General features: G+C 49.4%; 89 protein-coding genes and 1 other annotated feature (1 of these 90 only partly in view). Of the genes, 16 read left to right on the top strand and 73 right to left on the bottom strand.

Annotation, left to right across the window (positions count from 1 at the left end):
- The first annotated feature begins 57 nt into the window (after positions 1-57).
- Positions 58-855 carry a GNAT family N-acetyltransferase gene (locus QMA09_RS02675; RefSeq protein WP_135504554.1) on the top strand — a complete coding sequence of 266 codons (798 nt, stop codon included), beginning with the start codon at positions 58-60 and terminating at the stop codon, positions 853-855.
- A gap of 100 nt (positions 856-955) precedes the next feature.
- Here QMA09_RS02675 and QMA09_RS02670 read toward each other — a convergent pair whose 3' ends face one another.
- The 21 genes from QMA09_RS02670 to QMA09_RS02570 all read right to left on the bottom strand — a co-directional run bounded on the left by QMA09_RS02670 (position 956) and on the right by QMA09_RS02570 (position 23,424).
- Positions 956-2,251: an arsenic transporter gene (locus QMA09_RS02670; protein WP_135504555.1), complete on the bottom strand. Its 1,296-nt coding sequence runs from the start codon at positions 2,249-2,251 to the stop codon at positions 956-958.
- Between the two features lie 15 nt (positions 2,252-2,266).
- A complete protein-coding gene (locus QMA09_RS02665; protein ID WP_135504556.1) occupies positions 2,267-2,596 on the bottom strand; it encodes an ArsR/SmtB family transcription factor in 330 nt (109 codons plus the stop codon).
- A gap of 244 nt (positions 2,597-2,840) precedes the next feature.
- Positions 2,841-3,362, bottom strand: coding sequence for a type 1 glutamine amidotransferase domain-containing protein (locus tag QMA09_RS02660; RefSeq protein WP_135504290.1), 522 nt, complete (start codon positions 3,360-3,362; stop codon positions 2,841-2,843).
- A 68-nt stretch (positions 3,363-3,430) separates the two neighbouring features.
- Positions 3,431-4,021, bottom strand: coding sequence for a DNA-3-methyladenine glycosylase (locus QMA09_RS02655; protein WP_135504101.1), 591 nt, complete (start codon positions 4,019-4,021; stop codon positions 3,431-3,433).
- A gap of 23 nt (positions 4,022-4,044) precedes the next feature.
- On the bottom strand, positions 4,045-4,815 hold the full coding sequence (trpA, locus tag QMA09_RS02650; protein ID WP_135504103.1) for a tryptophan synthase subunit alpha: 771 nt from the start codon (positions 4,813-4,815) through the stop codon (positions 4,045-4,047).
- Positions 4,812-6,608, bottom strand: coding sequence for a tryptophan synthase subunit beta (gene trpB / locus QMA09_RS02645; protein WP_135504105.1), 1,797 nt, complete (start codon positions 6,606-6,608; stop codon positions 4,812-4,814). The genes trpA and trpB overlap by 4 nt, the downstream gene beginning before the upstream one ends.
- Positions 6,605-7,378 (bottom strand): indole-3-glycerol phosphate synthase TrpC, encoded by a 774-nt coding sequence (trpC, locus tag QMA09_RS02640; protein WP_135504108.1) that lies wholly within the window; start codon positions 7,376-7,378, stop codon positions 6,605-6,607. The genes trpB and trpC overlap by 4 nt, the downstream gene beginning before the upstream one ends.
- Entirely contained in the window at positions 7,375-8,367 is a 993-nt protein-coding gene (gene trpD, locus QMA09_RS02635; protein ID WP_290211917.1) for an anthranilate phosphoribosyltransferase, read from the bottom strand. Before trpD ends, trpC begins: the two co-directional genes overlap by 4 nt.
- A gap of 63 nt (positions 8,368-8,430) precedes the next feature.
- Positions 8,431-8,663, bottom strand: a binding site (T-box leader).
- 418 nt (positions 8,664-9,081) lie between these two features.
- Complete coding sequence (locus QMA09_RS02630; protein WP_290211916.1) at positions 9,082-10,698, bottom strand: long-chain fatty acid--CoA ligase; 1,617 nt, start codon at positions 10,696-10,698, stop codon at positions 9,082-9,084.
- 21 nt (positions 10,699-10,719) lie between these two features.
- The gene (locus tag QMA09_RS02625) at positions 10,720-11,706 is read right to left on the bottom strand and encodes a CaiB/BaiF CoA transferase family protein (protein WP_290211915.1); all 987 of its coding nucleotides are present in this window, start codon (positions 11,704-11,706) and stop codon (positions 10,720-10,722) included.
- Positions 11,707-12,855, bottom strand: coding sequence for an acyl-CoA dehydrogenase family protein (locus tag QMA09_RS02620; protein WP_290211914.1), 1,149 nt, complete (start codon positions 12,853-12,855; stop codon positions 11,707-11,709).
- 19 nt (positions 12,856-12,874) lie between these two features.
- The gene (locus tag QMA09_RS02615; protein ID WP_290211913.1) at positions 12,875-13,645 is read right to left on the bottom strand and encodes an SDR family NAD(P)-dependent oxidoreductase; all 771 of its coding nucleotides are present in this window, start codon (positions 13,643-13,645) and stop codon (positions 12,875-12,877) included.
- An 18-nt stretch (positions 13,646-13,663) separates the two neighbouring features.
- Complete coding sequence (locus QMA09_RS02610; protein ID WP_290211912.1) at positions 13,664-14,812, bottom strand: thiolase family protein; 1,149 nt, start codon at positions 14,810-14,812, stop codon at positions 13,664-13,666.
- 147 nt (positions 14,813-14,959) lie between these two features.
- Positions 14,960-15,868 (bottom strand): ABC transporter substrate-binding protein, encoded by a 909-nt coding sequence (locus QMA09_RS02605; RefSeq protein WP_135504120.1) that lies wholly within the window; start codon positions 15,866-15,868, stop codon positions 14,960-14,962.
- Between the two features lie 14 nt (positions 15,869-15,882).
- Positions 15,883-16,521 carry an ABC transporter permease gene (locus QMA09_RS02600; RefSeq protein WP_135504122.1) on the bottom strand — a complete coding sequence of 213 codons (639 nt, stop codon included), beginning with the start codon at positions 16,519-16,521 and terminating at the stop codon, positions 15,883-15,885.
- On the bottom strand, positions 16,518-17,486 hold the full coding sequence (locus QMA09_RS02595) for an ABC transporter ATP-binding protein (protein ID WP_135504124.1): 969 nt from the start codon (positions 17,484-17,486) through the stop codon (positions 16,518-16,520). The genes QMA09_RS02600 and QMA09_RS02595 overlap by 4 nt, the downstream gene beginning before the upstream one ends.
- A 79-nt stretch (positions 17,487-17,565) precedes the next feature.
- Complete coding sequence (abc-f, locus tag QMA09_RS02590; RefSeq protein WP_290211911.1) at positions 17,566-19,206, bottom strand: ribosomal protection-like ABC-F family protein; 1,641 nt, start codon at positions 19,204-19,206, stop codon at positions 17,566-17,568.
- Positions 19,207-19,432: 226 nt separating this feature from the next.
- Complete coding sequence (locus QMA09_RS02585; protein ID WP_290211910.1) at positions 19,433-20,287, bottom strand: GNAT family N-acetyltransferase; 855 nt, start codon at positions 20,285-20,287, stop codon at positions 19,433-19,435.
- 170 nt (positions 20,288-20,457) lie between these two features.
- Complete coding sequence (locus tag QMA09_RS02580; RefSeq protein ID WP_290211909.1) at positions 20,458-21,678, bottom strand: MFS transporter; 1,221 nt, start codon at positions 21,676-21,678, stop codon at positions 20,458-20,460.
- A gap of 191 nt (positions 21,679-21,869) precedes the next feature.
- Entirely contained in the window at positions 21,870-22,679 is an 810-nt protein-coding gene (zupT, locus tag QMA09_RS02575; RefSeq protein ID WP_290211908.1) for a zinc transporter ZupT, read from the bottom strand.
- 100 nt (positions 22,680-22,779) lie between these two features.
- On the bottom strand, positions 22,780-23,424 hold the full coding sequence (locus QMA09_RS02570) for a uracil-DNA glycosylase (RefSeq protein ID WP_290211907.1): 645 nt from the start codon (positions 23,422-23,424) through the stop codon (positions 22,780-22,782).
- Positions 23,425-23,554: 130 nt separating this feature from the next.
- Here QMA09_RS02570 and QMA09_RS02565 point away from each other — a divergent pair, with 130 nt between their 5' ends.
- Both QMA09_RS02565 and QMA09_RS02560 read left to right on the top strand, forming a co-directional pair.
- On the top strand, positions 23,555-23,896 hold the full coding sequence (locus QMA09_RS02565) for a P-II family nitrogen regulator (protein ID WP_290211906.1): 342 nt from the start codon (positions 23,555-23,557) through the stop codon (positions 23,894-23,896).
- Between the two features lie 12 nt (positions 23,897-23,908).
- Positions 23,909-25,189, top strand: a complete 1,281-nt coding sequence (locus QMA09_RS02560) for an ammonium transporter (RefSeq protein ID WP_290211905.1) — start codon at positions 23,909-23,911, stop codon at positions 25,187-25,189.
- Between the two features lie 45 nt (positions 25,190-25,234).
- On the opposite strand, the gene QMA09_RS02555 is transcribed toward QMA09_RS02560, so the two are convergent.
- From QMA09_RS02555 to QMA09_RS02535, 5 genes are all read right to left on the bottom strand, one after another.
- Entirely contained in the window at positions 25,235-25,849 is a 615-nt protein-coding gene (locus QMA09_RS02555; RefSeq protein ID WP_290211904.1) for a phosphatase PAP2 family protein, read from the bottom strand.
- 161 nt (positions 25,850-26,010) lie between these two features.
- Positions 26,011-26,961: a siderophore ABC transporter substrate-binding protein gene (locus QMA09_RS02550; RefSeq protein ID WP_290211903.1), complete on the bottom strand. Its 951-nt coding sequence runs from the start codon at positions 26,959-26,961 to the stop codon at positions 26,011-26,013.
- 40 nt (positions 26,962-27,001) lie between these two features.
- Positions 27,002-27,763 (bottom strand): iron ABC transporter ATP-binding protein, encoded by a 762-nt coding sequence (locus QMA09_RS02545; protein ID WP_290211902.1) that lies wholly within the window; start codon positions 27,761-27,763, stop codon positions 27,002-27,004.
- On the bottom strand, positions 27,760-28,710 hold the full coding sequence (locus QMA09_RS02540; RefSeq protein ID WP_290211901.1) for an iron chelate uptake ABC transporter family permease subunit: 951 nt from the start codon (positions 28,708-28,710) through the stop codon (positions 27,760-27,762). The genes QMA09_RS02545 and QMA09_RS02540 overlap by 4 nt, the downstream gene beginning before the upstream one ends.
- Positions 28,703-29,653 (bottom strand): ABC transporter permease, encoded by a 951-nt coding sequence (locus QMA09_RS02535; RefSeq protein ID WP_290211900.1) that lies wholly within the window; start codon positions 29,651-29,653, stop codon positions 28,703-28,705. The genes QMA09_RS02540 and QMA09_RS02535 overlap by 8 nt, the downstream gene beginning before the upstream one ends.
- Before the next feature lie 545 nt (positions 29,654-30,198).
- On the opposite strand from QMA09_RS02535, the gene QMA09_RS02530 reads away from it, so the two are divergent.
- Positions 30,199-31,917 carry an ABC transporter ATP-binding protein gene (locus QMA09_RS02530; RefSeq protein WP_135504150.1) on the top strand — a complete coding sequence of 573 codons (1,719 nt, stop codon included), beginning with the start codon at positions 30,199-30,201 and terminating at the stop codon, positions 31,915-31,917.
- Between the two features lie 59 nt (positions 31,918-31,976).
- On the opposite strand, the gene hflX is transcribed toward QMA09_RS02530, so the two are convergent.
- The 3 genes from hflX to putP all read right to left on the bottom strand — a co-directional run bounded on the left by hflX (position 31,977) and on the right by putP (position 35,680).
- Positions 31,977-33,248 carry a GTPase HflX gene (hflX, locus tag QMA09_RS02525; RefSeq protein ID WP_135504152.1) on the bottom strand — a complete coding sequence of 424 codons (1,272 nt, stop codon included), beginning with the start codon at positions 33,246-33,248 and terminating at the stop codon, positions 31,977-31,979.
- A gap of 110 nt (positions 33,249-33,358) precedes the next feature.
- Positions 33,359-34,081, bottom strand: coding sequence for a VOC family protein (locus QMA09_RS02520; RefSeq protein ID WP_290211899.1), 723 nt, complete (start codon positions 34,079-34,081; stop codon positions 33,359-33,361).
- A 108-nt stretch (positions 34,082-34,189) separates the two neighbouring features.
- Positions 34,190-35,680 carry a sodium/proline symporter PutP gene (gene putP, locus QMA09_RS02515; RefSeq protein ID WP_290211898.1) on the bottom strand — a complete coding sequence of 497 codons (1,491 nt, stop codon included), beginning with the start codon at positions 35,678-35,680 and terminating at the stop codon, positions 34,190-34,192.
- 111 nt (positions 35,681-35,791) lie between these two features.
- Between putP and QMA09_RS02510 the strand changes: the two genes are divergently transcribed.
- Entirely contained in the window at positions 35,792-36,157 is a 366-nt protein-coding gene (locus QMA09_RS02510; protein WP_135504158.1) for a DUF2188 domain-containing protein, read from the top strand.
- A 35-nt stretch (positions 36,158-36,192) separates the two neighbouring features.
- Here the strand turns inward: QMA09_RS02510 and QMA09_RS02505 are convergent, their stop codons facing one another.
- The 3 genes from QMA09_RS02505 to desA form a co-directional block, all read right to left on the bottom strand.
- The gene (locus tag QMA09_RS02505) at positions 36,193-36,792 is read right to left on the bottom strand and encodes a response regulator transcription factor (protein WP_135504162.1); all 600 of its coding nucleotides are present in this window, start codon (positions 36,790-36,792) and stop codon (positions 36,193-36,195) included.
- Positions 36,789-37,925 (bottom strand): sensor histidine kinase, encoded by a 1,137-nt coding sequence (locus QMA09_RS02500; protein WP_290211897.1) that lies wholly within the window; start codon positions 37,923-37,925, stop codon positions 36,789-36,791. Before QMA09_RS02500 ends, QMA09_RS02505 begins: the two co-directional genes overlap by 4 nt.
- Positions 37,926-38,018: 93 nt before the next feature.
- Positions 38,019-39,035, bottom strand: a complete 1,017-nt coding sequence (gene desA, locus QMA09_RS02495; protein WP_135504166.1) for a Delta(5) desaturase DesA — start codon at positions 39,033-39,035, stop codon at positions 38,019-38,021.
- A gap of 199 nt (positions 39,036-39,234) precedes the next feature.
- Between desA and QMA09_RS02490 the strand changes: the two genes are divergently transcribed.
- Positions 39,235-39,465: a hypothetical protein gene (locus QMA09_RS02490; protein ID WP_290211896.1), complete on the top strand. Its 231-nt coding sequence runs from the start codon at positions 39,235-39,237 to the stop codon at positions 39,463-39,465.
- A 38-nt stretch (positions 39,466-39,503) separates the two neighbouring features.
- Here QMA09_RS02490 and cydC read toward each other — a convergent pair whose 3' ends face one another.
- The 5 genes from cydC to QMA09_RS02465 form a co-directional block, all read right to left on the bottom strand.
- Positions 39,504-41,210, bottom strand: coding sequence for a thiol reductant ABC exporter subunit CydC (cydC, locus tag QMA09_RS02485; RefSeq protein ID WP_290211895.1), 1,707 nt, complete (start codon positions 41,208-41,210; stop codon positions 39,504-39,506).
- Positions 41,207-42,931, bottom strand: a complete 1,725-nt coding sequence (cydD, locus tag QMA09_RS02480; RefSeq protein ID WP_290211894.1) for a thiol reductant ABC exporter subunit CydD — start codon at positions 42,929-42,931, stop codon at positions 41,207-41,209. Before cydD ends, cydC begins: the two co-directional genes overlap by 4 nt.
- Positions 42,932-43,394: 463 nt before the next feature.
- Entirely contained in the window at positions 43,395-44,003 is a 609-nt protein-coding gene (locus QMA09_RS02475; RefSeq protein ID WP_356778820.1) for a hypothetical protein, read from the bottom strand.
- Between the two features lie 208 nt (positions 44,004-44,211).
- Positions 44,212-44,826 (bottom strand): NAD(P)H:quinone oxidoreductase, encoded by a 615-nt coding sequence (wrbA, locus tag QMA09_RS02470; protein WP_135504173.1) that lies wholly within the window; start codon positions 44,824-44,826, stop codon positions 44,212-44,214.
- Between the two features lie 195 nt (positions 44,827-45,021).
- A complete protein-coding gene (locus QMA09_RS02465; RefSeq protein ID WP_290211892.1) occupies positions 45,022-46,665 on the bottom strand; it encodes an AMP-binding protein in 1,644 nt (547 codons plus the stop codon).
- 163 nt (positions 46,666-46,828) lie between these two features.
- On the opposite strand from QMA09_RS02465, the gene QMA09_RS02460 reads away from it, so the two are divergent.
- Together QMA09_RS02460 and QMA09_RS02455 are read left to right on the top strand one after the other, a co-directional pair.
- Positions 46,829-47,986, top strand: coding sequence for a class I SAM-dependent methyltransferase (locus QMA09_RS02460; RefSeq protein WP_290211891.1), 1,158 nt, complete (start codon positions 46,829-46,831; stop codon positions 47,984-47,986).
- Entirely contained in the window at positions 47,983-48,237 is a 255-nt protein-coding gene (locus tag QMA09_RS02455; protein ID WP_290211890.1) for a hypothetical protein, read from the top strand. The genes QMA09_RS02460 and QMA09_RS02455 overlap by 4 nt, the downstream gene beginning before the upstream one ends.
- A 53-nt stretch (positions 48,238-48,290) precedes the next feature.
- Here QMA09_RS02455 and QMA09_RS02450 read toward each other — a convergent pair whose 3' ends face one another.
- The 4 genes from QMA09_RS02450 to nfsA all read right to left on the bottom strand — a co-directional run bounded on the left by QMA09_RS02450 (position 48,291) and on the right by nfsA (position 50,907).
- Complete coding sequence (locus QMA09_RS02450) at positions 48,291-48,710, bottom strand: hypothetical protein (protein ID WP_290211889.1); 420 nt, start codon at positions 48,708-48,710, stop codon at positions 48,291-48,293.
- Positions 48,711-48,802: 92 nt separating this feature from the next.
- Positions 48,803-49,525, bottom strand: a complete 723-nt coding sequence (locus tag QMA09_RS02445; protein ID WP_135504180.1) for an alpha/beta hydrolase — start codon at positions 49,523-49,525, stop codon at positions 48,803-48,805.
- Positions 49,526-49,549: 24 nt separating this feature from the next.
- Positions 49,550-50,164, bottom strand: coding sequence for an NAD(P)-dependent oxidoreductase (locus tag QMA09_RS02440; protein ID WP_290211888.1), 615 nt, complete (start codon positions 50,162-50,164; stop codon positions 49,550-49,552).
- 11 nt (positions 50,165-50,175) lie between these two features.
- Entirely contained in the window at positions 50,176-50,907 is a 732-nt protein-coding gene (gene nfsA / locus QMA09_RS02435; protein ID WP_290211887.1) for an oxygen-insensitive NADPH nitroreductase, read from the bottom strand.
- Positions 50,908-51,010: 103 nt separating this feature from the next.
- Between nfsA and QMA09_RS02430 the strand changes: the two genes are divergently transcribed.
- A complete protein-coding gene (locus tag QMA09_RS02430) occupies positions 51,011-51,565 on the top strand; it encodes a M15 family metallopeptidase (RefSeq protein ID WP_135504185.1) in 555 nt (184 codons plus the stop codon).
- A 153-nt stretch (positions 51,566-51,718) separates the two neighbouring features.
- On the opposite strand, the gene QMA09_RS02425 is transcribed toward QMA09_RS02430, so the two are convergent.
- Both QMA09_RS02425 and QMA09_RS02420 read right to left on the bottom strand, forming a co-directional pair.
- The gene (locus tag QMA09_RS02425) at positions 51,719-52,990 is read right to left on the bottom strand and encodes an ABC transporter permease (protein WP_290211886.1); all 1,272 of its coding nucleotides are present in this window, start codon (positions 52,988-52,990) and stop codon (positions 51,719-51,721) included.
- Positions 52,980-53,678, bottom strand: coding sequence for an ABC transporter ATP-binding protein (locus QMA09_RS02420; RefSeq protein WP_290211885.1), 699 nt, complete (start codon positions 53,676-53,678; stop codon positions 52,980-52,982). The genes QMA09_RS02425 and QMA09_RS02420 overlap by 11 nt, the downstream gene beginning before the upstream one ends.
- 206 nt (positions 53,679-53,884) lie before the next feature.
- Here QMA09_RS02420 and QMA09_RS02415 point away from each other — a divergent pair, with 206 nt between their 5' ends.
- The gene (locus tag QMA09_RS02415; protein WP_290211884.1) at positions 53,885-54,931 is read left to right on the top strand and encodes a bifunctional glycosyltransferase family 2/GtrA family protein; all 1,047 of its coding nucleotides are present in this window, start codon (positions 53,885-53,887) and stop codon (positions 54,929-54,931) included.
- A gap of 39 nt (positions 54,932-54,970) precedes the next feature.
- Here the strand turns inward: QMA09_RS02415 and QMA09_RS02410 are convergent, their stop codons facing one another.
- The 9 genes from QMA09_RS02410 to QMA09_RS02370 form a co-directional block, all read right to left on the bottom strand.
- Positions 54,971-55,252 carry a glutaredoxin family protein gene (locus QMA09_RS02410; RefSeq protein WP_290211883.1) on the bottom strand — a complete coding sequence of 94 codons (282 nt, stop codon included), beginning with the start codon at positions 55,250-55,252 and terminating at the stop codon, positions 54,971-54,973.
- A gap of 24 nt (positions 55,253-55,276) precedes the next feature.
- Positions 55,277-57,733 carry a heavy metal translocating P-type ATPase gene (locus QMA09_RS02405; protein ID WP_290211882.1) on the bottom strand — a complete coding sequence of 819 codons (2,457 nt, stop codon included), beginning with the start codon at positions 57,731-57,733 and terminating at the stop codon, positions 55,277-55,279.
- A 22-nt stretch (positions 57,734-57,755) separates the two neighbouring features.
- Complete coding sequence (locus QMA09_RS02400; protein WP_290211881.1) at positions 57,756-58,211, bottom strand: CopY/TcrY family copper transport repressor; 456 nt, start codon at positions 58,209-58,211, stop codon at positions 57,756-57,758.
- Positions 58,212-58,370: 159 nt separating this feature from the next.
- Positions 58,371-59,366: a GNAT family N-acetyltransferase gene (locus QMA09_RS02395; RefSeq protein ID WP_290211880.1), complete on the bottom strand. Its 996-nt coding sequence runs from the start codon at positions 59,364-59,366 to the stop codon at positions 58,371-58,373.
- 5 nt (positions 59,367-59,371) lie between these two features.
- The gene (locus QMA09_RS02390) at positions 59,372-60,034 is read right to left on the bottom strand and encodes a Dph6-related ATP pyrophosphatase (RefSeq protein ID WP_290211879.1); all 663 of its coding nucleotides are present in this window, start codon (positions 60,032-60,034) and stop codon (positions 59,372-59,374) included.
- A 466-nt stretch (positions 60,035-60,500) separates the two neighbouring features.
- Complete coding sequence (fumC, locus tag QMA09_RS02385) at positions 60,501-61,883, bottom strand: class II fumarate hydratase (RefSeq protein ID WP_135504203.1); 1,383 nt, start codon at positions 61,881-61,883, stop codon at positions 60,501-60,503.
- Between the two features lie 95 nt (positions 61,884-61,978).
- Positions 61,979-63,469 (bottom strand): UDP-N-acetylmuramoyl-L-alanyl-D-glutamate--2,6-diaminopimelate ligase, encoded by a 1,491-nt coding sequence (locus QMA09_RS02380; RefSeq protein WP_135504204.1) that lies wholly within the window; start codon positions 63,467-63,469, stop codon positions 61,979-61,981.
- A gap of 221 nt (positions 63,470-63,690) precedes the next feature.
- Positions 63,691-64,404: a hypothetical protein gene (locus QMA09_RS02375; protein WP_290211878.1), complete on the bottom strand. Its 714-nt coding sequence runs from the start codon at positions 64,402-64,404 to the stop codon at positions 63,691-63,693.
- Between the two features lie 71 nt (positions 64,405-64,475).
- Complete coding sequence (locus tag QMA09_RS02370) at positions 64,476-65,009, bottom strand: P-loop NTPase family protein (protein ID WP_290211877.1); 534 nt, start codon at positions 65,007-65,009, stop codon at positions 64,476-64,478.
- A 239-nt stretch (positions 65,010-65,248) separates the two neighbouring features.
- Here QMA09_RS02370 and QMA09_RS02365 point away from each other — a divergent pair, with 239 nt between their 5' ends.
- The gene (locus QMA09_RS02365; RefSeq protein WP_006830093.1) at positions 65,249-65,449 is read left to right on the top strand and encodes a cold-shock protein; all 201 of its coding nucleotides are present in this window, start codon (positions 65,249-65,251) and stop codon (positions 65,447-65,449) included.
- A gap of 227 nt (positions 65,450-65,676) precedes the next feature.
- Here QMA09_RS02365 and QMA09_RS02360 read toward each other — a convergent pair whose 3' ends face one another.
- The 6 genes from QMA09_RS02360 to QMA09_RS02335 form a co-directional block, all read right to left on the bottom strand.
- On the bottom strand, positions 65,677-67,320 hold the full coding sequence (locus tag QMA09_RS02360) for a serine hydrolase (RefSeq protein ID WP_290211876.1): 1,644 nt from the start codon (positions 67,318-67,320) through the stop codon (positions 65,677-65,679).
- Between the two features lie 147 nt (positions 67,321-67,467).
- Positions 67,468-67,923, bottom strand: a complete 456-nt coding sequence (locus tag QMA09_RS02355; protein ID WP_290211875.1) for a GNAT family N-acetyltransferase — start codon at positions 67,921-67,923, stop codon at positions 67,468-67,470.
- A complete protein-coding gene (locus tag QMA09_RS02350; RefSeq protein WP_135504212.1) occupies positions 67,923-68,375 on the bottom strand; it encodes a hypothetical protein in 453 nt (150 codons plus the stop codon). The genes QMA09_RS02355 and QMA09_RS02350 overlap by 1 nt, the downstream gene beginning before the upstream one ends.
- Before the next feature lie 102 nt (positions 68,376-68,477).
- Positions 68,478-71,105 (bottom strand): MMPL family transporter, encoded by a 2,628-nt coding sequence (locus tag QMA09_RS02345; RefSeq protein WP_290211874.1) that lies wholly within the window; start codon positions 71,103-71,105, stop codon positions 68,478-68,480.
- 3 nt (positions 71,106-71,108) lie between these two features.
- A complete protein-coding gene (locus QMA09_RS02340) occupies positions 71,109-71,552 on the bottom strand; it encodes a MarR family winged helix-turn-helix transcriptional regulator (protein WP_135504216.1) in 444 nt (147 codons plus the stop codon).
- A 215-nt stretch (positions 71,553-71,767) separates the two neighbouring features.
- Positions 71,768-72,847, bottom strand: a complete 1,080-nt coding sequence (locus QMA09_RS02335; protein WP_135504218.1) for an AI-2E family transporter — start codon at positions 72,845-72,847, stop codon at positions 71,768-71,770.
- A gap of 139 nt (positions 72,848-72,986) precedes the next feature.
- On the opposite strand from QMA09_RS02335, the gene QMA09_RS02330 reads away from it, so the two are divergent.
- The gene (locus QMA09_RS02330; RefSeq protein WP_290211873.1) at positions 72,987-73,817 is read left to right on the top strand and encodes an undecaprenyl-diphosphate phosphatase; all 831 of its coding nucleotides are present in this window, start codon (positions 72,987-72,989) and stop codon (positions 73,815-73,817) included.
- Between the two features lie 46 nt (positions 73,818-73,863).
- Here the strand turns inward: QMA09_RS02330 and QMA09_RS02325 are convergent, their stop codons facing one another.
- Both QMA09_RS02325 and QMA09_RS02320 read right to left on the bottom strand, forming a co-directional pair.
- Positions 73,864-74,991, bottom strand: coding sequence for a CAP domain-containing protein (locus tag QMA09_RS02325; RefSeq protein ID WP_290211872.1), 1,128 nt, complete (start codon positions 74,989-74,991; stop codon positions 73,864-73,866).
- Positions 74,992-75,122: 131 nt separating this feature from the next.
- Positions 75,123-75,950: a DUF368 domain-containing protein gene (locus tag QMA09_RS02320; protein WP_290211871.1), complete on the bottom strand. Its 828-nt coding sequence runs from the start codon at positions 75,948-75,950 to the stop codon at positions 75,123-75,125.
- A 197-nt stretch (positions 75,951-76,147) separates the two neighbouring features.
- On the opposite strand from QMA09_RS02320, the gene QMA09_RS02315 reads away from it, so the two are divergent.
- The gene (locus QMA09_RS02315) at positions 76,148-76,432 is read left to right on the top strand and encodes a hypothetical protein (RefSeq protein ID WP_135504225.1); all 285 of its coding nucleotides are present in this window, start codon (positions 76,148-76,150) and stop codon (positions 76,430-76,432) included.
- Positions 76,433-76,448: 16 nt separating this feature from the next.
- On the opposite strand, the gene QMA09_RS02310 is transcribed toward QMA09_RS02315, so the two are convergent.
- Positions 76,449-77,300 (bottom strand): VOC family protein, encoded by an 852-nt coding sequence (locus tag QMA09_RS02310; RefSeq protein WP_290211870.1) that lies wholly within the window; start codon positions 77,298-77,300, stop codon positions 76,449-76,451.
- Between the two features lie 127 nt (positions 77,301-77,427).
- On the opposite strand from QMA09_RS02310, the gene QMA09_RS02305 reads away from it, so the two are divergent.
- Positions 77,428-77,751, top strand: a complete 324-nt coding sequence (locus tag QMA09_RS02305) for a winged helix-turn-helix transcriptional regulator (RefSeq protein ID WP_290211869.1) — start codon at positions 77,428-77,430, stop codon at positions 77,749-77,751.
- 73 nt (positions 77,752-77,824) lie between these two features.
- On the opposite strand, the gene QMA09_RS02300 is transcribed toward QMA09_RS02305, so the two are convergent.
- Both QMA09_RS02300 and abc-f (QMA09_RS02295) read right to left on the bottom strand, forming a co-directional pair.
- Positions 77,825-78,517 (bottom strand): STAS domain-containing protein, encoded by a 693-nt coding sequence (locus tag QMA09_RS02300; protein WP_290211868.1) that lies wholly within the window; start codon positions 78,515-78,517, stop codon positions 77,825-77,827.
- 155 nt (positions 78,518-78,672) lie between these two features.
- Positions 78,673-80,307 carry a ribosomal protection-like ABC-F family protein gene (gene abc-f / locus QMA09_RS02295; protein ID WP_290211867.1) on the bottom strand — a complete coding sequence of 545 codons (1,635 nt, stop codon included), beginning with the start codon at positions 80,305-80,307 and terminating at the stop codon, positions 78,673-78,675.
- Positions 80,308-80,751: 444 nt separating this feature from the next.
- Between abc-f (QMA09_RS02295) and QMA09_RS02290 the strand changes: the two genes are divergently transcribed.
- A complete protein-coding gene (locus tag QMA09_RS02290) occupies positions 80,752-81,060 on the top strand; it encodes a hypothetical protein (protein ID WP_221300997.1) in 309 nt (102 codons plus the stop codon).
- Positions 81,061-81,067: 7 nt separating this feature from the next.
- Here QMA09_RS02290 and QMA09_RS02285 read toward each other — a convergent pair whose 3' ends face one another.
- From QMA09_RS02285 to QMA09_RS02245, 9 genes are all read right to left on the bottom strand, one after another.
- Entirely contained in the window at positions 81,068-82,021 is a 954-nt protein-coding gene (locus QMA09_RS02285; RefSeq protein ID WP_290211866.1) for a magnesium transporter CorA family protein, read from the bottom strand.
- 68 nt (positions 82,022-82,089) lie between these two features.
- On the bottom strand, positions 82,090-82,257 hold the full coding sequence (locus QMA09_RS02280; protein ID WP_290211865.1) for a hypothetical protein: 168 nt from the start codon (positions 82,255-82,257) through the stop codon (positions 82,090-82,092).
- 61 nt (positions 82,258-82,318) lie between these two features.
- On the bottom strand, positions 82,319-82,735 hold the full coding sequence (locus QMA09_RS02275; protein WP_290211864.1) for an NUDIX hydrolase: 417 nt from the start codon (positions 82,733-82,735) through the stop codon (positions 82,319-82,321).
- A gap of 97 nt (positions 82,736-82,832) precedes the next feature.
- On the bottom strand, positions 82,833-83,306 hold the full coding sequence (locus QMA09_RS02270) for a GNAT family N-acetyltransferase (RefSeq protein ID WP_290211863.1): 474 nt from the start codon (positions 83,304-83,306) through the stop codon (positions 82,833-82,835).
- Positions 83,307-83,467: 161 nt separating this feature from the next.
- Positions 83,468-84,334 carry a twin-arginine translocase subunit TatC gene (gene tatC, locus QMA09_RS02265; RefSeq protein WP_290211862.1) on the bottom strand — a complete coding sequence of 289 codons (867 nt, stop codon included), beginning with the start codon at positions 84,332-84,334 and terminating at the stop codon, positions 83,468-83,470.
- Between the two features lie 10 nt (positions 84,335-84,344).
- On the bottom strand, positions 84,345-84,554 hold the full coding sequence (gene tatA, locus QMA09_RS02260) for a twin-arginine translocase TatA/TatE family subunit (RefSeq protein ID WP_135504244.1): 210 nt from the start codon (positions 84,552-84,554) through the stop codon (positions 84,345-84,347).
- A gap of 17 nt (positions 84,555-84,571) precedes the next feature.
- Complete coding sequence (locus QMA09_RS02255) at positions 84,572-86,281, bottom strand: GMC family oxidoreductase (protein WP_290211861.1); 1,710 nt, start codon at positions 86,279-86,281, stop codon at positions 84,572-84,574.
- 18 nt (positions 86,282-86,299) lie between these two features.
- Positions 86,300-87,046, bottom strand: a complete 747-nt coding sequence (locus QMA09_RS02250) for a gluconate 2-dehydrogenase subunit 3 family protein (RefSeq protein ID WP_290211860.1) — start codon at positions 87,044-87,046, stop codon at positions 86,300-86,302.
- Positions 87,047-87,285: 239 nt separating this feature from the next.
- Positions 87,286-87,888 carry a 3D domain-containing protein gene (locus tag QMA09_RS02245; protein WP_290211859.1) on the bottom strand — a complete coding sequence of 201 codons (603 nt, stop codon included), beginning with the start codon at positions 87,886-87,888 and terminating at the stop codon, positions 87,286-87,288.
- Positions 87,889-88,275: 387 nt separating this feature from the next.
- On the opposite strand from QMA09_RS02245, the gene QMA09_RS02240 reads away from it, so the two are divergent.
- Positions 88,276-89,775: a BCCT family transporter gene (locus tag QMA09_RS02240; RefSeq protein ID WP_290211858.1), complete on the top strand. Its 1,500-nt coding sequence runs from the start codon at positions 88,276-88,278 to the stop codon at positions 89,773-89,775.
- Between the two features lie 31 nt (positions 89,776-89,806).
- On the opposite strand, the gene QMA09_RS02235 is transcribed toward QMA09_RS02240, so the two are convergent.
- A protein-coding gene (locus tag QMA09_RS02235) for an NAD(P)/FAD-dependent oxidoreductase (RefSeq protein WP_135504253.1) crosses the window boundary here: on the bottom strand, positions 89,807-89,846 show its end. 950 nt of this gene lie beyond the right edge of the window; only the last 40 of its 990 coding nucleotides appear in the window; the start codon falls outside the window, past its right edge — the gene reads right to left on this strand; the stop codon is at positions 89,807-89,809.

The raw sequence follows: 89,846 nt of genomic DNA, 5'->3' as shown, positions 1-89,846 counted from the left end.
ACAAATGATATAATCACCACAACTAATTTTATTCTTTTCAAGAAAGGAGCGTTTAGATTGACTATAATTTTGGAAAAAAAATACATCCCTTTGGCCGATTATTTTGCTTCTGCATCATCTCAAAAAATTACTTTGTCTTTTACTGAAATCGAACAAATTATGGGGCAGCAATTGCCCAATGCCGCTTATTTGAACAAAAGTTGGTGGAAAAAAACAAAACCGCCTGCTAAGCATTTCCACGCTTGGATGGATGCAGGCTATTATGTCAGTGATGTGATGACGAACCGCTTTGTCACTTTCGAGCGGATCAATCCAGCTGAAGGCGACGGTTCATCGTCCGGCAATGAAGACGTCCTCCTGATCCGCCAAGCGGAACACGGCGATGCCCGGTCATTGATCGCCCTCCAGAAACTGGTCGAAGGCGAATCCGAGTATATGCTTTATGGGAAAGATGAACGCATCCAATCTACCCAGAGCATGCGCAAACAGATAATTGAATGGAAGCAGCAAGGCCATTCCACTATCTTCATCGCTATCTTGAACGGTGAACATGTCGGATACTTGATGGTCATCGGCAATACAGCCGCCCGCGCAGCCCATCGTGCAGCCATCGTCCTGGGCATCCAGAAAAGCGCCCAAAACAAAGGCCTGGCCACTTCTTTACTGGAAAAAGCGGAAAACTGGGCAAAATCAAAAGGTGTTAATCGCCTGGAGCTGACGGTTGTCGAAGAAAACAACGCTGCCCGCAAACTGTATGAGAAATCAGGCTACAAAGAAGAAGGTATTCGCGAGAAAGCATTAATGATCGGCGGCAAGCCTTACAACGAAATTTACATGGCTAAATTTCTGGATTGACCGCTATTCACCAATTGCCAAGTTCCAATCGAAAAACCAAAAAGACAAGGCAGAGCGGATTTCGCTCGGCCTTGTCTTTTTTTCGGCTTTGTGCCGGGATTTAATTGAGCAATAACAGCGACAGGTATAAGCCCGTCAGCGTAATGAAAAGGATCGGAACCGTCAAGATGATGCCGACTTTGAAATAATAGCCCCAGCTGATTTCCACGCCTTTCGTTTTCAGGACATGGAGCCACAGCAAGGTTGCCAGTGAACCGATCGGCGTGATTTTAGGGCCTAAGTCCGAGCCGATGACGTTGGCATAAATCAGCGCATCGCGGATGACGCCGGTCGTGTTCGTTTCGGAGATGGCCAGTGCATCGATCATCACAGTCGGCATATTGTTCATGATGGATGACAAGATTGCTGCGATAAAGCCCATTCCCACTGTTGCAGCGAATAAGCCGTGGCTCGCCGTCCATTCGATTGCCGTGGCGAGCACCGATGTCAGCCCCGCGTTGCGCAGCCCGTAGACGACGACATACATGCCGATTGAGAAGAACACTACGGCCCATGGTGCGTTTTTCAAAACGGTCATTGTTTCCACCGCTTCGCTTCTGCGGGAAATTGCCAAGAAGATGATGGCAACTGCCCCCGCGATGAACGATACCGGAATTCCCAAAGGATCGCTGATGAAATAACCGACCAGCAAGACGCCCAGGACAGCCCAAGACAGATGGAACATTTTTACGTCTTTTAATGCCTCGGCCGGTTTTTTTAAAGCACCTTCGTCAAAATGTGCAGGTATGTCTTTGCGGAAATACAAATACAGCACCAGCATGCTCGCCCCTACGCTGAACAAATTCGGCAAGAACATGTTCAACGCGTATTGTGCAAAGCTGATGTCGAAGAAGTCAGCAGAGACGATGTTAACGAGGTTGCTGACGACAAACGGCAGCGATGCCGTATCGGCAATAAAGCCGGATGCCATGATGAATGGCAGAATCATCGTATCTTTGAACTTCAACGCACGCACCATCGCCAGGACGATCGGCGTCAAAATCAGCGCCGCTCCGTCGTTGGCGAATAACGCGGCAACTACTGCACCAAGCGCAATGACCAGCAAAAACATGCGGATGCCGCTGCCTTTGGCGTAGCGCGCCATGTGCAGCGCAGCCCATTCGAAAAAGCCGATTTCATCGAGGATCAACGAAATGATGATCAACGCGACGAATGTCAGCGTCGCGTTCCAGACAATGCCCGTCACTTCCCAGACATCGCCGAAATCAACAACGCCGACAAGCAAAGCGACAAGCGCCCCTGCAATCGCAGACCATCCGATCGACAGCCCGCGCGGCTGCCAAATTACAAATACTAAGGTAATCAAAAATATCAAACTGGCTGACCAAATATCCACTTTCAACACAACTCCCTATTCACAAACTACTTTTTTCCCTTCGGCCACTAAGCTTGCCACGGTCCGCTCCGGCTCCGGCAGCAAACTCAATAAGTGGATGAGCATCGGATACAGCGGATGGCGGATATTAAGCGACCAGATCGTCCAGCGCCCGCGCTTTTCTTCAGTGACGAGTTCCGCCTGCTTTAGTTTCCGCATGTGCTGGCTGATGGCCGGCTGCGTCATATCAATCAATTCCGTAAATTCGCAGATGCACAGCGATTCCGTCATCAAATACTTTAAGATAAGCATGCGGTTATGATCGCCGATCGCTTTTAAATATGACTCCATTTGAAGATAATCCATTTTTTCACCTTCTTTTATTCGTACTTGTCACATTATATAAGTGTTTGCTTATAAGTTCAAGGGGTGAATCCAAGTTTACTTGCAGAAAATCAGCTGTTGCCTGCGGCATTTTCAGTGTTCTTGCAGCGTCTCTATTTCATTTGCAGTAAGCCGTATTTTACTTGCAGCAAGGCCTGCTCACTCGCATCTTCTGCTTCACCACAAATAAAAAAGCCCCGCAATCGCGGGGCCTCACTGTGTTTCATTATCCCAAGTTTTCAAGCAGCTTCAACGCTTCGCGGTTGAACGCCGGCAGGTCGTCGGGTTGGCGGCTTGTCACCAATTGGTTCTGGCAGACAACCACTTCTTTGTCGACCACTTTCGCGCCGGCATATTCCATGTCCGTCTGAATCGATTTGAAGCCGGTAGCGTCGCGTCCTTCCAGGGCTTTAGCTGAAATCAGCAATTGCGGTCCGTGGCAAATGGCAAAGACCGGTTTTTGCGCATCCATGAATGCTTTCGTAAATTTCACGAAACGGTCGTCCGCGCGCAATTGATCCGGCGAAAATCCGCCTGGCAGGAATAATGCATCGAAATCATCCGGGCTGACTTCGTCGATGCCCTTGTCGATCGTCACCGTGGCTTCGCCTTGCTTGCCTGTGACTTCTTTGCCGGCTTCCTTTTCAATCGTAAAGACTTCATGGCCCGCTTCGTTGAACGCTTTCGTCGGGTCTGTATATTCCACATCTTCAAACATGTCAGTAATTAACGTTGCAATTTTCGCCATCATCTTCCACTCCTCGTTTATTTAGTCTCCCTTAGTATTCCACGAGAAAACTAATTTAAACACTAAGATTAGCGGAATTTGGAAACGAACGGATTGTCCTGCTCCCAAAAACGGTACGGATAATGGACAGCTTCCTGCGAATTGGCGATGCCGACCCGTGGGCCTTCCACAATTGCGTGGACCGGATCGCCTTCTGCGATATACAGCGGGCGCTCTGTAAAATAATGGCCGTAATAATCCATTGTGATGCCCATCGCTTTGGTCAACTTTCCAGGGCCGCTCGTCCACTGCTTGATCGGCAGGTGCTTGCCGCGCAATTCCGCCATCAAATCGATGCCTTCGACAGGCTCGACTGCGCGGATTAAAATTGCACGCGGCGTATCCACAGGTCCGCTGACGACATTGACCAAAGTATGGGTATGCATTTGGTACGTATAAACACTGCCGGCTTTGCCGAACATGATTTCTGTGCGCTTTGTGCGGCGGTTGCCGAAACTATGGGCAGCACGGTCTTCCGCTCCCATATAAGCTTCCGTTTCAACGATGCGCCCTGCGACCGTTCCGGCTGGCGTTTCGTGGACCAATAGCTGGCCCAGCAGAGAACGCGCCAATTCGAGGGTCGGTGCATCAAAAAATTGTGCAGAGACTGGTTTAAACATGAATTGATCCCTCCTATCCGGAATTATACCGGATTAGGGGCAGTCACCGCTTCTATGAGGGGTTTGATGTCTTCGATTTTATCTTCATAAAAGGCTTGGACAATGGCGCTCCCGACAATAAATCCGTCGACATCATCGCGCAGCAGGTCGACGTGATGGGTTTTCGAAATTCCGAAGCCTGCGTAGACAGGTACCGGGCTCTTTTCGCGCACACGCCGCATGAACGTCCGGACATCGTTGGACATTTCATCCCGTGCGCCAGTGATGCCGGTTACTGTGACCGCGTAGACAAAGCCTTCCGCTTCCTGCAAAATCGCGTCCAAACGCTTCTCAGTCGTTGTCAACGTGACCAATTGGACAAGCGCCATATCTTCTTTCTTCAAATATGTCTCAGCCAGCTGCCGATGTTCGTAAGGAAGATCCGGAATGATGACAGCGGAGACGCCTGCGCTTTTCGCTTGTTTGGCGAAGCGCTCCACTCCGAATTTGATGACCGGGTTCAGGTACGTCATAATCAGCAGCGGCACTTTCACTTCGAATGTCCAGCCCGCCATCTCATTCAATACCTTTTCCAGCGTCACGCCTTCTTTCAGCGCACGGTCACCCGCCGCTTCAATCGTTGGCCCATCCGCTACAGGATCCGAAAAGGGGATGCCGACCTCAATAGCAGTAACGCCGGCTTCCTGAAGGTATTGGACCTGCTCTTTCAGCCGATCCAGCCCTCCGTCTCCAGCCATGATATAAGCCACAAAAGCTTTCTCGCCGTTTTCTTTCAATACCGAAAGCCTGTTCATGCCAACCCCTCCAATTTCTCGGCGTAAGTCGCCATGTCTTTATCGCCGCGCCCCGAAACGCAGATAACCAGAATTTCATCCTTGTTCATCTCTTTGGCCGTCTTCTCCGCCTGCGAAATTGCATGAGCCGTTTCGAGCGCCGGGATGATGCCTTCCAAACGTGAAAAGGAAATGACCGCCTCAAGTGCTTCAGCATCAGTGATCGCTTTGTATTCAACACGCCCGATATCCGCAAGATACGCGTGCTCAGGTCCGATTCCAGGATAATCCAAGCCAGCGGAAACCGAATGGGCTTCCAGCACTTGGCCCGAATCCGATTGCAACAGCTTCATGAATGCGCCGTGCAAGACGCCTTCGGTACCTTTCGTCATCGTTGCCGCATGCTTTTCAGTTTCTGTTCCTTCTCCGGCCGCTTCAACACCGATCAACCGCACCGACTCGTCTTTCAAGAACGGGTAGAACATGCCGATGGCGTTGCTGCCGCCGCCGACGCACGCCAAGATGGTATCTGGCAAACGCCCTTCGTGCTCCACAATTTGGCGCTTCGTTTCTTCGCCGATGACACTCTGGAAATCCCGCACCATCGTCGGGAACGGATGCGGCCCCAGCGCAGAGCCGATCAAGTAATGTGTATCTTCCACATTCGTGACCCAGTAGCGCAGCGCTTCATTGACCGCATCTTTTAATGTTGCACTGCCTTTTGTGACGCTTTCAACGCGCGCGCCCAATAATTTCATGCGGAACACATTGAGCTGCTGGCGCTTGATGTCTTCTTCGCCCATGAAAATGACGCAATCGAGGTCAAATAATGCGCACACTGTCGCTGTTGCGACGCCGTGCTGCCCTGCTCCTGTTTCCGCAACAATTTTGCGTTTGCCCATGCGCATGGCAAGCAATGCCTGGCCAATCGCGTTATTGATCTTATGAGCGCCAGTATGGTTCAAATCTTCACGCTTCAAATAGACTTTCGGTCCACCCCACGCCTCCGTTAAACGCTTTGCATACGTCAGAGGCTGTTCGCGCCCGACATATTCTTTCAGGTAATGGTGATATTCTTTCTGAAATTCCGGGTCATCTTTTGCTTCCGTATATGAATCTTCCAGTTCCTTGACCGCCTTCATCAAGGTTTCCGGAACAAATTGTCCACCGTATTTACCGAAAAACCCAACTTTCTCTATTGTCTCCTGCATCGAATCACCCTTCGCTTTCTGAATAAAATGCTTTATTTTCACGGCGTCTTTGACGCCTTCTGTTTCGACTCCACTCGAGACATCCACCATGAACGGCTGTGTCTGCCCAATTGCCGCGGCCACATTGTCCGGATTCAATCCACCGGCAACAATCAGCCGGGAAGTGTCTATTCCAGCCCCTGCCAATAACGTCCAGTCAAATACATGGCCGCTGCCCCCGCGGTAATCCGTTCCCGGGGCGTCCACCAAAACGAAATCAGCAACTGACCGGCCGAGCTTTTCGGCATCTGCTGTGGTGCGAATTGAGAAAGCCTGCACGACTGGCACCGAAATCGCCTGCACGAGCTCATCCGGTTCATCGCCGTGCAATTGGACCATTGTCAACGGCACTTCGCGGACAGTCCTCTCAATTTCTTCAAGTGCTGCATTGACGAAAACACCAATTTTATCGACGCCTGCGGGCACATGCTTCGCAAGTTCTGCCGCTTTTTCCACACTGATCCGCCGCTTGCTTGGCGCAAAGACAAAACCGATGGCATCCGCTTGTCCAGCAGCTTTTACGTGCTGGACTTCCATGAGGCCGCAAATTTTCACTTTCGTCATTTCGCCGCCTCCTCTGAAGTCGCTTCTTGAATCCATGAGCCCGGGTCAGCCGCACGCATCAGCGCTTCGCCGACCAGCACGCCTGACGCCCCGTGACCGAATACAAACGCGGCATCCTGCTTTGTCGCAAGGCCGCTTTCGCTTATCAATACACGCTTGCCGTCGCCCGGGAATTCTTTTGCCAATTCGGCCGTCCGTTCGAGCGACACCTCAAACGTCTTCAAATCACGATTATTGATACCGATCAATTGCGCGTCTAATTCGAGTGCGCTTGCCAGTTCCTCGCTGTCGTGCACTTCAACGAGCACTTCAAGGCCCGCAGACTCCGCGTAAGCGAATAGCCGGTGAAGCTCCTCTTTTTCAAGTGCCGCTACAATAAGCAGGATAATGGTCGCCCCTGCCGCTTTCGCCCGGTCGACCTGGATTTCGCTGACGATGAAATCTTTGCACAGGACCGGGATCGATACCGCCCTCGCCACTTGGCGCAAGTCTTCGATCGATCCTTTGAAATAACTTTCATCGGTCAATACCGAAATCGCTGCTGCTCCGGCCGCTTCGTATTTCTTAGCTTGTGCAACAACATCCACATCCGTGGAAATGTCGCCTTTCGAAGGAGAAGCGCGTTTGATCTCCGCAACGACCCCCCGCCGTTCCTGCAGATGGGAAATCAACAAGGTTTTTGCCGGAAATTGTTCCTGAACCTCTGCTGCTTCGCTATACCCTTGTATCTCTATGCGTTTTGTTTCAATGATTTGGTCCAAGATTGTCATACACACACCTCCGAAGTTAATCTATGCAGTTCGAAAACCCGAGCGGTTTCTCCTGACAAAATCGATTTTCGCGCCTGGTGCACGCCTTCCGCAATGCTTGCCGCGTGGCCGCTTGCGTAAAGGCAGGCACCTGCGTTCAAAGCGACCGTATCGAGGTAGGGGCTTTCATTGCCATTCAATACATCCATGAAAATTTCCGCGTTGCGTTCCGGTTCCCCGCCGCGGATCGCTTCGATTGGTGCCACTTCAAGACCCGCTTCATGCGGATGGAACGTCGACGCGTGCTTGCCAGTTTCATCAAAAAAGATCAATTCATTGGTTCCCGCAAGCGACAATTCATCCAAGCCGCCTGCACCGTGGACGATCACTCCACGCTTGCGGCCTAGACGCATCAATGCGTCAGCCATTGGCTCCATCATATCGCGGCGGTAGACGCCGGTCATTTGAACCGTGACAGGCAGCGGGTTCGCGAGCGGCCCTGCCAGATTGAAGATGGTCGGCGTACCGATGTTTTTGCGGATGTCCCGCAATTTGCCGAGTGCCGGATGGATCACCGGGGCGAACAAGAAAGCGATTCCTGTCCCCTCGAGCATCCCGGGAATTTTCTCCGTATCCGAATCAACAGCGATGCCGAGTGCTTCCAGCACATCCGAGCTGCCTGTTTTGCTCGAGACGCTGCGATTGCCGTGTTTTGCCACCGTCATTCCGGTTCCTGCTAAAACAAATGCGGTCAAAGTGCTGATGTTGAAACTGTAAGACCGGTCCCCGCCGGTTCCACAAACATCAACCAGTTCTCCCGACACTTCCGGCAGTGCGATGGCTTTCTCCCGCATCGCCTTCACCAATCCCACTAGTTCATCAGCCGTCTCGCCTTTTTCATGCAGACCGATCAAAAACTCCTTGATTTGTGCGTCTTCCATATCTCCGTTCAATAAACTGCGTGATTTTTCCAGCATCTGCTGTTCTGTCATATTCTCTGCTCTGCTCATTTTTCAGCTCTCCTCAACTCGTTTTTAAATGCAAAAATCCCCGCAACCGGACAGATATCCGGTTGCGGGGACGGGTTAAACCGCGGTACCACCACGCATTAATGCAAATTTTGCACTCACTTAAAACAGGCTCTTCGCCTTTCCCTTTAACGCAGGGCTTACGTCTGCCTTACTCGCTTCCGCTTTCTGGCCAGCTCTCCTAAGTCCATTCGCGCAAGTGATCCAATCAGCTTCCACCAGCCGCTGACTCTCTAAAATGGATCCCCTTGCCTACTCGTCTCAATCCTCGATTTGTACACTCTTCTATTCTTAACTTTTCTAGGCTCTTCTCTCAAATAGACTTGCCGCTCGTTCAACAAGTTGTCCCTCATATTAAAAGGTTTCGTTTATTCTGTCAAGTCATATGTTTTTATATTAAGTTGAACTAATAAAATATCATATTAAAAATCGCTTCGGACGCTTTGGGCAAGGCTCTTGCCATGAGCCGAGAAGAACACTCGTCTCATAGCTTCGCCTAGCCCTTTGACGCGCCTTCGCTGTGATATCTCTCGATACGGAGCAAAACAGCGGAGAAAACCGTACTGCTCCTGCAGCGCTTTGCGCTTCGTCGCAAAGCTATCAGCCGAAGGACCTTCGACCAATAGCTTCGCAGCTGTTTTGCGGAGTATCGTTTATGAATAATCACTAGCTCAACTTATATAGCGAATAATTTTCTCACCCATAATGTCCTGCCATTTCCTTGCGCAGCGCGGCTTTTAAGAATTTCCCGACGGACGTCTTCGGCACTTCCTTCAGGAACACCACATCGTCCGGAACCCACCATTTGGCGAATTGGCTTTCCAGGTAGGCCAACAATTCCGCCTTCATGGCATCGTCTTCCCGGTAGCCTTCTTTCAGCACGATGCACGCCAAGGGGCGTTCGAGCCATTTTTCATGCGGGATGGCGATGACCGCGGCTTCAAACACCGCTTCATGGGTCATCAACGCGTTTTCGAGGTCGACGGAGGAAATCCATTCACCGCCGCTCTTGATCAGATCTTTTGTGCGGTCCGTCAATTTGATATAGCCGTCCGGCTCGATGACCGCGATGTCGCCGGTATACAGCCAGCCGTCACGGAAGGCATCTGCCGTCCGTTCATCCTTGTAGTATTCATCTGCAATCCAGGCGCCTTTGACGTTCAGTTCACCCATCGTCTCGCCGTCCCACGGCGCTTCGCCGTTTTCATTGACAATGCGCACTTCCAGGCCAGGCATCGGGAGACCGGCCATTGACCGGCGCTCGATCCGCTCATCCATCGATAAGCCCTCCATCGCGGAAGTGGTTACGGCCAAGCTGACAAGCGGCGACGTTTCAGTCATGCCGTAGCCGGTGACGAACGGCACATGGTATTTTTCCTCAAATGCGCGGATCAGGCCTTTCGGCGATGCCGAACCGCCGCAGATGATCATGCGCAGCGTGTCGATATTGCGTGGATTGGCTTCCAGTTCTTTCAGCACGCCGAGCCAGATTGTTGGCACGCCGGCGGTCAATGTAACTTTTTCCTGTTCGATCAAATCCAGCAGCATGCCTGGCGCGAAGCCCGGCCCAGGCAGCACTTGCGTCGTGCCGAACAATACCGCCGCAAACGGCAGCCCCCATGCATTGGCGTGGAACATCGGCACGATTGACAATGCGATGTCCCGCTCTGAAAGCGCCATGGAGTCTGCCATGCCGAGTGCATAGCTGTGCAGCACCAGCCCGCGATGCGTATAGACGACGCCTTTTGGATTGCCAGTCGTAGCCGATGTATAGCACATGCCAGCCGGCGTATTTTCGTCCAGGTCTTCCGGGAACTCGTAGCTGCCGTCTTCAGCCGCCATCAATTGTTCATAAGAATGGACATTCTCGAGCTGCGTTTCAGGCAAGTCCAAGCCATCTTTCATGATGACGAAATGCTTGACCGTTTTGAGGTGAGGGGCAATTTTTTCAATCAGTGGAAACAAATCATGGTCCACTAGCAGGATGTCATCTTCTGCGTGGTTGATGACATAAATGATGTGTTCGGGAGACAAACGGATATTGACCATATGCAAAATCGCACCTGCGCCAGGCACGCCGAAATACAATTCCAAATGGCGATGATGATTCCAGGCGAAACTGCCGACTTTCACACCCCGGCCCATGCCGATTTTCTCCAACGCCGCAGCCAATTGGCGCGTGCGTTTGGCAAAATCTTTATACGGGATGCGGTGGATCGTATTTTCCCCCGTGCGCGAAATGATCAATTTCTCCGGAAAATAACGTTCAGCCCTTTTGACGAATGAAGACAATAACAACGGTGCGTCCATCATAAAACAACCAGCTCCTTTTCATCATTTTTCATCCTGTACCTGCTGTTTGAAATTTTCACGCGCCTTGAATTGAGGATGCTGAAAGCGTTCATGCGCTTTCAGCACCGGGGCAAGGCAGCAATCAACTGTTAACGACGCCTCATACCATTCTTGCCACATCCGCTCTTTGAACAAAGCGGCAACTTGCGCATGCTCCAGGCTTCCTAAGGTCTTTGCGCCCCAGCTCCGCCATTCGGGACGGCCAGCCCATTCACAGAAATTATGCCAAAATTTCTCTTCCAGCGCTCCAAGGGTAACGTAACGTCCGTCTTTTGTTTCATAAATTGCGTAGCTGATGCGGGAGCCGCCAATTTCAGGAATGCCGCTTTCGGAAACTCCCCGGCTTTGGTAAATATCGTGATTGCCTTGAAACTCAGCCATCGCTTCTGCCAAAGCAATATCCAAATGCCCCCCTTCGCCTGTGCGGGATTTTCGCAGCAGCGCTGACAAAATCTGTTCTGCAGCCAATAGCCCACCTGTATAATCGGCAAATGTATTGGTGGGATGCACAGGGCGTCCGACGGTGTCCGACATCTGTTCGAGCGCACCGGACAACGCCATATAATTCAAATCGTGGCTGCCAAGCAATGCGAGCGGACCTTTTTGGCCATAGCCCGAAAGCGAGCAGTACACCAAATCGGGTTTGATGCGCTTCAACGTTTCATAGCCTAGCCCGAGCTTTTCCATGACCCCTGGACGGAAGGTTTCCAAAAGGACATCCGCCGTTCCCACCAAAGCACGCATTTCCTGGAGGCCTTCTTCCGACTTCAAATCGATGGCGACAATGGTTTTGCCGGCATTATTGGCTTCATGCACCAATCCACCGCCCATATACCTGGCGGGATCGCCTGCTGGCGGTTCGATTTTGATCACTTCCGCTCCCATCCGCGCGAGGCGCATGCCCGCATACGGACCAGGAACATAATAGGTCACATCCAGCACACGGATCCCCTTCAGCGCCCCCTCCATTTACAAGCCCATCCGTTTGGCAATGATCGTCTTCATGATTTCGTTGGAGCCGGCGTAAATCGCAGCCACCGGGATATCCCGATAACGGCGCGCAATTTTGTATTCCTCCATATAGCCGTAGCCGCCGTGAAGCTGCATGCATTCGCCCGCAATCTTTTTGGCGGTGTCCGTCAGCCAGTATTTCGCCATCGACACTTTCGAAACGATGTCTTTGCCCGCCATATGGTCTTCGATGAGCGATTCCAGGAAGGAATGGCCCAATTCGATTTCAGTGGCCATTTCAACTAGCTTAAACTGCGAATTCTGGAATGAGCCGATCGGTTTGCCGAACGCTTTTCTTGATTTGACGTAATCCAAAGTCATTTCAAGCATATCTTCCGAAGCCGTCTGGGCAGCAAGCGCCACTACCAGACGTTCTTGCTGCAATTTTTCCATTAAATATGTAAAGCCTTTATTTTCCTCGCCGATGAGGTTTTCGACCGGCACGACACAATCCTCAAAATACAGCTCAGACGTGTCTTGCGCATGAAGCCCAACTTTATCGAGCTTGCGCCCTTTCGTGAAGCCAGGCATGCCTTCTTCGACCATAAGCAGTGAAATCCCGCGATGCTTCGGCTCCGCTTTCGGGTCGGTTTTGACTACGACCACCACATGCGTGGAATTGATGCCGTTGGTAATGAAGGTCTTCTGGCCATTGACGATGTAATTGCTGCCATCGCGCACGGCAGTAGCCGAAATATTGGCCAAGTCGGACCCTGCACCCGGTTCAGTCATAGCGATTGCAGTGATAAACTCACCCGACACACAGCCCGGCAGCCAGCGCTGCTTCTGTTCTTCCGTACCGTATGCTTCAATATAAGGCACCGTAATGTCATTGTGGAGGCCGACACCCGTCAAACTGGCGCCTACTCGCTCCATTTCTTCCCCGATAATCACCGCGTAACGGAAATCAAGGCCGAGGCCGCCGTATTGCTCTTCAACTTGCGGGCATAAAAAGCCCATGTCGCCCAAGCGCTTCCAGAACGATTTCGGTATCAGGTGGTCTTTCTCCCATTGGTCGTATTGCGGAACCGCTTCTTTCTCCAGAAATTTGCGGAGTGATTTGCGGAACATTTCGTGCTCTTGTTCTTCAAAACGATATTTCGCCATTTCCAGTTCCCCCTATCGTTTATTTCGGCTGCATGCGGATTGCTCCGTCAAGGCGGATCACTTCACCGTTCAGCATGGTATTTTCCAACATGCTCTGCACCAATTGGGCATATTCTGCCGGCCGGCCGAGGCGCGCCGGAAATGGCACCGCACGGGACAGCGACTCGATTGCCGCATCCGGCAAGCCGTCAACCATCGGCGTCTGCATCAGTCCTGGCGCAATTGCCAGGACGCGGATGCCATCGCGCGCAAGTTCACGTGCAATCGGCAGCGTCATTGACACGACGCCGCCTTTCGAAGCGCTATAGGCAGCTTGTCCGATCTGCCCTTCATACGCAGCCACTGAAGCCGTCGAAATGATGACGCCACGCTCCCCTTCGTCATTCGGCGTATTTTGCTGCATCGCTGCAGCTGCCACCCGGATGACGTTGAATGTACCGACCAAGTTCACTTGGATGACTTTTTCAAATTGGCTGAGGTCGATCGGCGCGCCTTTCGAAACGACTTTGCCAGGCGTCCCGATACCTGCACAATTGACAACTGCATTGATCGAACCGAAGCGTCCAACCGCTTCTGCAAAATTCTTTTCCACTTGTGCCGCATCGGCCACATTCGTCTCAAAATAAGCGGCCGTTTCTTCCCCGAGCTCCACAACAAGCGCAAGCGCCCGTTCTTTGTTCAAATCAAAGATGGCCGCTTTGCCGCCGCCTGCTGCAATACGGCGGACTGTCGCCTCCCCGAGGCCAGAAGCCCCTCCAGTCACAACTGCTTTGACATCTGAAAATTTCATGTATGCTGCCCCTTTCTTCTATAAACGTTCAATAATTGTCGCGTTCGCCATGCCCATCCCTTCGCAGATTGCCAGCAAGCCGTAGCGCCCGCCGCTGCGTTCAAGTTCGTGCAGCAGCGACACCATAAGTTTTGTGCCGGTTGCACCGAGTGGATGCCCAAGTGCGATGGCACCGCCATTGACATTCAATTTTTCCGGGTCGCCGCCCGTTTCCGCCAGCCACGCCAATGGCACTGGAGCAAATGCTTCGTTCACTTCGTAGCGGTCCATATCGCCGAGTTCCAGCTTCGCTTTTTCAAGCACTTTCTTCGTTGCGGCAATCGGCCCCGTCAGCATCAACGTCGGATCAGAACCGACGACTGACCGGGCAATGATACGGGCTTTCGGCTGCAAGCCGAGTTCGTCCGCTTTTTCACGGGACATCAACAATACCGCCGATGCGCCGTCGCTCATTTGGCTGGCGTTGCCTGCTGTAATGACGCCCTTTTCCTGGAACACCGTCTTCAGGCCAGCCAAAACCTCCATTGTCGTTCCCTGTCGCGGCCCTTCGTCAACAGATACTAAGCGCTTTTCCCCGTTCTCGCTTTCTACCGGGATAGCCGCAATCTCCTTTTCGTAGAAACCGTTATCGATGGCCCGCTGCGCACGCTTGTGGCTTTCGACCGCGTAAGCATCCAATTGCTCCCGCGTAAAACCCCATTTTTCTGAGATGCGTTCAGCCGACAGCCCCTGGTTGATGATTTCGTATTGCGCAGTCAATTTTCCGCTCGGCTTCGCGCCTTGCATATTCGAGAACATCGGTACGCGCGTCATGCTTTCCACTCCACCGGCGATGACGATGTCCATATCACCTGCCAATATTGCTTGCGCACCGAAATGGACCGCCTGCTGGCTCGAGCCGCATTGCCGGTCGATTGTCACACCCGGCACATAATCCGGGAATCCAGCGATTAAAGCCGCGGTCCGCGCAACATTGCCGCCTTGTTCGCCCACTTGCGAAACACAGCCTAAAATCACATCTTCCACCATGCCTTTTTGCACGCCGGCTCGTACTACCAATTCCTCCAGCACGAGTGCTGCCAATTCATCCGGCCGTGTTTCTGCAAACATGCCTTTGCGGCGTCCGACTGCTGAACGCACCCCTTCAATAATGACCACTTCTCTCATTTTTACACCCCATCTATATTTATTCTTCTGCAAGCTTTTCCAATTCCCTGAATTGAATGACTATTCACTCATTAAAATTATTGTACAAGAGTTCATTGGCAAATGCCATACAAAAAATCCCACAGAAACTTCTGCGGGATTTGTGCGTTATTCTTCAATTAATCCTTTTTCCAAAAGGAACTCGCGTGCAACATCGCTTGCCACTTCCTGGTCGACGTCCACTTTCGCATTCATCGCGAGCATTTCCTCTTCAGAGATCTGCCCTGCCAAACCTTTCAGCACTTCCTCAAGTTCCGGATACTCTTCAAGCGTATCCATGCGAACGACTGGCGCCGCATCGTATTTCGGGAAGAATGATTTATCGTCTTCGGTCGTTTCCAAATCGAATAATCCGATTCGGCTGTCTGTTGTAAAGGCTGGGATGACATCCACATCGCCATTTTTCACAGCTTCGTACATGATTGCCGGATCGAAGCTTTCAGTTGCGGAGAAATTGAACGGATATGTTTTGATCATGTCATCAAACCCATCGCCTTGGCGTTCGTAGAATGGATGCGGAGCGCCGAATGACATATCTTCCGTTTTGGAGATCTCAGCAAGCTCAGAATATGTTTTCGCGTCATAGCCGCTGTCTTTTGAATACGCCAGCGTATAGCCGTTTTCGAATCCAAGAGGCTCAAGCCATGTCGCACCTAAGGTTTCTTCATAGCCGGCACGCACGCGTTCCAGCACCTCTTCTGAAGACTGGCCAGGTTTCGACTCTTCTTTCAATACGTCTTTCAAGCCTGTGCCTGTGTATTCAACGTACATATCGATGTCCCCTTTTTCCAAGGCAGGGGTCAGTATGGCAACTTCACCAAGGCCATCTTCGTACTCTACTGTATAGTCCGAATTCGCTTCAATATACTGGCCGAGAATATGAGGCAAAATGTATTGCTCTGTCCACGGCTTACCGCCGATGACAATCGGATCCGACGCGCTTCCGCCCGAATCTCCGCCGCATCCCGCTAAAACCGCTGATGCCGCCAATAAAATCACTGCTGCTGATTTCTTCATTTCTTTTCCCCCTTTTAAAGTTTCAATCCTTTAGGCGTCGCACGCTTCTCAATCCATTTTAGAATGAGGTCAAAGCCGATGGCAAGCAACGCAACCGGCAAGGCTCCTGCCAGCACCAAGGAATTATTATACGATTGCAGCCCGCGGTAAATGATGTCGCCAAGGCCGCCGGCACCGACGAATGTCGCAAGTGTGGCAATTCCGACTGTCAACACGGTTGCGGTCCGGATTCCCGCCATAATAAAAGGCAGCGCGAGCGGCAATTCGATCTGCCGCAGAATCTGCGTGCGCGTCATGCCCATGCCTCTCCCCGCTTCAATAATTGAGCCGTCGACACCAGTAATCCCCGTATACGTGTTGCGCAAAATTGGCAGCAGCGCATAAATGATCAACGCAATCAATGCCGTCGGCGAGCCGATGCCGAGAATCGGCACCAGAAATCCGAACAGCGCCAAACTTGGAATCGTCTGAAAAACCGCTGTCACTCCGATGATCGGTTCGGCGTATTTCCGGTAGCGCGCAATCAGGATGCCTGTTGGCAAAGCTAATGCCACTCCGACTGCCACAGCTACGAAAGACAAATAAATATGCTCCAAAAACGCACTTTGGATCATGTCTTGGCGAGTCGATAATGTATTAAGGAAATTATTCATCCGACAGCACCTTCTTCCTTGCGGAGCGCTGCCCTTAGCAGATCATGTTCTGAAACGTAGCCGATTACGCGGTCTTCATCCACAACTGCAAGCCGGCTATGCTGGCTCTTTTCAAGCTCGAGCACCGCTTCTTCGATAGTTGCACCAGAAGAAATCTTCTGGGCGTCGCCGCTCCATTCAAGCGCAAACAAGCCGGCAAACTCTTTCAATTTCTTCTCGCCGAATACTCGTTGGCGCTCGATCCGTTCCGTACCGATAAAATTCCGGACAAAATCATTTGCGGGTTCAGCTACCAGCTCGTCCGGTGTGCCAATCTGCTCCACTTGCCCGGCACGCATGACCACGATGGTATCCGCGATTTTCAATGCTTCGTCCATGTCATGCGTGACGAAGACGATGGTTTTTTGGATTTCCCGCTGCAAATTCTGCAGTTCGCCCTGCAGCTGTTCCCGGCTGATCGGGTCAAGCGCAGAGAACGGTTCATCCATCAGAATGATGTTCGGGTCACCCGCAAGCGCACGCACGACTCCGACGCGTTGCTGCTGGCCGCCGCTCAATTCAAGCGGATAGCGCTCCAAATACACTTCCGGATCCAGTCCGGTAAGCGCCAGCAATTCGCGAACGCGCTGGTCCGTCTTGTCTTTTGCCCAGCCCCGAAGCCTGGGAACAAGGGAAACATTGTCCGCAATCGTCATGTGCGGAAACAGCCCGATGCGCTGGATGACATAACCGATCGATCTGCGCAGCTCAACTTCCTCTAAATCCGTTATCGGCTTTTCGTCAATATAGATTTCCCCTTCACTTGGCTTTTCCAGTTTGTTGATCATCTTCATCAACGTAGTTTTGCCGCAGCCGCTGGGGCCGATGATGGCAGTCAACCGATGAGCCGGCAAGGTGAGGGATACCTCTTTCAGCGCTTCCGTGCCGTCCGGAAACCTTTTCGTAACATTGTCAAAGCGAATCACTGCATCCGCCCCTTTCCACCCGATTTCTTGATGCTTATTTCTTTACCCTTATTCAAGGCGCGCTACTCCTGCGCGAAACTTATTTCGGCGGCGCTTGAAGCGATTTTATTTTTTGGGTCAATTCGGTAAAACGGCTGTCGAGCTCGGCATATTCTTCGCCTCCCGGCTTCATAAAACTCAGTTTGCCGAGAACCGCTTGGCGCTCTGTCTCCAATTGCAGAAAATCGCTTTCAACGTGTTCAGCTTTCTTGCCCGACCATCGGGCATAGCCGCTTTCGTATTTCGTCAGTTTGCCGCTTTCGAACACCAATAGCCTGTCTGCCAGCCTTTCCATGAAAAAGCGATCATGCGTGGCAATTAAAAGCGTCCCCGGAAATGCAGCTAGGGTCTTCTCCAATTGCTCTCTCGAAGGGAGATCCAAATGGTTTGTCGGCTCGTCAAGCACAAGTACATTGCATTCAGCGAGCATGAACTCCATCAACTTCAATTTCACCCGCTCGCCCATGCTCATATGGCGGACTGGTTCGTTCCAATGCTGTTTCCCAAAGCCCAAATTATCCATCAAAGTACGTACCTCGCCTTGCCGTTCAAAACTCACGGTTTTGAACAATTGGGCTGGTGTTTCATCTTCAGGCAAATCCAAAACATCCTGGCTTAAATACCCCACCTTCATGCCTTCTGTCCGCCAAAATTCACCCGTATATTCCGTTTCATCCATCAGCATACGAAAAAAAGTGGATTTCCCGCTGCCGTTCGGGCCGACCAGCCCGACCCGTTCTCCATGCTGCACAGTAAAGGATACACCACTGAACAACACCCGGCTCCCAAAAGTTTTTTCGACATTTTTCAATTCCATTACACGGCGGCCTTTTTTGGCAGCGCCGCTGATTTCAAATTTCACTGCTGCATCATCTTCAGGCTGTTCTACGTGCTCTTTTTCCAGCTCCGCTTCCAGCCGCTTTCGCTTGCTGCGGATCTGGACATCCATCCGCTTTGCTTTTGATCGGTAAAATTCCTTAAATCCGTCCTGCTTTGTGGATTCCGCATGCGCTTTGCCGGACCATGACTGGAGTTCGGAGATTTGTTGTTCGACACTTGCAATCCGGGCCTGCTGCTTGTCGTATTTCCGCTGTTGCGTTAATTTCCGATGTTCTTTCGCCTTTCGGGAATCGCTGTAATTCCCTTCGCTGGCGATCAGATTCCCAGCTTCTAATTCCCAGATGTGGGTAGCAACTTCATCCAAAAAATATCGGTCATGCGACACGATAAGCTGGGTGCCTTCATATTTTTTTAATTGGTCTGTAACAAGCTGAATGCTCTCGGCATCAAGGTGATTCGTCGGTTCATCCAGCAGCAGGATATCCGCTTTTTGCGCCAGCGTCCGCGCCAAACGCAGCTTGATTGCTTCTCCTCCGCTGAGCTGGATGCGCTTTTCCGGAACGTTCCATTGCATTTCAAGTTTCCGGCTGTCTATAGTGACGGCGTCGTATTCCAATCCGACATTCTCTTGTTCCATATAAGCGATTGATGGTTCCGCACCCAGCCACCGGACGCCAGCTCCTCCTTCAGCCACTCCTTTCAGAAGTGACGATTTCCCCGCACCATTCGGCCCCACAATGCCGATGCGCGCACCTTCTGGAATTTCTGCACGAATGTCTTTCAATATCGTCCGGTCGCCGTATTGAATGGATAATTTGCTTAATCTACCACGTATGGCCATAACGTAATGCCCCCTTATATAGAGGAATTAAAAAATCCCTCCGATTTCTTAGTCGGAAGGATTCGCATGCCCAAATAAGCCGTTAAACGGCGGGAAACCTTTTTTGTGAAAATGGGCAGACGAATCCAATTTCTGTTTTACCAAGAGTTTTGGTTTTTTAGAAAAAGGATCAGTTATCCATCGGCCACCCATCTTCCCTTCGGTTTGATAGATCCATCTTATCACATTATTCTTTCAATTTCTCTTTCAACTTCAAATGCACCGGATTCGCAATCTGCTCATAGCCGATTTCCCGATAGATTTTATTGGAGGTCGGATTGGCCAGGTCCGTGTAAAGCATGGCGAAATCGTATTCCTGCAGCAATTCCTCGGTCACTTCGGCAACGAGTGTTCTTGCGTAGCCTCTGCGGCGATACCTAGCCGGTGTAAAGACGAACGAAACCGTGATGCCGTGCTTCGATGGACGCGCCTTTTTCATGCACGACACAACTTCACCATGGTCTTCCCAAACGAATACTTCTTTGTGGTCCAGAAATCCATCTATTTTCCGCGCTGCTTCTGCCGGCGTCGAAACGGAAATCCCCGTCTCCCGTTCAAACAGCAGTAGCCATTCCTCGAGCAGCCGCGCATCCCGGCCGCTCCCCACGCGCCACGTGCCTGAGCTTTTCGCCAGCTTGCGATTCACAGAATCCGCACGGTATAAACCTTGGTTCATCACTTCTTCAATAACAGTCCCTTTTTTCGCTGACCAGGCCTTCGCGAAGGCTTCCGCTGACTCCCTGTCGCCAATGATCGAATCCACCCAAATCCCGGCATCCATCATTTCCTCGGCAATGAATTCTTCAAGGCCTGCATGCCCATGAAAATTGATCAGCTGCAAAGGATGCGGCGGCGTCATTAAGCAAGCCGCCGCAATATGCCCCTCCGTTTTGGCCAAGCCCAAATAATATTCTTCATAGCGCCCGTCTTTGATTTGTTCAAGAATCCCGATAAATAGGCTGTATTCATCTTCCCGCTTATAAAGCAGCGCTTCAACTTGCTGTGAAAAGACATCTGCATCACTGTACATTTCCCATTTCATCTCAATCACTCATTTCTCTAAAATCTTTCTTACTTCATCTTATTGGCTAAAAAAGGGAAATTCCCTGCATTCTCTCGTATTTTATCGGGTACGCTGCCTACCCGCTTTTATTTTTATAGAAAAAGCGCAAAAACCACCCTTGCACTTTTCAGTACGGGTGGTTTTCCATTTTACTCCAATTCTATTTGTTTTGTTTCAGTTCCAAGGAACGCAACAGCCAAAGCTCCGATAACGATTGCACCGCAGAAAATCGCAAAAATCCAGCCGACTCCATAGTCAGCCGCCAGCATTGTCCCGACCAAAAGTGGTCCGAGAATACCGCCGATGCGGCCAAATGACGCGGCCATCCCTGTTCCCGTCGCGCGGATGACGGTCGGGTATTGCTCAGGTGAATAGGCATAAAGCGCACCCCATGCGCCAAGATTGAAGAAGGACAGGAAAATACCTGCGCCAATGAGCATGCCCAGCGTTTCCGCGTTGCCGAACACCAATGCGCTCGCTGCGGTCCCCAAAAGATACGTCACGAGCACGAATTTCCGGCCCATGCGTTCAATCAGCCACGCTGCGGAGAAATAACCCGGCAGCTGCGCCAAAGTCATGATCAGCACGTATTTAAAACTTTGGATTAATGTGAAACCTTTCAATACCATGACGCTCGGCAACCACAAGAACATGCCGTAATACGAAAAGACGACCATGAACCAGACTACCCACAACATAATCGTCGGCCGCAGGTATTTTTTGGACCACACTTCTTTGATATTCGTTGATACAGAACGCAGCACGTTCTTTTTCGCCGTGAATTGAGGCGAATCCGGCAAATTGATGCGCAAATACAACGCATAAAATGCCGGCAATGCCGTCAACAGCAACGCTACCTGCCAGCCGTATGAAGGAATGATGAAATACGAAATGATGGCTGCCAACAGCCAGCCGGCTGCCCAAAAACTTTCCAGCAGCACGACAACGCGGCCGCGTTCTTTCGCCGGAACACTTTCAGAAACCAAGGTCGCCGCGACAGGCAGTTCCCCGCCAAGCCCCATGCCGACGAAGAAACGCAGGGCCATGAATGCTGCGAGTGTAGTAGTGAAAGCAGATAGCCCGCTTGCTACCGAGAACAATAAGAGCGTGATGATGAAAATCTTTTTCCTGCCGACCCGGTCAGCGTAAATGCCGAAAACAAATGCCCCGACCGCCATCCCGATCGAGTTGACACTGCCGATCCAGCCCATCTGCTGAACCGTCAAATCCCAATCCACTTTAAGTGCAGCGATGACGAACGACAAGATGCCGACGTCCATTGCGTCAAATAGCCAACCCAACCCTGCAACGCCCAATAATTTATTCCGCGAAATGCCCGTGGTATTTTTTTCGGTTGTTAATGTAGCCATTCCAATCCCCCGTGTCTTTACATGTGTAATACAGTGTCTTTACACCATTACTATACGCCTAGAATTTACACGCCGCAATAACATTGGAAATGTTTAATTTTTCCGAAAAATCGAAGTGGCAAACTGCGGTTAAACGCAAAAACCTCTTTATCCCATACCCAGGGATAAAGAGGCTTACACTTTGCTTCGATTCATACCAGCAGCACGAGGCTCAACGCCATCACTGCCATGCCCGCAACCAATCCGTATATCGATAAATGCGCTTCGTCGTAACGTTTTGCGGCAGGCAGCAATTCATCCAGTGATATGAAAACCATCAATCCGGCTACACCGGCGAAAATGATGCCGAACATCGTGTCGTTCAAGTACGGCATCAAAATCAACCATGCCACTATGGCTCCGACCGGCTCTGCAAGACCGGATAAGAAACTGTATTTCAACGCTTTGCGCCGGCTTCCGGTCGCATAATAAATCGGCACCGACACCGCAATGCCTTCCGGTATATTGTGGATTGCCACAGCGATGGCGATGGCGATCCCGAGGTTTGGATCCTGGATAGCCGACATGAATGTCGCAATCCCTTCCGGAAAATTGTGGATTCCAATTGCCAATGCCGTAAAAATCCCCATTTTCCGAAGCCGTGCATATTCGTCGTTGGTTGGGCCATCATCCATGTCTTCCACTGTCCGCACTTCATGCGGATTGCCAAGCTGCGGCAACACGCGGTCCAATATCGCCATGAAAATCATGCCGCCAAAAAATCCGGCAAGTGTCAGCCAATAGCCGGCCGATTCGCCGTGAACACCGGTCAAAGAATCTTTCGCTTTCACGAAAATCTCGATCATTGAAACATATATCATCACACCCGCCGAGAAACCAAGGGAAACTGACAAGAACTTTGTATTGGTCCGAGATGCGAAAAAGGCAAGCAAACTGCCGATGCCCGTCGCTAAACCCGCGAATAAGGTCAAGCCTAGCGCAAATAATACCGTACTGTCCATAATCCGACGTCCTTCCATTCTACTGATTAAGGTTATTGTACGATATAAGTTTCCTTGCTACAACTTTTTTTGACGAAGAAAAATTTTCCATTATTCTTACTTATTTCCGGATACGCAAAAGCTCGCCCAATTTCAGCCAGTCTGCATCTTTCAAGATGCGGATCGGCGGATTGTAAAATACACTGGCCGGATGAAAAGTCGGAAACACATGATAATGCTGTTCCGTTTCCATAAAGCGCTGATTTTCCTCATCCCACCTCAATATCGGCGTCTCCAACAGCACGCCATGCAATTGCGTCACTTTCGCCTGCGGGCCGATCAAACGCTGCAGTCCGACATTGCCAAGCGTTACAATCAGCGGCGGATTGAGGTCGCTGATTTCAACATCCAATATCGGCGCATGGGCGATGATCTCTTTTTTGGTCGGCGCGCGATTGTACTTCCTTTCTGTAAAAGAGCCATCACGCTCTTTTTTGCTTCTCCATTTGTACGGCCGGCTGCGCACAGCACTGGTAATGTAAACATCCTCACGCGCTAAACCGACGCCGCTAAGCGACGCCATCAATTCCTTGCCGGCCCTGCCGGTGAACGGAATGCCGGTTTCGATCTCATTTTCGCCAGGCGCTTCTCCCACCAGCATCAATGCCGGATTCCGTGTCCCACGGCTGCGCACAAAACCATCAACCGGAAATCCTTTGATGCGCTCTAGCCCAAGCTGAACCATTTCATCTGATAACTCATACATAAAACCACTCTACTTTCATCTCTTTTTATTTAAAATGTCAGGTTTTCTTACATTCATTTAAAATAAAGCTTGCATTGTCAGAAAACAATGATTATGATGTTAACAAACCTAACATCAAGGAGGAGAGAACATGAAAAAGATCGAAACCATTATCCGTCCCTCGGTTTTTGCTGATGTCCGCCAAGCTTTAGCGCTGGAAGGAATAGATGGATTGACTGTCACTGAAATCGCCGGAATCGGCAAACAAGAAGGTCGCACCGGCCTGTTCCGAGGCAATGCCTATACCATGGAATTTTCCCCAAAAATAAAATTGGAAATGGTGGTCGATGATTCCAAAGTCGAAGACATCGTGCAAGCGCTGCTCGAATATGCAGCTACCGGTGAAGTCGGAGACGGCAAGATTTTCATCCTTCCCGTTGAAGAAGCTATTCGCATCCGGACAAAAGAACGCGGCGCAATCGCCGTTGGATAAGGAGGAAACCAAATGGAAGCAGTCCAAAGTTCAGTAGATATGTTATGGGTAATGATTGGCACGATTTTGGTCTTTTTTATGCACGCAGGATTCGCCATGCTGGAAACCGGCTTTACCCGCTCCAAGAACACTTTGAACATTTTGATGAAAAACCTCATTACAGTTGGCCTCGGCTCTATTCTTTACTTTTTTGTCGGATTCGCGTTGATGTTCGGCACCTCAGCTTTCGGCATGATCGGCACAGACGGATTCTTGCTTGCCGGGCGTGAAGACATTGGTTTCTTCGTTTTCCAGGCAGTCTTCGCCGCAACTTGCGCCACCATCATCTCCGGTGCAGTTGCAGAACGGATGAAATTGTCTTCGTATATCATGCTCACTATCGCAATGACCGCTGTCATCTATCCGATTGTCGGGCATTGGGTATGGGGCGGCGGCTGGCTTTCCCAAATCGGCTTTATCGACTTTGCCGGTTCGACGGTTGTGCATTTGACTGGTGCCACTGCCGCGTTCGTTACGGCCTGGAAATTAGGGCCGCGCCTCGGCAAATACAGCGGCAAAGTCGTCAACTCGATTCCTGGCCACAACTTGCCGCTTGGCGCACTTGGTGTCTTCATCCTCTGGCTCGGTTGGTTCGGCTTTAACGGCGGAAGCACTCTTGCTGCTGATCCGGCACTCGTACCTCCAGTCATCTTGAATACTTTGCTTGCGGCATCAGCTGCTGTACTTTCCACAGCTTTTTATACCCGATTCCGCTACGGCCGAATCGACCCTTCGTTGACGATGAACGGAGCACTTGCCGGTTTAGTGGGGATTACAGCCGGAGCAGCCAATGTTTCATTCCTTGGCGCCATGGCAATCGGCCTTCTGGCAGGTATTATCATGACAGAAGCTGTACGCATCCTCGATTCTAAAATCCGTGTCGATGATCCGGTCGGCGCCATTGCCGTCCATGGTGTCGCAGGCGTCTGGGGAACCATCGCATTAGGCTTTTTCGATACGACAGGCGGCTTGCTTTACGGCGGCGGCGCTGAAGTTCTAGGCATACAGACGGTCGGCATCCTAGCCGTCATCGGCTGGGTGACGTTATCGTCCGGAATTGTCGTATATGCCATAAACGCCATTTCACCGATCCGCGTCTCTGCTGAAGAAGAAGAAAATGGCTTGGACTTTTCCGAACACGGTTCACAGGCATACGCAATGCAAGATGTCCTGCGCGGTTCAGCTCCAACCGCAGAATCATTTGCCACACGCCTCAACCGCATGGGTGAACGGCCAAGCACTTCCAAATCTTGATCCAATCCTAAAAGCAGGGCTCCCGACAAGGGAAGCCCTGCTTTTTCATCTATTCTGCAGTTTTTCAAAGCGGTGTTCCCGAAACTCGTACCAAATGGCGACGGCCACGAATAAGGTATAGCCGGCACACCAGCCAGCCAATACATCCGACAAATAATGCTCGCCCCCCGCTACACGCGAAAGTCCGATTCCGGCAACCAGACCTGCCGCCGCAAGCCACACCAGCCATTTCCCTACTTCGGAAACCATGTACGCGGTCATGAAATAAGCAGCCGTAAAAATATACAAGAGACCGCCCATCGCATGCTGTGAAGGAAAACTATAAGTTTCGAGTTCTTGCAGTACAGGCGGACGCTCACGGATAAATGCCTCTTTCAACAAAACGTTCAACGCCTTGCCGGCGCCAACCGTCAAGAAAACAAAAAACATCGCCCGATAATTCCGGTGGTGGAACCATAAGTATAAAATCATGCCCAGCCCCATTACGAACAACACCGAATCTTCCCCAAGAACAGACAAGCTGTCAAGCCATCTTAAACCATACAGTTTGCCGGCAGCCCAGGCATCAATTCCTCTGAATTCCGGTGTCGAATAGGCCGTAAGAATTGCGAAGAAACTGATCAACGTCGCCATTCCCAGCGGATAAAAAATACGTCGCATGACTCCACCCTCTCCCTGTTACTTCCATCTATTATAGCTCAATTTATCTGTCTATTCAAAATATACCAGCAATTTACCAGCTCGTCTCCACTCTCTTATTTGGCAACTAAAAAAGCTGCAGACCCTCCGGATTTCCGGACTCGCCTGCAGCTTCTGTTTACTTATTCCTTGAATGCCGTTTCTACATCTGTGACCATTTGGCTCACCGATTGCAGCCCTCCGCCTGACAGATACCAATAATCCGGGTCCAAGTAGATGATTTTCTCATTTTTATAGGCGTCCGTTTTTTGCACCAATTCGTTTTCAAGCGAATCTTTCGCGCTGGCTTCATTGCCTACAGCAGCATTGCGGTCCACAACGAAAATCATGCCAGGATTTTTTTCCAAGATGTATTCGAACGAAACGCTTTGGCCATGCGTCGATACTTCCAGCCCCTCGTCCACCGCTTTCACTCCGAAAACATCATGGATAATGCCGAAGCGGGAAGACGGCCCATACGCACTGACCTTCCCTTCATTCGCCAGCACGATCAAGGCTTGCTGTTGCGAAGCATTGACTGTTTCTTTCACTTGTTCAACCTGTTCTGTAATTGCTGACAACTCTTCTTTCACTTGCTCTTCCTTGCCGAAGATTTCTCCGATCAATTCCATATTGCCTGTGAAAGATTCCATGTAATTATCGGTATCGACGGCGATATGTACAGTCGGTGCAATCGCTGCGTATTCTTCATACATGTCCGCTTGGCGTCCGGAAATGATGATTAAGTCCGGCTTCATTGCATTGATCGCCTCGAAATCCGCTTCTTTCAACGTCCCGACGTTCTCATACTTTTCCGTATCCGCGTATTTATCAAGGTACGCCGGCAATGATTCCTGCGGCACACCTGCTGCTTCTATGCCCAATTTGTCCATTGTATCAAGGACGCCGAAATCGAAGACAACGACTTTTTTCGGATTTTTTTCAAAAGTGGTTTCGCCCAATTCGTGCGTTACGGTCATCGTCTCTTTTTCCTGCGCTTCAGCTGTAGCCGATTCTCCCTTTTCTCCAGCACCGCATGCCGCAAGCACGCCAGCCACCAATAACGCCATTGCAATCAATAACCATTTTTTCATCTCAATCAAACTCCCTTTTTATGTAGTTTTTTAATGCATTTTACGAATTGAAATAAACGCAGATCCGGCAATTGTCCATCTGCTGAATCGGGATGTCCATGTCGTAGATTTCCTTCAGCGCCGCCGATTGGATGATTTCTTCGGTCGTGCCGTCTTTGACCACACGGCCATTTTTCAGCGCGACAATGCGATCGGAATAAACCGATGCAAAATTGATGTCGTGAAGCACGATAACAACCGTTTTGCCAAGGTCGTCTACGAGGCGGCGCAGAATTTTCATAATTTGCACCGAATGTTTCATGTCCAAATTATTGAGCGGCTCGTCGAGCAGAACGTAATCGGTATCCTGTGCAATGACCATGGCAATAAATGCACGCTGGCGCTGGCCGCCAGACAATTCATCCAAATAACTGTGCTGCATGCTTTCCAAATCCATGTAGCCGATGGCCTGGTCGACCATTTTCTCATCCTCGCCATTCAAGCGCCCTTTGGAATAAGGAAAACGGCCGAATGACACCAGTTCACGGACAGTCAAGCGTACGTCCATGTAATTCGATTGCTTTAAAATCGACACGCGTTTCGATAATTCGTTGGCTTTCATTTTCTTCGTATTGGTGGAATCGATGATCACTTCACCGGTATCCGCTTCAAGAAGCCGGCTGACCATGGAAAGGAGCGTCGACTTGCCGGCACCATTCGGGCCGATAAACGAGGTGATCTTGCCGCGCTGAATATCGACTGAAACATTCTCGACGACTTGTTTTTTGCCATATAACTTTGTCAGTTCCCGGACTTGGATCATTTGGATCGACTCTCCTTCAATAATAAGTAGATAAAATAAACCCCACCGATGAAATTGATGATGACGCTAAGCGTTGCATTGAACGTGAAAACCCGCTCGACGACCCATTGCCCGCCTACCAATGCAATGATACTGATGACGATTGCGCCTGTCAGGTGCACCGAATGCTTATACGACTTGAAAAATTGATACGACAGGTTCGCCACAATCAACCCGAAAAAGGTTATCGGCCCGACAAGCGCGGTCGCGATCGCAATGAGCACCGCTGACAGCACCAACATCCCTTTTACCAAGGAATCATAATTGACACCCAGATTGACCGCAGCGTCACGCCCAAGCGACAAAACGTCCAATGATGCGTTGTGGCGCCAAGCGACTGCCACCAGAATAGCGACGAAAACGAGCGATGTCCAAACGAGGTCTGCGTTGACGTTATTGAAGCTGGCGAACATTCGATCCTGGACCATCTGGAATTCATTGGGGTCGATCAGCACTTGCAGAAACGTGGAAATGCTCGAAAAGAACGTCCCGAAGATGATGCCGATCAGCAACAGGAAATAGATCGGCTGGTTGCCTTTTTTAAACAGCAAGCGGTAGAACAGCAAAGCGAAGACAACCATGACCGCAATCGACAACAGGAAATTCACTTGTTTATTGAGAATCGTCACGTGGTCGGAACCTAAAAAGAAAATCAGCAAGGTCTGCAGCAGCATATACAGCGAATCGAGGCCCATGACACTCGGCGTCAAAATGCGGTTATGCGTGATAGTCTGGAACACGACCGTCGCATAAGCGATCGCCACGCCCGTCAACACCATCGCAAAGACCTTGACGCCGCGCCGGGGCAGCGCATAATCGAAACTGCCGTTCAAGTCGTGAAATAAATACAGCGCGCATGCCGCCACTGCCAAAGCGGCCAATAACATCATTTTATGTACATTACGCATAGGCCCTCCTCCTAAACAATAGGAACAGGAAGATGGCGCTGCCGATGACGCCGACCATCAAGCTGATCGAGATTTCGTATGGATAAATGAGCACCCTGCCTAAAATGTCGCAGAGCAATAAGAAAATCGCACCGAGCATCGCGGTATGGGGCAATGTTTTTTGCAAATGGTCCCCTTTGAAAATGGAGACGATGTTCGGGATGATGAGCCCGAGAAACGGGATCATGCCAACCGTCAGCACGACTGTTGCCGTAATCAATGCAACGAGAACCAGGCCGACATTGACGACGCTGCGGTATTTCAACCCGAGGTTCTTGGAAAAATCCTCCCCCATGCCAGCGACCGTAAAGCGATTGGCGTAAATATAAGCGATGATGAAAACCGGTACACTGATGTAGAGCAATTCATAGCTGCCTTTCATGATCATCGAAAAATCCCCTTGCAGCCAAGCCGACATGTTCTGGATGACATCCGCCCGGTAAGCGAAAAAGGTGGTGATCGAAGAAAGGATATTGCCGAACATCAAGCCGACAAGCGGGATGAAAATGGCATCCTTGAACTTGATGCGGTCCAAAATCTGCATGAATAGGAATGTTCCGGCAAGTGCAAATGCGAATGCCACAACCATCTTCTCCAGCATGCTCGCGTTGGCGAACAGCAGCATCGATACCAGGATTCCAAGCCTTGTAGCATCAAGTGTGCCAGCCGTCGTCGGGGACACGAATTTATTGCGGCTCAATTGCTGCATGATGAGCCCTGCCATGCTCATCCCCGCTCCCGCCAACAAGATTGCCGCCAGCCGCGGCAAACGGCTGATTAGGAAAATCTGCGTTTCTTCCGACCCGAAGTCCAGCAGATCGACCGGGCTGATGGAACTGACTCCGACAAACAAAGAGACGAATGACAGTATGATCAATATGGGTATTAAAATGCGTTTCTTCATAGCTGTCCCTCATCTTTAACTAATTAAATTCTCAGTAAGAATGATAATCATTATCACTTACTCACTTTTTTAGTATATCATGAGGATAGGAACATTCAATAGTTAATTGAGAATTATTTTCATTTGAAATTCTGTTTATGAAGAAACTTGTTGAATACCACTTCGGACGCTCAGGGCATGGCTTACACAATGAGCCGGGAAGAACACCCGTCTCACTGCTCCGCCTAGCCCGTGTTCGCGCCTTCGCTGGAATAAGCTCTTTGAAAACAGTGTGCTTATTGGGTACTACTATATTGTAGGTACGGAGTAAAACTGCCGAGACGCCTGCGAAAAGACTCTGCTCCTGAGCGCTCTGCGCTTCGTCGCAAAGACATTGGTCTCGCTAGCTTCGCCAATGCCTTGCCCGCGGCAAGCGAAGCTGTTTTGCGTAATATCGAGACGATATAATAACGACAATTACTTCAGAAATCGAAATAATTGTCGTGTATTCACTTGAATTGGCTTATACTTTTCCTTATGACAAAAATACCGAGGTGGTCCATCTAATGAGATTGAAACAATTTTTCAAGTATTATAAACCGCATAGACGGCTTTTTATCGTCGATTTCACGAGCGCAGTCATTGTCGCTATCCTTGAATTGGCATTCCCCGTCGCTGTCCAATGGTTCATCGACGATCTGCTGCCAAGCGGCGAATGGAATACGATTGTAACTGTCAGCGTCCTGCTGCTCGCCGTGTTCCTGCTCAGCACGTTCCTCCAATTCGTGGTCAGTTACCTCGGCCATGTGCTTGGCATCAATATCGAAACCGATATGCGCGAGGAATTATTCACGCACGTGCAGCGGCAGTCTTTCCGCTTTTTCGATAACATCAAGACCGGCCATGTCATGAGCCGTATCACCAACGATTTGTTCGATATCGGCGAACTCGCCCATCATGGCCCTGAAGATTTTTTCATTGCCATCATGACGTTTTTCGGCGCATTCGGCATCATGTTCTGGATCAATCCGAAACTTGCCTTAGTGACGCTGATCGTCATTCCGTTCCTGATTTGGCTTATCACCTACTGCAATATCAAGATGAACGGCGCCTGGAGCAGCATGTACGGGAAAATCGCCGACGTCAACGGACGCGTCGAAGACAGTGTTTCCGGCGCTCGCGTCGTCCAATCGTTCACCAATGAAGAATTTGAAATCAGCCGCTTCAAAAAAGACAATGGCCGCTTCCGGGTGGCAAAGATTGTCGCCTATAAAGTCATGGCCGCAACACATTCAAGCATCTATATGATGACCCGCATGTTGACGCTGCTGGTTCTTGTCTATGGCGCTTGGCTTAATTACCAAAATGAATTGTCTTATGGGGAATTGGTCAGTTTCGTGCTGTTCCTCAATGTCTTGATCAAACCGATCGATAAAATCAGCGCATTGCTGGAGCTTTATCCGAAAGGGATGGCGGGCTTTGGACGCTTCCAGGAGTTGATGGAACAAGAACCTGAGATTTTGGACCGCCCTGACGCTATTGAAGTCAGCGGATTGAAAGGCAATATCCTTTTCGAAGATGTCCACTTCGCTTACGATGGCCATAAAAGCGTATTGAACGGCATTGATTTGTCGGTGCGATCCGGCGAAACGGTCGCATTTGTCGGACCATCCGGTGCCGGCAAGACAACAATCTGTTCGTTGATCCCACGCTTCTACGACATCCAAGAAGGCAGCATCACCATCGACAATATCGATATCCGCGACATGACAATGCATTCGCTGCGTTCGCATATCGGCATTGTGCAGCAGGATGTCTTCCTGTTCACCGGCACGATCCGCGAAAACATCGCTTACGGAAAACGCAATGCCAGCGAAGAAGAAATTCTGGCTGCTGCGAGAAAAGCCCACTTGGAAGACTTCGTCAGCAAATTGCCGGACGGCTATGAAACGCAGATCGGTGAACGCGGCTTGAAATTGTCAGGCGGCCAAAAACAGCGCCTGGCCATTGCACGCATGTTCCTGAAAAATCCACCGATCCTGATTTTGGATGAAGCGACGTCTGCACTCGACACGGAGACGGAACGCATCATCCAAGAAGCGCTCGCCGAACTTGCGGAAAACCGTACGACGCTCATCATCGCGCACCGCCTGGCTACCATCCGTGACGCAGACCGCGTCATCGTTGTCACCGAAGACGGTATCGCGGAACAAGGCGGCTATAGCGAATTGCTCGAGCAAGATGGTATTTTCGCCAATCTCCACCGCATCCAATTCCAAAATTAATCTTTACCGCCCCAAAGCAAAAAGAGCACCCGCCAGAAATGGCAGGTGCTCTTTTTCATTTATTTACCGATGACGAATTCCTGGAAGCGGTCGTAATCCACGCTTCCGAGTTCCACTTTGATGAGGGTGCCGTTTTCTTCGTATTCCGTGTCCATTATAGTTGCTGAATCGTTCAAGTAAGCGACAATGTCCCCTCTGTCAAAAGGGATGAGCATCCGGCACGTGACATGTCCGGCGAAAATATGCCCTTTGATCTTCTCCAGCAGTTCATCCAGCCCTTTGCCTTCTTTAGCGGACATCCAAAGGCCGTCGCCGCTCACTTTCGGGTAAGGGACACCTGCCAAATCCGATTTATTGTAGACGAACAAAGTCGGGATGTTTTCGACGCCGACTTCATGAAGAGTCGCGTTCGTGACATCCATCATGTGACGGTATTCATCATTCGACACATCGACGACGTGTAAGAGCAGATCCGAGTTGCGCGCTTCTTCGAGCGTCGAGCGGAAAGCTTTCACCAAGTGATGCGGAAGCTTGCTGACAAAGCCGACGGTATCCGACAACAAGAAATGCTTATTGTCTTCCAGCACGATTTTTCTGACTGATGTATCAAGCGTCGCGAACAGCATGTCTTTTTCAAATACTTTTTTCTCTTCGCCCTGGCCCGTTTTGGCCAATAAACCATTCATAATTGTTGATTTCCCGGCATTGGTGTAGCCGACAAGCGAAACGACCGGCGTACCTGTACGGGTCCGCTGTTTGCGCTGCGTTTCGCGCTGTGCGCGGATATGTTCCAATTCTTTATGGAGTTTAGATAACTGGTCTTCGATTTTACGGCGGTCCAGCTCCAGTTTCGTTTCACCGGCACCTCTGTTTGAAAAGCCGCCGCTGCTGCCGCCGCCTTGGCGTCCAAGCGATGCACGCAAACCGACAAGGCGCGGAAGCATGTATTGCAGCTGCGCCAATTCAACCTGCACCTGTGCTTCCCGCGTTTTGGCCCGGCGCGAGAAAATATCCAGGATGAGCATCGTCCGGTCAATGACTTTGCATTCCAGTTCTTCTTCCAGGTTGCGGATTTGCGAGGGCGACAGTTCATCGTTAAAAATGATAAGGTTCGCTTCCGCTTCTTCATAGAACGCTTTGATTTCTTCGACTTTGCCTTTTCCTACATAGGTAGCAGGATGGATGCGATCCAAGTTCTGCATCACTTCGCCCACCACTTCCACCTCACAGGCTTCCGCTAAATTGCGCAGTTCTTCCATTTCGTACTCAAAATGGAGGTCCTGCTGCAACTGAACTCCCACAAGAATCGCTTTTTCCATTAATACATCCATTCGTTTTCCTCCTCAGCCAGCGGAACTCTTTTCCGATTATGACAAAAAGAAGAGTTTGCACTCTTCTTTCGCTGCCATACATTCCGTCCACTTTTGCTGTGCTTCTCTTATCATATATTCCCGTCCCCCGGAAGGCAATAAACCCCTTCTTCAAAAACGATGCGTTTTGAGCCGCCAGCAAGGCGCACTTCTTCCAAGCGTTCTTTGCGGCTTGTTGTCTCGCGGAACTCAAATCGGCAATTTTCTGTCTCCAGCTTGCCTTGCAGGATTTTGCGGAACAGTGCTTCACTTGCCGGGATATCATGGACGCCGAACACGCAAGCTTCGACACTGAGTTTTTCATTGTCCGGCTTGATGGCATCTCTTTCCCGCAACGCGCTGTAACGCTCGCTGTCGCTTTGCTGCCATTCGATGAAAAACGGTGCCGGCAAAGCATCCGTAACTTCTTGTTCAATAAAAAGCATTTTCCAGCGGATCGTTTCGCCGTTTCCGGTTTTGCGTTCCGCATCCAATACGCCTGTTGTTTCAAACCCTTCTTCCCGCAGCCGCTTGTCCAGGCTGCCAATATCCGCAGTCCGCAAGCACACCGTACCGAACCCTTCTTCATCGTGCAGCAGCAGTTTCGTCAGCGGATGTTCTGCGCTTTCGGCAACCGAACGATCCGCAAGCGAAAGCCATTCGATGTAGCAGTCTTTCATGTAAAGCAGCGCGTTGTGGGTGCCCCATTGGATATGCTGTCCGCCAACAGCCGCATGGAAACCGTACGACTCCCATGCTTCAACGGCTTTTGCAGGCTCACTCTTCGTAAAATGCACAATATGGTCTAAAAACATGGTTCCACCTCATTTTTAAATTGTCCTTCTTCAAGATAATAGCCAAAAGGCGGTGTAAAACAAAAGCTCCAGCCTTTTGAATTCCAGGCTGGAGTTTGTCAAAGATCATTATTTAGCTGGTTTTTCTTTGATAAGGCGTTCTGTTTCGTTGAATTCTTCGTCGATTTCAGCATTTTGCTTGTATGTCGCCAAACTTACAGCGATTGCAACAATCGCACACAAGAAGAACCCTGGAATGATTTCATAAAGATTGACAGCAAACTCTGCATCCAGCATATCCCAAATAATAACCGTCACAGCTCCGACAATCATACCGGAAAGTGCGCCCCACGTAGTCAACTTACGCCAGAACAATGACAACAGGATGATCGGACCGAAAGCGGCTCCGAAGCCGGCCCAAGCATAGGCGACCAAATCCAAAATCGTATTGTTCTGCTCCCAAGCAAGGAAGCCGGCGATTAAAGCGATGGTTAAGACCGCAAGACGGCCTAATGTGACATATTGTTTATCAGAAGCGACTTTCTTAAAAGCGATTTTGTATAAATCCTCTACTAATGCAGAAGAAGTTACAATCAACTGGGAAGAAATCGTGCTCATGATCGCCGCAAGAACGGCAGCCAGCATAAAGCCGGCAATCAATGGATGGAAGAAAATTTGGCCAAGGACGATGAATACACCTTCCGGATCAGCCAATGTCGCATCCGGATTTTGCTGGAAATACGCAATCCCGACCAAAGCTGTCGATACGGCGCCGAGCAAGCTTAGGATCATCCAGCTGATGCCGATGCGGCGAGCCTGGCGAACTTCTTTCAAAGAACCGATTGCCATAAAGCGAACAATGATGTGCGGCTGGCCGAAATAACCCAGCCCCCAAGCAGCAGCAGAGATGATTCCGATAAGCGACGCACCTGTCAGGCTGAGCATTGCTGGATCCACCGAACGGATGGTATCCGCTGTTTCCGCAAAGCCGCCTGTTTTAAAGACGCCGATGATCGGCACCGCAATCAAGGCCAAGAACATCATTAAGCCTTGGACAAAGTCTGTGTAGCTAACTGCGAGAAACCCACCAAACAACGTATAGGCAACGACAACCCCTGAAACGATCAATAAGCCAAGATGGTAGTCAAGGCCGAAAGAACTCTCAAAGAAAACGCCTCCTGCAACCATTCCAGATGATACGTAAAACGTGAAGAATACCAGAATGATGATACCTGAAACAATCCGCAGCAAACGCGAAGTGTCTTTCAGGCGGTTTTCAAGAAAGCTTGGAATTGTGATGGAATCGCTCGTCACGAATGAATAAATACGCAGTCGCGGAGCAACGAAAAACCAGTTTAAGTAAGCGCCTATTACGAGGCCTATGGCAATCCATCCTTCCACAAGACCGCTGACGTAGATGGCACCGGGCAAGCCCATCAAAAGCCATCCGGACATGTCTGCCGCGCCTGCGCTCAAAGCGCCGACTGCTGCACCAAGGCCGCGTCCGCCAAGCATGTAATCTGTCAAGTTCACTGTCTTTTTGTAAGAATAATAACCGATCCAAAGCATAAGAGCCATGTAAATAGCCAAAGCAATGATTTGATACGTAGTATCTGACATCTTCCATCTCTCCTTTCGTCTATAGTTTAGCATTTTCTAAATTTTTTAACAGCAGAATTTTGTTTTACCTTTGAGCAAAGTGGGGAAATGATACGCAAGGAGGCGATAGCCATGCCGTGGGATAAAAACGATTACCCGGATTCATTCAAAAACTTGAATGCCGATGTGCGGAACAAAGCCATTGAAATAGCGAACGCCCTTTTAAGAGACGGCTATGAAGAAGGCCGCGCGATTCCGATTGCCATGGACCAGGCGCGGAAAAACGTCGAAGGCGGCGAAGAAAAGATTATTTTTGAGATCAGGGCTCATGACGAAGGCTGGCAGCTCAAGAAAAAAGACAGTAAAAAAGCCCTTTTGATCGAAGACACCAAAGAAGAGCTGATGGGCGAAGCGAAACGCTACGCCAACAAACATCACGGCGAACTGCATATTTACACGAAAGACGGTTCCCTTGAAGAAAAATTATACGAAAGCTAATAAGAAATCCGCTGCCAGTGAAGGCAGCGGATTTCTTATTTAAACCAGCCCTTTTCCTTGAAACGGGAAATGGCTTCGATGCGGTTTCCTACTTCCAGCTTATCCAAAATCGTTGAAATGTAGTTCCGGACAGTGCCCGTCGTGATGAATAATTCTTTTGCAATCTCTTTCGTACTCTTGCCTTCGGCAATCAATTCCATGACCTGATTTTCCCTTTCAGTCAGCGGGTTCGCATCCGCGTATGCAAGGTCGACCAGTTCAGGCGCGTAGATGCGGCGCCCTTCCATGATGGTCCGGATCGAGGCAGCCAAGTCTTCGCTCGGGCTGTCTTTCAGCAAATAGCCGCTGACCCCCGCTTTCCGCGCTCGTTCGAAATAGCCGGAGCGTGCAAAAGTTGTCAGGATGATGATTTTACACGGCTCATCCTTCAGCGCCTCGGCGGCATCCAACCCGCTTTTGACGGGCATTTCAATGTCCGTGACGACGATGTCAGGCTGCAGCTTTTTGACCAGTTCAATCGTTTCTTCGCCGTTCGTCGCTTTTCCCACGACTTCCATATCTTCTTCAAGGTCCAACAGCGACCCGAGCGCACCGAGCATCATGCGTTGATCTTCAGCTAATACGATCCGTATCACACCAATTCCTCCTTCGGCTTCTGATAAAGAATGACATTCGGGACCCGGATGTTCAACGTAACGCCATCCACCTTCTTGATTTCCACGCTGCCATTGACAAATTCCAGGCGTTCACGCATGCCAGAGAGACCATTGCCTTGATTCCAATGCATGCCTTCAATCCCGACGCCGTCGTCCTGGACCTGCACCAAAATCTCTTGGGCATTTTGTTTCACTAGGATACTGCAACGAGTTGCGCGGCTGTGCTTCACGACGTTCGTCACTGCTTCCTTCAAGCACATGCTCAGCACGTTCTCCACTAATAGCGGGGTATTATCGAGTTTTGGATTTCCGTACAAGACAAAATCGATGTCTGCAGCTTTCAAAATCTGCTGAATCCGCAGCAGTTCATCTTCAAGCTTCGTGCCCCGCATGTCCGATACCAATTCGCGCACTTCTTTCAAAGCAGTTCGGGCTGTTTGGCGGATATCATTGATTTCATTCATCGCAGCTTCAGGATTCCGCTTCATCAGCTTGCCGGCCAAATCACTTTTGAGACCGATAAGTGACAGCTTCTGCCCGAGCGTGTCGTGCAGATCGCGGGCTATCCGCTCCCGCTCTTCAATGACAATCAATTGCGAAATCCGTTTGTTTGCATCTTCCAACTGACCTTCCAGTTTTTCACGTTTGTGCCGGTTGTAGGTGTTGAAGGGCAACAGGATAATCCCCAAAATACTCAAAACAATGAAGGGCAATTGCGCGGTGTAGAGCGCTTCGTGAAGAATAATCCCGATTGTCAGCGCCAAGATGGTAGTGCCGATATGAATTCCGTAAACGATGAAGAACCCTACTTTGTTGCGGATATTGCCGACAAAAAACGCCAGGAAAATAGCCAGATATACGTAGCCGAACAGAAAAATCATGCCGATGTTGATCGCTATTTCAACGCTGATCCACACATACACGAAGCCGGTTTTCGAATTGAATGACAACCGATACGCCAGAAAGAACATGATCAATAACAAGATGCCCAATGTAATTTCGAGCGGCGACGATGAACGGAAGATGAAAAAGAACGGCAGGATACAGAAGATGACCCAGGCATATAAGCTGAGCCACGGGTTTTTCGGAAATATTTGGTACCAGCTTTGCATAATTTCGCTCCTCGATTCACTATTATTCATTATCATATCAAATAATGGAAAAAAGAAAAAACCATTCAGCAGAATGGTTTTTTCTTTACGTGATTAAGCCGGGAGTTTGTTTTCGTTCAGCAAATGCTTGATGTCGCCGAAAGTGACAAACGTTTTGTTTTTTGCATCATATAATTTAAAACGCAATGATTTAAGGCTTGATTTGATGGTAATCGTTGTCGCTTGTTGAAGCGGCGGAGTGGATTCATGCGCTTTTTCCAAATTGTAGTTTGGAACACGCGGGCTCAGATGGTGCACGTGGTGGAAACCGATGTTGCCAGTTACCCATTGAAGCACTTTTGGAAGTTTGTAATATGAACTTCCTTCTACAGCCGCTTTCACGTAATCCCATTCGCTTTCGTCTTCAAAATACGAATCTTCGAATGTGTGCTGTACATAGAACAACCAAATGCCTAATGCTCCTGCGATAAACATTGTCAATCCTTGTACGATCACGAATGCCTGCCAGCCGATTGCCCAGATAAGCAATGAGTAGATAACAACTAGCGAGATGTTGATCAAATACGTGTTATTGCGTTCTTTTTTACGTGCATCTTTGCGGTTGAAACGGCTTGAAATCAAGACTAGGAATAGCGGTCCCACACCAAACATTACCAACGGGTTGCGGTACATGCGGTATTTGAAACGTTCCCATTTTGAAGCTTCAACGTACTCCTCGATTGTCATGACCCAAATATCGCCGACGCCGCGTTTATCGAGGTTTCCGCTTGAAGCATGGTGGATAGAGTGCTCGCGTTTCCATTTTTCATAAGCGAAAAGCGTCATAATACCGGTAATCGTACCGACTACAGCGTTCGCTTTCTTGTTTTTGAAGAATGATCCGTGTGTGCAGTCATGGAAGATGATGAATGTGCGGATGACGAATCCTGCAGCAATAGCTGAGAATGCAACTGTCAGCCAAATCGAGATGTCCAATGTCAGGTATGCCAAAACCCATGAAATGATGAATGGCGGAATGGTGTTCATTATTTGGCGTACACTTGCTTTTACGTCTGACCCTTCGAAAGGGGCAACGAATTTGCGCAATTGTGCTGTTTTTTCTCTGCTCATGTTCTTCCTCCTACTATCCATGCTCAAGCGGCTGGATAACTTATTATCCTAATCATAAAGATTCTGCACCTGACAAATAAGTCATAAACGCCTGTTTACTACATGACACTTGTCATGTATTTCGCAAACCCCACTTTCTGCTTTTTTGCAAATGCAGTATACTTGGACTAAGAAGAAATACGGGAAAGAGGTGTTTTTCATGACTGGTACACTGACAATCATCATGATTTTTTCAATCCCTCTCGTCGCTATTATCGGTTCCTACTGGCTCAAACACGCCGAAATGAAAAATCAATGGATCGTCAAAGAGCAGGAACTCGAAAAAATCAAACACGAAAATTTCATCCTCGAAACCGAGAAGCTGCGCCTCGAACTTGAAAAGATGAAATTGGAGCAGGAACAAAAAGGACAGAATTTATTGATGAAATAAGAAAAGGCATGCCGCTGGTCAAACGCGGCATGCCTTTTCTAGGCAAAAACATCTTTTTCAATTTGTTTCAATTCATAGAAATAACCTTTTTTCTCCATCAATCCTTCGTATGTTCCGCTTTCCACTATTCTGCCGCCGTCCATAACAATGATTTGGTCCATCTGGCTAAGGGCAGCTAAATCGTGGCTCACAATGATGAAAGACTCTTCTTTGTCGCGGCTGAAAAGCTCCGAGTAGATAGCTTGTGCCGTAACCCCATCTACCGAGGAAAGCGGCTCATCCAATATCCAAAGCGGTTTTTTCCGAATTATTGCCCGGGCAATAGCCAAGCGCTGCTTTTGGCCGCCTGATAAGTTTTGGCCTTTTTCGCCGACTTTCATCGACAGCGCAAATTCAGCCAGTTGGACTTGCGACAGCGCCGCTTCCAATTGTTCGTCGGATGCCGATTCATTGGAAATCAGCAAGTTGCTCTTAATCGTCCCAAAGAAGAAATGGTTTTCCTGGAGCACCGCGTTCATGCTTTCCCATACTTTTTCCTGATCCAATTCGGCCAGCTCACGCCCGCCAAGCCGGATCGTTCCTTCATCCGGTTCCAAGATATTCAATAAGAGCTGAAGAAGTGTCGATTTGCCGGAACCGCTCGGACCCACGATTGCCGTTTTCGTACCCGGCTCAATTTGCAGGGAGATATCGGTTAAAGCAGCACGTTCTTCCCCTCTGTAAGTGAAGTTGATGTTGTCCAGCGTGATAACGAACGGCCATTGAGGAGGCTGTCCATCCCCTTTCAGGACTGGTGCAGCTGGCGCAACTTCATCCAAACGGCTCGCCGCTTTTCGGTTTTCCTCGAAATGAGCCGGAAATGCTGCCATCGGAGAGACGTTTTCAAATGCCCCCAACGAGATCATCACCAGCATGGCGAGATATAAACCATCCAATTCGCCTGCAGCTGTAAAATACGCGCCGAGGCCCAGTACAAAAAAGGACGCGAGGAGGGCAACCAATCCATTCACCGACTGGCTCAAGTTTTCTTCAAGCCCCTCCTTGCGCTGCTGGCTTCCATAATCACCGGAGAAATCCTCCAATTGCTGTTGCTTTTGTTCAAGCCGCTGATTGATCTTCAAGTCGCGGAAGCCGTGCAACAGCTCGGCCGATTCTGTTGAAAGCGATGCGCGACTTGCCCGTGCAGCATTGTGAATGGCCCGTTGCCGCATTGCAAAAACCGCAGGCACTGCAAAAACCGTCAAGAATGCGCCGATGGCAATGACGGCTGCAATCCCCATAGAGAAGTAGGCGCTGAAGAAAATCGTACTGAGAAAGACAAGAAGCAGCACGATTGGCGGATACAGGACGCGCAGCAGAAAATTCTGCAGGCTCTCAACATCGCCGACGATGCGCGCCAGCAAATCGCCGCTTCGGTACTGGCTGAAGATGCCCGGTGCCAACGGCGATAGTTTTTCGAAGAAAGACGAACGCAAATTGCTGAGCATCGTAAATGTTGCGCGATGTGAAAACAGCCTTTCCGCATAGCGGCTCAAAGCGGAAGCCAGTCCGAATAATTTCAGGCACGCGCCCATGACGATCAAAATCGTCATCTGCGAAGTCAGCGCCGCACGTGAAATCAAATAGCCGCTGGAAGCGAGAAGCGCAACGCCTGCGACGCCTGCCAGAAAGCCGAAGAATACCGCGAGCGCAACATCTCTTTTTTCATGGAGAGTCAAAAATAATATTTGTTTCAATCCGCTCATTGCAGGACACCTCCAAATTGCGCTTCGATCATTTCCCGGTACAGCGGCTCAGAACTCAATAATTCAGAATGCGAGCCGGTTCCAGCAAGTTTTCCGTTATCCAGAACGAGAATCATATCTGCTTTTTTGATCGTGTGGAGCCTGTGGGCAACAATCAATACAGTCGCACCTTTGCCGAGCTCGGCCATGGATTTCTGTAAAATTCGTTCGGTTTTTAAGTCCAGCCCAGTTGTCGGTTCATCGAATAATATGAGGGACGGTTGTTTTAGGAAGGCCCGCGCCAAAGCAATGCGCTGTTTTTCCCCTCCGGACAGCCCTCTCCCCGCTTCGCCTACCGGGGTATCGAAGCCTTGTTTCAAAGACAGGACCATTTCAGCGATTCCCGCTTGTTTTGCAGCTGCCATAATTTCTTCATCGGCCACTATACGTCCTGCACCCAAAGCGATGTTTTCTTTGATAGAACCAGCGAATAAATAGGGGTTTTGGGAAATATAACTCATTTGGCTGAACCAGGACTGTTCCGATATATCTTGTCTGTCCATTCCATCCACCAGCAGACGGCCACCGGTCAGCGGCAGCAAACCGGCTATCGCATGCAGCAGCGTTGTTTTTCCCGAACCGCTTTTGCCGATGAATGCGACCTGGCTGAACGGGGGAATCTCCAATGTAGCGGGGCCAAGTGAAAATCCACCGCCGTATTGGAATTCCAACTCCTCCAGTTCCAATAGGCCAGGGCCTTGCAATGCCAATTCGGTGTTTCCAAAACGGACCGGTTCCGTCTTTTTCGTTAACTCCTCCGATAAACGGCCAGCCGCAGCCGCACTGCTTCTGCCCGTATGGAACGCACTCCCGAAATCTTTCAGCATATTGAAAAAATCCGGAACGAGAATCATGACGAAAAATGCTGTAAAGAAAGTCAGGCTATCGAATACGACAAGGCGCAGCCCGATTTCAAGCGCAATGATCCCCATGCTCAGCATCGAAATATATTCCAGCATCAACGAAGATAAAAAGGCGGATTTCAGCACTTCCATCGTGGAATCCCGGAAATCGAGGCTGCTCTTTTTAATGGTTTTCTGCTGGCGGTCCGCCTGTCCCATCAGTTTCAATGTAGTAAGGCCTTGAAGGACGTCCAAAAATGTCCCTGAGAATTGCCCCAGTTTTTCCATCTGCTCATCCGCTTTTTCTTTTGTGCGGATTCCCACGAGCGCCATGAATACCGGGATAAACGGCGCTGTTACCAAAATGATCAGCCCCGTTATCCAATGCTGGTAGAAAATGACCGCAAGCAGCACAATCGGAATGATGTAAGTTTGGATCATTTGCGGGATATATTTGCTGAAATAGCCGTCTACTTCATCAACTGCGTCCATAAGCAAACTCACTTTCCGGCCTGACTGGCCATGTTCCGAAGCCAGTAGCGGATCCGCTGCAAACGAGCTAATCAATTGCCGGCGCAGCTTCAATTTCACTTCAGTCGACAATTCGACTCCTGCGCGGCCGATTGCATAGCCACAGAAGGCACGCAGCAAAATGGCGCCCAATAACCCATATAAATAAGGTGTGATATCGGCAAACGCAGCATCTTCAAGAAAAACGCCATTGACGGCGAGCACAAAAAACAAGGCTTGCCCGACCATTGCCGCTCCTTTTGCAAGGGATGCCGCCGTTAGCAGAACCATCCATTTTCTCTGTTCAAATGCGAGCTGTTTCAACTCCATTGTCCCATTCTCCCTTTCGATTGCTCATGCTTCCATTATAAAGCAACTGCCCTTTGTTGCCGTTTCCCACGCATGGCTGAAGCGGTTAATTCTCCATTTTGTTACAGGAAACGTTCACAAAGCACTGATTTTACAGCGAAACGCAAAAAAGCCGCTGGACATTCCAGCGGCTTTCAAAATTAGGGTTATTTTTTTTCGGATTTCTGTTCTGGCGGTCTTTCAAGCACGGCATACAAAAATATAATGTCTTCTTTGATCTGTGATTTCACGAGGTCATTTTGACATTTCCGATACTCATGGCTAAGCTTATTCAGTTCACATTCAAAAACTATTTTTTCTTCTTGTGAAATCACTGATAACACCCCAGCTCATTGAATTTGGAGAAGTCGTTCTTTGTACGTGTATTGGTCAAGCAATCATATCAAAAATTAAAATCAAACGCTATTAATTAGCGTTAAATTATTTATAATATCAATAATAAGACAGAGTAACCAACTATACCTAAGCAAAAAGAAACAAAACTACTTTCGCGATCTTCTGGCAATTCTTCTTTCATGACATTGAGGATGATGCCGCCTGCAAGCAATGCGGTAAGAATCGACACCGTCAATTCACTGACTTCCGATACCAGCCCAAAAGCCCACCCAACCAGGATAGCAGCGGCCAGAAGCCAGCGGCCGTATCGATCGTACTCTTCTTTATGCGCCGCCCGCAGCCCTTTATCATTCGTGATGAAGTGGACGCCCATTGCGATGAAAAAGAATAGCATGCCCCATGCCGAATCGTAATGTTCACGGACCAGCAAATAGCCGATTAAAGCATTATAGAGCGTGAAAGAACCGATATGAACCCAGAAAACTCCGGCTTCCACGCCTTCTTCTCGAATATCCGCCTGCCGCCGTTTAGCCGATTTCACCATCTGTTCCAGTCCATAAAAGATGATGAGCCCAAGCATAGCGACCAGGTAAATATGGCTTTCTAAAAAGCTCCAGCCTTCATTTCCGACTTCGCCTTCCAGCTCCTCCTGAAAAACACCGAGTTCTGGCAGCAAGTGCAGAAAAACGTAAGCCACGGATATTCCTCCTGCAATCGACAGGAATCGGCTTCGCGGCAAGACTTTCATGAGCTTCATTCTCTTTGAAAATAGATGGATAAATACAAAACCGATTACAAATAATAAGCTGAGCCATTCCACTGCCTTCAGCTCCTTTGTCCACTAGAATATTAACAGGCGGACTCGCGTCGAGTCCGCCTGCCGTGTCTACAGATGTGCGAATCCCTTACTTGCCTTGTCCGTCTTTCATCCATCCAGCCACTTGTACAGTGCGCTTCGCCTGGTGCTTCACGGCATCTTCCACGTCTTCCACCATGTTATTGTCCTGGTCAACAGAAACGGTTGTGCCGTAAGGATTGCCGCCTGCTTTAAACAGCGATTCGTCCGTATAGCCCGGCGCAGCCACGATGGCTCCCCAATGGAACATGCTTGTGTAAATCGCGAGGACCGTTGCTTCCTGTCCGCCGTGAGCATTTTGTGCAGATGACATGGCGCTGACGGTTTTATTGGCTAATTTGCCTTGCGCCCATAAGCCGCCCGTCGAATCCAAAAACTGCTGGAATTGGGACGGAACATGGCCAAAGCGCGTCGGGATGCTGAAGATGATGGCATCTGCCCAATCAAGCAGATCCACTTCCGCTTCCGGTACGTCGGCTGTCGCCTCCGCGTGTGCCTGCCAAGCCGGATTCGATGCGATAGCCTGCTGTGGCGCATTTTCTTTCACTTTCGCCAATTTCACTTCTGCACCAACCGACGCAGCGGCTTCTTCTGCCCATTTTGCCATTTTATAATTAGTGCCTGTTGAGCTGTAATAGATAATTGCCAATTTCACATTTGCCATTATTCTCTCTCCTTTTTTGCATCAAGTCCGGGACTGCTGCTGTAAACGGGAAATATCTCGACTTTGAGATGGCTCTTCTCTTCCTATCTTCCCCGCATTCGGCTTTCTTTAAACAATCGGCTTGCGCAAAAAACTGTCCGGAAGTTCAAAAAAGCAGGAAACCAGGTGCTGCGCGCCTGGTTTCCTGCCTGTGTTTTAGACTTCCGTTCTCCGGCTGAGTTCCGCCGCTTGCTCCCGCAGCTTGAATTTCTGGATTTTGCCGGATGCTGTCATCGGATAATCCTTCGTGAATTCAAAATAGCGCGGTATCTTATGGCGGGAAATTTTGCCGGTGCAATATTCCCGCAATCCTTCAGCATCCAGTTTTTCGCCGTCCTTGAGAATGATCCACGCCATCAGCTCTTCCCCGTATTTCTGATCCGGCACTCCGACGACTTGGACGTCCTGGATCGCTGGATGGCGGTAAAGGAATTCTTCGATTTCGCGCGGGTAGATATTCTCGCCTCCCCGGATGACCATGTCCTTCATGCGTCCGGTGATGGCAATATAGCCGTCCTCGTCTTCGACCGCGATATCGCCCGTATGCAGCCAGCCTTCGCTGTCGATGGCATCACGGGTCGCTTCTTCGTTATGATAATAGCCTTTCATGATATGGTAGCCTCGCGTGCAAAGTTCGCCTGGCACACCGGCAGCCACACTGTCGCCGCTTGCCGGGTCGATGATTTTCACTTCGACTTCTGCATGGGGCTTGCCGACAGTCGCTACCCGCTTTTTGATGTCATCATCAGCGCGCGTCTGCGTGATGACCGGAGAAGATTCGGTCTGGCCGTAAGCAATGGTAATTTCCGATGCCCCCATATCGCTGATCACTTTCTTCATGACTTCAATCGGGCATGGCGAACCGGCCATGATGCCTGTACGCAGGGAAGAGGTATCAAATGATTTAAAATCAGGATGGTTGAGCTCAGCTATGAACATCGTCGGCACGCCGTGAAGGGCCGTGCATTTTTCATCCTGAACCATCTGCAGCACTTTTTTCGGTTCGAATTGTTCGGCAATGACCATCGTGGATGAATGTGTCACCGCTGCCATTGTTCCAAGCACACAGCCAAAGCAATGAAAGAACGGAACTGGAATGCACAGCCGGTCTTTCTCCGTCAGGTTCATCGTATCGCCGACCAGTTTCCCGTTATTGACCACGTTCAAATGCGTCAGCATGACGCCTTTCGGAAAGCCTGTCGTACCGGAAGTGTATTGGATATTGATGACGTCTTCCGGCTCCATCGACTCGAAGCGGATTTCCAGTTCCCCGTCCGAAACGCCGCTCGCGAAAGCTTCAAACTCGCTCCACGTATAGGTGCCAGGATAGCTCCTTTCAGACATGACGATAACCCGTTTGAAATGGGGCAGCCGGCTGCATTCGATTGCGCCTTTTTCGGCTGTCTTCAGCTCCGGGCATACCGCGTTCAGGATGTCGATGTAATTCGAGCCTTTGAACTCCTCCCCCAATATCAGGGTCGTGGCATCGGATTGCTGCAGCAAGTATTCCAATTCACTCGCTTGGTAGCTTGTGTTGACAGTTACCAAGACACCGCCCATCTTGCCCGTTGCGAATTGGCTCAGCAGCCATTCACGCTTATTGTCTGACCAGATGGCAACATGCTCCCCTTTGGCGATGCCCATTCCCATAAATGCCTTTGCGAGGCGATCCGTTTCCTCGTTGAATTCCTGATAGGTTTTCCGGATGCCATGCTCCGGATAGACGTATGCCTCTGTGTCCGGATGCAGCGCCGCTTGCTCACGCACGACTTGTCCGACCGTTTTTTGTAAAATAGCCACTTCCATCCCCCCTCGATGTAAACGTTATCAATCCACTTTTGATTTTATCACAAAATTCCAAATTATGTGATTGGCAAAAGCCCTGGTTTCCAAACGCTCCAATCGCCCTTTTCGAGCCAGCCATGATAAAATGGAAGCATTATGTGCAACGAAAGGAAATCCAATGGACATCCAAACTATGAACGAAGAATTGACAGCCCGCATCAGCCAGCGGGAATTGGTAGCGGGCACGATCAGCCAGCCGCGCTTAAAATCCAATAGCATCAAACGCATTAAACTGAAGCCTGTGGAAATCAAAAATCAATACTTCATCCAATTCGAATATCAGTTTGAACATGTACTGAAACATGAAAACCTGTCGATGCAGGAAGCGGCTGCGAAGCTCGAGTCTTTGTTCGAAGATTTCCGGCAAGGACTCTTCCAGTTCACGGAAGAAAAAGTGCAACTCCAATTGTCGAAGAAATTCAAGGTGTCGTGGAAAACGGAAAAAACGGCGCAAAAAGCCGCTGAACTTTCCCATAACCGCAAAAAACGCTACCTGCTGGAGGACGGCATCCCTTATCCATTCCTCGTGCGGCTTGGCGTCCAAAATCCGGATGGCAGCGTGAAAAAACAGAAATACGATAAATTCCGCCAAATCAACCGTTTTATCGAGTTCATCGACGATGCGCTTGCCCACCTTCCGAAAGACCGGCCCGTGCGGATTCTCGATTTCGGTTCCGGGAAATCGTATTTGACGTTTGCCTTGTACCATTATTTGCGCGTCGAAAAAGGGCTTGACCTGCGCGTCACCGGACTCGATTTGAAAAAAGAAGTCATTGAGGAATGCCAACGCATTGCCGACGACCTTTCTTACAGCCAACTGGAGTTTTTGGTCGGCGACATCAACGATTACAATGAAGAATCGGCAGTGGACATGGTGGTCACGCTGCACGCCTGCGACGTCGCAACGGATATGGCGTTGTCGCGCGCCGTAAAGTGGAACGCCAAAGTCATTTTGAGCGTCCCTTGCTGCCAGCACGAATTGAATAGCCAAATCGATGCACCGGAACTTGGGCTTATGCTCCAGCACGGCTTGATCAAAGAACGCTTCAGCGCACTTGCGACGGATTCCATCCGCGCGGAGCTGCTGTCGCTTGTCGGCTATGAAACACAATTGGTGGAGTTTATCGACATCGAAAACACACCGAAGAACATTTTAATCCGCGCTTATAAAACCGGACGCAAGCCTGCACCCGGCCAATTCCAGCGCTACAAGGAATTCACCGGGCTGCTTTCCGCCAAACCTTTTCTTGAAAACGAATTAAAGGAGCTCTTATGAAAAAGAAAAATCTTGTCAACGGCATGATCCTCGCCTTCTCGGTCGTGCTGATCCGCTTTATCGACGTCCGGGTGTACGATATGAATCTTTTGGTGACTTTATTGCTCACTGCGGGCCTTATTTTCGTTATGATGAAAGTCGTCGACCGTATCCCTTCACTGGACGAACCGGTTTCAAAACGGACTGCGGCAATCACCAATACCATTGTGGTCCTCACCATCTTTCTGGCATTTTTCGTCTTGGGCCTGTAAACGCGAAAACCGCCTTTCCATTTCGGAAAGGCGGTTTTTTTATGCGTTTCTGTTCAAGGACGGTTGGAATTAGGTTCTTCATCCGCTTCTTTATCGATAACTTCCTGGATGTAACTTTTGACAGGTTCAAGCGTCAATTCCAATCCACTTGTCTCCAGATGGTTTTGCAAGTAATCGAGCTGATTCTCTTCCACTGCGTAGGACTGCAGATTCAACACATTGTTTATGTAGAGCATCCCTTCGTTTGTCGCCATAGGTGCAGGAGAACCTTGCTGTTCCCGCTTTTCCACTTCTGCCATGCCGATAGCCAATCCTTCATCGATCAATTCTTCCATCAATTCTGCGTAGCGCGCCTCGCCCAATCCTTCAGAAAGCCTGGCGTCCAGCTTTCTCACTTCATCTGTTGAAGCCTCACGGTAATATTGGGCGTAATAGGCCATCAGCACTTGTTCCTTATCCATCAGTTCTGCCACGGAAATCCCTCCGGTAAAGTGTCATTTACTGGTTTATTCCCTTTTTTGATGATTATTATGCATGCAATGCGCTTTTCAAAAATCATGTGCTTTTATTTATTCGCCATCCAGTCCAGTAAAGCCTGGGCCACTTGGTCTTGCTGGTCGAGCGGACTGATGGCGGCGGGCAAGTCGTTTTTCTGCTCGCCGTACAAGCCGAATTGGGCATGGTTGCCGCCAGCTATTTCAATGAATTCACTGTTCGCCGAAAACAGCATCTGCCGTTCTTTGATGTCTTGCGGAAGCGTCAAGCCATCGTTTTCCGCAGACACCGACAGCATCGGCAAATCACTCAACGCAAAATCACCAACAGGATAGGCCGCCAGAAAATAAAGGCCGGCGAGCTCGTCCTGATGTTCTTCTGCGTACTGGGCAGCGGCTACGCCGCCAAGGGAATGCCCGCCGATAAACCATTTTTCGACTGCCGGATAAGTCGCGATCACTTCGTCAGCTTTGCCCGCAGCGAGGATTGGAAATTTCAGCGGCATGTCCGGTATGGCTACCGTGTAGCCTGCGGCTTGCAGCTTTTCAGCCAGATAGGCGTATGCAGCAGCTTCCACTTTCGCACCTTGGTACAAAATGACGCCTTTGCCGTTCGGTTTTTCCGGCTGGAAAATCAAGCCGGATCCGTCCCGTTCGAGCGCATCAACAGCGACGCGTTCTTTCAGTTCAGCGCTTGGCCCATAATCGAATTGCGCATAAATCACAAAACCGGCAATTGCCGCCAAAAGCACGGCGATAGCTGCCAGCAATAACCGGACGCTCCATTTCACCATAAATTCCAGCTCCCCGCTGTCCTTTTAATACGCAAGGCCGACACGGCGCTGCAGGAATTCCGGATGCGCCAGCAAGTTATAGGCAAACGCAGCCGTGTCGCCCACCGTGATTTCCTTGCCGCCTTCCGGAAGCAGATCTTTTTCTGTGCGGTAATTGCCGCGTGCTTCGCCATCTGGCAGGTAGGTTGGACAGACGATTGTCCAATCCAAAGCGCTGTTTTCCAGCTCGCGGTACATTTTTTCATGTTCTTCAGCTGCAAACGTCAATTTTCGGTTGGAGTCGCCGCCTTGGTAGCGCAGCAGCCCCGGTGACAGCCGGCTGTCGAGGATGCCTGCTGTGCCGATGGCAATGATGCGCGAGACGCCATGCTTTTTCATCGCGGCCGCAATCAATGGCGCAGCTTCCGAAAGCGTGGTCGTGCGGCCGGTTCCGATTGCGCTGAAAACTGCGCCAGTGCCGGCAATCACGCGTTCGACGTCTTCGGCTTTGCGCACGTCGCCGACGATCATTTCCAAATTCGGGTGCGGTTCAAGTTTTGTTGAGCGCACGAGTGCTTTGACATGGTGCCCGTCAGCAAGGGCCTGTTTCAGTATCTGTTCGCCGACACGGCCAGTTGCACCAAAAATCGCGATTTCCATAGGTATCCCCCTCATTTAAAATGATAGCCTTTTTTCGCCAGCACTTCTTTAATGTCCGGACGCTTTGGCGTACTCAGGAACTGCGCCATCTGCTGCGTCCATGTCGCCTGTTTCTGGTTCGTGCTGCGCGCTTCGTAATAGTTCTGCACAGTGGCATCGTATGCCGGCAATAAGCTGCTGTATTTTTCTTCGTCGTAGTCATTTTCATGCAAAATCGCTTCCACCGGCAAACGCGGCTTCACTTCATTGGCTTCGTTCGGCACGCCGATTGTCAGCCCGTAGACAGGGAACACGCCTTCCGGCAAGCCGACCAAATCGCTGATTGCCTGCATATTATTGCGCACGCCGCCGATATAGCAGATGCCGTAGCCTTTCGATTCCGCCGCAAGCGCCAGGTTTTGTGCCAGCAGCCCGACGTCCGTCACGGCGACGATCAGGTTTTCCGCTTGGTCAAAGACAATCAATCCGCCCTGCAATTCCGCCGCATGTTTCAAGCGATTGTAGTCCGCACACATCAACAGCACGGCGCCAGCGCCTTCCATTTGCTTTACATTTTTGGACAATTCCCCCAGTTTCTTGCGCTTGTCGCGGTCCGTCACCCAAACGATCGAGTAGGCCTGCACAAAATGCGAAGTTGCCGCATGCTGGGCTGCCTCGATCAATTCGCTTAGCTCCTCCCGGCTCAATTGCTTGTCTTTGTAATCACGCACGGATGCGTGGGATTTCATCAATTCAATAACCATTTCTCCATTGCCCCTTTCCAGTCTTTCCTCTATCCTATCAAAAACTTTCAGCAGATACCCTCGCGACGATTTTTGGTACAATAAAAGCAGAGGGGTGAAACGATTGAAACAGCTTAAAACCGCTTTTTCCGTTCTTTTTTTATTGGTCCTTGGCGGTTTTTCATTTATATGGATTCAACGGGAAATGGAGTTTCGCGAAGAATTGAAGCAGCGTCCGATGCCTTCGGGCTTGCATCCCATAATCGAAGAAAAGCGCGATGAACTCGTCCGCCTGGCTTCAGCAGCCGGCATCGACATCATTATCACCGACGGGTTCCGTTCACGCGATGAGCAGGACCGGCTGCATGCCCAGGGGCGGAGTGCGCCGGGCAATGTCGTGACACAAGTACAAGGCGGCGGTTCGTACCACAATTACGGCCTTGCCATCGACTTTGCTTTGCGCGACGGCAACGGCGGCGTTGTCTGGGACATTGAGCGCGACGTGAACCGCAATGGCGAGAGCGACTGGTTCGAAGTGGCCGCCATCGGCAAAGAGCTCGGGTTTTCATGGGGCGGCGATTGGCGGCGTTTCAAGGATTACCCGCATCTCGAAATGACGTTCGGCTTGTCGATCAAAGAGCTGCAAGAAGGCTACCGGCCCGAGGATGTCATGGATTAGGCCCTGACAATCACCGTATCACACCGGCGCTGTTGAATAGCACGAAAAACCCGCGCGATTCCAATGGAATCGCGCGGGTTTTATCGTATATGTCTGCATGGCTAGCAGGTATTTTTATTTACTTGCAACAGCTGCATTTGCCGTATGCAGCACCTATAATTCCTGGCGCAAAGCCTGAATCACATCGATTTGCGTCGCTTTGCGCGCTGGACGCCATCCGGAAATCATAGAGACCCCGATGCTGATGGCTGCTGAAATCGCGACCAGCTGCCACGGAATAACGGAAATCAGGATATTGAAATCCCCCGTTTCTTCTTCTCCAAGCGAGCTCATGACGATCATCGGCACTAGCCAGTTCGCAAGCATGCTGATGCCATAGGAAATGATGACTGCCAGGACGGTGCCGATGATGCCGATTGCCGCACTTTCCATAAGGAACAGGCGCTGAATCAGTTTCGGTTGTGCACCGATCGCTTTCATGACGCCGATTTCACGCGTACGCTCTGTCACAGCCATCGTCATCGTATTAAAGATGCCGATTGAAGCGATTAAAATCGCAATCGTTCCAACAAAAATCAACCCTGCTTTTAATAGGGTGAAGAACATGTTCATCGAACCCAACTCTTCCGTAACGGAATAGACGTAATAGCCATCCTTTTTCAGCTTTTCCGTGATGCCTTTTACGTATTGCAATTCGTCCGCATAAACAAGCACTTCACGTGGCGTCTCTTCGGTCCCTAAGCTTTCTGCAATGATTTTACTCCATGATGCATCCGCATAAATCGAGCTGTCCATCATCCAGTCTTTCGCCGGCTCTTCTGTAACTCCCGCTACTGTGAATTCCCGGGTGACAGGCTCACCTTCCCCTTCAAATGGCTTCAGCTCGATTTCGAAAGTCTGGCCCACCAAACTTCCGGCAAAACCATCCAACTCTTCCCCTTCGGCAGCGTTTTCTTGTTCTTCCTCCGTTACGAGCGACTGGGCAAAATGATAGCCCACCAGCACTTCTCCTTCTGCAGCGGGCATGGCGCCATCCGATAAAGCAAGCCCTGCTTTTTCTTCATTGCCAAACTGGACAAACACCAAATCAGCATATGCGCTCCGTTCTCCTAAACGAGCTTCTCCTTCAGCCTGTGGCCGGCTCCGTTCTGCTACGGCTTTGACGTGCGGAATTCCGCGCATTGCTTCCGCTTCCTGGGGCGTTATCACACTGTCCGAATCTTCCTTGCCAGGAACTTCGATTTTCGTTACGGTCCGGTTTTCCAAGATATCATCCGACAAGGTTTTGTGCAGGCCGAAGCCGACTGAAGCCAGGACAATGAGAAAAGCACAGCCCATTGTAGCAGCGAGTATCGTCGTCGCCACCCGCAGTTTGTTGCGTTTCATGTGCTGCCCGATAAACCCGAGCTGATCTTTAAATTGCATGGCGCTGCACCCCTTTCACTAATTTCCCATCATGCAGCCGGTACTGCCGGTTGGCAATTCCCGCCACTTCATCATCATGGGTGATGATCACGAATGTCACGCCAAGATTGCGGTTGAGCGAACGGATCAAGTCCAGTATTTCCTGCTCTGTTTCAGAGTCGAGACTTCCGGTCGGTTCATCCGCCAAAATAACCGGCGGGTTGGTGATTAACGCACGAGCGATGCTGACGCGCTGCTGCTGGCCTCCTGACAGCTCATTCGGATAATGGCTGGCGACTTCTGACAACCCGACTTCCATCATCAGTTTTTCCACCACCGCTCTCCGCTCCGGCGCTTTCATGCCTTTTATCTTCAATGGCAATTCGATATTTTCAAAGGCATTCAGCCCCGGCATCAATTGAAAACTTTGAAAGATGAAGCCAAAGTTCTTCAGCCGGAAATCTGCCATCTCTGATTCTTTCAGCGAAGAAATTTCCTGCCCTCCGACTGCCACCGCCCCGGATTCCGGAACCATGAAGCCCGCCAGAATGTTCAACAGCGTCGACTTGCCCGATCCGCTTTTCCCTAAAATCGCGGCAATCTCTCCTTGTTTGACGTGGAGTGTAATCTCTTCCAATACTGGAATTTTGCGTTCATTTCCTTTTTTGCCGATTGCAAAAGAATGGGATAGCGTGTTAATTTCAATCATTGTTATGCCCCTTTCTACTTCCTGCCTTTAGTATAAGAGGTAAATCTTAACAAACAGTCCTGCCTTTTCTGAAGAATTCCTTAAGAATAGAGTAAGAGCCATCGAATAAGGGTAATTGAGTACTAAGTATTTAGTCATATAAAACCTTATATACTATGTGGAATTGCCGTAGCACATTCTGAAATTGCGCAAAGGGGGACAAGCAGATGATGCACATTGCTGTCGTAATTCCAGCATATAAACCAGGCAGCAATTGCCTCGACTTGATTGAGGACATACTGGCTGCCGGTTTTCCGCATATTATCGTCGTCGATGATGGCAGCGGCCCCGAATATGCCGATTTTTTCAGCTCCCTTCTCTCCATCCCGCAAGCCACTGTGCTGCGGCATGCTGCAAACCAAGGGAAAGGGCGCGCCCTCAAAACCGCATTCCATTACATACTCAACGAACAATTGCCGTTCGATGCCATCATCACCGCCGATGCCGATGGCCAGCATCTGGTTTCGGACATGATTAAACTGAGCCGGGAAATGGCTGAAGAACCGAACCACGTCGTTCTTGGGGCGCGGGATTTCAACCATAAGGAAGTGCCTTTCCGGAGCCGCTTCGGCAATCGTTTCACCCGCTTGCTGTTCAGGCTGTCCACTGGAACTGTGCTGGCCGACACCCAGACAGGGCTTCGGGGCATACCGGTCAAATACTTGCCCCGGCTGCTCGGTGTCCTCGGCGAGCGCTTTGAATACGAGATGAACGTTCTAGCCGCATTAAAGAAAAATTACATCCCGATTTCAGAAGTGCCAATCCAAACCGTCTACCTTGATGCCAATAAATCGTCGCATTTCAATCCGCTCAAAGATTCATTCCATATCTATAAAGTGTTCCTGCTTTACGGAATTTCGGGTGCCGCTTCGTTCGGGCTGGATATCGGCCTTTATTGGATTTTCATCCAGTTGCTGCGCGATGAAGCTCCCGAGCTGTTCATCATTTTCGCTACCATTGCAGCACGCGTGCTGTCGTCGCTGTTCAATTACTATATCAACCGCAATAAAGTGTTCAAACAAGGCAGCCGCCAGTCATTTTACCGCTATTATCTGCTGGCCGGTTTTATCATGCTGGTATCTGCGGCTTCTGTCCATCTGCTCTATGCTGAATGGCTTGGCCGCGGAGAAGTCATTCTCAAAGTGATGGTCGACGCCGTGTTATTCATCTTCGGATTTATCGCCCAGCGTGCCTGGGTATTCCGGAAAGACTAATAAAAGGCCGCTGCCCTCGATTGGGCAGCGGCCTTTTGCTTATAGGAGCGCAAATAAGCGCTTGAGCTCTTCCTTATTCTCTTCAAAGCCGATAAAATGGTGTTCCAGCCTGCGCTTTCCGAACAAACCTCTCTTATAGAAAGCGAACAATGGCACGATGCGGCTACCGGATATCTCTTTCATATCGATCTCCAATTCCCTAGCCGCTTCGACATCCTTGTGTTCGTAGGAAATGTCATGGACCGCGAGATAGGTCTTGGCATCCTGGCAGTCGCTGCAGGTGGGGCGCGTATACAGCACCATTTCCATTGCTTCGCCCATCTTCATCCCTCCGTCAACGTTATCTTAGGCAACCGCCGGTTTGAAGCCTTTAAGCCTCAAGGCATTGATCAACACCGAAACGGAACTGAAACTCATGGCGGCGCCGGCAATCATCGGGCTCAGCAGCGGGCCTCCGAACAAATAGAGGATTCCCATCGCTACCGGTATGCCCAGAATATTATAGGCGAAAGCCCAGAACAGGTTTTGTTTTACGTTTTTGATTGTGGATTTGCTCAAATCCACTGCAGTCAAGACATCCAGCAAATCGCTTCTCATCAGCACGATATCCGCTGATTCCATTGCTACGTCAGTGCCGGAGCCGATAGCGATGCCGACATCCGCCTGCGCCAAAGCCGGCGCATCGTTTATGCCATCTCCGACCATTGCCACAACTTTGCCTTCTGCTTGAAGTTTTTTGACTTCGTCCGCTTTATCCTCAGGCAAAACTTCACTCAGGACACGGTCCACCCCGACTTGTTTGGCGATTGCTTCAGCTGTCAGCTTATTATCGCCTGTCAGCATGGCGACTTCGATGCCCATTTTCTGCAGTCGGCGGATCGCCAAGGCACTCGATTCTTTGATTGTGTCAGCCACAGCAATTGCGCCAGCCAGTTTTCCGTCTGCTGCGATAAACATCAATGACTTCCCTTGGCCCGCCAAATTGTCGGCCGCTTCCGATAGGACGCTGAGCGAAATATTTTGGCTAGCCATTAACTTGCGATTGCCGATTGACACTTTGCGGCCGTCTATCTCAACTTCCAGACCATGGCCTGGAATCGCCTTGAACGCTTCGCCTTTGCCAAGAAGCAGCCCTTTTTTAGCTGCCGCTTCAACAATCGCTTCCCCGATGGGATGTTCAGAACCTTTTTCAGCGGACGCCGCAAGCGCCAGCAATTGTTCTTCTGTTAATGTGCTGTCAGCCAACACAATATCAGTCACTTTCAACTTTCCTTCCGTAATGGTTCCTGTTTTATCAAAGACGATTGTTTGTATTTTATGGGTGGTTTCCAGCGCTTCACCGCTTTTGATCAATACGCCATGTTCCGCGCCTTTCCCGGTGCCGACCATAATCGCAGTCGGCGTCGCAAGGCCGAGGGCGCAGGGGCAGGCAATGACCAATACGGAAATCGTGATCGTCAGCGCAAAGACAGCTGTCTGGCCGCCGAAATACCAGGCCAGGCCTGAAATCAATGCCAAACCGATGACAACAGGCACAAAGTATGCCGAAATGATGTCTGCCAATCGGGCAATCGGCGCTTTCGAGCCTTGTGCATCTTCCACCAATTTGATGATCCGCGCGAGCACGGTGTCTTTGCCGACTTTTGTCGCACGATAGCGGATTGCACCGTTCTTGTTGATGCTCGCTCCGACGATGGCGTCTCCCGGAGCTTTGTCGCTCGGCAAACTCTCACCCGAAATCATCGATTCGTCGACAGACGTGGTGCCTTCTGTAACGATTCCGTCCACCGGCATTCTTTCCCCCGGCTTGACGACGACGATGTCTCCTACTTCCACTTCATCGACAGAGATTTCACGCTCTTCGCCGTCTCTGAAAACAACAGCGGATTTCGGCGCCATCCCCATCAATTTTTTGATGGCTTCAGACGTTTTGCCTTTTGACAAGGCTTCAAAATATTTCCCTAAGGTGATCAGCGTCAGAATGACTGCAGCTGATTCGTAGTACAGGTTATCAGCAGCGTGCTCGTTGCTGGCAAACATGAACGCTGTGACAACCAAGCTGTACACAAACGCCGCACTTGTCCCCAACGCGATAAGCGAGTCCATATTCGGATGCCCTTTAAATAAAGTGCGGAATCCTACTGTGAAGAATTTCGCCCCTAAGATCATCACAGGAATGGTCAAAAGCAGCTGGATCATGGCAAAATTCGTGTGGTTGATTTCAGGATCGATGATTGACGGCAGCGGCATTCCGAACATATGCCCCATTGAGATGAGTAGGAGCGGCACAGTCAAAGCGGCGGACATCCAGAACCTTCTCCACATTTCTTTTATATGCTGCTGCTTTTTTTCCCGATCTTCATCAGCGGAATCGATTGTCGATTCATCGTCATGCGCTTCGTAGCCGGCGTCGCTGACCGCCGATTTGATATCCGAGATGGCCAAAACGGATGGATCATAGCGGATCACCATTTTTTCGGTGGCCATATTGACATTCGATTCAGCCACTCCCGGCAGTTTGCGCGTCGCTCGTTCAACGGCTTGGACACAGGAAGCACAAGTCATGCCTTCAATCACAAAACTTTTCACGACGCTGTCAGTACTTGCTTTATATCCCGCTTTTTCGACAGCATCTTGGATATCCTGCACAGAAACAGCCGCTTCGTCATAAACGACTTTCACTTTTTCAGTTGCCAAATTGACGTTCGATTCGTCTACTCCGGGCAATTTATTGACCGCTCGTTCGACCGCTTTTGCGCACGCTGCACAGGTCATGCCTTCTACATTCAATGTTTTTTCCATTACGCTCTCAACTCCTTGCTTGTTAGTGGCAATTTATATTATGTTCTTTTTTGCATTTACATTGGCCGGGAATACAATTACAAGGAACCGTATCAACCGCCTCACTCTTTTTCGCATCCAACGCCGCCTGCAGCAGCTGTATATCTTCATGGCTGAGCAATGCTTTCGAAATCATATCGGCGATTGTTTTGCCTGCTGCACGGCTGCAAATCTGGCCAAATAACCGGTCCGTCGCACTTTTTACACTGCCTTCTTCGCTGATGCCGGCCGAATAAATGAATTTATTGCCTTGCGGTGCTGCCAGCAGCATTCCTTTTTTGACAAGGCGCCCGATAAACGTTTTCGTCGTTGCCGGCTTCCAATCTTTCTTTTCCTGGAGCACTTCAATGATTTCTTTGCTGGTGGCTTGCTCGAGCGTCCAGACGACGCGCATGATTTCCCATTCAGCGTCTGTAATCTCCACTTTCTCTTCTATCATTCTGGAACCCTCCATTCATTTACACTTGTAATCGATTAAAATTAGTTTACATTTGTAATCAATTATTGTCAATCACTTTGATTGCAAATAAAAAAACGTTTTGAACTGGAATGCAGTTCAAAACGCAAGACGCCCTTCGCCCCGTGCCGGAAGAAAACTTTACCGACCATGCGCCCAAGCAATGCGCGGATCAATTTGGCGCGACATCCGCACCATGAAAGGCTCGAATCCCAGCCGCGGCCAGAAATAAGAAGCCAAGTGATTGGCGGTGCGCCAGTCAGCGAAAATATACTCGAAGCCGTCTTTCTGCAATTCCGCAAAACAATGGTCAGCCATCGTCCTTCCCACTCCACGCCCACGCAGATCCGGGTTGGTCGATGCTGCTGGCAGTTCGATGCATTTTTCGGGAATCACCAAATTGTATGGATCGCCGTCTTTATAATAAACGTGGAAGCCTGCAACCTGCTCTCCCTGTTCAGCAATCCAGACATAGGAATCCTCTTCTTCCGACAGTTCCTCATAGCCCTTTTTCACTTCTTCCATCGTTTCTTTTGTAATCGGGTTCCACGAAGGCGCATCCGTTTGGTGGATGCTGTTCCACAAAGCCATCTTTTTATACAGCTGCACGTCCTCCGGGGTGCCTCGACGGATTTTCAGCGGCGGTTGGGGGGTCACTTCTTTCGGCTCGTACTTATCCAATGGCAGCAGCGCGTATTTTTGCTCAAAATGGAACGACTGGTCGAGCCATTCGTTCAGCAATTTCTGTTCACCGAGCGGCACCATCAATGCGTGGTGGAAATAGCCATTTTTCACCCACTCCGCTCCGGCGTCAGCGTAGAGAAGCCTTACCAGCCGGGGATGTTCATGTTCACTGACCGCAATCGATTCGTATCCCATCCAGACATAGCGCCCGCGTTCAGCGCTTTCCTTGAACTCATAAAGCAAATAGCCGATCACATCGATGCCGCGGACTGCGACAATGCCTCCGACATAAGGCCGTTCCAGCATTTTGCGGATCACACTTTCCGCTTCATCGATTTCTTCAAAACGCGCAGGCAGATAAGGAAAAGCCTTGCGTTCACGCTCCTGCCTTTTCGCCAGCAGCGCGGACATTTGTCGGATGTGCTTTTCTTCCATTCCCATAAACTGAATCATTGCACTCACTCCTTGGTTTGAAGTTTTACATCAAGCATATGGTAGTTTCCATTAATCACTTTATCGCCGAATTCCACCGGCACCGCCTCAACAAAAATCGGCCCGTCAATAACCACTGTATGAAATTCGCCTTCTTCTCCACAAGGATCGATGCCGATCGCTTCCAGCTCGCCGATCAGCTCTTCCGTGAATTCCCGGCCGAGGAATGCCGAATCCATGCGCGTTGTGTCGACCACTGTGATCACAGCTTTGAACCCTGCCCTCACCAGTTCCAGCAGCAAATCTTTGCGGGGCTCCTGCCACAGTGGATGGCTCGCTTCCATCCCCGCTTCCGCGCTCACTTTCAGCACCCATTGCAAATGATCTTCCAAATCGATATCGCCATAGACGCCCATATCGATCCCTTGGGCCTTAAAGCTTTTCAGCTGGCGGATGAATTCTTCTTCGTATCCTGCCCAATCCGCTTTGCCGATGACAAGCGGCAAGCCCATCCGTTCCGCCTGCGCTTCCATGACTTCCAGCGGCAGGCCATGAGACCGAGAACGCACTCCATCCGGTTCAAACATTGTAAACAGCACCACAGGCACATTGCCGCCCATCACTGCCCGGTAATACGCCAAAGCCGAATCTTTTCCGCCGCTCCACGACATCATAAATGTTTTCTGCATCATGCACCTCTTTTTTTCTGATTGTTCTTTCCGCTACCTACTTCGACGCCCGCCGAATAAAACCCTGCGCAGGAAGCGACGCTATACCAAAGACAGCATAGCCGATATTCCGCAAAACAGCCCCGCTTTCCTGCGGGCTTGCACCGAACTAACTCGTGCTAGCGCCCGAGTGGATTTCGGCACTTCGCTATCCCGCGGGAGTCGGCGCTATTTTGCTCCATATCTGGTGACTAATGTTGTACTGCTAATGGTGTATCTTTGAAATTCTTCAATTAAAGAAATAACTTGTCATTAAGAAACACCTTTGAATGAAGCGGAAGACGGCGACTCCTGCGGAATCAGCGTGAGCTGAAGGCCCCGCAGGAGCAAAGCGACGAGGAGACTGAAGCCGCGCCCGCGGAAAGCGTCCGGCTGAAGCGAAATGAAAAGGCTATCGAGAAGTTCTCGACAGCCCTTTCTTTTCTATTCAGTTGCCGACCATGTTCTCCGGACGGACCCATTCGTCGAATTGGTCAGCCGTCAAATGGCCGCTTTTCACTGCGGATTCTTTTAACGTCGAGCCATCGTTATGAGCTTGCTTCGCGATTGCCGCCGCTTTCTCATAGCCGATATGCGGATTCAAAGCCGTTACCAGCATCAATGAATTGCTTACGTGGTTCTGGATGACATCCAGGTTCGCCTCGATGCCGACTGCGCAATGATCGTTGAAGCTGACCAAGCTGTCTGTCAACAAGCGTACAGACTGCAGGAAGTTATAGGCGATAACTGGTTTGAAAACGTTCAATTCGAAATTCCCTTGGCTTGCTGAGAAGCCGATTGCCGCGTCGTTGCCCATTACTTGAGCAGCTACCATCGTCAATGCTTCGCTTTGCGTCGGGTTGACTTTCCCAGGCATGATCGAGCTTCCTGGCTCGTTTGCCGGAATCGTGATTTCGCCGATGCCGCTGCGCGGTCCGCTGGCAAGCCAACGGACATCGTTTGCGATTTTCATGGCATCGGCTGCAAGCGCTTTGATCGCGCCGTGCGTGTAAACCATTTCATCGTGGCTCGTCAATGCATGGAATTTGTTTTCTGCTGAAACGAATTTCGTGCCGACAGATTCACTGATGAAGTCAGCAACCGATGGACCGAATGTCGGATCCGCGTTGATGCCGGTTCCGACAGCAGTTCCGCCGATAGCAAGTTCGCGCATATATTCGACGCTTTCACGCACCATGCGTTCGCTCTTTTCAAGCATATGTCTCCAGCCGCTAATCTCCTGCCCCAATGTCAATGGCGTAGCATCCTGCAGATGCGTACGGCCGATTTTGATGACGTCATTGAATTTCTGGGCCTTCTCATCAAGCGTCGCCTTCAATTTTTGGATAGCCGGGATCAGGTTTTCTGTTACCGCTAAAACACCCGCCACGTGCATAGCTGTCGGGTATGTATCATTCGAGCTCTGTGACATGTTCACGTCATCGTTGGGATGGAGTTTTTCCTCTGACGATTGCTCCGCCAGGATTTCGTTTCCACGGCGCGCCAATACTTCGTTCATGTTCATATTGGATTGCGTACCGCTTCCTGTCTGCCATACGACAAGCGGGAAATGGTCGTCCCATTTACCTGCAATCACTTCATCCGCCGCTGCGCTGATCGCTTGCATTTTCGCTTCAGAAAGCTTGCCTAATTTATGGTTCGCTTTGGCAGCCGCTTTTTTCAATTCCGCGAAGGCCATAACGACTTCATGCGGCATACGTTCTGTGCCGATTGCAAAGTTTTGGACGCTGCGCTGAGTCTGGGCTCCCCACATTTTGTCCGCTTCTACTTGAATTTCGCCGATCGTGTCTTTCTCTGTACGATATTGCATTCCATTCACTCCAATTCAAAGTCGTTTATAAAGCTTCTCTTCTATATTATAAACACAAGATGGCAGGAAAAAGGGATTTTCCGCAGTGAAATACGCTATTTTAATCCTTCGAAATAGCTTTCGATAATCTCTTCATCCGAATGCGGCACAAATTCCCCGCGTATCTTCTGGGCTCCATTAATGCAGCCGCTCGACAAGAGGATAATGTCATCCGGACCGCTTTCACGCAATGCGGCCATTACCGCTTCACGGCGGGTGGGAACTGGCACGACTTGCTGTTTGTAAGGGACCGTAAACCCTTTGAGCACTTCATTGACGACGTCGTCCGGGTTGTTGAAGTCGGGATGGTCAACAGTGACAATAATGACATCCGCCTTGCCTTCAGCCGCTTTTGCCATTTTCGGCATTTTCCCGAAATCACGGATGCCGATGCCTGCAATAAGCGTGATCAAACGCTTATGGGGCAGCTTCTTCACTTCACGCATGACCAAGTCGAGCGCAACCGGCGTATGCGCATAGTCCAAAATGATTTTCCGGCCTTCCGGGCCTGCAATCATCTGGAAACGGCCTTCCACCTGCGGCATTCTTGGCAGCACTGAGATAATCTGCTCCATTGATGCGCCGGACAATAAAGCTGCTCCGATAGCAGCCGTTAAATTAGCCGCATTGTATTCGCCGAACAGCGGCACTTGGACGTCAAAAACCTGTCCTTTATAATGAAGGTCGAAGCGCATGCCCATCCCTGCACCTTCCAGCCTCGTCCAGATCAAATCTGCACCGGAATCTTCAAAATGGCTGTAAGTCAGGCCTGGATAATTGACGACGGCTAAAATCTCCTGTGCCATTCCTTTATCATCCAAATTGATGACAGCGTGTTTCGCCTGGCTGAACAACAGTAATTTGCTTTTCAGGTAATGTTCGAATGTTTTGTGGTATTCCAGGTGCTCTTCGGAAATATTGGTATGGATGGCGACATCAAAATTAATGCCTTCCACACGCTTTTGGTCCAGTGCAATCGACGAAACTTCCATCGAAACCGCCTGGTCGCCGTGAGCCGCCAATTGCGAAAAAATTTGATGGATATCTGAAGAAATCGGTGTTGTAGGGGTGCTTTTTTTATACGGGAATTTCCCATCGGAATTAAAGATGCCTGTCGTGCCGATGAACCCGCAAGCGATCCCGAGCAAATTAAATAGGTTATAAACATATGTGGCTGTCGTGGTTTTTCCATTAGTCCCAGTGACCCCGACTTTGATCAGCCGGTCTTGGGATCTGCCGTGAAAAAGGATTGAAGCATGTGCAAGCGCATGGCGCACATCTGCTACTGCGACAAACGAAACATCCGGATAAAGCGGTACGTATTTTGTCAACGCCGCTAAATCGGAGCCGATAATCGCTGATGCCCCTTTTTCCAACGCTTCTGGAATATAAAGATGGCCGTCTGTATTTTCTCCAGTTACGCAGAAGAACGCAGCGCGTTCTGCCGAGTCTGCGGAATTGTATACAATCGAACTGATCTCCTGATTTTCAGGTCCAAACTGATCAATGATTGAAAACTCCGGAATATGGTCGAATTGTATATTCATTGGACACCTCTTAGTATAGAATTAATGCGTTTTTTGAAATTCCCTCCAATATAGTCATGACATTATTCTATCATTTCCCTACCCTACCGCAAACCGTTTCTTCCTTAGTTCTATAATTATTTGTGATTCCATAGTCTTAATCAATTTTATTCAGACAAACTTACAAAAATACCCATTAAAAAGCCGACAAAAAAGCATTATCGCTTTTTGCCGGCTTTATATTAAAGAACTGGTTTTGCAAATTGAATTTCATAATACCCTTTGGTGACCAAGAAGCCGATTCCTTCATATCCTTCTTCAAGCAAGGACTTCTGCGCCTCCAAATCATCGATCTTGGCAGCCGTGTGGTCCGTGTATTTAGGAGCAGGGTTTTTCAGGTCCTTGACCAGGATGTAACGCTGCATTCCTTCATATTTTTCTTTAAAGGCACCGATGTGCATATGTTGGGAAAACTTATCCTTCAAGCTCGGGATGTTCATCGGGGCCACAGTACAGCACACATAACGGAACTGCTCTTCCATCTTCGGCAATTCTTCCATGATGACTTCCGCCAATTTCTGTTGCAGCCTATTGCCGCGGTACTCAGGCAGCACTACTGAAATTTCCTGATAAATGACATGCGGCAGCTCTTCCGCCGGCAGCCCGAGATCATAGCCCAGATGCTCTTCGTCAATCTCCGGAATGAGCAGCGCCCTGAAGCCGATCAATTGCCCTTCGGCGAATGCACCGACCAGCAATCCGCGTTCATTCAATATGAACAGGAATTCTTCTGTGGTCAAGGGCTGCAGGACCGTTTTATCGGGCAATGAGTGGATGACCTTCTGCTGGACTTGTTCAATAATCGGCAAGTCTTCCAAGTACAGCCGCTTCATATGCATTGGCTGCTTTTCATGCAATTGCTGGTTTACGATGGTCCCTTCATATAGATGCGTCATGGCCATTCTCCTAATCGTCTAATTTATACCTTAAGAATAGCACGTCCCCGAAAAATCATCTTGCCTTTTTTTCAAGCAATCCGCTCTTTATCCACTGTTTCCAGAAAACCCGCTATCTCTTTTTTTCCAGATAACAAGATCACTTTATTGCCATCACGCGCTTCCAAGAAACTGCGCATTCTGCTGCGCATCTTCACTTTGCGCGCTGCATAGGTCGTCACGATAAACTTGAGAAATTCCCATTCCATCTTTTCCGGGCACCCTTCACCCATATCGGGGCGGGTCTTTCCTATATTCGACAGCCAGCGCTTTAAGACACGGTACAGGCAGACACGAAGCGGCAGCTCCAAATAAATGAACGTATCTGCCTGAGCCATGCGGATATCGAAAGTTGAAGAATAATTGCCTTCAATGATCCAACGGTCCCTTTTGACGATATTGTACTGGACTGATTCGAACTCTTCCTTTTCCGCTTCTTGCCAGCCCGGCTTCCAATGGTAGGAATCGAGATGGTGGACTGGCAGATCCAGTATTTCTCCAAGCTTTGCTGCAAAAGTCGACTTCCCGACTCCTGCAGATACACCCACAACCATTATTTTTCTCATCTAATAAATGCCCCCTTTTCGCGCTTAACCCTACATTCTGCGCGGTTTTCCGTACAATGTCCAAGGAGTAGATTATACAATTTCATCATTTGGCTTGCAATATGTAAAAACCCGTGTTATTCTTAGGAAGAATTATTTTTGTTCGGATAACTTTTTACAAAGTGTCAGATGTCCATCTGCAAGATTTGAGCAAGGATAGTAATACAATGTATGCTTACGCATACGAGGAGGAAACACACATGGAACAAGGTAAAGTAAAATGGTTTAACTCAGAAAAAGGATTTGGCTTCATCGAACGCGAAGGCGGCGACGATGTATTCGTACATTTCTCAGCTATCCAAAGCGAAGGATTTAAATCTCTTGACGAAGGTCAAGAAGTAACTTTCGACATCGAGCAAGGCCAACGCGGTCTTCAAGCTACTAACGTACAAAAAGCTTAATTCTAAGCTACCTATTTCAGGCTCTTCTTCGGAAGAGCCTGTTTTTTGGTTCAATAAAAAAGCGCAGCCCCGCGGCTGCGCTTTTTTTATTGCGTTGGATTCATTTGAAAATACCATTGGAACCCTAAAAAAATCAGAATAATCGCCAGCAGCGTTCCACCAACGATAAAAATCGCTATTTTTTTCCCTTCCATGCCTTCACCCCGTTTTAGATTAGATAACCAGTGTCATTTCTGTTCAATTAATGACCGTTCAACAAGTTTCATCGCTTCATATGCGCTTTCGCTATGATTGGCTAACACAGCAAGGATAGCTCCCTTATCAGCATAATAGGCCGATTGGAAGCTGACGCCCGGATCCCATCCAGTGACAAAGTATTTTTGTTCGCCGCCGCGTGACATCCAAACACCGTAGCCATAATCATTGTAGCGGCTCGACGCATGCGGCTTCAGCATCGTGGCAAGCATCTCCTTGGACACCAGCGACCCATCCATTAAATGCTCCCAGAACAAGACCATGTCCCCCGCTGTTACGAAAGCACCGCCATCCGGTCCGCCTTTAATTGGAACCGCGTACTGGTTCGTCCGCCATGAATCGTCTTCGGAGATATAGCCATAAGCGGTTTCGGAAGGCAATTGGTCAAGGCTGAAATACCCCGAGTTCACCATGCCTGCCGGCGCAAAAATCCGTTGTTCCACAAACTCCGTAAACGGCTGCCCTGTTATTTTCTCAACTACCAGTCCTAGAGCGATAAATCCGGCGTTATTATAATGGAACTTTTCACCCGGTTGAAAAAGCATTTCTTTTTTATGGAAAAGAGGGATGAAATCCGACGCAGATTTCATCAAATACATCGGATGTGTTTTCCAAAGCTCTTCAAAGCTGGCGTTTTGCTCTTCATCGAAATAATCTGGAATTCCAGATGTATGTGTCAGCAAATGATGCAGCGTCACATCGAAATGAGGAAACGATTCCGGCAGCAAAGACGACAGACGGTCTTCAAAACTCAGCTTTCCTTCTTCAACCAATTGGCATATCGCCACTGCCGTGAAGATTTTGCAGCCAGATGCAATGGCAAAACGAGTGCTCAGCGAATTCGGTCTTTCATTTGCGCGATCCGCCAAACCTTTAGCAATCGTCCAAAGCTGTTCTTTTTTCAGTAGAACGACACCCGAAAACCCCATGTTCTCAAGCCCTTCTTCAACAGGCTTGGACGGGCGTGTCTCCAAAAAATGCCCTTCCTCGTCAATTTCAACCTGGCGCCCATCCACCAGCTCAATCGCCAACGGATGAACCTCGCTTTTTTGCTTTGAGAAATACCACACACGCTTTGGAGCTACAAGCAGGATAAAAGCATCTCCTTGTCCTAGAAAATTCAACGCTTTCGCTTCGATCCCTTTATTGCCGCGCACTGGGATGTCCATATCTTCCAACTGCTCCCCAACCCTTTCAACGAAAGGCGTCGTGATGCTCACTTCACTGATGTTGAGCAAGGAGTCGATTGTGAAATCGCCCATCCGGTCGACGTTCCGGCGGCCGATAAATTCAACGACATTGCCCGCAGGATCCTGGAAGTAGAATGCATCTGCATTGAAATTTGCGTAGAAAACTTCGTCCATGCCTTCCTGCCGGTTCAGCGCAACCCGTGAAGCAGCCCAGCTTTTGGCTAACGTGAATTGGTTGCCTGGAATATTGAACGCAAAATGGTAGACAGCTTTCCGCTCTGATTCTTTAAAAATCAAGGTGGAGCTCCCAATAGCCAGAGTAAAGCTGCCACTGTCTTCTTCGACAATCCGGAAGCCCATCTGGTATTCGTAAAACCCTTTCATTTCTTCCAATCGATCTGTAAATAAGGTCACTTTCTTGAACATGAAATCACCTCTTGCTATTAGCATACCGAATGTTCATCCATTTTTCCTCTTTTTCCACTAAGACAACCCTTATTCGAGCAAATCCCCTCAGACAGACGCTTTTGATTTTCTGCAGAAAAAGAAAACCCTTCCATATTCGGAAGGGTTTTAAAGCAATTCGTATTCAAGACGGACCATATCTTCGCATCGGATGCCATTTTCGACAATCGGTTCGGGGTAATTCCGCAGAAAAAAGCCGCGGTCAATTGACACCATGCGTAATCCGCATTTCTGATATAGCGCCAGTTGGCCAAGGCTCGAATTTCCAGTGCCGATCAAAACTTTGCGGAACCCCAGGCGCCTGGCTTCCGCTAAGGCATGAACAATCAATTTTTTTCCAAGCCCTTTACCGCGAATATGTTCAGCAACCGCGATGTTTTTGATCTCGACAACGGCCGCATCCCGCGGAAAAAGGACCAGCACACCCATTGTGCCCTTAGCGGTTTCTACAACGTAGACCCGGCTATCAGCGCAATACGAACGGACCAGTTTTTCCGAAGGATCCGCTTCAAGCAATAGCTCCATTGGCAGCGGCTCTTCTTTTTCGAGCAGCCGAATGTCCATTATTTCGGTTCTTTGAACCCTTGTTCAAGCAGGTAATCTTCAGCATCGCTAAACGTGCCGAAGGTTTCCTCGAGGTTCTTGCCTGTGTAAAGATTCCAGAACGGTTCTTCGTAGACCAGATCCAATTTTTCATTGTCCCGGTTTGTCCATGTTTTGTCGTAAGGCGGCTCCGGTTCAAGCGACAGGTAATCGATTGAGTCAGCGACAATGCTGTGCAACTCTTTTTCCGAGAAATCGCGGATGTTGACGAACCCTTTGTTGTCCGCTTTGTATTGCGGCAAGTTGCCGACATAAACAAAGCCGTTGCCAGTTGGATGAAGATGGTAGACGACGATTTTCTTGTCGTACAGGCTATCTTCGTAATGGAAGTTCACGCGTTTCATCGACACGTCTTTGCGTGTCAGGTCCGGAAACGATTCAATGATTTTCAGTTTTTCTTCAAATGTAAGCACGTTGGAAACCCCGTTTCATTTAGTCAATATATTTTCATTATACCACGGCATGGCCCATTCCCCCATTAAACAGAAAAATGCCGCCCGAAGGCAGCATCTCTCTTATTTTGTCCGATTTTTCATGCCGAACGGCCACCAGACGCCGCGGTCGAATGACACGGAAATCGCCGGGATCAGGAGCGGCAAGACGATCAAGCCATACAACAGCAGCCCCGTGATGACGATTGTCGCAATCTGGACCAGGCTGAGGACGCCTGAAGGCATCATCGCGCCGAAAGTTCCAGCAAGGATAATCGCAGCCGTGATGATGACCGTTCCCATTTTCGCCATGGAAATCTGCATGGCCTCCCGGACGCTGATGCCATTTTCCGACTCTTCGCGGAAGCGGTCGAGCAGGAAGATGGAATAGTCGACGCCGAGCGCCACCAGCATCACAAAGCCGAAGAACGGTACAGCCCAGCTGATGCCGTCATAGCCAAGGGCGTTGACGAAAATCAGTTCGGCAATGGCAATCGACGTGTAATACGTCAAAAGCAATGAGCCGATCATGTAAAGCGGCATAATCAACGAACGGAACAACAATGCAAGGACGACGAACAAGCTGACCAGCATGATGAGGACGGTCTTGCTGAAGTCGCTTGATGAGACGTCCTGCAAATCGCTGTTGATGCTTGCAATGCCGCCGTATGCGATATCCGCTTGTTCAAGCGGCGTATCGACAACACTGCGCGCAACAGTTTCTTTGATTTCTGCCGTTGTGTCAATCGCTTCAGGCGAATAAGGGTCGTCCGCCAAGATGACCTCCATTTTCACGCCATTGCCATCTGCAAATGTGTAGCGTTCCAGCACCTGCTCAAAATCAGGGCTGTCCAAAGTGCCTTCCGGAATAAAGAGTCCTGTAGCGCGTACAGATTCACTTTCACTCATGTCCTCCATCATCGCCACAGCTTCCGTTAAGCCGTCCTGGATTTGCAGCAAGCCGTCATTCGACGCACCGACGCCTTCTGCCAGCTGCCCCAGCCCCGAGCCGAGTTCACTTGTTTGGGCTGCAGCACCTGCAAGCCCTTGCTGGACTTGTGCCAGGCCGCCGCTGATTTGCGTCAACGCGCCAACCGTCTGCGGAATATTGCCTGTCTGCTGAAGGCCTTGTGAAACTTGGCCGAGCTGGGCATTTAACTCCCCAAGCCCCGCTGCAGCATCCCCTAAGCCGCCAGCGCCTCCTGCTTGCGCACTGATGCCGGACAAATTGGTTTCGATTTCAGCGAGGCCCGTTTGCACATCGCCCAAACCGTCCCTCGCTTCTGCCAGCCCTTCCGCCAGCAAGCCGATTTGGCGGTCGGCATACAGGTCGTCAATCACTTCGCCTGTCGGGCGTGTGATTGCGCGAACCGCTTCAACGCCGTCAATTTTTTCGATTTCTGAACTTACAGACTCGAAATACGGGACAATCGCTTCGTCAGCCAAGTTTTCATCTGACTCGATAATCACTTCGACCGGCAGCGAATCCCCTTTCCCGAAGCCGTTTTCAATAGCGCGCAGCCCTTTGACCGATTCGTATTCCGAACCGATTTCATCGACTGTATTGAAAGACAGCGCGTTGTCGTAAGTGAACAGCAACGGGATTGTGATCGCAGCTACGACCAGCATCGACAGCAACGGACGGTTGATCGACAATTTGCCCATCCAGATCCACAACTTGCTGTCTTTATGTGAAGCCGATTTTTTCGCCGGCCAGAACAATTTATGCTTCAATAGCGCCATGAAGAACGGCACCACGGTGAACAGCACAATGAGCAGCACGAAAATGCCCACCGCTACGGCAACAGCCGATTTGAAAATCGGAAATTCCGCGAAGCCGATGGCAAAGAATCCGATAAATACGGCTGCTCCACTGATCAACAATGTGCGGCCCGCCGTTTTATAGGTGTTGACAATCGACGTCTCCACGCTATGGCCAGCTGATAATTCCTCTTTGTAGCGGCTCAGTAAGAGGATGCAATAATCCGTCCCGATTCCGAAAAGGATTGCTACCAGGAAAATCTGTGTATAATTCGACACCGGAAATCCGAACCAGTCAATGAAGAATGCCACAAGCGATTGGCTCAATAGATACGTGATGCCAACCGCAACGAGCGGGATAAACGGTGTGACGATCGAACGGAATACTGCCAGCAATAAACCGAAGATCAACACTACTGTGATGATTTCGGTGCGCTTCAAGCCTTCCTGCGCACTGATGTTGACGTCGTTGTTGATGATGGCTTCACCGGTTACGTACGCGGTCATGCCTTCCGGAACGACCGATTCCCGGATGTCGGCAGCAACGGCATTGACTTCTTCGTCCGAGCCGTCGACCGTTACCGGCATCAAGACCGTCTTGCCGTCTTCCGATACCAATTGCCCTTCGAGTTCCGGACTTTCAACCGGATTCAGCACGCTTGCGACTGGATCTCCAAGCGCTTCGATTTCGGCCGCCATCTCTGACAGCGTTTCGCGCATGGCGTCATCCAATTCGTTTTCAAGCGGCATGACCAGGGAAATCGTCTGTGCCGAAGCCCCTGCTTCCGCTAAAATAGTGGCTGCCTGTTGGGAAGAAGCTTGTTCTGAAAGCTGGAACGATCCTGCTTGTTCCGCCTGTTCCGTTAAATTTGGCGCCAGTAAGAACAACGCGATCGTCAAGACGATCAACCCGATCATGATCGGCCATTTCAATTTCAATACTGTATGCATCTTTTACACTCCATCCGTTGTGATAATGTCTTTCAGTTTGCGGAACGTCGCCAGGAACTGGTCAATTTCCGCATCGCCGATTTGCTGGCTGAATAGTTTCTCAATGTAATTCGTCAGCACCGTGTCCGATGCCAGCAGAACCTCTTCGCCTTTCGGGGTCAGTTCGAGCACCTTTTCCCTGCGGTTCGGCGTTTCGACTATCCGGATCAGCTCTTTTTCCAGCATCTTTTTGATGCGGCTTGAAATGGCGCTTTTATGCACAGCTTGAAGCACTGCCAGCCGGCCCGAGGTAATGCGCTGCTCTTTGCTGATCAGTTTAAGCATTTGCATCTGTTCAGGCGAATACTCTTTCCATAACGGATCATCGATCGACTTGATGACACGCTCTGTGCCATAAACCATTACTTCCGTGAATAAATCCACCGCTTCTTTAATTCGTGCATCCATAATAGTTTACCCCCTCAACTAAATAACAGTTTAGGGGGTAAACTATTTTACGTCAAGATATAAGTAAGAGAGCTTCAGAAATTTACAGGCCCCGTATTTCAGCTTCCTTTCGCTATGAACGCATAAAAAAGCCGCCGAAAAAGTTTCGGCGGCTGGAAAGGAAAAATTTCCCCTCTTATTTTATTCACAATGGGACGTTCTTGATTCCCACGTTGCTACACTTCTTTCGTAGCGGTTTGCCTAATGTCTTTTCGGCGTGCATAGACGTTCTTGGCAATCGTTTTCAACACAGCATAAACCGGGATTGCCAGAATGATTCCCCACAAGCCGGCAATATTCCCTGCAGCCAAAATCAAGGTAATGACCGTCAAAGGATGGACATCAAGCGCGTTGCCCATCACGTTCGGCGTAATCAGATTGCTCTCGACCTGCTGCGCAATCAGCATGATGATCGCCACATAAACGGCCATGATCGGATCCTGCACCAGCGCAATAAGAATAGCTGGAATAACTGCAATATATGGTCCCAGGAACGGGATGACGTTTGTCGCCATACCGATGATTGCGAGCAGCAGCGCATATTCCAAGCCGATGATCAGGTAGCCGATCAACAGCATGATGCCGACCAGGAAACTGACGAAGAGCTGCCCTTGGATATAAGCTTGCAGCGTCTCGTCGATATCGCTCAAGGTCTTGCGGATCCATGTTTTGCGTTCACCTTTGAAAAATCCGGCTATAAACGGCGCGAATTTATCGTGGTCGAGCAGCAGGTAAATCAAGAAGAACGGCACCAGCACGAGAGTAATCACTCCCGAAACAACACTGCCCAGGAATGCCAGAACCCACGAACCTACATTGCCGGCCCAGTCTCCGACCTTGCCTTGCATGCCGTTGATCTGCTCTTCAATTGAATCCGGCAGGCGATCCCGCTGGTTAAACCAGTACATGCCGTATTCTTCAACATCTGCAGCAATGCCAGGGGCATTGTCGACCAGGGAGTTGACCTGTTTTGAAACCATCGGCCCTACCATAGCATAAAGCAGGTAGAACACCAGGATGATCAGCAAAAGAATGATCAAAACTCCTGACCAGCGCGGAAATTTCTTTTTCTCCAATAAGCGGAGAAGCGGGCGGCTCAAGTAAAACAGCACGCCTCCCAAAAGCAGCGGAATAAAGATTGTTTGTGCAATGATGAATAATGGATCAAATATGTCTTGGACTTCTATGAATAATCGAATAATGACTAAAGCAAGAATAATTCCAATCCCTACTTGAAACCAAAGTTTACTAGTCAAAAAAAGCTCACTCCCTTTCCTACATTTGAGTATACCCAATATATCATGAAATACATCCTTTTTTAGGCAGCGAACTTTTTTGGCGCAAGGACGTCTATAATAGTCGGCTCCAAATTCACTTTACCGGAGGAGGCATTCAATGGATCAATTATGGCTGACAATCAAATTTTTGCTGCTGGGTTTATTCCAAGGATTGACGGAACCCATTCCGATTTCCTCCAGCGGACATCTGCTCATTGCACAATATTTTTTAGGCGTGGAAATCGAAGGCAGCACGTCGACATTCGCGCTGCTTGTCAACAGCGCATCACTTATCGCTGTGCTGATCATTTACCGCACTGATATCCGGCGTCTCGTCGCCAACGGCTTTATGTATCTTACCGTCAAAAATGAAGAAAACAAAAGAGACTTCCTATTTCTACTTTACTTGATCATCGCGACCATCCCTGCTGCAATCATCGGAGTGCTGTATCAGGACGCAATCGACGAATTGTTGTCATCGATCGTTACGGTCGGCGCCACGTTAGTCGTCACCGGCATCGGGCTCTGGCTGATCCGCAATATGCGGGGCCAGCGGAAAGACGGCAGCCTGTCTGTGAAAGACGCGCTGATCATCGGCTGTGCACAGGCTGTTGCGCTGATCCCCGGCATCAGCCGCAGCGGCGCGACGATCGTTGCGGCCATGGCCCGCGGCATCAACCAGGAAACCGCATTACGCTTCTCGTTTTTGCTGTTCATCCCGATCAGCCTGGGGGGCGCTGTCCTGAGCATCAGCGACATCGTCAACGATTCCAACCTCAGCCAGATGGCCATCCCTTACATAATGGCATTTTTAGGATCGCTCGTTGCTTCCTATTTTTCGTTGAAGTGGTTCATGAACATCATGGCCAAAGGGCAATTGAAGTATTTCGCCCTCTATTGCTTCATCGTCGGACCGCTTGTGATTCTGGCCTGGCTTGTGCTGAACTGAATCAAAAAATTAAAGCACGGCCATCTCGATGATGGCCGTGCTTTTTTTATCTATTGAAGAAGTTGGCGGTGAAATAGGGCTGGTTGTCTGAGTTGAATGCTGCTCCGACTCCGAGATAGCCGAAATCCCGTTTGACGATGTTTTCGCGGTGGCCCAGCGAATTCATCAGGCCTTCGTGGGCAAAGATGCTGCTGTACTGGCCGTAAGCCAAATTCTCGCCTGCGACAAAGAATGTGATGCCATCATCGCCCATGCGATCGAATGGCGATTTCCCTTCCAAATTCGTGTGGCTGAAGTATTTGTTGTCGGCCATGTCTTCACTATGTTTGCGCGCGGTCTCTTTCGTTGCCTCGTCCCATTTCAAAAGCGGAAGCTCCCGCTGGATGCGCGCAGAGTTGGTCAATTCAAATAGCAGGTATTCATACCCTTCGCGCACTTCATCGTTCGGCTCCGCATAAATCTCTGGACGGTTTTCTTCAAGTCCGCCGTCGATCACTTGGATAGCCGTCACTGTATTTTCCTCGTGGAGATCGTAGAATACGGTGATGTAGATGGAGTCGATTTTAAAAACGTCGTATTCTTCACGTGTATCAAGGATGTACTGGACGTTCCCTTTTTGCAGGCTCTTAAGCGGTATGCCCAGCGCAGACCGCACCTCCGCCCGTTTCGACTGCATCGTTATCTCTTTCGTAGAGGAAATCAGCGCCTGGTTGGTGAACATGCCATTCACTTTGCCTTCCTGATCATATGACAGCAAGACATAGTTTTGATAATCCTGGTGGTAGCTATGCCAATCGGTTCCATATTCGTTGCGCATCAATCGGAGTGGCAGGCCCACTTTCGCTTGCGCCTCTTCTTTTGTCATGCCAAGCGTAACGTTGTGGACTGCGAACAGCGATTGTGTTTCATCAAGAGCCGGCTTGGAAACCGCAACGGGCATTTCCGCGGAACTGCTTGCGACAAACGACTTCAGCTGGCCGCCTACTTGCAGTGTGAATTGTTTAGCCTGAGTTAACGCGTTTTCAATCGCCGGCCCCTCTGTGACCTGATCCACGGCCCGGTCAATCGGCGCCAAAAAACCAAGGTCTACATATTCACTTGCTTTGTCTTCCCATATGGGCCGTGCCATAAAAACAAGCACCAGCAGAATCAGCAGCCAAAATAATTTCCGCAAGCATATCCCTCCTTTTTCTTCAGTTTAAATGGAAACGTGTTTTCCAGAAAGCATAAAGCTTGTTATCGATACAGAAAAACCCTTTTACGTTATCGGCAAAAGGATTTTCCAGGGGCTTTATCAGCAATTCATTAATCTGTAATGGTGGTCTTTTTAGGCGAACTGAACAGCAGCGTAAAGACCAAGCCCGCTGCAAAAGTGGCAGCGCTTAGTGCAAGGGTCCCAGGATCTGCTGAAAAGCCAGGGAACACAACAAACAATGACCCTATTATCAAGCCGATGATGGCAGCATAGGTGACATACGTAAAATGCTCAAGCAAATACTGAATCGCTTTACTGCTGACGATAAAGCCTGCGATGACCCCCGCTCCAATTGCCATGGCGATTGGAATATTAAGCGTCGACAACGCGTTGATGGCGGTCGAATAGACGCCGAGCAGCAGCAGGATGAACGAGCCGCTGATTCCAGGAAGCAGCATTGCCATGCTGGCAAGCCAGCCGGAGAAAAACAGCATGAAGAATATCGGAACGCTCAAGCTTGTAATCGGTTCGACATTATCATTCGTTTGGATAAAAGCAGTAGCTGCTAGTGCAGCGCCAATCGCGATCAAAATGAAAAAATGGCGGCGGGTGAAATTCTTTTTAACTTCCGCCTGTTTCATGATGTAGGGGATGACACCCAAGATCAGTCCCATGAAAAAGAACTGGGTTGCTTCATAATGCTGATGAAGCAAATATTCGATGACTCGGCTGAACGCCAGCAGCGTAATGACGATTCCAAGGCCGAGAGGGACAAGAAAACCTAATTGCTTTTTCCATTCCCGGCTGAAAAATCCGCTGATTGACGACAAGAGCCGGTCGTAGATTCCTAAAATAAATGCGATTGTGCCTCCACTGACACCTGGAATCAAATCACTGATTCCCATGAGGATGCCGCGGTATATATTTTTCCATTCCATTGTTCAAATCTCCTCATAATTAGAATTGCCTTCCTTGATTATAGCGTTAGTCGATAAGAAACTCACCCTAAAAATAGCAGAGAGACCAATTTTCTCCACTCTATGTCCAAAACTGGAATTCCAGCCTCTAAAGGGAACCTCGCGGCTGATGATGCGTCCTTACTATCAGCAACTCTAAAAAGGCGGAGGTTATCTTTATGAAGGGCTTCCTTTCACTTCTGGGCATCACTTTAATCGTCGGGGCATTCGGATTAATCCTTTTATCTTTCTCAGACAACCCTCTCGAAGAACTGAAAAAACAAGAGAGAATGTACGCATATATGGAAACGCGGCAAAATCATTCACCCGATCCGGCACTTAGTTTGCTGGACCAAGCTTCAACGAGCGTACAGCCGGAAACGCTTGAACTCGATTTCTCACTGAACAACGGCCAAAGCTGTGAAAATCCTGCTTTTACGCAAAAAAAGGCTGGCTCTGATTGATAGAGCCAGCCTTTTCCTATACCGTCAATCGGATGATATTGCCCGATGGATCTGCAGTTTCACTAAAACTGCCGTGTTCCTCTACACTTGCGCCAAGAGCTCGAAGGCGTTCCACAATGCGCTGCCGCTTTTCTTCGTCCGCCAGCACCAGCGTGTAATAGCCTAAACCGGCTTTTTCTTTCGGAAGCGCCGGGATGCCAGTGCCGTTCCAGACATTCAGCCCGATGTGGTGGTGGTATTTGTGGTCGGCAAGGAACAGCGCCTGTCCACCGAGTGATGACACCACTTCAAATTCAAGCGCATTGACATAAAAATCTTTCGCTTTTGCCAAATCTGCTACATGCAGGTGGATATGGCCCATCACCGTCTCTGCGGGCATGCCTTGCCAATCCGTTCCTGCGCTTTCTGCAGCCTGGACAAGACCAGCCGCATCGATCGGATCAACCGCCATCGCCACCTCACTGCCGTTCCAGTCCCACTCTTCGGGTTCACGGTCGCGGTAAATTTCGATGCCGTTGCCTTCCGGATCGCTTAAATATAACGCTTCACTTACTAAATGGTCCGATGAACCTAAACGCGCGCCTTTGTTATGAAGATGGATCAGTATTCTACCCAAGTCTTCACGGCTTGGCATTAGGATGGCAAAATGATAAAGTCCGGCGTAGCGCTGGTCTTTCTCTTGCAGCCCCTCCACTCCCTCAAGCCTTAATAAGCCTTTGCCTCCAGCTCCAAGAACTGCTGAATCCGCGGAATGTTCGAGCACTTCAAATCCGATGATATCACGGTAAAATTCAACCATTCCTTTTAAATCAAGAACCTTCAGACCGACTTCACCTACATAAGTGATCGGTTTTTCATGAAAATGCATATATGACAGCCCCTTTTTAGTTACTTTATGTAACCAATTATATTTTAGGAACTATAATGTGTCAAGTAACTAAATTCCTTTAACGCACAAGGTAATTGTGTTATTATAAGCTAAAGGGGTGACGACGATGGATACAACTATTATTTGCCCGCGTTTTGAAACTGCAATTTCACTTCTCAGCCAACGATGGACAGGCTTGATCATATACCAACTATTAAATGGCCCACAAAGATTCAGCCACTTGACCGAAGTCATCGGCATAAGCGGACGCCTTTTGTCTGAGCGCTTGAAAAGCCTTGAAGCAGCCGGTGTTGTTACTCGGAAAGTGTATCCTGAAACGCCTGTCCGGATTGAATATGAGTTAACTGAAAAAGGATTCTCCTTAAAACCGGTCATGGATGCCATCCAGGATTGGTCGCAAGAATGGGTGGAACCCGTTAACGCAAAATAAAACAGCTTATCCGCTGAAAGGATAAGCTGTTTTTTCTTGGCCATTAATCGGCCCTATGACATTTTGGATGGCTTTAAAGCCGTAGAGCCTGTTGCTCCATGATGTGCTTTAAACCGGCGTGTGCGGTGCTGAAAATCGGGGTGCCGCTTTCCAGTGAGACAATGGAAAGTGCGAGTTTCGGGCTTATTCCCACCAAGATGCATTGGGTCCCGATCAGTTTCAAACTATCTGTCATCATTTGAATCTGGTAGCGGATTTCATTTTCGAATTCCGTAATGCCGCTCAGATCGAGCAATACGTATTCAATATTTTTTTTCGAACATTCCATAAGTACAGTAGCAAGCAATTCATCAGAACGGTTTCTATCGAACTCGCCGATAAGCGGCAATGCAATCGTTTTCTCCCATATGTTCAAAATCGGGATCGACAAATCTTTGATCAACTGTTCGCTGCGTTTCAGTTCTTCCGCTTGTGTCGTGACGTCCATCAGCATGACGATGTAGCCATCAATCTTGTCATCAGCTTTAATCGGATTGATGACGATGTCCGTTACAAAGGCATTGCGGATGTTGATGCGGGCACGATGCCCTTCCGTCAGCCCTTCCATCAACTTTCGCTGGCGGCTAGGCTGCAAGTGAAAATCATCCATATTCATGCCGATCAAGTCTCGGCAATCCTCAATACCATATAAAGGGGCGACGCCTGACAACAGCCGATGCGCCTCCGTATTCATCCAGCGTATCGTATACGTGTTGTCAGCAATCATAATCGTTTCCCCAATATGGTCCAATGCATGCATCAAAGATATATTATCTGGTATTGTGCCAATTGCGGTCATATATTCACCTTACCTATTCCTCTTTTTCCATCTCTATTCAGTATCCCATACCATTCGGCAGATGCGCCACTTTATGCGGTGTTTCACGTTACTGATGCGGCATTCTTTTTTTCTTTAGCAAATGAATAATTGCCGTCGAAACGCTCAATCGATTGTTTGCTCAGCCAGTACGTGACCGGGAATAATTTATCCAGGAAATAACGGTCGTGCGAAACAGCGATGATGGTTCCTGGAAATCCACTAAGCGCCTCTTCCATCACTTCTTTCGCTTCCAGATCCAAGTGGTTCGTCGGCTCATCCAAAATCAGCAGATTGTGGTTCAAGTGCATGAGCTGCGCGAGACGGAGGCGCATCCGTTCCCCGCCGCTCAATTGGCGGACGGGCTGAAACACCATATTGCCGAAAAACAGGAATTTAGCGAGAATGGGCCTTGCATCATATTCGGAAACTGCCACGGCGTCACGGAATTCTTCGATGACAGTACGGTCATTGTCCATTTCAAGCGTATGCTGCGACAGATAGCCGATTGATAGGCCGATGCCGAGCAGGACCTCACCGCAATCAGCCTCTTCACTGCCCAGGATCATATTCAAAAGCGTCGTTTTGCCGGTGCCGTTCGAGCCGACTATCGCCGCGCGTTCACCGAAACGCACATGCATGCCAACTTCCTGGAACAAAAGCCGATCCCCGAACTCTTTCCAAACCCCATCCAGGCGGACGACGTCTTTGCCGCTCCGTCCGGCCATCTGGAAATCAAGCGCCATCTGTTTTTTCGACAGCACTGGGCGATCCAGCAGCTCAATCCGCGCCAACGCTTTCTCGATGCTTTTCGCCTGCCGGTGCATGCCGGCATTCGGCGGATTGGCACGGTTTGCCCACTCTTTCAAGCGTTTGATGGTTTCCTTCATTTGTTTGATTTTCTTCTGCTGGTCCTGGTATTGCTGGAACTCGATCAACAGGCGGGCTTCCCGTTCTTTGACGTATGCCGAGTAATTGCCTTTGTATTGGATCAGGTCGCCTTGGTCCAGCTCCCAAATGCACGTCACTGCTTCATCCAGGAAATAGCGGTCATGAGAAACCATGACGATCGTCCCTTTATAATGCGCGATGAACGAGCCGAGCCATTCGATTGCTTCGAGGTCCAAGTGATTGGTCGGTTCATCAAGCAGCAGCAGGTCCGGTTCCTGCAGCAGCAGTTTCGCCAAAGCCGCTTTGGTCCGTTCGCCGCCGCTCAGATGCCCCCATAATTCGTTTTTCAATTGTTTGATTTTGAGGCCGTTCAGCACTTGGTCAATCCGCATATCGATGTCATAGCCGCCGCGCAGCATAAATTCTTCCTGCAATACACCGTACTTCTCCAAGACGCGCTCCATCTCCTGCGGCGCGGCAGTTTCCATCCTTTTTTCCATTTCGGCTAAGCGATCCTGCATTTTCAATAAATCGGCAAATGCCGTTTGCAGCAGTTGCTCGACCGTCCAATCCGGTTCTTCATCCGGCGATTGCTTTAACAAGCCGACGCTGCAGCCTTTCTTCCAAGTGACCGCACCTTCTGTGGGCTGAAGCGATCCTGCCAGTACGTTGAGCAAAGTTGTTTTGCCTTCACCGTTGCGCCCGACGAGGCCGATTCGCTGCCCTTCGGCAACTTCCCCTTTGATGTGATTGAATAATTTTTGATTTGCAAAATGGCACATGATTTGTTGGAATTGGCTAATAATCATCGTTCTCTTCCTTTCGGTTGAAGAGACACGCGCAATACAAAAAGGCATGCAGGGACGCATGCCTTTTGCTTAAATCCGATTGCAGGCAGATGTCTCTTACTGGTTATTTTCACTCCATGCAGTTAGCTGAAAAAGGACAGACTTATCCTGTGCATGTTTTTTAGTGAAAGTAACGCCATGAAGAATGTAAAGATATTCCTGACATTCTGTCATGCGCTTACCAGTTCGAATCATCATACCCACCTCCTCGTTTCATTTCCTTAATCATAAGGGAAAGGTTTTTGAGCGTCAACAATTATTCAGAATTTTTATTTTTAACCGAATAATTAGAGCTTTTCAGCCGTTTTTTAGCTAGCTTTTTCAAATGCCCGTGAATATAGGATTAAAATAAAGGCAACAGGGGAAATAATCATAATAAAAAGGAAGGCGGCGGATACCGTGTCTATGTATTCAAGAATTGCTTTTGATAACGACACTCGAAAAGTGGAGAAAGCATTAAAGAAATACGAAGACAAGAAAACGGAAGCTCTCGTTTTGCTGGCGGAAATTGATTTATTGGAAAAAATGGAGGACGTGAAAGACGCGGAGATGTGGAAGCGCCAGTCGATGAAGGAAAAGCTGGTAGCTGTTGAGCGCCTTCGGAAAGACTTGAAGAACCAAGTGGCCGATTATATCGAAAAGCATGGAGATCAGGATCTCCAGCGCTATACCGAGCTGCTGGAAGAACTGGAAAAAGATAAAGCGCATTATTAGCGGGGAGCTATTCCCCGCTTTTTTTTGCCTTTTCCAAGTCCGGATGTTTCGCTTTTAAAATATCGCCTGTCCATCCTCTTCTTTTGAAGAACAGATAAAGTGCACCTGTTGAAAAAATAATGATGACGAGCGAAATCAAGTAGCCGAACGTCCAATAGAGCTCGGGCATATACTTGAAGTTCATGCCCCATATTGCACCCCACGCCATCGCAGGTGTGAAAAGAGTCGTTAAAACCGTCAACGTTTTTATGATTTCGTTCCCGCGGTAATTCGCTACTACGTTTTCCATGTCCACCATATTCTTGATCTCGTCTTGGTAGGAATCAACCAGAATAACACAGCGTTCAATCCGTTGGGACGTGCGATAAAACTCGATGCCATCACGGACGTCGGGCCCGAAGGTTTCCGGAATGGCCATTTGGATCTCAGCAAAGCCTTGGATCAGGTGCTTCCACAATAAGATTTCATGCCGCAGATCCGCTATCTTATCCAAGGTCTTGCTTTCATTGTTTTCACTGATTTCCCACAACAGGTTGCGCAAGCGCTCTTCGAACTTGTCGATCTTATGGAGAATGGAACTTACCATATGCCCCAGGAATACCATCATCAGCTCGACAGTTGTCGCTGCCCCCTCCATCTGCTTCAATAGGGTGTCTTTGTCCAGATCGGCATCTTTATCGAAATCCAATTCGTTCGTCACCAGAATATCCCGCGACAAGTAGAAGTGGAATACATCCAGCTCATTCTTATCGTGCTGGCTTTGACGGTAGATAAGCGACCCCCAGATCCCTTCTCCTCCCGGTTCAACTGTGTCGTTATGGAGAATATTCACCTCTAAATCTTGGGAATCCTTGATCCACGAATGCATCTTGTAATGGTCCGGCAAAAATTTCAGGAAATCTTCATCGCCAATTGACCCTTCTTCCTGCCATGCCACATGCATGAATTTGTATTGCGGCATACCCTTACCCCCTTTTACGCTCCAAAATTCCATTCTTATCGAAAAAAACAAGCCGAAAACGGCTTGTTTTATTCTTTTCGAGGCTGTTGATCTCTATATTTTTCATTTGAATTCTCTTTGTATTCCAAATCACGGTCGGGCATGGGATCTATTTCTTTCTTTTCCGGCATATCACGGCGCGGTTCGACTTCCGGAATCAATTGTTCCCCTTCTTGCTCTTCCTCGCCTTTTTTCATATGCTCCCTCCTCAACTTTTGCTTAGCTATAAATTACCCTTTCCGCCCATTTTTAACCCTTTCAGTTTTTCACCAATGCTTCGATCAAAGCGCGGTCATCCGGATACGCCAGATTCAGATCGGCCAGATCGCTGATCGGTTTCCAAGCGACGTCCAAAATCAATCCGAACGGATCTTCGGCATTGATTTCTCCGCCCTTCACTTCCACACGGAAATAATGCACTTCGAACGATATAGCTGAATCCTCGTATTCCCCTTTTTTTACCGTCAATTCCTCTTTCGCTTCGACAATCAAACCCGTCTCTTCAAAAAACTCCCGCTCACAGCAAGCGCGCAGGCTTTCCCCTGGTTCTGCTCCGCTTGCAGGGACGGCCCATTTCTTGTCATCGTCTTCGGGCATATTCTGCTGTACGAGCAGTACCTCGTTTTTATCATTGACGCATATTCCAGCTGCGCCTTGCCAATTGGACATTTCCATCGTAATTCCTCCGTTGCTTGTTTGTCGGTTTACAGAACATCTTCTCTTCCCTTTAACATACTAAAAAGCGGCTCCTACTAGCAAGCCGCTTTTCATATCATTGCATTGTTTTCGAATATTGGCTATCCAATGTGAGGCCATGAGTTGCATCCGGAAGGCCAAGATCGCCCGAAAAGCCATTAGCCCGGTAGAAAGCGTCCGCGTTTGCTGAATCTGTCCTCACAACAATTTCCTTGAAATGGCCGCGCGCGTGATCGACGATTTTTTTCAAGAGCTTTGTTCCAATCCCTTGCCTGCGCGCTCCGGGTGAAATGTAAAATCGCCGCAGCCGGCCAACACCGTGTTTATCTGAATAAGGATCCCGGTTTATGCCGCCAATCGCCACTAAGTGGCCATGCTGATCCCATGCACCGTATAAAATTTCGCCTTCTTTATTGAATGTATTTGTGCCATCTTCATATTGGTCGACAAGCCGCCGTAAAAAGCGATACCCTTCCGCTTCGCTTTCTTCCACCAATTTTGAGACATCGACTGATTTCAAATCTGTGACTTCTTTCAGTTCAAGTTTCATGCCGCTCCTCCTCATCCTGGTCTATGCTTGCTGCCGTTCCTCTTTCAGTGTATAGAAAATAATCGATGGACGCCACTACAAAGTCAGAATTTTCTTTATTTTATTCCATACCAAAAAGCCTGCACAGAATTCTCTATGCAGGCCGCCATTCATATCGTGCATTAAACGGCGGAAGATTCCACGTCCGCCTTCCGCCCCTCCATTTTTCGGACGATGTAAATGCTCGTTTCATACAGCACCGCCATCGGAATAAGCACCAGAAGCTGGCTGATAAAGTCCGGCGGCGTGATGAGCGCCGATACGATCGCCAGGACCAGATACGACCATCTGCGCACTTTTTTCATCGACTCCGAAGTCAGCATCCCAATTGTTGACAGGAACAACGCCACAATCGGCATTTCAAACAACAAGCCTAACGGAATGGTTGTCATAATCAGGAAATGGATATATTCGCTCGCTGATATCATCACTGCAAAATTGGCTGCACCCAGGCCTACTAAAAATTGATAGCTCAACGGGTTGACGATGAAATAGCCGAATCCAACTCCGAGTATAAAAAGCAATAGCATGGCCGGTGAATACAGACCGATGAACTTGGACTCCTCTTCCTTCAACCCGGGTTTTACAAATTGCCACAGAAAATGGCAAAGGAAAGGCAGCGACAAGCCGAGCGCCAGCGTCAAAGAAATCGACGTGTAAAATTTGATGACTTCGAGCGGCCCCAGGATGACCAGGTCATGGCCTTTGACTACGTAAGGAAACCATACATTCAATGTCGAGAAAACCAAGATCAGAAACAAACCGAAAACCAATAGGCTTTTAATCAGCTGCTTGCGCAAATCACCCAAATGGTCAATCAGCGTTTCCACACGGTCATCTTGTTGAGGCGGTTCTGGAGCTGCCGGCTTCTTAGCAGGCTCTTCGGAAAGCTGCTCGACGGCCGGCGCCTCTTGTTCATGAGGCTTCTCAAGCTCCACATTCTTTTTCGCCAACGGACTAATTAGTTTGCGTTCTCCATACGGATCCATTTAACCACCTTCATATGTTTTCGGATTTTTTCTCTTCTTTCTTCACTGCCGGCTCTTCATCATCGTCATCCATCAGCCCTTTAGTAGAGCGCTTGAATTCTGAAAAAGTCTTGCCCACAGCACCGCCGATTTCCGGCAGCTTTTTCGGTCCGAACAAAATAAGGACAATGACCAGAATAATGATCAATCCAGGTACGCCAATTGATGATAATCCTCCCATATTGTTTCCTCCTTCATTTAAACGAGGGATCCCCCGTTTTTACTGTAATTGATGACACCTTCTGCACAACGGTATGCTAGCGCTCCGACAGTGCCTGTCGGGTTATAGCCGCCATTATGCGCAAAATTCCCTGCACCGACGACAAACAGATTCTCCATGTCCCAGTGCTGCAAATAATTATTGACGACGCTGTTCGCCGGGTCGGCTCCCATAATCGTGCCTCCGGTATTGTGCGTAGTCTGGTAAGGAACAATGTCGTAATCCGATATCGGATTGCCCCCGGCCACCGTTTTCGCGCCCATCTCCTGCATGATTCCAGCCGCTTTTTCCGATAAATAGGAATGCAGCGCGCGATCCTGATCGGTAAAATTATAAGTCAGCTGCAGCAACGGGACTCCATAGATATCTTTATAGGTGCCATCGAGCGACAAGTAATTTTCTTTATGCGGCATCGAAGCACCTTGTCCACCTACGTTCAAGGTCCGCGTGAAATTTTCAATGGATGCTTTTTTGAATTCCGCTCCCCATGAAGGGGTGTCCGGCGGAAGCGGATTGAACAGGATCGGCCGGCTGCCAGTCTGGGTTATCGACAGGCTGGCTCCATGGATAAACTCCAGATCTGCGTGATCGAAATTGTCTCCGTTGAAATCATCGACCGTCATGCCTAGAGCCCCGGCACCCATGAATGTGTTCATCTGTTCATCAAAGAAACCCGTTGCTCCAGGCAGGATCTGATATGCATAGTTTTTGCCGAGCGTGCCTCTGCCTGTATTTGGATCGTATTGTTCGCCAATTTGCGAAACCATCAGCAATTTCGCATTGTTAAGAATATAGCTGGTCAAGACTACGACTTCCGCCGGCTGGATGAATTCTTCGAAAGTGACGGTATCAATATAACGGACGCCGGTGACTTTATCGCCTTCTTTCATGATCTCCACCACATTTGCGTTGAACTTGATCTCATAATTCCCTGTTGCCCGTGCTGCAGGCACTACGGTGATTTCAGGTGAGGTCTTGGCGCCGTATTCGCAGCCGAAGCGTTCGCAGAATCCGCAGTATTGGCAGGCATTGATTTTTTGGCCGTCCGGATTTTCATACGGCTCTGAAAGGTTTGCCGACGGCATCATGAATGGCGAATAGCCAAGATTGCTCGTCGCGGTCTCGAATTTCTTCAGAATCGCTGTCTTCTTCATCGGCGGCGTCGGATAATCGCTGGAGCGTTTGCCCCAGAATGGATTTTTATCCTCACCGGAGATGCCCGCTGTTTTCTCGAAGCGATCGAAATAAGGTTCCAATTCATCGTAAGTGATGCCCCAGTCCTGCAACAGGTAATCAGCTGATAATTTATTGCCGTATTTTTGCTCGGTCATTGTCTTGATTTGAAAATCATAAGGCAGAAAGCGCCAGTTTTGGCCATTCCAATGGGTTCCAGAACCACCGAGCCCTTCGCCAAGCAGGAAAGAGCCCATCTGCCGCATCGGCAGCGCCCGCTGGTTTCTGTTATTGCGGAACGTGACGGTTTCTTTTGATAAATCCTGCATCAGTTCATAGCGCACCGCATACCGGTACTCATCGTGAACAATTGAAAAATCTTCTGTACCGCGCTCTCTCCCCCGTTCAAGACCTACTACTTTCAAGCCTTCTTTGGCGCATTCTGCAGCGATAATGCCACCTGTCCAACCCACGCCAACCGTAACGACATCGACTTTATCCAACGTTGTGACCATTGCAGTCCCCCCTTTACCTTAATTTTGCATCCCCAGTGAATGGGGCTCGATTTCAACAAAATCTTCGCTTTCAATATCATTGATATAAGCTGCTTGATGCCCTGGGAAACCTTTCATCTTCCAGCCTTCCATGTTCTGGTTTCCGCCGTAGATCGGGTCTGCATAAGCCCCTTCAAGCGTCGCCATCCGCAAGAGCCGGAAAAAGAACAGCGCGTTGACACCGCTCATCTGAATTTCGTCTTCCTGGAATGCCGTCAGGATTTCATCCATCTGGCCTCCTTCAAGATCAACGAAGTTCGCTTTGAAGCGTGATTGCGCCTCTTGCTGCATAATTTGCAAGCCTTGGCGGAACATTTCATTCCGCTTTAGCCGGCTTTGATAGCCTTGAGTCATTTCACCTTCCAGAAACGGCCCCTGCATGTATTCCTTGGAGTTTTCTCCATACGCTCCGGCAAGCTGGCGATCGATAAAATAAGGAACTCCTAAACCGATTGCGCCCGGCCCTAAATCATCTTCCGGGAAAATACGTTCTGTCGCTTGTGCAAGGATTTGGAATTCCGCATCGTTTTTAAAGAACATCAATCCCCTTACGCCGCCTGCAGCCCCGCCTTCACTTGTAGCAGGAGCTTCTCCCGGAGCAGTAGTGTTGTTGGCATTAGCGCCGATCAGCCCTCCGATAATGCCCCCGCCGATCAAGGCGCCGGCTGCAACCCCTGAAGTTTTCAAAAAGTCTCGCCTAGAATAATTCTTTGGTTCTTTCGCCATTTCCAGACCCCCTTATCGAATGTAGATATACTATTCAGAATATTGCTAATCTCGTTATATGTAAAGCTTAAACCAAAATTTCTGGAAATTAATTGATAACTGTATTAAAAAAATACCCCTTGGTGCATCGCATCTCGGAGAGCTGAACGGCATTTTGCTCTCTGATGAATTTCGCAAGGGGTATTTCAAGCATAAAAAAAGCCAAGGGAATGTTCACCTCGGCTGTATTGCTATAAATATTAGTCTAGAACTTTGATTGTGATGTTTTTACGGCCCCACTCAAGTGCTGCGCTTTGAGATGGAATGAATACATCGATCTTGTTGCCTTTAATCGCGCCGCCTGTGTCGCCTGCGATAGCAGTTCCGTATCCTTCAACCCAAACTTTAGAGCCTAATGGGATAACAGTCGGATCTACGGCAATCACTTTTTGGTTCGGGTTAGAACGCAAGTCTTGCCCTGTAGCAGTTGTTCCTGAGCATCCTGCGCAATATGCAGTGTAAGCCGTAGCTGAAACTGTCATTTCTTTGCCGGCTTGCTGAGTTGCTGGAGCAGGTGCTGATGCTTGTACTGGTGCTGCTGTTTTAGCTGGTGCTGGTGCTGATGCTTGTTTAGGAGCTGCCTCGTTGCCAGCTTCCAATGTGAAATCTTGTCCTGGGAAGATTAAATCGGATGAAAGTCCGTTCCAACCCATCAATTGATCAACTGTTACGTTATTTTTTTGTGAGATACCCCAAAGAGTATCACCTGATTCTACTGTATACGATGAATGAGCGCTAGCTGTGCTCGCTGCGCCTACACTTAATGCTGCAATAGCAGTTAGTGTAACGATTTGCTTTTTCATAAATGAAATTCCTCCTTTTCACTAACAAATAGCATCATACCACCTGCGCATTTCAGAACGATGACAGAACATCGGATATAAAATATCAATTGCGTTACGTAAAAGTGATATATATTACAGTCTGTAATGAAACAGAAAATTCGTTTCAGGAAAATGTAGTTTAGGGGAGAGATGAAAGGGAACAATTAACTGTTTAAGGTTTTTATATAAGTTGAACTAAAGAAGGAACTTATCGAACACCGCGTCGGATGCTTCGGGTATGGCTGCGCTGGATAAGCACTTCGAGAAATAAAAAAGCTTCCTGGTATTCGCTAGTTTATTTCTCCGTATCCATAACCGAAATCTTTGGTTCAACTTATGTACATAAAATATAAAGGGGGAAGAAATATGAAAAAAGTGACAATCGTTTTCTGGATTTCCCTTGCGCTTTGTCTAAGCTTTGTCTTTTGGGGTTATATAGCTCCCGAGGGCTTCAATGAAACAACCGGAAACCTGACAGCTGCTATTTCCGAAACATTCGGCTGGTATTACCTGGTCACCGTGTTCTTGATATTGGCGTTCTGCATTTATATGATTTTTTCCCGCTACGCAAACATCAAGCTCGGCAAGCCGGACGAGGAGCCTGAGTTTTCATTGCCATCGTGGTTTGCCATGCTGTTCAGCGCAGGAATGGGGATGGGGTTGGTGTTCTGGACGACTGCGGAGCCGATATCCCACGCGTTCATCAGCGCACCGCGCGCTGAAGTCGGCTCACCTGAAGCCGTTTCAGATGCGCTTCAGTTCTCTTTCTTCCATTGGGGCATCCACGCCTGGGCCGTTTATGGCATCGTGGCATTGGTGCTGGCCTATTTCAAATTCCATAACGGCGCGCCAGGCCTGATCAGCGCGACGTTGACGCCGTTGTTCGGGCACAAGGCGATGGCCGGAATCCCCGGGAAACTGGTTGACATCTTGGCTGTTTTCGCCACCGTCATCGGTGTCGCTTCAACGCTGGGATTCGGGACAGCCCAATTGAATGAGGGGCTGTCGTTCCTTTTCGGCACACCGAATACGTTCGCATTCCAGCTCCTGATCCTCGGGATTTCAACAATCCTCTTCATCGGATCCGCGTGGTCCGGAATCGGGCGCGGCATTAAATACTTGAGCAACATCAATATGGTGCTCGCCGTCATCTTGCTGCTGATGATGCTGTTTGCAGGGCCGACGCTGTACATTCTCAACTCATTCACCGCAGGAATCGGCGGCTACATGACCAATTTCTTCGACATGAGTTTCAATCTGCAGCCGAATAACGAAGAACGGCGCGGCTGGCTCAACGCCTGGACGGTGTTTTATTGGGCTTGGTGGATTTCATGGGCGCCGTTTGTCGGCATTTTCATCGCCCGTATTTCAAGAGGACGGACCATCAAGGAATTCATAGTCGGCGTATTATTCGTGCCCTCGTTGGTCTGCTTTATCTTTTTCGCCGTGTTCGGTGCATCTGCCTTGAAGCTTGAGCAGAATAACATTGCCAAGATTTCCGAATATAGCCTGGAGACGGCCACGTTCGGCATGTTGCAGCATTACCCGCTCGGCACATTGATGGCGTTCATCACGTTATTCGTCATCGCCATCTTTTTCATTACATCTGCCGATTCAGCAACATTCGTGCTTGGCATGCAGACAACCGGAGGCATGCTGAATCCGCCTAACCTTGTGAAGATCACCTGGGGATTCATCCAATCTGCGGTTGCAGCAATCGTCCTTTACACAGGCGGCACCCAAGGGCTGCAGAACGCGCTCATTATCGCGGCGCTGCCCTTCTCGGTTGTCATCCTGCTGATGGGCGCTTCGTTCTTTAAAGTGATACAACAGGATCCGCTCATCAAAAAGCGCAACCGGACATAAAAAAGAATCAGCCATCGCGGCTGATTCTTTTTTATTTGAATACGCTTGTACTGTGGAGCGGCTGAATTTTC

Source organism: Planococcus sp. APC 3906 (genome assembly GCF_030407685.1).
Taxonomy (GTDB): Bacteria; Bacillota; Bacilli; order Bacillales_A; family Planococcaceae; genus Planococcus; species Planococcus koreensis.
This window is presented reverse-complemented; position numbering and strand designations above follow the sequence as displayed.

Excerpts from the sequence above, each read along its gene's own strand:
- QMA09_RS02405 (WP_290211882.1), bottom strand. The coding sequence starts at position 57,733 with ATGGAAAAAACATTGAATGTAGAAGGCATGACCTGTGCAGCGTGCGCA.
- QMA09_RS02400 (WP_290211881.1), bottom strand. The coding sequence starts at position 58,211 with ATGATAGAAGAGAAAGTGGAGATTACAGACGCTGAATGGGAAATCATG.
- QMA09_RS02345 (WP_290211874.1), bottom strand. The coding sequence starts at position 71,105 with ATGCATACAGTATTGAAATTGAAATGGCCGATCATGATCGGGTTGATC.
- QMA09_RS02460 (WP_290211891.1), top strand. The coding sequence starts at position 46,829 with ATGGACATCCAAACTATGAACGAAGAATTGACAGCCCGCATCAGCCAG.
- tatA (WP_135504244.1), bottom strand. The coding sequence starts at position 84,554 with ATGGGAGGATTATCATCAATTGGCGTACCTGGATTGATCATTATTCTG.
- QMA09_RS02510 (WP_135504158.1), top strand. The coding sequence starts at position 35,792 with ATGCCGTGGGATAAAAACGATTACCCGGATTCATTCAAAAACTTGAAT.
- QMA09_RS02255 (WP_290211861.1), bottom strand. The coding sequence starts at position 86,281 with ATGGTCACAACGTTGGATAAAGTCGATGTCGTTACGGTTGGCGTGGGT.
- QMA09_RS02535 (WP_290211900.1), bottom strand. The coding sequence starts at position 29,653 with ATGAAGAAACGCATTTTAATACCCATATTGATCATACTGTCATTCGTC.
- QMA09_RS02550 (WP_290211903.1), bottom strand. The coding sequence starts at position 26,961 with ATGAAAAAATGGTTATTGATTGCAATGGCGTTATTGGTGGCTGGCGTG.
- QMA09_RS02585 (WP_290211910.1), bottom strand. The coding sequence starts at position 20,287 with ATGAAATGGGAAATGTACAGTGATGCAGATGTCTTTTCACAGCAAGTT.
- QMA09_RS02455 (WP_290211890.1), top strand. The coding sequence starts at position 47,983 with ATGAAAAAGAAAAATCTTGTCAACGGCATGATCCTCGCCTTCTCGGTC.
- QMA09_RS02490 (WP_290211896.1), top strand. The coding sequence starts at position 39,235 with ATGACTGGTACACTGACAATCATCATGATTTTTTCAATCCCTCTCGTC.
- QMA09_RS02555 (WP_290211904.1), bottom strand. The coding sequence starts at position 25,849 with ATGCGACGTATTTTTTATCCGCTGGGAATGGCGACGTTGATCAGTTTC.
- QMA09_RS02570 (WP_290211907.1), bottom strand. The coding sequence starts at position 23,424 with ATGTATGAGTTATCAGATGAAATGGTTCAGCTTGGGCTAGAGCGCATC.
- QMA09_RS02580 (WP_290211909.1), bottom strand. The coding sequence starts at position 21,678 with ATGGCTACATTAACAACCGAAAAAAATACCACGGGCATTTCGCGGAAT.
- QMA09_RS02240 (WP_290211858.1), top strand. The coding sequence starts at position 88,276 with ATGAAAAAAGTGACAATCGTTTTCTGGATTTCCCTTGCGCTTTGTCTA.
- QMA09_RS02250 (WP_290211860.1), bottom strand. The coding sequence starts at position 87,046 with ATGGCGAAAGAACCAAAGAATTATTCTAGGCGAGACTTTTTGAAAACT.
- fumC (WP_135504203.1), bottom strand. The coding sequence starts at position 61,883 with ATGCAATATCGTACAGAGAAAGACACGATCGGCGAAATTCAAGTAGAA.
- wrbA (WP_135504173.1), bottom strand. The coding sequence starts at position 44,826 with ATGGCAAATGTGAAATTGGCAATTATCTATTACAGCTCAACAGGCACT.
- QMA09_RS02560 (WP_290211905.1), top strand. The coding sequence starts at position 23,909 with ATGGAAGCAGTCCAAAGTTCAGTAGATATGTTATGGGTAATGATTGGC.
- QMA09_RS02605 (WP_135504120.1), bottom strand. The coding sequence starts at position 15,868 with ATGAAGAAATCAGCAGCAGTGATTTTATTGGCGGCATCAGCGGTTTTA.
- QMA09_RS02530 (WP_135504150.1), top strand. The coding sequence starts at position 30,199 with ATGAGATTGAAACAATTTTTCAAGTATTATAAACCGCATAGACGGCTT.
- QMA09_RS02520 (WP_290211899.1), bottom strand. The coding sequence starts at position 34,081 with ATGTTTTTAGACCATATTGTGCATTTTACGAAGAGTGAGCCTGCAAAA.
- QMA09_RS02500 (WP_290211897.1), bottom strand. The coding sequence starts at position 37,925 with ATGCAAAGCTGGTACCAAATATTTCCGAAAAACCCGTGGCTCAGCTTA.
- QMA09_RS02415 (WP_290211884.1), top strand. The coding sequence starts at position 53,885 with ATGATGCACATTGCTGTCGTAATTCCAGCATATAAACCAGGCAGCAAT.
- QMA09_RS02270 (WP_290211863.1), bottom strand. The coding sequence starts at position 83,306 with ATGAAACTTGAACTGAAAGAAGTCACAGATTTGAAATCAGTCGATGTC.
- QMA09_RS02365 (WP_006830093.1), top strand. The coding sequence starts at position 65,249 with ATGGAACAAGGTAAAGTAAAATGGTTTAACTCAGAAAAAGGATTTGGC.
- QMA09_RS02445 (WP_135504180.1), bottom strand. The coding sequence starts at position 49,525 with ATGGTGAAATGGAGCGTCCGGTTATTGCTGGCAGCTATCGCCGTGCTT.
- cydD (WP_290211894.1), bottom strand. The coding sequence starts at position 42,931 with ATGGAGTTGAAACAGCTCGCATTTGAACAGAGAAAATGGATGGTTCTG.
- QMA09_RS02545 (WP_290211902.1), bottom strand. The coding sequence starts at position 27,763 with ATGATCCAAGTCCGGGAACTGACAAAGTTATATGGCAAAAAACAAGTC.
- QMA09_RS02540 (WP_290211901.1), bottom strand. The coding sequence starts at position 28,710 with ATGCGTAATGTACATAAAATGATGTTATTGGCCGCTTTGGCAGTGGCG.
- QMA09_RS02315 (WP_135504225.1), top strand. The coding sequence starts at position 76,148 with ATGAAGGGCTTCCTTTCACTTCTGGGCATCACTTTAATCGTCGGGGCA.
- QMA09_RS02395 (WP_290211880.1), bottom strand. The coding sequence starts at position 59,366 with ATGATTCAGTTTATGGGAATGGAAGAAAAGCACATCCGACAAATGTCC.
- QMA09_RS02245 (WP_290211859.1), bottom strand. The coding sequence starts at position 87,888 with ATGAAAAAGCAAATCGTTACACTAACTGCTATTGCAGCATTAAGTGTA.
- abc-f (WP_290211911.1), bottom strand. The coding sequence starts at position 19,206 with ATGGCCATACGTGGTAGATTAAGCAAATTATCCATTCAATACGGCGAC.
- QMA09_RS02425 (WP_290211886.1), bottom strand. The coding sequence starts at position 52,990 with ATGCAATTTAAAGATCAGCTCGGGTTTATCGGGCAGCACATGAAACGC.
- QMA09_RS02370 (WP_290211877.1), bottom strand. The coding sequence starts at position 65,009 with ATGAGAAAAATAATGGTTGTGGGTGTATCTGCAGGAGTCGGGAAGTCG.
- QMA09_RS02330 (WP_290211873.1), top strand. The coding sequence starts at position 72,987 with ATGGATCAATTATGGCTGACAATCAAATTTTTGCTGCTGGGTTTATTC.
- abc-f (WP_290211867.1), bottom strand. The coding sequence starts at position 80,307 with ATGATTATTAGCCAATTCCAACAAATCATGTGCCATTTTGCAAATCAA.
- QMA09_RS02290 (WP_221300997.1), top strand. The coding sequence starts at position 80,752 with ATGTATTCAAGAATTGCTTTTGATAACGACACTCGAAAAGTGGAGAAA.
- QMA09_RS02660 (WP_135504290.1), bottom strand. The coding sequence starts at position 3,362 with ATGGCGAAAATTGCAACGTTAATTACTGACATGTTTGAAGATGTGGAA.
- QMA09_RS02665 (WP_135504556.1), bottom strand. The coding sequence starts at position 2,596 with ATGGATTATCTTCAAATGGAGTCATATTTAAAAGCGATCGGCGATCAT.
- QMA09_RS02620 (WP_290211914.1), bottom strand. The coding sequence starts at position 12,855 with ATGGCGAAATATCGTTTTGAAGAACAAGAGCACGAAATGTTCCGCAAA.
- QMA09_RS02300 (WP_290211868.1), bottom strand. The coding sequence starts at position 78,517 with ATGATTGCTGACAACACGTATACGATACGCTGGATGAATACGGAGGCG.
- trpD (WP_290211917.1), bottom strand. The coding sequence starts at position 8,367 with ATGAGCAGAGCAGAGAATATGACAGAACAGCAGATGCTGGAAAAATCA.
- QMA09_RS02310 (WP_290211870.1), bottom strand. The coding sequence starts at position 77,300 with ATGCATTTTCATGAAAAACCGATCACTTATGTAGGTGAAGTCGGTCTG.
- QMA09_RS02360 (WP_290211876.1), bottom strand. The coding sequence starts at position 67,320 with ATGTTCAAGAAAGTGACCTTATTTACAGATCGATTGGAAGAAATGAAA.
- QMA09_RS02380 (WP_135504204.1), bottom strand. The coding sequence starts at position 63,469 with ATGAATATACAATTCGACCATATTCCGGAGTTTTCAATCATTGATCAG.
- QMA09_RS02320 (WP_290211871.1), bottom strand. The coding sequence starts at position 75,950 with ATGGAATGGAAAAATATATACCGCGGCATCCTCATGGGAATCAGTGAT.
- QMA09_RS02440 (WP_290211888.1), bottom strand. The coding sequence starts at position 50,164 with ATGGAAATCGCGATTTTTGGTGCAACTGGCCGTGTCGGCGAACAGATA.
- QMA09_RS02340 (WP_135504216.1), bottom strand. The coding sequence starts at position 71,552 with ATGGATGCACGAATTAAAGAAGCGGTGGATTTATTCACGGAAGTAATG.
- putP (WP_290211898.1), bottom strand. The coding sequence starts at position 35,680 with ATGTCAGATACTACGTATCAAATCATTGCTTTGGCTATTTACATGGCT.
- trpB (WP_135504105.1), bottom strand. The coding sequence starts at position 6,608 with ATGACGAAAGTGAAAATTTGCGGCCTCATGGAAGTCCAGCACGTAAAA.
- QMA09_RS02305 (WP_290211869.1), top strand. The coding sequence starts at position 77,428 with ATGGATACAACTATTATTTGCCCGCGTTTTGAAACTGCAATTTCACTT.
- QMA09_RS02375 (WP_290211878.1), bottom strand. The coding sequence starts at position 64,404 with ATGACGCATCTATATGAAGGGACCATCGTAAACCAGCAATTGCATGAA.
- trpC (WP_135504108.1), bottom strand. The coding sequence starts at position 7,378 with ATGACAATCTTGGACCAAATCATTGAAACAAAACGCATAGAGATACAA.
- QMA09_RS02600 (WP_135504122.1), bottom strand. The coding sequence starts at position 16,521 with ATGAATAATTTCCTTAATACATTATCGACTCGCCAAGACATGATCCAA.
- QMA09_RS02615 (WP_290211913.1), bottom strand. The coding sequence starts at position 13,645 with ATGAAATTTTCAGATGTCAAAGCAGTTGTGACTGGAGGGGCTTCTGGC.
- hflX (WP_135504152.1), bottom strand. The coding sequence starts at position 33,248 with ATGGATGTATTAATGGAAAAAGCGATTCTTGTGGGAGTTCAGTTGCAG.
- zupT (WP_290211908.1), bottom strand. The coding sequence starts at position 22,679 with ATGGACAGTACGGTATTATTTGCGCTAGGCTTGACCTTATTCGCGGGT.
- desA (WP_135504166.1), bottom strand. The coding sequence starts at position 39,035 with ATGAGCAGAGAAAAAACAGCACAATTGCGCAAATTCGTTGCCCCTTTC.
- QMA09_RS02275 (WP_290211864.1), bottom strand. The coding sequence starts at position 82,735 with ATGGAAATGTCCAATTGGCAAGGCGCAGCTGGAATATGCGTCAATGAT.
- QMA09_RS02630 (WP_290211916.1), bottom strand. The coding sequence starts at position 10,698 with ATGATGGACGCACCGTTGTTATTGTCTTCATTCGTCAAAAGGGCTGAA.
- nfsA (WP_290211887.1), bottom strand. The coding sequence starts at position 50,907 with ATGGTTATTGAATTGATGAAATCCCACGCATCCGTGCGTGATTACAAA.
- QMA09_RS02355 (WP_290211875.1), bottom strand. The coding sequence starts at position 67,923 with ATGGACATTCGGCTGCTCGAAAAAGAAGAGCCGCTGCCAATGGAGCTA.
- tatC (WP_290211862.1), bottom strand. The coding sequence starts at position 84,334 with ATGGATCCGTATGGAGAACGCAAACTAATTAGTCCGTTGGCGAAAAAG.
- QMA09_RS02410 (WP_290211883.1), bottom strand. The coding sequence starts at position 55,252 with ATGGGCGAAGCAATGGAAATGGTGCTGTATACGCGCCCCACCTGCAGC.
- QMA09_RS02565 (WP_290211906.1), top strand. The coding sequence starts at position 23,555 with ATGAAAAAGATCGAAACCATTATCCGTCCCTCGGTTTTTGCTGATGTC.
- QMA09_RS02655 (WP_135504101.1), bottom strand. The coding sequence starts at position 4,021 with ATGTTTAAACCAGTCTCTGCACAATTTTTTGATGCACCGACCCTCGAA.
- cydC (WP_290211895.1), bottom strand. The coding sequence starts at position 41,210 with ATGAGCGGATTGAAACAAATATTATTTTTGACTCTCCATGAAAAAAGA.
- trpA (WP_135504103.1), bottom strand. The coding sequence starts at position 4,815 with ATGAACAGGCTTTCGGTATTGAAAGAAAACGGCGAGAAAGCTTTTGTG.
- QMA09_RS02390 (WP_290211879.1), bottom strand. The coding sequence starts at position 60,034 with ATGCAGAAAACATTTATGATGTCGTGGAGCGGCGGAAAAGATTCGGCT.
- QMA09_RS02285 (WP_290211866.1), bottom strand. The coding sequence starts at position 82,021 with ATGCCGCAATACAAATTCATGCATGTGGCATGGCAGGAAGAAGGGTCA.
- QMA09_RS02610 (WP_290211912.1), bottom strand. The coding sequence starts at position 14,812 with ATGAGAGAAGTGGTCATTATTGAAGGGGTGCGTTCAGCAGTCGGACGC.
- QMA09_RS02420 (WP_290211885.1), bottom strand. The coding sequence starts at position 53,678 with ATGATTGAAATTAACACGCTATCCCATTCTTTTGCAATCGGCAAAAAA.
- QMA09_RS02625 (WP_290211915.1), bottom strand. The coding sequence starts at position 11,706 with ATGGAGGGGGCGCTGAAGGGGATCCGTGTGCTGGATGTGACCTATTAT.
- QMA09_RS02280 (WP_290211865.1), bottom strand. The coding sequence starts at position 82,257 with ATGAAAAAAGGCGAGGAAGAGCAAGAAGGGGAACAATTGATTCCGGAA.